We start from the raw sequence: 111,756 nt of genomic DNA, 5'->3' as shown, positions 1-111,756 counted from the left end.
GTGCCTGCGGTTTTGCTGCTTTCACGCTGATGGAGGCAGACGCCGAAGTGCTGACCGTGGAGTTCAAGTGCAACTTCATGGCCCCCGCGAAGGGCGATGCGTTCCGCTTTGAGGGCAATGTCGTCAAGGCGGGCCGGACATTGACTTTCACCGAGGGGCGGGCGGTGGCGATTGATGCGGGGCAGGAGAAGGTCGTTGCCACGATCTCGGCCACGATGATGGCCGTGCGCGGGTTACAATGATCGGGCGCGCGGCAGTGTCTGTCGCGTTGTTGGAACGGGCGGCGCGACTGCGTCCAGACACCTCCTTTTGCCCCTCAGAAGTGGCGCGTGATCTCGCGGAGGACTGGCGGCCTCTGATGCCACTGGTTCGCGAGGTGGCGTCTGAGATGCCGGAGATCGTGGCAACCCAAAAAGGTGTCGTGGTTGATCCTGTGCTGGCCAAGGGGCCAATCCGGTTGGGTCGGGCATGAGCGGGGTTGTTGAGACACCCGTTGGTCCCTTGGGAGCCAACAGCGACGGGGAGGCGATCACCCATCTGATCTGGGGGCGGACGGGCAATCTGACAGAAGGGCCACTCGCCGCGCAGTTTGTGGATGAAATGAAGGGCTACTTTGCCGGAGAAAGGCAGGACTTCACCCTGCCGCTTGCACCACGCGGCTCTGCCTTTCAGCAGGATTTCTATGCCGCCCTTTGTGCCATCCCCTATGGCGAAACCCGGACCTATGGCGATCTGGCGGGTGATATGGGTGTCTCTGCCCAGGCGATCGGACAAGCCTGTGGGGCAAACCCGATTGCGATCCTGATCCCTTGCCACCGCGTGCTCGCGGCGAATGGTCTTGGCGGTTATTCGGGTGAGGGTGGGATTGAGTCGAAGGTGACGCTGCTCCGCCTGGAAGGGGCGGCGGGGCTGTTGATTTAGGCCGCCTTACGAGCCGGGATGATCTGCTGGGCGACCCCGGCCACAAGCAGATAGACAGATGTCACCACCAAGCCCCAATGCGCCCAGCTATTGGGGTCGAAATCCACCCAGGCCGCCCAACCCGCAAAGCCTGTCCATGCCAAGGCCATAGGCAGTGTGATCGCGCGCCAGCGCTCGGTCCGCACGGGATGCACGAATTTCAGCGGCAGGAACATCGCAATCGCCAGGCTGCCTACGAGAAAGAGCGAGACCCAGAAATTGGGCTGCAACGCGAAGATCACGAGCACCAGCATGTTCCAGCATCCCGGGAAGCCGGAAAAGGAATTGTCCTTTGTTTTCATGCGAGTGTCTGCGAAATACATCGCCGAGGCGAAGGTGATAATGATAATCGCAAACCAGCCCGTCCAACCGGGCAGCAGCCCTGATTTGAAGAGAGCATAGGCGGGCACAAAGACATAGGTCAGATAGTCGATGATCAGGTCCAGCAGCACGCCGTCAAAGGCAGGTGAGTTGGTCTTCACGTCATAGCGCCGCGCCAATGGCCCATCGATGCCGTCAACGAAGAAGGCCACGACAAGCCAGAGGAACATGAGGCTCCATTCCTCTTCCACCGCGGCCAGCATGGCGAGCATCGCAAAAACGGCACCAGTGGCGGTCAGCAGATGAACGAAAAGGGCTTTGGCGCGTAAGGTCATCGGGGCTTCATGGTCGAAAATGCGGGCGGGGGCAATGGTCGTTCGTGATGTGGTCATCGCGGGCAAATGACGCAAGAAGCGGGCCGTTTTGTGGCGCCCTTAGGCTTTGGGATGGGCCTTGTCATAGACCTCCATCAGCTTCGCGGCGTCCACGGCGGTATAGGCTTGCGTGGTCGATAGCGATGCGTGGCCGAGCAGTTCCTGGATCGCGCGCAGATCACCCCCAGCGGCGAGCAAGTGTGTCGCAAAGGAATGGCGCATCGCGTGGGGAGTGGCGGTGGCAGGCAAGCCCAGTTGCATCCGCGCTTGCGCCATCACCTTTTGGATCGCGCGTGGCGACAATGGCCCGCTGCGCAAGGCGCAGAAGAGCGGTTTGTCGTCTTCAAGCGGATAGGGGCAGAGGCGCAGATAGACATCAACAGCGTCGCGTGCCGCATCGATGACCGGCACGATCCGCTCCTTGCCACCCTTGCCGGTGATCCGCAGAACATCGGGCAGGGGAGCATCCTTGCCTTTCAGTCCCAACGCCTCTGATATCCGCAGCCCGCACCCATAAAGCAGCGTGACCACGGCGCTGTCGCGGGCAGCGATCCAGGGTTCGGTCGCCTGTAGCTCGACGGTGTCGATCATCGCACTGGCCGCATCAGGCGCCAAAGGTCGCGGGAGTTTCTTCTGAAATTTAGGCGCGCGGGTAGAGAGGACCGCTGTCGGCTCAAACCCTTCACGTTCGGACAGCCAGCGATAGAATGACTTCACGGCCGAAAGCGCCCGCGCGAGCGAACGGGCACCGATGCCGCGCCCCCGCTCATGGGCCATCCACGACCGCATGTCGCGGACTGAGATGCGCGCGATGGGCCCCAAACCCTGAGCCGCGCCATGATGCTGGGTCATGAAGCCGAGAAAGCCCAGAACATCCGTCTGATAGGCCTTCAGCGTGTTCTCTGCCGCTCCGGCCAGTGCCCGTTCATGATCCAGCCACCGCGCCAATGCATCGCTGAGCGCCGGTGAGATCATCCCAGCCAGCGCTGCAGGCACCGCTCAAAAACACCTGCAAAGAAGCCGAGCAGATCGGTGCCTTGTTGCGGCGTGAATTGCTGCGGATCGCCACTACCCATCACCAGAAGGCCCGGCAGGCGGTCACGCCCGAGGTCAAGTTTCAGGCAGGCCTCGGATTGGATATAGCCAGCACGCTCACCATAAAGACTGCCACCGACTTTGTGGAACTTGCGCAGGGTGACCTGCCGTGCGGGCATGTTGCGGCCCAGGGTGATGTAGCCTTCGACGAAGTCTTCAGGCATCACTGCAACGGTCGGGCGTAGATCGTCGGACGCCTGCGGATCAGCGCTTTCCAGCACCAGCCGGATCGCATCGACCCGCAGGATGTCGGCCACATCGCCGGTCAGGTCGATCAGGAACTGATCAAAGGATTGCGCATCCATCATCCGCAGGATCGCGCGATGCACCTGATTGGTGCCGGCCAGATTGTCATAAGCGGCAGCGATGACATTGCGGTGCGTGTCTTCGAGGCGGTCGAACCGTGCCTCCAGCCGCTCCATCGCGACGCCGCGCAGATCGACGATATTGCTGCCCATCGCATCGTCATTGGCACCCACCAGGGCGCGCATCACATCGTGATCCTCCAAAAGGACATTGGGATTTGCAATGATCTTTTCGCGAAGATCATCGGCCATGATTTGTTTGTTCATGTCTGCCTGCTCGTTATTTGTTTTTTGGCAGGTTAGCAGAGGGTTGCGGGGATTTCTTCACTTAATTTGCATTGTGCGTGCGACGGTGGTTTTTGCGCCGCACCTCAAGGGCAAGGCGGCGCTAGCGACCAGCCTCCGCACCGGCAAGAACGCTCTCAAAGAAACTGATCCGCCGCGCGGCATATTCGGCCCGACATTGGGCCCGCCCCTGATCAACGGCGTCCGGGTTGCGTCTGTTGATCTCGCAATCCAGGTCGCGGCCAGTGTTCCAGGTTTCTTGCGCAACCAGAAAGGTTTCCATGAATTGCAGGTTCACAACGAGGCTGAGCGCGGTGAGCGTTTCGGTCAGTTGCTCTTCCATCAGCGCGTCCCAGGCTGTTGCCTCGGCCTGCCAGCAATTGGTGGTGTGGCTTGCCGGGGTGCAAGTGCCTGCGGCGATGATGCTGTCGCGCAGGCGGCCCAGACATTGGCTGGCAAGTGCGTCCGGGCTGCGTGTGCTCAGACAAAAGCCCAGCGGGTCATCGGGTACTTCCTCGCCTAAACGTGCCAGCTGTCCGATGCCGTTAAACGGATCGTTGGGCGCAACGCTGCCCTCATCGCAGCGAAGCGTCTGCGTCCGCCCATCAGGCAGACGCACGATGATCCCGCCTTCGGCAAGGGCTGAGGGGTCGGTGCGGATGCGGGATGCGGTGAACATCTCGTAGCCGTAATTGCCGTTAAAGAGGGTGACATTCTCGCGAACGGTGCCGTCAGCATCCAGAGATGGTGCATATGTCACGTCGCCGACGGCGCGCCGCATCTCCAATGTGGGCGTGCCGCCAGTCGGTCCGAAAGCGTAAGTGATCGTTTCCCCGGCGCGACAGAGGTTCAACGTCCGCGCACCACCTTCAACGGTGCAATACATCAGAAGGGTCTCGGTCGGACCGCAGGCATCCGCGACTTGGGCTGCCGAGAGGTCGGGCCAAAGCGCCGCGAGCAGAGCCAATGTCGCAGGTGTGGTCTTGGCTCTGATTTTCATAAGCTGGTCCTTAGACGATCTTGATCCCGGCCTTTTCCGCATCCGCCATGAATGCGGCGAGGCCCTTGTCGGTCAGCACGTGATTGGCCATGGCTTTGATCACGCCAGGAGGGGCGGTGGCCACATCTGCGCCAATCTTGGCACATTCGCTCATGTGGTTGGCCGAGCGGATGGAGGCGGCGAGGATGTTCGTCTCGAACCCGTAATTGTCATAGATCGTGCGGATGTCTTCGATCAGGTCCAGCCCGTCCATGTTGATGTCATCAAGCCGTCCAATGAAGGGGCTGATGAATGTCGCACCTGCCTTTGCTGCGAGGATGGCCTGATTGGCGGAGAAACAGAGGGTCACGTTGACCATCGTGCCTTCATCCGTCAGCGTTTTGCAGGTTTTCAGGCCCGCCCAGGTCAGCGGCACCTTGACGGCGATATTGTCTGCGATCTTGGCCAGCTTGCGCCCTTCGGCCAGCATGTCGTCAGCCTCAAGGGCGACCACTTCGGCGCTCACCGGTCCGTCGACGATGTCGCAGATTTCCTTGGTCACTTCGAGGATATCGCGCCCGGATTTCATGATCAGCGATGGGTTTGTCGTCACGCCATCCACCATGCCAAGGTCGTTGAGTTCCTTGATCTGGTCGATCTCGGCGGTGTCTACGAAAAACTTCATGTCGGTGCTCCGGGGAAGGGGTTGGCGTTTGCTCGGCCCTCGTTTACCTCAAGGGGGTCCGGGGGAAAAGGCCCCTGCGTTAATCCAAGGGGGACTCATGGAGTTTCAGGTCTGGCTTGCGTTCACATCGGCATCGATTGCCTTGCTGCTGATCCCCGGGCCGACGGTGATCCTGGTGCTGAGCTATGCGCTCAGCCAAGGGCGTAAGGTCGCGGTCGCGTCCGCTGCCGGTGTCGCTCTTGGTGATCTGATCGCGATGACGGCCTCGCTGGCCGGGTTGGGCGCGCTTGTGCTGACGTCTGCCACGCTCTTCACGGCGATCAAATGGGCTGGCGCGGCGTATCTGATCTGGATGGGCATCGGCATGCTGAGGACAGCGAGCCGTCAAAAGGGGTTGAGCGTGGTGGACGTGCCAGCCTTGCCAGCCAAGAGCATCTTTCGCAACGCGACTGTGGTGACCGCGCTGAACCCCAAATCGATTGTCTTTTTCATCGCCTTTGTGCCGCAGTTCATTCGTCCCGACGCACCGCTTTTGCCGCAATTCGCGATCCTGATTGGCACCTTTGTGGGGTTGGCTGCGTTGAATGCGCTGGCCTATGCGTTGCTGGCGGATCGGCTGCGCGCCACGATCCGGCGGCCTGCGATCCTGACATGGATGACCCGCGCGGGCGGGGCAGCGCTGATCACGATGGGGGCGCTGACCGCTACCTTACGCCGTGCCAACTGAGTTCTTTCACGAGGGCGATCTGGTCGGGGTGCTGACCACCCAACCCTTGGACCGGCTGCTGGACTACAAGGCGCCCGAGGGGGGGTGTCATCTGGGCGCGTTTGTCGAGGTGCCGCTAGGGCCGCGCAAGGTGCTGGGTGTGGTCTGGGGGCCGGGCAAGGGGGACTATGACCGGTCCAAGATCCGGTCGGTGATCCGGGTGCTCGATGTGGCCCCGATGCGTGATGAAATGCGCGAGTTCCTTGGCCGGGCGGCGGACTATACGCTGACGCCAATGCCGGCGATGCTGCGGCTTGGCACCCGCGCGCCGGGGTTGGGTGATCCGCAATCGATGCGCAAGGTCTATCGGCTCGGATCGGTGGTGCCGGACCGCATGACTGATGCCCGTCAAAAGGTGCTGAGCGTCTTGCACGACTATGGCGGCCTGTCTTTCACCTTGCGTGAATTGGCCGAGATGGCAGGGGTCGGCACCTCCGTTGTCAAAGGCCTCGTCAAGCTGGGGGCTGTGTCCGAGGAAGAGGCACCGCGCGACATGCCCTATCCCCGGCTCGACCCCGACTATGGCGGCAAGGAACTGAGTCGCGATCAGGCGGCGGGGGCAGAGGCGCTGCGCAAGGCTCTACGGTCGGATGCTTATGGCACTACCCTGCTGAAAGGAGTGACCGGGTCCGGCAAGACCGAGGTCTATCTGGAGGCTGTGGCGGAATGCCTAAGAATGGGGCGTCAGGCGTTGGTATTGTTGCCGGAAATTGCGCTGTCCGGTGAGTTTATCACGCGGGTGGAGGCGCGTTTCGGGATGAAGCCTGCCGAATGGCATTCCGGCGTGACCATGACCGAACGCCGCCGCTGCTGGCGCATGGTCGGGCAAGGGGATGCACAACTGGTTGTGGGCGCGCGCTCGGCCCTGTTTCTGCCTTATCAGAACCTTGGCCTGATCGTGGTCGATGAGGAGCATGACACGTCCTACAAGCAAGAGGACGGGGTGCTCTACAACGCGCGCGACATGGCGGTGCTGCGGGCGGCCATCAATGGGGCGCAGGTGGTGCTTGCCTCCGCCACGCCGAGCTTGGAAAGCTGGGCGAATGTGGAGGCGGGGAAGTATACCAAGCTGGAGCTCACATCGCGTTTTGGGGCGGCGGTGATGCCGAAGATGGCGGCGATTGATATGCGCGTAGAGGATGTGCCGTCGGGGCGGTGGGTTTCACCCACCCTACGGACCACGATCCAAACGCGGTTGGAGAAAGGCGAGCAATCGCTGGTCTTCTTAAATCGCCGGGGCTACGCCCCGATTACACTCTGCCGCGCCTGTGGCCACCAGATCGGCTGTGACCATTGCGATGCGCGGATGGTCGAGCACCGCTTCCTCAAGCGGCTGATGTGCCACCAATGCGGTGAGACCAAACCGATGCCAACGGTGTGCCCGGCCTGCGGAGCGGAGGATAAGCTGAGTGCTGTGGGCCCCGGTGTCGAGCGCATGGGCGAAGAGATCGCTGGGCTGTTTCCGGAGGCGCGGATCGCAGTGTTGTCGTCGGACCTTTATGGCTCGGCCCGCGCGATGAAGGCGCATATCGAAGAGATAGCGGCGGGTGGTACGGACATCATCATCGGCACGCAATTGGTGGCGAAGGGGCATAACTTTCCACTGCTGACGCTGGTTGGTGTGATCGATGCCGATTTGGGCCTGCAAGGGTCTGATCTGCGTGCTGCCGAGCGCACCTTTCAACTGATGCGACAAGTGGCAGGCCGTGCAGGCCGTGGCGACACGCCGGGCGAGGCATTGCTGCAGACCTATCAGCCGGAACACCCGGTTATCCGCGCGATCCTTGCAGGCGATGAAGAGGCGTTCTGGGCTGCTGAAGCCGCCGAACGCAAAGCGGCGGGTGTGCCGCCTTATGGGCGCATGGCGGGGATCATCCTGAGCAGCCCGAATGTGCAGGAAGTGTTCGATCTGGGGGGGGAAATGGCGCGACTGGATGGGCCTTTACGCCAGATCGGGGCGCAAGTTTTTGGCCCGGCGCCAGCACCTATTGCGCGTGTCCGGGGGCGGCACCGTGTGCGGCTCTTGGTCAAGGCCGAGAAAACGGCCACCCTTCAGCAAGCGCTGTCAAAGTGGGTCGGGCAATTCAAGCTGCCCACCAATCTGCGCATGGCGATCGATATCGACCCGCAGAGCTTTTACTGATCCTTGATCTTTTCGCCCATTTCCTCGCGCCAGTGACGCCGGCAGAGTGAGACATAACGGTCATTCCCACCGATGGCGATCTGCTCGCCACTGGTGAGGACCTGCCCATATTCGTCCTTGCGTACGACCATCGTCGCCTTCTTGCCGCAATGGCAGATCGTGCGGACTTCGCGCATCTCATCGGCAAGCGCCAAAAGCGCCGCAGAGCCCGGAAAAAGCTTGCCCATGAAATCAACACGCAGCCCGTAAGTCATCACCGGGACTTCCAGATCATCCACCGCACGGGCCAGTTCCCAAACCTGCTTGCGTTCCAGAAACTGCGCCTCGTCCACAAAGACGCAGGCGCATGGCCCCTCATCCAGACGCCGCTTGATCTTCTCAAACAGATCCTCACCGGGCGCAAATGTATCGGCCGCAGCGCCAATCCCGATCCGGCTGCCGATCCGCCCCTCACCGGCGCGGTTATCAAGCTGCGCGATCATCAAATAGGTCTTCATGCCCCGTTCGATGTAGTTGTGGGACGCTTGCAGAAGCACGGTCGATTTGCCCGCGTTCATGGTGGAATAGTTAAAGTACAGTTTTGCCATAAGCGGCTGCTTACCGCCGGTTTTGTCATTTTGGCAAGATACCTTGCGGCAGGTGCGGGCAAAGCCGCCCCGGGGATCGCGATCCGTAACCAAAATGACACCCGTCGGCATCACATACGCGTTCCTTGCGTCCAAAAACTGCGGACTGTTTTACAATGCCACAGCTCCGCTTCATCCTGCATGGGAATAAGGGGGCAAGTTTCCCCAAAGGCTGCAGTAGTGGCATAAGAAGGAGTACACGCATGGCGAGTTATGTCGGGTATCTGAAGAAACATAGCGAGGCGCTGGTCAAGGATGTGGGGATTGAGAATGCCTGCGCATTGACCGGCAAATCCAAGGCCACGCTGGGCCGCTATTATTCGGATCACGACGAACACGCCGACCGGTTCATGCCCATTGACACGGTGGCAAAGCTGGAGGCCGCCTCATCCTATCCGCACGTGACCTCGGCCCTCGCTGAAATTCGCGGTATTACAATGTCTTACGACACCACGCGCAATAATGCGGAAGGTGAGATCAATACCGATGTGATCAAGCTGAGCCAGCGCTTTGCTTTGTTGATGGCTGAGTATAATCAGTCGATTGCCGATGGGGTGATCACGGTGAATGAGGCCAAAAGGCTCTTGCGGGAAACGACAGCGCTGCAGAAGGTGTTGATCGACATGAAGCTGCGACTGGAAGAAGAGGCTGGGCGATGAGCATCGACACGTCTGATATGCCCAATATCGTGCCGGGTGCCTTGCAACCGCTTGATATCGCCGCTCTAGCGGGGCCGGGTGATCCAGGGCATCCGCCGCGTATCCTGCTGCTTTATGGTTCATTGCGTGAAACCAGCTATTCGCGGCTGGCGGCGGAAGAAGGCGCGCGGGTGCTGCGCGCGCTGGGCTGCGAGACGCGGTTTTTCAAACCGTCCGGCCTGCCGCTGCCGGATGACGCGGATGCCGATCATCCGAAAGTGGTCGAACTGCGCGATCTGGTCATGTGGTCCGAGGGCATGGTCTGGTCAAGCCCGGAGCGCCATGGTGCGATGACGGGGATCATGAAGACGCAGGTGGACTGGATCCCGCTGTCGCCTATCGGAGGGATCAGACCCACGCAGGGCAAGACGCTGGCGGTCATGCAGGTCTCTGGCGGATCGCAATCCTTCAATACGGTCAATCAGTTGCGCATCCTGGGGCGCTGGATGCGGCTGATCACGATCCCCAATCAATCCTCTGTCCCGATGGCGTGGAAAGAGTTTGAGAACGGGCGCATGAAGCCGTCATCGATGTATAATCGCATCGTGGACGTGATGGAGGAATTGGCGCGGTTTACGCTGATGACCCGTGGCCGTGACGCGATGCTGACGGATCGCTATTCAGAGCGTGTGGAAAGCCTTGAAGACGTCCACAAGCGCGTGAGTGGCTAGACGAGCGGGACGAAGGGCACGCCGCAGGCGGTGAGGGTGAGAAAGGCGAGGATGATCAGGGTCGTCTTCATGCGCGGCGCTCGACAATCACGGAGCCAACGGAATAACCCGCACCGAAAGAGCAGATGATGCCTTTGTCGCCATCCTCCAGATCGCCGGAATACTTGGAGAACGCGATCATCGACCCGGCGGAGGATGTATTGGCGTAATCCTGCAGAATATTGGGCTGCTCGCCCGCCTCTGGCGTCCGCCCCAGCACCTTTTTGCCGATATAGTCGTTCATCGTCTTGTTCGCTTGATGCAGCCAAAGCCGCTTCAGGTCACCCGCCGTGATCCCTGTATCGTCCATATGCTCGGCGATATGTTGGCTGACGAGCGGCAACACCTCTTTGAACACTTTGCGCCCATTTTGCATGAATTGCATGTCACGCCGGTCTTCCATCCGGTCCTGCGTGCGGCGCAGATAGCCGTTATTATTGCGGATGTTGTTGCTGAATTGCGTGGCGCAACGGGTGGACAGGATGCTGAACCGATCGCCGCTCAGGTCTTCGTCACGTTCCAGAACGGCGGCGGTTGCCACATCGCCAAAGATGAAATGGCAGTCCCGGTCGCGCCATTCCAGATGGGCCGAGCAAATCTCTGGGTTGATAACCAACGCCCGACGGATCGAGCCGGAGCGGATCATGTCGGCAGCGGTTTGGATGCCGAACGTGGCGCTGGAACAGGCTACGTTCATGTCAAAGGCAAAGCCGCCCGCGCCCAGAAGCTGTTGAATTTCCACGCCAATGGCGGGGTAGGCGCGTTCCATATTGGACGCAGCACAGATCACCAGATCGATGTCGTCCGCCACGACACCCGCCTGAGCCAGCGCCTTGTTAGCTGCATCAACGCCGATCTCGGCCATGTAGCCGGGGTCTTCATCCGCACGCGGTGCGAGCTTGGGGAACATGCGGTCGGGGTCGAGAACGCCTTCTTTGTCGAGTACATAGCGGCGTTCGATGCCTGACGCCGCGACGATGAAATCGGTTGACGAATGCGCCTTTGCCTCGGCTTCGCCACTCTCAATGGCCGCCGCGTTTTCGGCATTCCACCGGTCCGCATAGGCGTTGAATGCGACCACCAATTCATCGTTTGTAATGACCTGATCAGGGGTAAACACCCCGGTTCCGGTGATGGCGACGTTGTGCATGGACTCCCCCCGAATTTGTTCGGGGAAGATAGGGGGAGGAGGGATCGAATGTCCACCGGTGGCGGAGCGTCAACCAGTGCGCCGGGGCGGTGTCAGGTCCGCCGCAACCGAATAACGACGTCGACCGAGGCGATCTCGGCCCCTTCGGGCGCCTCGGGAAGCTTGCAGATCTCCAGTTCTTCGGCTGGCGCATCGCTCAGGCTTGCGGTGTCTTCCCAATAGAAATGGGGATGGTCGGTCATGTTGGTGTCGAAGTAGCTTTTCGAGCCATCCACTGTGATTTCACGCACCAACCCCGCATCACAGAACGCGCGCAAGGTGTTGTAGACCGTGGCCAGAGACACTTTCGCGCCGACGTTCGAGGCCGCTTCATAAAGGCTTTCAGCCGTCACATGCCGATCCTGTCCATCGCCCACAAGCAAACCCGCCAGCGTCATACGCTGCCGCGTCGGGCGCAGGCCCGCGCCAGCCAGCCAGTCAGAACTGCGTTTTGTTTCGATCTCGGTCATGGTCGCTCGTCAGCTGCCGTTCCCTCTTAATATGGGGGAAAAGTGTTGCGGATCAATTGCAAATCGTTCTCAATCCCCCAATTCTGGCAGTTACTTGCTCTCAGAAAGCCTGTAATGCTAGAGAACGGCGATCGTAGCAGTCAAGAATGAGACCAGACATATGGCGGATTATCCCACCAGCTTTGACAAGGACGACCTGTTGAAATGTGCCCGTGGTGAGCTGTTTGGCCCCGGCAATGCCCAACTGCCCGCGCCGCCGATGCTCATGATGGACCGGATCACCGAGATTTCGGGCGACGGCGGGGCACATGGCAAGGGGCATGTGCTGGCAGAGTTCGATATCACGCCCGATCTGTGGTTTTTCGAGTGCCATTTCCCCGGCAATCCGATCATGCCGGGCTGTCTGGGGCTGGATGGGCTGTGGCAATTGACCGGCTTCAACCTCGGCTGGCGCGGCTGGCAAGGGCGCGGCTATGCGCTGGGCGTGGGTGAGGTGAAGCTGACCGGCATGGTCCGCCCCGACCGCAAGATGCTGACCTACAAGATCGACTTCACGAAGGCCGTCCAGACCCGGCGCCTGACCATGGGCGTCGCCGACGGCGTGGTCGAGGCCGATGGCGAGGTGATCTATCAGGTCAAGGACATGAAGGTCGCACTGAGCGAGAGTTAAGCGGGTTTGGTGATCTGCGAGGGCGCGGATCAACGTTTGCTGCGTGCCGTTATGTATTGCGTGTTGGCGGAGATTGTGGATCGGACGCCGCGGTTGAAGCAGTTGGACTGACGCACGTCATTGGCCACCCTCCCGCCCGGCATCGCCGGGCAGCGCCCGGACCTCCCCCATGGGGAGGGCGCTTTCAGCACCCACCCCGAGGTCCGGGCGCAAGTTTAGAAATTCTGAATTATTTGTCGTGAAGACGCCCAATACATGCTTTGCTATTTGTCGTCTTGCTCTTCGTCGTTAATTTCTCGCAGGAGCGACATCAACTTATTTTCCTGCGGATCGATGTGATTGTCACTCATCATAATAGATGGAAATCCTAATGCGTTACCTCCAGCTAGAGCATTTGGGCTTTGTCGGGACATCAACGCTTGCACTATCTCGCGATTTGCCTGTTCTGAACGCTGATGGCGTTCGAGGTTTGCAACCCTCTCATGAATAGCAAGTATCAGCTCGTCCTTGTCGTCGCCACTTTCATTCAGCTGCAACATTCCTAACGCAAAGCTTACCAATGATGAAAACGGCTCGTTTTCTTCGTCGAATTTACTAACTTGCGCAATGATGCGTTCGATAGCTCGTTTATGTGACTGCGGATCGTCGTGGGTGTATTCAATCGCGTTTTGATGCGAGTTGTCGAATGGGATTGCGTTAATGTCGTTGGCTAAGTGAATTACTGGTTTCTGAAAAGCGTGTCGGACACCAAGTTCGTAGAAAACGTTTGCGTTCTGACCACTCAAGTCCGCAACACACCAATCCGCTTCATAGATTTTTTTGATAATCTTCGGCGTAATCAATCCAGCTTCATCAGATTGATCGATCCTTTCGGGTTCGGCGAAGTCCAATTGCCTGAAAGCTGGTTTGATTATGTACTCCAAACAGCAATCAGATCGTTTTCGAATATCCGATCCAGCTGATCCGATCGGGGAGATTACAAATCAGGTTTTCTTCTTATCAGTCATTCAACATGCATAGGTTGAATACCGAGTCTACGAAAGAAGAATCTAACCCTGCAAAGCCCTTACCCCCACATCGCCCTCTTCCCGCGCTTGCATGGCCAGCACGGCGGCGTGGGCGGCGGCGGCGGTCGTGAAGTAGGGGATTTTGTCGTAGAGGGCGACGGCGCGGATGTCTCGGCTGTCTTCGACCGCCTGGGCGCCCTCGGTCGTGTTGAAAACCAGCGCGATATGCCCGTCTTTCAGCCGGTCGACGATGGTCAGCCCGCCCTCATAGACCTTGTTTACCACTTCGCAATCAATCTGGTTTTCACTGAGCCAGGCAGCGGTGCCGCGGGTGGCCACGATGGCGAAGCCCAGTTTCAGGAGCATTTGCGCCGCTTCCAGCATCTGCGCGGTTTTGTCCGCGTCCTTGATCGAGATAAACACCGTGCCCGCGTCGGGCAGGTTGGTGCCTGCGCCCAGCTGCGCCTTGAGGAACGCGCGGGGGAAGGACCGGTCCCAGCCCATGACCTCTCCAGTTGACCGCATTTCGGGGCCGAGGATCGTGTCGACGCCGGGGAAGCGGGCGAAGGGCAGCACGGCCTCTTTCACCGAAAACCACGGGGTTTTCGGGTCGGCGAGGGTGAAGGCATCGCCCAGGGGTAGGACGGTCATCGGGTCCTCGGCGGGCGGGTAGGGTTCGCGCAGGGGGAAGTTTGACAGCGGCTCCCCCGCCATCAGCCGCGCGGCGATGGAGGCGATGGCTGAGTCCGTCGCCTTGGCCACGAAGGGCACGGTGCGGGAGGCGCGGGGGTTGACCTCGATCAGGTAGACGGTTTCGTCCTTGACGGCGAATTGCACGTTCATCAGGCCCACGACGTTGAGCGCTTTGGCCAGCGCCTCGGTCTGTTGCCTGATCTCGGCGATCATGGCGTCGGAGAGCGAGTAGGGGGGCAGCGAACAGGCGCTGTCGCCGGAATGCACGCCGGCCTCTTCGATATGCTGCATGATGCCGGCGACGTGGGTGTTTTGGCCGTCCGAGAGGCAGTCCACATCGACCTCAACCGCGCCAGAGAGGTAGCTGTCGAGCAGGACGGGGCTGTCGCCCGAGACGACGACGGCGTCGGAGATGTAGCGTTCCAGCTGGGTCTGATCGCGGACGATCTCCATCGCCCGTCCGCCGAGGACGTAAGACGGGCGGATGACAAGGGGGAAGCCGATTTCGTTCGCTATTTCAAGTGCTTCGGCGTCTGTGGAGGCGATGCCGTTTTTGGGTTGCTTGAGGCCGAGTTTCTGCACGAGTTGCTGGAACCGCTCCCGGTCTTCGGCAAGGTCGATGGCGTCGGGCGTGGTGCCGAGGATGGGGATGCCCGCGTCGTTCAGCGCGTTGGCGAGTTTCAGCGGCGTCTGCCCGCCGAACTGGACGATGACGCCATGCAGCGTGCCGTTTTCCTGTTCGACCCGCAGGATTTCCATGACGTGTTCGAAGGTGAGCGGTTCGAAATAGAGCCGGTCGGAGGTGTCATAATCGGTGCTGACCGTTTCGGGATTGCAGTTGATCATGATCGTCTCGTAACCCTGATCGGTCAGGGCGAAACAGGCGTGACAGCAGCAATAATCGAACTCGATCCCCTGCCCGATCCGGTTGGGGCCGCCGCCGAGGATGACGACCTTATTGCGGTCGGACGGCCGCGCCTCGCATTCCGCGTCGCCCATGACCGGGGTTTCGTAGGTGGAATACATGTAGGGCGTCTGCGCCTCGAATTCGGCGGCGCAGGTGTCGATGCGTTTGAAGACGGCATTGACCCCAAGGTTGCGACGAGCGCGGCCGATCTGATCCTCATCCCGGCCGGTCAGCGTGGCGAGACGGGCATCGGTGAAGCCCAGCATTTTGACCCTGCGCAGCCCGTCTTCGGTGACTGGCAGACCGTTGACCGCGATTTCGGCCTCGGCCTGGATGATCTCGCGGATACGGGCCAGGAACCAGGGGTCGAATTTGGTGACGGCGTGGATGTCATCGTCCGACAGGCCGTGCCGCATCGCTTGCGCGATGACGCGCAGGCGGTCGGGGGTTTGCTTGGCCAGGGCCTTGGTGATGGCGGCGGTGTCGGGGGCGCCGGGGATGGCGATCTCGTCAAAGCCGGTGAGGCCGGTTTCCATGGAGGCGAGCGCCTTTTGCAGAGACTCGTGGATGGTGCGACCAATGGCCATCGCCTCCCCCACGGATTTCATGGCGGTGGTCAGGTAGGGTTCTGAGCCGGGGAATTTTTCGAAGGCGAAGCGGGGGATTTTGGTGACGACATAGTCGATGGTCGGCTCGAACGAGGCGGGCGTGACGCCGGTGATGTCGTTGTCGAGTTCGTCGAGCGTATAGCCGACGGCGAGTTTCGCGGCGATCTTGGCGATGGGGAAACCAGTGGCCTTGGAGGCGAGTGCAGATGAGCGGGAGACGCGGGGGTTCATCTCGATTACCACCATGCGCCCGTCATCGGGGTTGACGGCCCATTGCACGTTGGACCCGCCTGTTTCCACCCCAATTTCGCGCAGCACGTTGATACTGTGCGTGCGCATGATCTGGTATTCTTTGTCCGTCAGCGTTAGCGCCGGGGCGACAGTGATCGAGTCGCCCGTATGCACGCCCATCGGGTCGACGTTTTCGATGGAGCAGACGATGATGGCGTTGTCGGCTTTGTCGCGGACGACCTCCATCTCGAACTCTTTCCAGCCGAGCAGGCTTTCATCGACCAGGATCTGACCGACGGGCGAGGCATCCATGCCGGAGCGGCAGTAATACTCGTATTCCTCGCGGTTATAGGCCACGCCGCCGCCGGTGCCGCCGAGGGTGAAGGCGGGGCGGATGATGGCGGGCAGGCCGATCTCTTCGAGGGCTTCAAGTGCGAGTTTGACACCGGCGTCAAGGTCGCCATCTGGGGCGGTTACGATGGTGGCCTTCGGGTTTTCGATGCCGAGCCGATCCATCGCTTCGCGGAAGAGTTTGCGGTCTTCGGCCATTTCGATGGCTTCGCGCTTGGCGCCGATCATCTCGACCTCGAATTTCTCGAGCACGCCCATATCGGCAAGGGCAAGTGAGGTGTTCAGGCCAGTCTGTCCGCCCATGGTAGGCAGAAGGGCGTCGGGCCGCTCCTTTTCGATGATCTTGGCGACCACTTCCGGGGTGATCGGTTCGATATAAGTGGCGTCGGCCAGTTCCGGATCAGTCATGATCGTGGCGGGGTTGGAGTTGACGAGGATGACGCTGTAGCCTTCCTCTTTGAGTGCTTTGCAGGCCTGCGCGCCAGAGTAGTCGAACTCGCAGGCCTGACCGATGATAATGGGCCCCGCGCCAATGATCATGATCGACTGGATGTCGGTACGTTTTGGCATGGCAGCGCCCCTCAAACTTGCAAATTGTTGGGGGTTATAGGCATGGCGCGGTCATGCGCAAGGGGGGCTTTGGATTTCTGGAAATCTGATGTGGGGAGGGTGATTTGATCTATGTCAAGTTAACCTGACATTAATTATGTCAATTTTAGTTGACATAATGGAGATTTGGCCATGCGCATCCTGTTTGTTCACCCGAATTACCGCTCTGGCGGGGCGGAGATTGCGGGGAACTGGCCGCCTGCTTGGGTGGCTTACCTGGCTGGTTCGCTGCGGCGCGCCGGGTTCGACGATATTCACTTTATCGATGCGATGACCAATGACATCGCGGATGCTGATCTGGCGGATCAGATTGCCGAGATCGCCCCGGATGCGGTCGGCGTGACCGCGATTACGCCGTCGATCTACAAGGCGGAGGAGGTTCTGCGGCTGGCGCAGGAGCGGGTGCCAGATGCGTTGCGTATGCTGGGCGGGGTGCATGCGACCTTCATGTATAAACAGGTTTTGTCCGAAGCGCCTTGGGTCGATGTGATCGTGCGCGGTGAGGGGGAGGAGATTCTGACCGAGCTGATGTGCGCCGTCCGCGATGGCCGTTGGCCCGCGGAAAAGCGCAAGATCCACGGGCTGGCCTTTGTTGACGGCGACGAGATTGTCGCGACCCAGGCGGCGAGTACGGTCAAGGATCTGGACGGGATCACCCCGGATTGGTCCATTCTGGAATGGGAAAAATACATTTACATCCCGCTGAACACCCGCGTCGCGATCCCCAATATGGCGCGCGGATGCCCCTTTACGTGTTCATTCTGCAGCCAGTGGAAATTCTGGCGCGATTACCGCGTGCGGGACCCCAAGAAGGTGGTCGACGAGATCGAAGAGCTGGTGAATGAGCAGGGGGTCGGGTTCTTTATCCTCGCCGATGAGGAACCGACGATTAACCGCAAGAAGTTCATTCAGTTCTGTGAGGAACTGATCGCACGTGGCCTGCCGGATAAGGTCAAATGGGGGATCAACACGCGGGTGACGGATATCTACCGCGACCGCGATTTGTTGAAATTCTATCGTGAGGCGGGGCTGGTGCATGTGAGCCTGGGCACCGAGGCCGCCGCGCAGATGAAGCTGGATCAATTCAACAAGGAAACCAAGGTCGAAGAGAACAAGACCGCCATCAGGCTGCTGCGCGAGGCCGATATTTTGGTGGAGGCCCAGTTTATCGTTGGGCTTGATAATGAGACGCCAGAGACGCTGAACGAGACCTACAAGATGGCCTGGGACTGGCAGCCGGACCTCGCCAATTGGGCGATGTATACGCCCTGGCCTTTCACGCCGCTGTTTCAGGAGCTCAAGGACAAGGTCGAGGTGTTCGACTTCAGCCGCTACAACTTCGTGACGCCGATCATGAAGCCGAAAGCGATGGAGCGAGGGGAACTCTTGGACGGCGTGATGAACAATTACAGGCGTTTCTATATGAAAAAGGCGCTGTTTCATTACCCATGGCGGGGGACCGGGTTCCGCAGGCGCTATCTGCTGGGTTGCCTGAAGGCATTCATGAAGGCTGGGTTTGCGCGGACATTCTATGATCTGGGCAAGGTGGGCTATACAGGGCCGCAGTCGAAGAACCGGCTTGATTTCCAATTTGACGAGACCCGCCAGATTGCCGAGGCGCAGATGGAGGATTGGGAGGCCGCGGCGGATCGTGCCGCGAAGGCCGCCGAACGGCGCGAGGCCATCCGGGCGCAGGGCAAAGCGCGCGCCGTCGAACGGAATGCCGCGTTCAAGATGCCCAATGGGGCAGAAGTGAAAGTGTGCGGCGGTGGCTCCGATCAAATGGAGGATGCCTGAGGATGTCCACAGCACATCGGGTCTGATCGGGCCAAACGCCATACTGCAATTGCTGCCGGTGCTGGAACAGGCCGGTGGCACGCGGTTACGGGATCAGATCATGTGGGCGGCCGGCGTTTTCGATCCGCCAAGCGATGCAGGGCTGATGCCTGAGGCGCCTGCTGCGCGTATCCATCAGGCCTTGCGCGAGATCGAGCCGGAGATGGCGTCCTCATTGGCGTGGGCGGCCGGTGTACGGACGGCGGAATACATTATGGCGCACCGCATTCCTGGATTGGCGCAAGGTCTTTTGCGGTTGTTGCCCGCCCCTTTGGCTGCGCCATTGCTGAGTAAGGCAATTGCGCAACACGCCTGGACCTTTGCAGGGTCTGGCAGATTTTCGGTGGCGGGAAAGCTGGTTTTCGAGATCGCCGACAACCCGATTGTCCGGGGTGAGCATAGCGATCGCCCGCTTTGCCATTGGCACGCGGCGGTCTTTGAAAAGCTCTTTTCGGAATTGGTTGATCCGAGGTTACGTTGCGAGGAAACGGCCTGTTGTGCGATGGGCGCGCCGGCATGTCGGTTTGAACTGACCCGGATGGGTTGACACGACGTGTGCAAAGGGGTGTACGGGGCGAACTGATTGACCCCGTTGAGGATACACGCATGCACGCCTACCGCTCGCATACTTGCGCTGAATTGACTGCCGCCCATGTTGGCGAAACTGTCCGTTTGTCGGGCTGGGTCAATCGGGTGCGCGATCATGGGGGTATCCTGTTCATTGATCTGCGCGACCATTACGGGATCACGCAGGTTTTGTGCGATCCGGATTCTGCGGCGTTTTCGGCTGTGGAGGCCGTGCGGTCGGAATGGTGCATCCGTATTGATGGCGAAGTGAAAGCGCGCGATCCTGAACTTGTGAACCCCAAGCTGCCCACAGGTGAGGTTGAGGTCTTTATTCGCGAGATTGAGGTGCTGGGTCATGCCGCTGAATTGCCGTTGATGGTGTTTGGCGATCAGGAATATCCGGAAGAGACGCGGCTGAAATACCGCTATTTGGACCTGCGCCGTGAGGCGATGCAGGAGAATATGAAGCTGCGGTCCGATGTTGTTGCATCGATGCGCAAGCGGATGTGGGATACTGGGTTTCGCGAGTACCAGACGCCGATCATCACGGCCTCTTCGCCGGAAGGGGCGCGGGACTTTCTGGTGCCGTCGCGTTTGCATCCGGGCAAGTTCTACGCCCTGCCGCAGGCCCCGCAGCAGTTCAAGCAGCTGATCATGGTGTCGGGCTACGACAAGTATTTCCAAATCGCGCCCTGTTTCCGGGACGAAGACCCGCGCGCCGACCGTTCGCCCACGGATTTCTATCAGCTCGATATGGAGATGTCCTTTGTCGAGCAGCAGGATGTGTTCGACACGATTGCGCCGGTACTGGCAGGTGTGTTCGCGGAGTTTGGTGGAGGTCGCAAGGTCGATGCGCCTGGCGATTGGCCGCAGATTTCCTATCGCGACGCCGCCCTATGGTATGGCACCGACAAACCTGACCTGCGCAATCCTATTAAAATGCAAGTGGTCTCCGACCACTTTCGCGATTCTGGCTTTGCGATTTTCGCAAAGCTGTTGGAGCAGGACGGCACCGAAATTCGCGCGATCCCAGCACCGGGTGGTGGGTCACGCAAGTTTTGTGACCGCATGAATGCCTTTGCGCAGAAGGAAGGGTTGCCGGGTATGGGCTATATCTTCTGGCGCGATCAGGGGCAGGGGATGGAGGCCGCCGGGCCGCTGGCCAAGAATATCGGGCCGGAGCGGACAGAGGCTATTCGTCAGCAGCTTGGCCTTGAGGTTGGCGATGCGGCGTTTTTCCTTGGTGGCAAGCCGAAGACGTTTGAGACCGTCGCGGGCAAGGCGCGTGTTGTCATCGGGGATGAGCTGGGCCTGACCGAGCAGGACCGGTTTGCCTTTGCCTGGATCGTGGATTTCCCGATTTACGAGACGGATGACGAGACGGGGCGCGTCGACTTTGAGCATAACCCGTTCTCCATGCCGCAAGGCGGTATGGATGCGCTGGATGGCGACCCACTGGATGTGCTGGGTTTCCAGTATGACCTTGCTTGCAACGGGTATGAGCTGGTGTCGGGCGCGATCCGGAACCACAAGCCCGAGATCATGTTCAAGGCGTTTGAAATCGCGGGCTATGGCGAAGATGAAGTGCGCAAGCGCTTCGGCGGGATGGTCAACGCGTTCCAATATGGCGCGCCACCTCATGGTGGTTGTGCGGCGGGCATCGACCGGATCGTGATGCTGTTAGCGGATGAGGCGAATATTCGTGAGGTCATCATGTTCCCGATGAACCAGCGCGCCGAAGACCTGATGATGGATGCGCCATCCGAGCCGATGAACGAGCAATTGCGCGAGCTGCGCCTGCGTGTGCTGCCACCCGAAAGCTGATGTATCAGGCATCGGTTCCGGTGGCGTTGCAGGCGCTTGAGCGCGCGCTTGTTTTGCTGGGCCATGCGACACCTCAGATGCTCAATGCGCGGCTGCATCCGCAAATGTTCAACTGCGCCGAGCAGTTTGAGATCACAGCCGGATTTGCAAGGCGCGCCACATTCCCTTTGATCGGTCGCGAGGTTGTGGAAGCTGATAGCGTGCTAGATCGCGATTCCCTACGTGGGCATTTGCAGAACACATATGCAGAGATTGCTGCGCTCACGCCGGAAGACTTTGTTGGCGCAGAGGATCGGCGCATCACGCACCGTGCCGGATTTGCCGATCTTGAGCAGTCCGCACAGGATTACCTGCAGCATTTTGCAATCCCAAACCTGTGGTTTCATCTCTCCATGGCGTTCGCCATTTTGCGGGCAGAGGGAGCGCCGGTTGGCAAGGCGGAATTCGACGGATTGCACGCCTATCCGCCCGGCTTTTCTTGGGTGGAATAGCGCCGCGACGCTATCCGACGAGGCAGAGTACGTGATGGCATGGCCCCGCCGCTTGCACCGTGGACCAGGTCCAGCCTTTGTCAGTCAATCTAAAGCGGTCCTGCCGCAGCAATCCGCGTTTGTACCATTTCCGACAAGGCAGCCACCTCCGGTTTAAGATTACCGCCTTTTGACTTCTGCGCCACCAGTTCGCGCACAGCCCGATCCAATGCCTCATCATTCGCGCTGCGGGCAACGCCGCCCAGAAACTGGGTGACATAGTCGATATTGTCCTGGTCTTCGTCTTTGAGAACCTGCGCGATGTGGTTCAGGTCATCGTGATAGGCGACGCTATCGGGGCGAATAACTTCATTATGGATCAATCGCGGGCCAGGCGGTTGCCGGTCAGCAGGCAAATGCATCAGGATCGCGTGCTGAAAGGCCGAGAGGTTATCGATGGGCTTGCCGATAAAGCCATCCGCACCCGCCGCACGCACATCTTCCTCGGCTGTTGTTTCGCCACTGATACCCAGGATCACCTCAATCCGCGGGGTTGCCTGCGCGAGCGCCTCTATCAGGGCAAGTCCCGACCCGTCCGGCAGGCCTACATCCACCAGCACAACCGTCGGTCGGTAAACGGCCAGATGCCGCCGGGCGGTTTGCAGGCTATCGGCCCGTCTGATCCGCGCGCCGGATCGCAGGCACATCAGGCGCATCGCCTCACTGGCATAGCGGCTATCCTCAACCACCAGAACGGTGACACCCAAAAGTGGCCGGTGTGCCGTTGGCGCACGCGCCCCAATCAAACCTGTCAAAGCATCCATCGCGATTCTTCCCTTTGGTTGCAGCCCCGACTCATTGAAAGCATCACAAGGTGAACAGTTCCTTAAGCGGATCATGCGTTGCACTTTTTGCTGCAGCGCGGCAGAGTGCGGCAAAGGGAGGATGTGATGATTGGACGCCTGAACCATGTAGCGATTGCAGTGCCCGATCTGGAGGCCGCGAGCGCGCAATACCGCACCATGCTGGGCGCAGATGTCGGTGACCCGCAGGATGAGCCGGATCACGGTGTGACCGTCGTTTTCATCACTTTGCCCAATACCAAGATTGAGCTTCTCTATCCCTTGGGCGAAGGCTCTCCGATACAAGGATTTTTGGACAAGAACCCGTCGGGCGGCATTCACCATGTCTGCTATGAGGTCGATGATATTCTAGCGGCCCGCGATCATCTGCTCGCCGAAGGTGCGCGTGTTCTGGGCGGGGGTGAGCCCAAGATCGGCGCCCATGGTAAGCCCGTCCTGTTCCTGCATCCCAAGGATTTCAACGGCTGTCTGGTGGAGCTGGAAGAGGTCTGAGATCTATTTGCAGCCCGTGCCGCCAATGCCGTCATCTCTGGCGAACGTATCTGCGAGGCAGGGTATGACGACGGGTGACGGGGCGGCCAGTATCGGCTCTTCAAGGGCGATCTCGGATGCGGGTCCGACAGGTGCGCGCGCCTCAATCACCGGGCTGCAGGCGGCGAGCATCAAGGCTAGGCTGATAAAAATGCCTCTCATGCGTCGTTATCCTTTGTCGTGTAAAAGTAGCCGCCTGCCCGGATGCGATGGGATGTTTCGCTTGGATCTTTGGCCGTTTCTTTCTTCATCGCTGCCGCGCGTGTGCTGAGGTTCTTGAACAGGTCCATCTGCGCGGTCTGATGCATGGCACGCAATTCCGCAACTTGATCTGCCGTCAGTTCGCCATAATAAACCGCTCGTTCGAAATGCGCCGGATCGGCACCCAGTACGTTGTCAGTGGCCGCATCGAAGTGATCGCCCATATTCTGCGTGAGATAGGCGAGTTGGTCGTCCGAACCCGCGAGCGGCTGGTAAGAGGCCTGCAAGAGGCGTACGGTCTGGGTCTCGGTGTCGACAGCCACAGCGCCCGCAGCTTCGAGCGCATCAAGCATCGTGCGTGGGTGGATATCCTTGCGGACAAGCCAGGCCAGCGCCTCGAATGAAGGGGTGGGGCCGTTCTTTGGCAAATCGCGGCCCATAAAGTCCGGTTCAGTCTGCCAGAGCGCCAGCAGGCGGGCGAGGTGATGGGTGCGCTGCTCTGGTTGGGGCAGGGCACGCAGCCGCGCGATGTCACGCCGTTGCAGCCCTGTCAGGACCGAAAGGCGGCTGTCGGTCACTTTGCCGTCTGTCATCCCCTTGGCCGCATTGACGTAATGGACCTTCAACCGCTCGGCCAGTTCCGGGAAGGGGATGCCGCGCGCCACCAACAAGCGGGCCAACGGAGCAAGTAGTCTGTCAAGCAGGTTCAGCATGATGTGCAATATGCACATTTTTCTTGACCGGTCCATCGGAATCAAAATATGTGTAAATTGCACATTTTTGGAGAGACCTATGTTAGAACCAAGGAAGATATTGTTGGGGCCGGTTGTCGCCTTTGCGCTGAGCGCTTGTTCCGGTGTGGCTCCGGGCAGCGGAACCTATTCCGGTGCGGCGGCGGTATTGCCGTCGCCAAGCGTGGCGCCTGTGGCACCAGAAGCCGCGATTGCCGCGCCCATCGTCCAGATGCCGCCAGCTGCAACGCGTGCGACCCCGCAAGCGGGGGTGGTCACGGCAGGCGATGTCGATGATGCGCTGAACCTCACCGACTTCCTGCGCTATCAAGGGCAGGCGGCACAGGAACTGGGCCTGCCAGCGGCGGCACTGCAGCGCCCTGTGCTGGCGCAGTTGCGCGGACCGGATGGCGCGCCTGCGCCGGGTGTCCGTGTCACGTTGCGTGCACTGGGGGCTGCGCGTCCTTTCTATGATGGCTATTCAGTGGTCGAAGGACTTCTGACCGTCTTTCCCGCGGCGCTGGGGCAAACCCGCCTGAATGCGGTTGAGATGCGCGCCTTTGTTGGCGACGCCGACCCGGTTGTGACGCAACTGCGGACCGGGACAGAACGCCAAACAGTACGGCTGCCATCTGCCGATGGCTGGGCGCCGGACTTTCTCGACCTCGTCTTTGCCGTCGATACGACCGGCAGCATGCAGGATGAGTTGGATTGGCTGGCGCAAGAGATTCGGCAGATCACGCGTGACGCGCAGCGGACCGTGCCCGGTGTGGATATCCGGCTGGGACTGATCGTCTACAAAGCGCCTGCGGATCCTTATGTCGTTAGATCGTACGGGTTCACCCGCAGCCCGCGTGAATTTGCCCGTTGGGTCCGGTCGGAACAGGCATCTGGTGGCGCGGGCGGGCCAGAGGTCGTGGCCGACGCGCTGACGGCGGCGGTGGATATGAACTGGCGGCGCGGAAGGGGGGAACGGCTCTTGTTCCAGATCGGGGATGAACCGCCGACCGAGGCCAAGACGGAGCTCTATTATCGCGCAGCCGCACGTGCTGCCGCAGAAGGTATCCAGGTCTTCAGTGTGGCGGCGAGCGGTGTGGACCCGCATCTGGAGTTCCTAATGCGGCAGGGGGCCGCAATGACGGGCGGGCGTTATGTGTTCCTGACCGATGATAGCGGGGTTGGGCTGGCCCATGCGGAACCCACGATCTCGTGCTACCAGGTCACGCGCTTGAACGAACTCTTGGCACGTATCCTGCGGTCCGAACTCAGTGGACTGCGGATTGAGGCGGCACCCGCAGATGTGATCCGTACTGTGGGCAGTTATCAGAACGGACGCTGTCTGAATTAATGTCGCAGCCGCGCGGGCGGGGCTTGCCCCGCCGCGCAAAGGGCGTATCTGTCACTAAACTGTGCTGAAGGAGACCGCATGGGCCCCGTATCCGCTATCGTCCTATTTGCCGTGGTTTGGGCCATGGTGTTCTTTGTCGTCTTGCCGTTGCGCCTGACGACGCAGGGGGAAGATGGCGACGTGGTGCCGGGCACCCATGCCTCGGCACCGGCGGATTTCGATCTGGGGCGCAAGGCAAAGGTCACGACACTTTGGGCGGTGCCCATCTGGGCCGTGATCGCCGGTACGATTCTGTCAGGTGTGATCACCGTGCGAGACATTGACTGGTTCGAGCGTATGTCGACGCCAGAGGTCAGCCGGGACTAAGCCGGTGGTAAAGGTGGGTGAAGGTTGCGGCACCCAGGATCGGGATGAACAGGTTCAATAACGGGATCGAAAGCGGCAAAGCCATCAGACATCCCGCCGCCCAGATCGTCCCATTATGCTGTTTGCGCAGCGCTTTTGCCCCGGCGCGCCCTTCCCGCCGCATGGCAGCGAGCTGAAAGTATTCTCGCCCCAAAAGAAACCCGTTCAGCGCATAGAAGATGGCAATCGCGGCAAAGGGGAATATGGCATAGGCGACAAAGGCCAGAATGTTGGCGCCGATGAGCACACCAAGGAAGTTGACGGTGTCGCGCAAGCCATCGCTGAAGCTGACAGGCGGTACTGCGGGCAATTGGGGATAGTGCTTGTCCTCGACCGCCTGTGCGACCTCGTCGAGAAAAAGCGAGGTGATGGCAGAGGCGACCGGGATCATCAGGAAGGCCGAGAGGATCAGCATCAGCCCCAGCGAACCCCAGCCCAACAAATCACCGATCCATGTGACCTCACCTATCCCGGGCAGAGTGATCGGTTCAGCGGTGAGCCATTCGATCAGCCACAAAAGCCCCGCATAGATGGCGACTAGCAGTGCGATGGTCAGGGCAATGCCGCGCCAGAGCACGCTGCGAAAGCGTCGGTCCGGCATTTGCGCCAATGCGGCGAAAAACGCGGTCAGGATCATTTATCGAGCCACGTCGTGATGGCCGCAAGATCGGGGCGGGGGCGCTCGGGCGGAGCGCTGGTTTCGGTGCCGATATGGATCAATCCGGCGACGGTCTCATGATCGGCGAGCCCCAACCCGTCACGGATAAAGTCCCGTTCATGGCTCGGCCAACCTGAGAGCCAATTTGCCCCCCATCCGGCCGCAAGTGCTGCATTCAAAAGCGCCAGACATACCGCCCCGGCGGAATAGATCTGTTCGATCTGCGGGATCTTCTCGGAGCGCTTTGGCGCGCTGATCACGGCAATAGCGAGATCTGCGTCCGCATACTGGGCCTGCGCCTTGGCGATCTTGTCCTCCTCCATCCCCAATGCTGCGCCACGCGCCCCGACCAAGGTGGCCAGCCGGGCAAGCGCAGGTTTTGTCAAGACGATAAACCGCCAGGGTTCCAGCTTGCCGTGATCAGGCGTCCGGGCCGCAGCCTTCAGAAGTTTTTCGATCGTGGCTTTGTCGGGCACTGGTGTCGTCAGCGTCTTTGCGGGGCGCGAGCGGCGAGTCAGAAGAAAGTCGAGCGCTTGGGGATTTGGGGCGGGCATACGAAACTCCTCCAGCCGGTCGAGGTCAACCTATGTGCAAGGTATGCGATGAACAACCCGCCTAATGGGACCAGTTCATTCAGCGATCGGGGCGCATATTTCGCGAGGTTCATCCGCACGACGTGCAGGTTCTGACAAGGATCAATGGCCGGGCTTTGGCTAGGCAATCAGTTCCGATGTTTGCAAACCTTACTTACTTCTTGACACCACGACAGTGGTGTTTCACGTTCCCTGCGGTTGGCATCATATATATTTGTTTTTAGGTAACTTTTAGTTGGAAATTCGATCACATACATCATTACGCGGAATAGCAGCGCTTCTTGTCGTGGTTCATCACTACCGGTTTTTGTTATCTGCAGAATTCCCTCCAGACTACTTCACATTGTTCTTTGATAATGCGCGCTATCTCGTCGATTTCTTCTTCATGTTGAGTGGTTTCATCATCGCGCATGTCTATTCGACGAACACAGGTAACATGGGTCGTTCCGAAATGGGCCGGTTCTACCTGAACCGATTGGCCAGGCTATACCCGCTACATGTCTTGACCCTGTTTTGGACATTGCTGCTTGCGTCATATTTCAATGGTGGGGTTGATAAATTCTTGGTCCCGCTTCTGCATAATCTGTTTCTGGTGCAGGCGTGGGGTTTGGAAAGTCAATATGTTCTGAATTTTCCAAGTTGGTCGATCAGTGGTGAGTTTGCGGCCTATCTTGTCTTTCCACTACTTGCGTTCATTGTACATCGCGGACAGCTCGCAGCTTTCGCATTGGCGGCTGTTTCACTCGGTGTAATCATCACCTACGACGTGCTCGTTCAGACAGAAGCTATCACGTGGGAACGCATCGCTCTTCTCAGGGCTCTACCTGGATTTGCTCTTGGTGTCATACTCTATTCGTTGCGACATACCGTGACCTCGGTTGAGGGAAGTGCCATCAGCATATTTCAAGTTGTTGCGGTCGCTTGCCTCGTTGGCCTGATGCATTTCGCGACGCACCTTTCGCTTTTTATTCCAGTATTCGGTGCCATCATTTTGCTGACCTGGCAGGATCGCGGAATGCTATCCGCGTTATTGGCCCATCCTTGGCTCCAGTGGCTCGGTGTTTTGTCGTACACGATATACATGATGCATATTCCAGTAAGAACGACGTGGTCATATGCTTGGCCAAAAGTCTCGTGGTGGGTGCCGGAAAGTATCGATGGCATCATGTTATTTACCACTTGCTTCGCGCTGACGCTGATTTTGAGCGCTTTCGTTTACCGGCTTTTCGAGTTGCCAGCCCGAAATGCGATCCGTTCGTTCCGTAGGCTGAAGACAACTTGAAGTTGCGGGTCAAGTGTAACTGTACGCCTTAGACAGAGACAGCCAGGATCGGCGCGGCGACCATTTATGCATTCTGAGTGCTACGGTCTCTTTGGCCGCTAGTCGGTCGATACTATGCATTTTGCTACCAGACGGCGCTCGCCATCTGCTCGACCCAGTTATCCAGAAACGCATCAAATGCCGTATCAGGCTGGCGCAGCGGGAAAACCTCGGCGAAGGGGTCGGGGGCGTGGATACCGCTGCCGGACATCTCTTGCAGCACGTTGTGTCCGCAGAAGGGAACGTAGGTTTCCGAATAGCCGCCCTCATGCACCATCACGAGCTTGCCGCCACAGATATCTGTGCTGAGTGTCATGACCTGCCGGGTCATTTGCGTAAACGTCTCGGCGGTCGCCAACATCCGTCCCAGCGGGTCATTGGCCGCCGCGTCGTAGCCGCAGGCGATGATCAGCACATCTGGCTTGAAGGCGTGGATTGCAGGCAGGGCAAGCCGCTCCATTGCGGCCAGATAACCGTTGTGTCCGGTGCCGGGGGGCAGCGGGATGTTGAGGTTGAAGCCTTCGCCGACGCCGCTGCCACGATCCGCGAAGGCGCCCGTATCCATCGGGTAGTTCCGGTCCTGGTGCAGTGAGACGGTCAGCACATCATCGCGGTCATAGAAAACGGCCTCGGTTCCGTTGCCGTGATGCACGTCCCAATCCAGCACGGCAAAGCGGTTGGCAAGCCCGGCGGCCTTCGCGGCCTCAATCGCGATCCCGATATTGTTCAGGAGGCAGAACCCGTTGGGGTAGTCCGGTAGGCAATGGTGACCCGGAGGGCGGGAGAGGCTGTAGGCGTTCTTGTGCGTTCCGTTGAGGACCGCTGCAAGAGCCGCCTTGGCAAGGCCCGCTGACAGGGCCGCGATTTCATACCCTCCGGGCCCGAACGGCGTGCGCCGGCCCAGTTCGCCGCCACCAGCATCGGACAACCTCCTGAACTCGCTGAGATAACTGACCGGGTGGACACGGAGCAGGTCTTCATGGCTGGCTGGGTCCGCCCCGTGGAAAGAGAGATCGCGGGCAAGACCCGTCACCTCGATCAGGTTTTTCAGCCGCCGCTTGGTTTCGGGGTTTTCGGGCAAGCCGCCGTCGAGGGGTTGCACGAGCCCGCCAATGGGAAGCATGCCCGCATAATTGCCGCCGCCATGCCAGAAACAGCGTTCGTCCCAGAAGAATCCTGTTGTCATAATCCGTCTCGATCCTTCGTAGTTCCTGCGGCGCAAGCTGGCGCTACGCGACCTGTCATTGCGGGGCTTTCGAAGCTGACCTGTCGCGCCATCGTTCGCCCGCGATCCAAATGTCACGGATCGCCCTGTCATCACCCATCATGATCGTGGGAAAAAGGGCGTCCCAGATATCGTCCGCCTTGCGCGAACGCTGGGCGATTGCGGATGTAGAAGACAGGTCAAGAACGGTGATGTCGGCCATCGCACCAGGGCGCAGTGCGCCGATCTCTCCTCGCAGATGCAATGCCTGCGCGGACCCTTCGGTCGCGAGCCACATTAATTGTGAGGGGTGCAATGCGATCCCACGCAATTGTCCGATCTCGTAGGCCGCAGCCATGGTGCGCAGCATTGAAAAGGACGACCCACCGCCTGTATCCGTGGCCAGCCCGATATTCAGGTCGGCGCGGGCGAGTCCTGTCAGATCAAACAGGCCTGATCCAATGAATGTGTTCGAGGTCGGGCAATGCAGGACTGCGGCACCAACCTCGGCCAGGCGCGCGATTTCGCGATCTTCAAGGTGGATCGCATGGCCATAGAGGCCTTTTGCGCCAAGAAGTCCGAAGCGTTCATAGGTATCGAGGTAGTCGCGCGCATCCGGAAACAGCTCTTTGACCCATGCGATTTCGGGCAGCTGTTCGCTCAGATGTGTTTGCATCAGGCAGGTAGAATGTTCTGCCCACAACGCACCCAATGCCGTCAGTTGTTCGGGCGTGGATGTGGGCGAGAATCGTGGGGTGATGGCGTAATGCGCCCGGCCCGCCCCATGCCATTTCTGTAGCAAGGCTTTGCTGTCGTCATAGGCTGATTGCGCTGTGTCACGCAGATCATCCGGCGCATTCCGGTCCATACAGGTCTTGCCGGCAACCACCTCCATATTGCGATCCGCTGCCGCCGCAAAGAAGGCGTCGACGCTTTCGGGGTGGATTGTGCAGAAGCTGGTCAGTGTCGTCGTGCCATATGACAGCGCGAGGTCCAGCGTTCGTCCGGCCACCTCTGCCGCATAAGTCTCATCGCCAAAACGCGCTTCCTCTGGAAAGGTGTAGGTGTTCAGCCAATCGATCAGCTGCTTGCCCCAACTCGCGATGATTCCTGTCTGCGGATAGTGCATATGCGCGTCCACAAAACCCGCGCTGATCAGCGCGTCGCCGTAATCGGTCACCTTCGCCTCTGGATGGGCCACCCTCAGCGCGCCAGCATGGCCCACAGCACTGATCCGATCACCCTCAATCAGCACGCCACCCGCACTGTCGAACTCCACGACATCCGCCCAATCCGATGTCAGCGGATTGCCCGAAAACCCAAGGGTTTGGCCCAAAAGAAGCTGCTTTGTCATACCCTTACCATATGACGCAGGCAGAGAGGGGTAAATCGCGGAATGCGCGTTGTAGAAGCGCGCCGATCCACTATGTTGCGGACAAGCGAGGGCGCATCATGGCAGAGCAACAGGACGACAACACCGACGAAGCCTTTGGCGTCACCGACAAGCTGCTGACCGGTGTTCTGGACGCCGTCAAAGCCCGCGATACCGCGTCTATGGATGCGTTGTTGGACCCGCTGCACCCCGCCGACGTCGCGCACCTTCTAGAACAGATCGATGGAAAGTATCGCCCGGATGTGCTGTCGCTGTGGTCAGGTGGCCTTGAAGGCGACGTTCTCTCCGAACTCGATGAGAGCCTGCGTGAAGAGGTTATCGAACAGCTCGAACCGGCCGAACTCGCCGAAGCCGTCCGGGACCTCGAAAGCGACGACGTTGTCGATCTTGTCGAATACCTCGATGAAGAGCAACAAGAGGCTGTGCTGGATGCGCTCGATGCGGGCGACCGGGTGGTTGTCGAACAGGCGCTGTCTTACCCCGAGGAATCCGCCGGGCGGCATATGCAATCCGAACTCGTCCGTGCGCCAGAGCACTGGACGGTCGGCGAGGCCATCGACTATCTGCGGTCTGACGTTGTGCTGCCCGATCAATTCTACCACATCATCCTGATCGACCCGCGGCTGAAGGCGGTGGGCTATGTCACGCTCGGCCGTATCCTCAGCCACCCGCGTGACACGCCGCTTAAAGATCTGACCGAGGATACGTTCCGCACTTTTCACGTCGCGCAGGACGTGGAGGAAGTGGCGCAGGCCATCAATCACTATCACCTCATCACGGCCCCGGTCGTGGATGACGACGACCGTATCGTCGGTGTCATCACCATCGACGACGCGATGATGTTTCTCGAAGAAGAGGCCGAAGAAGACATCCTGCGCCTTGCCGGTGTGGGCGAAGGGCGTTTGTCTGACAAGGTGATTGAAACGACGAAGCGCCGTTTCCCCTGGCTGGCAGTGAACCTTGTGACGGCGATCCTCGCCTCCCTTGTCATCGCGCTTTTTGAAGAGACGATTGCGGGCCTCGTCGCCTTGGCCGTGCTGATGCCTATCGTGGCCTCCATGGGCGGCAATGCAGGCACGCAATCGCTGACCGTGGCCGTGCGTGCGCTCGCCACGCGCGATCTGACGACAGCGAACCTCTGGCGCGTGATCAGGCGCGAGGTGTTGGTGGGCCTGATCAACGGGTTGATCTTTGCGGTCGTGATGGGGGCGGTGGGCATCGTCTGGTTCGGTTCGCCCATGCTGGGCGTCGTGATTGCCGTGGCGATGGTGATCAACCTAGTTGTGGCAGGTCTCGCAGGCACGGTGATCCCTGTGGCCCTAGAAAAGATGGGCGTTGACCCGGCACTCGCATCCGGGGCGTTTGTGACCACGGTCACGGATGTGGTTGGCTTCTTTGCCTTTCTTGGACTTGCGGCGCTGTGGCTGCTGTGATCGACAAATCCGCAGCACGTCAGGCCGCCTTTGCCCGGCGGAAAGCGGCACACGCGCTGGGGCAGGGGAATGCCGGGCATCTGAGCGCGGTTCTCGCCGGATATCGCGGTGTCCCGCTGTCAGGCTATATGGCAATGCGCACCGAGATTGACCCGATTGCCGCTATGGAAGAGGCATCCGCCCATGGACCCGTTGGTGTGCCAGTGATCATGGGCAAAGGGCAACCCTTGCAGTTCCGATTGTGGGAGCCGGGATGCGCGATGATCAAGGGCGAGTTTGGCGCGATGATCCCAGAAGCTGGTGACTGGATGGTGCCTGAGATCATTATCGTGCCGCTCGTCGCCTTCGACCGCTACGGCGGTCGCCTCGGCTATGGCGGAGGGTTCTATGATCGCACACTCAAAAAACTCCGCGCCGCCCGCCCAACCTTGGCAATTGGCTTTGCTTACTCCGCACAAGAGGATCAGGGATTGCCAATGGAACCGACCGATCAGCCGCTTGACTTGATCGTCACCGAACACGAAGTAATCACGCCACAATCATGACGCCATTCATGGGGCGGGCCCCAAGCGCATGGGCACCTGCGCCTTACCGCTCGTTTTGTGGCAACCCATCGGCTATGGCATAATAATCCCCCTTCTCGGCCACAAAAATATGCAATGAGAGGCTGGTATCTGTTGGTCCATCAAAGACGCCCATCGCGATGGCTGTCCAGTCGTGATGCACCGGGTCCCAGAACAGGGTTGAACCGCAGATGTCACAAAAGCCACGCCGCACTTTGTCGGACGACTGGTACCACTTCACATGGTCCTCGCCACTGACCCGCACAGCGGAACGGGGCAAATCAACTGAGGCACCATAATGGCCGGTTTGTTTGCGGCACGCTGTGCAGTGGCATGCATTTGGTTGTGGTAGAGCGACGCTGACCGCGATTTGGACGGCACCACAGAGGCATGATCCGTTATGCATGATCCATTTCCGCGTTGGCGGTCCGACGCCTGCGCCGTCGCGCGGTCAGAACATGGATCACGGCAATGGCATCCGCAGGCGGCTTCTGTTCGATCCGACGGTAATTCGTCCCATCTCTGTTACGAGTCAGCAGATTGCAAGAAATCATGGTGCGCCGCAGGGTCGCTACGTCTTCGAACAGGTGCTCGGCATCAAGAAGCGCATTGACGGTCGGCTCGTTGAGGTGCGTGTTTGCCGGAAGTGTTGACCATAATGCCCACAGTGACAGCGTCTGAACCGCCTGTTTTGAGGGCCATTGCTGCAGGCGTCCGAGATCATCGAATTGGTGCAACGTCCGCTCAACCAAACGTGCATTGGTAAGCGCGCTGTCATCCGGTTTCGCCAACCGCCGCTCTGCGGCGCTGGCAGAGCGCATATGTTGCACGTTCTGAAACCCCGCAGCGCGGGCGATCATGTTCATCAGGGTCAGATGAGAGGGGCTTGCCTCACCCAATTGCTGTGACAAGGCGCGCGCAAACGATGTCAAGTCGTCCGCGCGAAGGGGGATAGGAGTTTTGGTCATGATGCATCCAAGTCGGGCGCGATACCGGTTCGTCGGTCACTGGCTTAACGAAACAACGCCCTACTCAATGCAGTGAAAGGGTCATGTGCGGACAGGTTTAGCACTCCGAGCCGGAGCAGTGACGCCTAGGTGTCTGTCGACCTTAGCAAGGGCATACGCAAATCCGACCTTTTCTGCAACAGCGGCGGCGGGCTCAGCCCCCGACGGGCGGGAACCAGGTGAGCGACGAGTGGTGCAGTGAGATCAGCACACGCCCGTCAAGCTTGTGATAGGCGAATGTGTAATCGGCGCGGGTCGCATTACCTTCGCCATCAACGAACGTGTAGTGCCCCATGTCCTTGTAACCGAGGCCCCCGGCCTTGAGGATCGGGCCAACCGCACTTTGGAACTCAACCGTTTTCCATCCGCGATTGAGAAACCCCTGATCCTGCGGATAATCGGCATCGCCACCGACAAAGTATGCCCGCGCACCGGCACGGTCGAGCCGTATCACATCGGCAAGTGTCGGTTTGAACAAAACCGGCGCCTCCGGATCGTCAAAATCGTAAAGTTCCAAAAGGCCATCGACATCCTGTTCGGTCACGCATTTGGCCCAATTGCGTTGTGCGGCAACAACCTCTGCCTTGGTCATGGGTTCGAAATTGCGTTCGGACATCGCGTGGCTCCCTTTCCCTGGCGCGATCACGCGCGCTTGTTTTGATCTGCGTAAAGCGGTGGCCGCCGTCAGACAAGGCGCGTCGATTCCATGGTGCGTGGATGCGACTGCCTTGCCGCAGTCTGTGTTGTCGCGTCGGGGGCGGTAAAACCCCGCTTGCGCCGGTCAGATGGCGCGATTAGGGGAGGTCCGAACATGACGAGGTCGGTCGCGCCGCACGCGGTGTCGCGTTCCTTCGCCAAATCCCACGCTACACAGCGCAGATTGTGCAAGACAAGACTTCAAAGGGGATGAAATGCAGACGTTTAACATGGGGCAGGTACCACCGCTGACCTTTGGCGCGGGGCGGATCGCGAAAGTGCCGAAGATCGTGAAGGGGATGGGCGGCGGTCCGGTGCTGATTGTGGCGGACAGCATTCTTGCAGAGCTTGGCGTGACCGAACGGCTGAGCCAAGGCCTGGCCGCCGAAGGCATCGTATTCGAAGTGGCTGCAGACGTCGCTGGTGAACCGAAAGAGTCGCTGGTTGACGATCTTTGCGTAAGGGCGCGCGACGCGGGTGCCAAGCTGGTGATCGGCCTTGGCGGTGGTGCCGCGATGGATGCGGCCAAGCTGGTGGCGGCCATCGCCCATACCAACCGCCCCGCCAAGGATTACGCTCTCGCCGCCCGCCCCTTGCCTGCTGACGGCATGCCCGCCATCGCCATCCCCACGACCGCCGGGACGGGATCAGAGGTCACCCGTACCTCGGTCATTTCAAAGAATGACGGGCACAAGATCTGGTTCTGGGGCGAAGAACTGATGTTCGCGCAGGCGGTGCTGGACCCGGAACTCACGCTCAGCCTGCCGCCGCATCTGACCGCCTGGACCGGGATCGATGCCGTGGCCCACGCGCTGGAAGGGGTGACCTCGCGCAGCAGCAGCCCGGCTGGGCAGCTTTACGGGCTTGAGGCGTTGCGTTTGCTCTCGGACGCTCTGCCGCGCGCTGTGGCCGACGGGGCCGACCTCGAAGCGCGTGGGCGCGTTCTCTGGGCAAGTACGGTTGCGGGGCTCGCCCTGCATAACTGCAACACACATATGGGCCACAATATCAGCCACGCGCTGGGCTCACTGGCGCGGGTCCATCACGGGCTGGCCACAGGGCTGGCACTGGAAGTGAGCCTACCCTGGCTGGTTGAACGCCCCGATGGGGCCGAGAACTACGCGCGTGCAGCTCAGGCAATGGGGGCAGAGGCGTCCGCTTCAGTCTTGCCAGAAGCGCTCTCGAATCTGATGCGCGCCTGTCAGATTCCGTCGGAACTGCCTGTGGATTGCGCAGGTGTAACACCGGCCGCTTTGGCGGTTGAGATGAAGAACGCGGCCAATATCGGCATGGCCCAGAACGCCGCTTGCGCCATTGGCGACGCCGATCTGGACGAGATGGCAGGCCGCATGATGAACCTGCCCATCGCATCGGCGGCGGCATAGCAGGCCTGACTGCTTGATCCTTGGGCATTTCCGGCACGTCCGCACGGGAATGCCCACCCAAAACGGCAAATCCAAAAAACCTGTGGCCAGACCGGCCATGACCCCCTGATACTCGTCACATTCAATGTTGCGAGAACAGGGGGAATTGCGATGTGTCATCCGATCATCATGGAATATGTCAAAGGCCGGGCGCTCAGCCGGCGTGAGTTCTTTCGCGGGTCTGCAGCTGCCGGGGCGGCGATTGCGGCAACCGCTGCCGTTGCACCACGACCGCTGATGGCGCAGGGCGCGAGCCGTGTGGTGGACCTGACCCACACGCTGACCTACGACTTCCCGACCTATTTCGGCGAACAGCAGTTTTTCGATGAGGATGTGTTCACCTATGCCGAGCACAGCTTTAACCTCAAAAGCATCCGCGTGAACGAACATACCGGCACACATATCGATGCGCCGCTGCACTTTACCGATGGTGGGACGACGATTGATGAAGTGCCAGTCGAATCGCTCGTCTGCCCGCTCGCCATTGTCGATATCCGCGAAAAGGCGGATGCGGACCCTGATGCGCAGGTCACTCCGGACGACCTCGCCGCCTGGATCAGCGCCAACGGACCTATTCCACAAGGCGCCTGCGTGGCGCAGAATTCCGGCTGGCAGGCGCGCCTCGGCACGCCAGGGTTCCGCAATGCGGATGCGGACGGCAAAATGCACTTTCCGGGTTTCCATGTTGAGGCTGTCACGATGCTTCTGGAAGAGGCTGATGTAGCTGGTGTCGCGGTAGACACGCTTTCCATTGATTTCGGCCTCTCGGCAGATTTCATCACCCACTACACGTGGTTGCCCGCGAACCGCTGGGCGGTGGAGAATATTGCGAACCTTGATGAATTGCCCGCGACCGGCGCGACCTTGATTGTCGGCGCGCCGAAACATCAGGGCGGCACGGGTGGGCCTTGTCGGTTGATCGCATTGGTATAGGGTCGAACGGACTCACCAAAGGGAACGGCACAGACATGACGGGCAAGGCGCCGCTTTGGCAATGGAGCGCGGCAGAGATTGCGGCGGCGACGCGGGACGGATCGCTGACTGCGCTGGAGGTCACCGAAGCAGCGATTGCCCGGATGGAGGCCGCAAATCCCGCGCTGAATGCGGTGGTCGAAAGCCTCGCAGACGAGGCGCGGGCCGAGGCCGCAGCGCTCGATGCCAGCGATGCGCCCAAGGGTCCGCTGCATGGCGTGCCTGTCACGATCAAGATCAATGTGGACCAGAAAGGCCATGCCACGTCGAACGGCGTGGCGGCGTTCAAGGATATCATTGCGCCCCAAGACGCGCCTGTCGTGCGCAACCTCAAAGCGGCGGGCGCCATAGTCATCGGGCGCACCAACACGCCTGAGTTTTCGTTCCGCGCCGACACCGACAACCCGCTTTTCGGGCGCACGCACAACCCGTGGGGGCGCCATGTCTCTGCTGGTGGCTCATCCGGTGGGGCCGGGTCGGCGGTGATGGCGGGGATCGGCGCGCTGGCCCACGGCAATGACATCGGCGGATCGCTGCGGTTCCCGGCTGCTGCCAACGGGTCAGTGACGGTCAAACCGGGCTTGGGCCGCGTGCCTGCCTTCAATCCCAGCCAAAAGATGGAGCGGGGTCTGCTCGCACAATCCATGTCGGTGCAGGGGTTGCTCGCCCGCAACGCGGCGGATTTGCACCTTTCCATGCCCGCGATGATCGCGCCGGATGCGCGGGACCCGTTCCATGCACCCCTCCCTTGGCGTGGTGAACCGCTAGCGGGGCCCATCCACGTCGCCGTCGCCCGTGACGATTTCGGATTTGGCCTGCATCCAGAGGTCGCAACTGCCCTCGACAAGGCCGCCTGGGCCCTCTCGGATGCAGGCTACGCTGTCGAAACGGTCGAGCCGCCACTCGCACGAGAGACCGGAGAAATCGGCTACCGCACGCTTTTGGGCGAGGTCAAAGCACTGCTTGGCCCGGACATCCAGCGTTATGGCTCGGCAGAGCTAAACACGATCTTCGACGAATACTTCCGCCAATTCCCGCCTTACGAAGGCACAGAACTGCTGACGATGCTGGCACAACGCAGCCACTACGCGCGCGCCTGGTCGCTCTTTCTCGAAGACTACCCGTTGGTGCTGACGCCGTTCATGCTCAAGCCCTTCTTCGCACCGGGCCGCGATGCGGAAGGGGCTGAAGGCGTCAAAGACGCGCTGGGCACGTCACACTGGTCATTCATTATGAACTTCACGGGGCTACCAGCTGGCAACCTGCCCACGTATATCGCTGATATGCCGGGCGGTGCTCAGCCGATTGGCGTACAGATCGCCGGGCGCAGATGGCGCGAGGACCTGATCGTTGACGCGATGCAAGCGATTGAGGTGCGCATTCCACCGGCCTGCGGAACGCTTTGGAGTAAATTGCCCTAGGCGCGCAAGGCGGCTCCAGTCTATTCGTCGGCGAATGCGGCCATTACTTCGTCCGGTGCTTCGAAATTGGCCGTTACGCGCTGCACGTCATCATCTTCTTCGAGCGTATCAAGCAGTTTCATCAGCTTGGTCAGACCGTCCAGATCAACTTCGGTGGTCATGTTGGGCTTCCAGATCAGCTTGGTCGATTCCGACTCGCCCAGTTCCGCCTCAAGTGCGGTGGACACCTCGTTCAGGTCCGTATCGGCGCAGATGATGATATGGCCGTTTTCATCGCTTTCCACATCCTCGGCCCCGGCCTCAATTGCCGCCATCATCACCGTGTCTGCGTCGCCCACGGTAGCGGGATAGATCACCTCGCCCTTGCGGTCGAACATGAACCCGACCGAGCCTGTCTCGCCCAGGTTTCCGCCATTTTTCGAGAAGGTTGAGCGCACGGTTGATGCCGTGCGATTGCGGTTATCGGTCATCGCCTCGACAATCACTGCAACACCACCCGGCCCGTAGCCTTCATAGCGGATTTCGTCGTAGTTCTCGGCGTCGCCGCCTTGCGATTTCTTGATCGCGCGGTCGATCACATCTTTAGGGACCGAGTTCGACTTGGCTTCCTTCACTGCCAGACGCAGGCGTGGGTTCTTGTCGGGATCGGGGTCACCCATCTTGGCGGCGACGGTGATTTCCTTGGCGAGTTTGGAAAAGAGCTTGGAGCGCAGCTTGTCCTGCCGTCCCTTACGGTGCTGAATATTTGCCCATTTGGAGTGGCCAGCCATCGAAACCCTCGTGATCTGTGGTGAAAATTTGCGCCTCTATAAGGCAAGGGGGGGCAGGGCTGCAAGACTGTGGGCTTTGGTGCTTAGGCAATGTCGGCACAGGCAGGAATGATAGCGCACTACTCTTGTTCGATGGGTGAGCCATCGCCGCGCGTGTAGGTTCGGCCCGCCGCCTTGCGATGCAAAACCAGATCGTGTTCGGGGTAGTGAATGATGTCTTCGGCCAATCGTGTCCCCACGACCAGAAACACTGCGTCTTGGCCCGACCGGTTTTCCAGGCAATGCGCAATTGGTTGCCCGCCGGCCCACCCGGCCGCGTCGCCTGCGACCAGACGCGTTTCGGCATTCTCGATCAGGATCAGTTCGCCGGAGATGACATAGATGAATTCATCCTCGGCCTCATGCCAATGACGATGCGAAGATCGCGAACCGGGCGGTAGACGCTCAAGATGCACGCCAAATTGGGAAAGGCCGATGACATCGCCCAATGCAATTTTTGCGTAGGGGCCATCATTTTGGCCCGTAATTGGATGTGGGTTTCCCGCATGTTCTAACCACTTGAGGTCGCTGATCTTTGGCAAGGGTCTCGATGCTCCTGAATGATGTGTCTCGAAGGTTTCCGTCACCTCCACCAAGCGGCGCCCCCAAAGCTCAAAGCGGCCAGATGAACGGAATGACAAAAGACACGATGGGCGCCAAAGATAGGTTGAGCGGGATTCCGAATTTCAAGAAATCCGAGAACCGGTATCCGCCGGGGCCGTAGACCAGGGTGTTGGTCTGATATCCGATTGGCGTGGCGAAGCTGGCGCTGGCGGCGATCATGACGGCGACGACCAGAGGGCGAGGATCGACACCCAGTGCGCTGGCAAGTCCGATGGCAATCGGCGTCATCACGACGGCGACGGCGTTGTTGGAGACCAATTCGGTAAGGATGCTCGACAAGAGATAGACTGCAAGCACGACGAAAAAGCCCGGCAGCACGAGCATCACCGGCGACAGCGTATCCGCGATCAGGGCAACAGCGCCGGAGGATTGCAGGGCGGAGCCCACCCCGAGCATGGCAAAGATCAGCGCCAGCAAGCGGCCCTCGACATAGGAAAACGCCTCATCCGCGTCGATGCAGCCGGTCATCAGGACAATCGTGACGCCAATCATCGCCAGCATCAGGATGGGTGCGATGCCCAGTGCAGCAAGGATCACAACGCCCAACAGCACCCCAATCGCAACGGGAGCGTGCGCGCGTCTGTAGGCGCGTTGCGACGGCTTTGACACGTCGCCAAGATTCATGTCTTCGGCGAGCCGTCCGATATCTTCGGGCGCGCCTTCCAACAACAGCGTGTCGCCTACGCGCACCATGATATCGTCGATCTGCTGGCTGATATTGGCGTCCCGCCTGTGCACGGCCAGCGGATAGACCGCATAGCGGCGGCGCAACCGCATGGCGCCGAGCCGTTGCCCGACCATCTTGCAGTTCGGCGTAATGAGCACTTCGACCGTGGTCGTCTCAACAGCCGAAAGCTGATCGACACGGCGCAGTTCCTTGTTGGCTTGCAGGGACAAAAGCTCCGTCATCTCGGTGCGCAACACAACGCGGTCGCCCACCTGTAGTTCAACGCCTTTCAGGTTGCGCCGTAGCGAGGTGTCACCCCGCACCACGTCGATCAGCCGCACACCGTCGCGTTTGAAAAGCTGCACACCTGTCACTTCGCGCCCGACCAAGTTGCTGTCGGGAGGGATCACCGCCTCGGAGAAGAACTTTTTCTTGGACCGATCCGACAGCATCGTGGCCATGCTTTGTCTGTCGGGCAGCAGCCGTGGTGCCATGAAATAAAGATAGGTAAAGGTCCAGGCGACGACGACGAGGCCGACGGGCAGAATCTCAAGGATGCCGAAAGGCTCTAACCCTGATGCCCGCGCCACCCCGTCGACAAGCAGGTTGGTGGACGTTCCGAGCAGCGTCATCGTCCCGCCGACGATGGCCGCATAGCTGAGCGGGATCAGCAGCTTTGAGGCGGAGGTGCCCAATGTCCGCGCCAGTTGCACAAAAACCGGGATCATCACAACCACAAGCGGCGTGTTGTTCATGATGGCGCTGGCAAAGGCCACAAAGACCAGGCCGCCGCCGATGGCCCGGGCCGGGCTGACCCTTGCCTGACGCTCGGCCAATTGGGTCATCGCATTCAGTGCCCCTGTCCGAACCAGGGCCCCTACGATGATGAACATCGCGGCAATGGTCCATGGTGCCGGATTGGCGAGAGCCATGACCGCGTCCTCGTAAGGCAGGATTCCGATGGCGAGCAGGAACGACACGCCGATCATCGCCACGACTTCGGTCGGGAATGCCTCGCGCAAGAACATCAGGAACATGGCCACAACGACCACCATCGTGATCACCGCGCTTTGCGTTTGGGTGAGGGCCAGCCAATTATCCATGCGCACCAGTTTTGCTGAGCGCTGTCGTCGGCGCAAGCCGAGGTTGGACAAGGGCAAGACCTGCGCCCATGCAAAGAAGGGCGAGCCAGATCCAAAGGCTGTAGCTTTCGCCAAGCAGAAGCATTGCCCAGAGCACGCCGGAGCCTGTGACTAGATAGCTGACCTGCCCCGCAAAGACCGCACCAGCCCGCCCGATCAGCCAGACATAGCCGGAATAGACGAGGACATGGATGATGGCGCTCAGCGTCATGGTCAGGTCGGCAAGGATGAAGGGCGTGCGCGGGATGAAGAATTGGCCCGATCCAAGGGCAAGCGGCAATGCGATAACGGTCCCCAACGTAGAGGCGCCGAAAAGCACCTGAAACGGATCAAGCCCGGCCGTGCCCCAGCGGGCCACGATATTACTCTCGCAAGCGTAACAAAAGGGTGCCACCAACGCCAAAGGTAGAAAGGCGATCATGGCGCGGTCGGGCAGGCTCGCCTCGGGCAGGGCGATCAGGCTGACACCAATCAGGCCCAAGGCCAGCCCGCCAAGACGCCGCAGGGAAAACCGGTCATTGCCAAGGGCAAGGGCGATGGGAAAGGCCATCATCGGGATCGTCGCAATGACAATCGACATGATGCCCGACGGCAGATGGAACGCCGCGCGATAGCCTGTTGTATTGGGGATCAGCGTGCCAATGGTCGCGATCATCAGCCAGACAGCACAGGTCTTTGCCGTGAAGGGCAAGTGTCCCAACTGACGCCAGCGCAAGATGCCCAACAGGACAGCGCCGATGAGCAGTTGCCAAAAGACCAAACCAAGCGGCTGGTAACCCGCGGTAACCGTGATCTTGATCAGCGGCTGCGTCAGCCCCCAGCCGCAACCCAAAAGAAGCAGAAGGGCCGTCAGACGCGCACGTTCTTCGATCATTCGGGCCCCGCAGGGCTGAGCCTTCCACCTTGTCGGACCATCTGCACCCGCAACGCCTTGCCCGTGCGGTCATCGGTTTCGACATAGAGGCCCGATAAGGTCGCCTCGTCCATCGCCGGGGTAAAGCGCGCCTTGGGCATGCCGGTGACAAATCGGCGCATTGGTTCGGTCTTTTCCATCCCGATGACGGAATTGTAGTCACCGCACATGCCGGCATCGCTTTGATAGGCTGTGCCACCCGGCAGGATCATCACATCGGCGGTTGGCACGTGGGTATGTGTGCCGACAACGATGCTCGCGCGCCCATCGCAGAAATGCCCGACGCCCATTTTTTCGGACGTGGCCTCGCAATGGATATCGATCAGGCTCGCGCTGACCTGACCGCCAAGCGGGTATTGCCGCAAAAGTGCGTCAAGGGCCGAGAAGGGGTCATCGAAAGGACGCTTCATAAAGACTTGGCCTAACACCTGGGCCACAAGCACCTTGCGCCCGCCGGGTGCGGTGAAGACGCGCGCGCCGGCGCCCGGTGCGGCTTTGGAGAAATTCAGGGGCCGGATGATGCGCGGCTCGTTTGCGATGAAGGTCAGCATGTCCTTCTGATCAAAGGCGTGATCGCCCAGCGTGATGACATCTGCCCCGGCGTCAAGTAGCGCCTTAGCATGATCGCCAGACAGCCCCACACCAGAAGTGGCGTTCTCACCATTGACCACCACGAAATCAAGGCGCCACGCCTCGCGCAGGCGCGGCAGGTGTTCGCTGATCGCGGCGCGGCCTGCACGCCCCATCACATCGCCAAGAAAGAGTATCTTCATGGCCTTTTCGTATGCGCTTGCGGACGGGTGCACCAGTGGCAAATTTCAGGGCTGGCCTTTGGCGGGGCAAGGTGCGACGGATTGAGCATGGAAACACCTAAAACAGCGCGGCCCATCGTTGGCATCTTCTGGATGATCGTGACAGGGTTCAACTTTGTCGGCGTCACGGCAATTGTGAAACATGTGGGCGACGATGTGCCCGCCGCACAGGCCGCATTTCTGCGTTACGTGCTGGGGCTCGTATTCCTGATCCCGATGATCAAACCGATCCTTGCGGCGCGGCTGACAAAGCGGCAGGTCAAGCTTTTTGGTTGGCGCGGCCTTGTCCATACGATTGCGGTGATCCTGTGGTTCTACGCCATGGCCCGCATTCCCATCGCCGAGGTGACGGCGATGAACTATCTCTCACCCGTCTATGTCTCACTTGGTGCGGCCCTGTTCATGGGGGAGCGTCTGCCGCCCCGGCGATTGGCAGCGGTGATCCTGGCACTGATCGGCGCGATGATTATCCTGAGGCCCGGCGTGAAAGCAATCGAGCCCGGACACATCGCGATGCTGGGCACGGCGATCTGCTTTGCGGCTGGGTATCTGATTGCGAAGCAGCTTTCTGGGGAGGTGTCTGCCGCCGTCGTGGTGGGGATGTTGTCGATCACGGTGACCATCGGTTTGGCGCCCTTTGCTTTAGCCGTGTGGGTGACACCGAGTTGGCAAGACCTTGGATGGCTCTTCCTCGTCGCCTGTTTTGCCACAGCGGGCCACTATTCGATGACGCTCGCCTTTGCCGCAGCACCCCTGACGGTCACGCAACCGGTGACGTTTCTGCAACTCGTCTGGGCCGTGCTCTTGGGTGCGCTGGTCTTTGGTGAGGCCGTGGACGGTTGGGTGATCTTTGGCGGCGCGGTGATCATGGGATCGGTGAGCTTCATAACGTGGCGTGAGGCTGTGGCCCGACGTGCCGTTACGCCGCCAGTGTCGGCGACGAAGGTCTGACCGCGCTACCTTCGCCGTGAAGCGCAAGCAGACTTTCGCAGAAAGTCTGGGCCCAATTTCTCGGCGAGAAATTGGCTGCTCGCTCCGGATGCTGTCTTATTTGGGGATCGGCGGAGATAGCCGCGCAAGAAGTGAGCTTTGCGTGATCTGGCCAACGGGCTGTCCGTTTTCAACAACTTGCAGGGCTGCACCATCGATTTGGTGCATGATGTCCTGAACCGGTGTCTCAACGTCAATGGCGGGGCCCTCGCCGGTTCCTTCTGTCATCACATCACGCGCCGTAAGCACACCCAGTGGGTTCATATGGGCCACGAAATCAGCGACATAATTATTGGCCGGATCAGTGAAAATCTCGCGCGGGGTGCCGCATTGCACGATCCGTCCGCCCTCCATGATGGCGATGCGATTGCCGATCTTGAATGCTTCATCCAGATCGTGGCTCACGAATATAATCGTCTTGTTCCGCTCTTTTTGCTGATCGAGCAATTCGTCCTGCAGTCTTGTGCGGATCAGAGGGTCGAGCGCAGAAAAGGGTTCGTCCATCAACAGGATCGGCGCATCGGTGGCAAAGGCCCGCGCGAGGCCCACGCGCTGTTGCATCCCGCCGGAAAGCTCGCCCACAAGCGCATCGGCGCGATCCGCGAGCCCCACCATCTCAAGCTCATGATCGACCCGTTTCAGGCGCTCGGCCCTGCCAACGCCTGCCAATTCCAGACCGAGGCCAACATTGTCGCGCACGCTGCGCCATGGCAGTAGACCAAATTGCTGGAACACCATCGACACACATTCGCGCCGCACCCGCCGCAGATCGTTAGCCGAGGCCTTGCCGACAGCGCAGGTCCAGTTGCCATCGTGAATGCGCACTTCGCCTCGGATGACAGGGTTCAGCCCGTTCACCGCCCGCAACAGGGTGGATTTGCCGGAACCGGAGAGGCCCATCAGCACAAGGATTTCGCCGACCTCAACGTTCAGCGAACAATTGTGCACGCCGAGGATCTGGCCGGTCTGTTCCTTGATCTCTGGCCGCTCCTGCCCCTCATCCATCAGGGGAAGGGCAGTTTGAGGTCTGCTGCCGAAAACGATGGAAACGTTGTCAAATTCAACCGCGTTCATGACGATCTTTCCTGTGCCGCGAACCGTAAAGTGCCGGCAAGTTGCTCTTCACCGACATCGGAAGGGTGGTTTTGCCCATCATGCACCGGAATTTCTGGCAGATAAGGTGTCTGCCCCTCCAGACAGGCCAGGTTCACCCCGATCTCATCGGGGTTTGAGCGACGGTTGTGATGGGTGTAGATGCCGCAGATCTTGCAAAAGTAGTGTTTCGCCACACCGGTATTGAATTGATAGAGCGTGAGATGTTCCTGCCCGGCGGTATAGGTGATCCCATCCTTGGGCGCGGTCACGGCAACCGCACCACGTTTGGCGCAGAATGAACAATCGCAGCGCGATGCGGTGTTGATCCCGTCGCTCAGCCTCACCGTGAATTGCACGGCACCACAATGACAGCTTCCCTTGATCATTTCTGTTTCACCCGCAGCATCCGGTCGAGCATGATGGCCACGACAACGATGACGAAGCCGCTTTCAAAGCCCAGCGACGTGTTCACGGTATTCAGCGCGCGGATCACCGGAACGCCAAGCCCGCTCGCGCCAACAAGGGCCGCGATTACGACCATCGAAAGCGATAGCATGATGGTCTGATTGAGCCCCGTCATGATCTGTGGCCAGGCAGAGGGTAACTCGACCTTGAACAGGACCTGCGTTTTCGTGGCCCCAAAGGCCTCTGCCGCTTCCAGCAATGCCTTTGGCGTGGATGAGATGCCGAGATGGGTCAGCCGGATCGGCGCTGGCAGCACAAAGATCACCGTGGCGATCAGGCCCGGCACCATGCCGATGCCGAAAAACACGATGGCCGGGATGAGATAGACAAAGGTCGGCAGCGTCTGCATCAGATCCAGCACCGGCACCATCGCGCGATAAAGCCGGGGCCGATGGGCGGCGGCAATGCCGATGGGCACGCCGATCCCCATGCAGACCACGCAGGCCGACAGGACAAGCGTGAGCGATTGCATCGTCTCTTCCCAGTAATCCTGATTGAGGATGAACAGAAAGCCGATCACGACGAAAAGCGGGGTTTTCCAACTGCGTTGCAGCGCCCAGGTAAGCGCTGCAAATCCCGCGATCACAATCAGCGGATGCGGCGTTTCGAGGACCCAAAGAATGCCGTCAATCAGCGCTTCCATCGCATCCGACAGCCAATCGAAAAAGAACGCCAGATTGTCGTTCATCCAGTCAAAGCCGATTTCGGCCCAGTCACCGATGGGAATCTTGTTCTCGGTCAGCCAATCCATGGATATGCTTTCATTGTAATGCCTTGAAAATTGCAAAGGGGGCGACGGCCATGGCCGATCTGACGTTTTACACCAACCCGATGTCGCGCGGGCGGATCGTGCGCTGGATGCTGGAGGAGGTGGGGTGCACGTATGAGACGGTGGTGCTGGACTTTGCCACCACCATGAAGGCACCGGACTATCTGGCGATCAACCCTATGGGAAAGGTGCCCGCGATCACGCATCGGGACCAGATCGTGACGGAATGTGCGGCGATCTGCGCCTATCTGGCCGACGCATTTCCGGATGCCGGGCTTGCGCCACCGCTGGATCAGCGCGGCGCCTATTATCGCTGGCTGTTCTTTGGTGCAGGCCCTGTGGAGGCTGCGGTGACGAATGCGGCGATGGGTTTCTCGCTGCCGACCGAGAAAGAAGCGACCGTGGGATATGGCGCACTGACCCGCGTATTGGATGCTTTGGAAGGATTGCTTGCTGATGGGCGCAGTTTCGTTCTGGGCGACACGTTTTCGGCTGCTGATGTCTATGTGGGGTCGCAGATTGGCTGGGGCTTGGCCTTTGGCACGATGGAGGCACGGCCCGGTTTCGCCGACTACGCGGCCCGTCTGGATACGCGCCCGGCCAAGCAGCGCGCCACCGAAAAGGATAACGCGTTGATGCCGCAGGACGGGGCCGGATAACAGGCCCCGCCGCATGTTTTGCCGGTAGAGCAATGGGTTACATGCCGAGTGAGGCTTTGACAGCCGCCACCGCATCGCCGCCATCCTTGGTTGTCACCCCGTCGAGCCACGCCATGAACGCATCGGGGTTTGCGGCAAGCCAGGCGCTGGCGGCATCCGCAGGGTCTTCTCCGTCATTCAGGATCGCGCCCATGATCTCATTCTCCATGGCGAGCGAGAATTCCAGATTGGTAAGGAGCTTGCCGACATTTGGACAGGCGTCAACGAACCCGGCTGTGGTGTTGGTGAACACGGTCGCGCCGCCCAGATTCGGGCCAAACCAATCGTCACCGCCGGTCAGATAGGACATCTCGAAATTGGCATTCATCGGATGCGGCTCCCAGCCGAGGAACACGATCGGCTCATCCCGGCCAGAGGCGCGATCGACCTGCGCCAGCATCCCCTGTTCGGAGCTTTCAACCACTTCGAAATCCGCATCCCCAAGGCCAAACGCATTGTCCGCGATCATGTCCATGATCAGCCGGTTACCGTCATTGCCGGGCTCGATGCCATAAATCTTGCCATCCAGCGCATTCGCATTCGCGGCGAGATCGGCGAAATCAGCAATACCCATGTCGGCGGCCACGCTATTGACGGCGAGCGTGTACTTGGCGCCTTCCAGATTGGCGCGGACTGTGTCGACCGTACCCGCCTCACGATAGGCGACGATGTCTCCCTCCATCGTTGGCATCCAGTTGCCCAGGAACACGTCCACATCGCCCTCGGCCAGGCTGATATAGGTCACGGGGACGGACAACACCTTGATGTCCGTCTCATATCCAAGCGCTTCCAGCACGGTGGAAGTGGCTGCGGTTGTCGCGGTGATGTCCGTCCAGCCAACGTCAGAGAATGTGACCGTGTCGCAATCGGCCAAGGCAGGCAATGCCGCGCAGATCGCCAGCGTGGATATCGTGGTTTTCAACATGAATGTACTCTCCCAGTTTTTCTTGATTGACGAGTCAATAAAGAACGATTTATCTGCTGTGGCAACCACCCATGAGGAGAAAATGCCAAAGCTTGGGATGGAACCTATCCGCCGCGCCGCTCTAGTGAAAGCCACGATTGATGAGATCGGGGCGGCGGGCACGCTCGATGTGACGGTGAGCAAGATCGCAAAACGAGCGGGCATGTCCTCGGCGCTGGCGCATCACTATTTCGGCGGCAAGGAGCAGATTTTCGAAGCGGCGATGCGCCAGATCCTGCGGGACTACGGTGCAGAGGTGGTTGCCGCGCTCAAGGCCGCCCCCGATCCCGCAGCACGTGCGCGCGCGATTATCGCAGCTAATTTCGCGCCGTCCTGTTTTGATCCCGCAACTGTCAGCGCGTGGATGACATTCTATGTTCAGGCACAGACCAGCTCGGATGCACTGCGCCTTTTGCGCCTCTATCAGCGACGGTTGCGCAGCAATCTGACCCATGCACTGCGCCTGATCTCGGCCAATCCGGAAGAGGCGGCCGACATGCTCGCCGCCCTGATAGATGGCTTTTACATCCGCGCGGCCTTGGCCGCCCCGGATGCCGACGCACAAGGGAAGGCGCTGAAACTACTAACAATTCTGACAGAGGGCGCTGCATGATTAAGCCGAATATCCTGATCATCATGGTTGATCAGCTCAATGGCACATTGTTCCCCGATGGCCCGGCAGAGTGGCTGCATGCGCCGAACCTCAAGGCACTGGCCGCACGCTCCACGCGCTTTGCGAACACTTACACAGCGTCGCCCCTTTGCGCGCCGGGCCGGGCGTCTTTCATGTCCGGTCAACTGCCATCGCGCACGGGCGTTTATGACAACGCTGCCGAGTTCGGCTCCTCCGTCCCGACCTATGCTCATCATCTCCGCCGCGCGGGCTATCACACTTGTCTCTCGGGCAAAATGCATTTCGTGGGCCCCGATCAGCTCCACGGGTTTGAGGAGCGCCTGACGACAGATATCTACCCCGCCGATTTCGGTTGGACCCCCGATTACCGCAAACCGGGCGAACGGATCGACTGGTGGTATCACAATATGGGTTCGGTGACCGGTGCGGGCGTCGCCGAGATCACCAATCAGATGGAATATGACGACGAGGTCGCCTATCACGCGACGCGCAAGCTCTATGACTTGTCACGCGGTCATGACGACCGCCCGTGGTGTCTGACGGTCAGCTTCACCCATCCGCACGACCCGTATGTGGCACGCAAGAAATACTGGGAACTCTACGAAGACTGCGAACACCTCATGCCGGAGGTCGGCCCAATTCCCTACGCGGATCAGGACGCCCATTCCAAACGCATTCTGGACGCGAATGACCGCGACAATTTCAACATCACCAATGAGGATATCCAGCGCGCTCGCCGGGCATACTTCGCCAATATTTCGTACCTTGACGACAAAATCGGAGAGGTTCTGCAGACGCTCGAAAACACGCGGCAGGAGGCAGTGATCCTCTTTGTCTCTGACCATGGCGACATGCTGGGTGAGCGTGGTTTGTGGTTCAAGATGTCGTTCTTTGAAGGGTCCTCGCGCGTTCCGCTAATGATTGCAGCGCCCGGTATGGCTCCCGGTCTGAGCACTACACCCGTCAGCACCATCGACGTCACACCAACGCTCTGTGAATTGGCTGGCGTGGACATGGCCGAGGTCATGCCCTGGACCGATGGCGAAAGCCTTGTTCATTTGGGGCAGGGCAGTTCGCGCGACACGCCTGTCGCGATGGAGTATGCCGCCGAGGGGTCTTACGCCCCGCTTGTTTCGCTGCGCTATGGAAAGTGGAAATACAATCGCTGCGCGCTCGACCCCGATCAGCTCTTCGATCTTGAGGCCGACCCGCATGAACTGACCAATCTGGCGGAGGTTCCCGCGCATCGGGGCACGCTCACCCAACTCCGGGCCAAATCCGAGGCGCGCTGGGATCTCGACAAGTTCGATGCCGATGTCCGGCACTCCCAAGCCTGCCGCTGGGTCGTCTATGAGGCGCTGCGCAATGGCAGCTACTACCCCTGGGATTATCAACCGCTTCAAAAAGCGTCCGAGCGGTATATGCGCAACCACATGGACCTCAATATCCTTGAAGAAAACCAGCGCTTTCCCCGTGGTGAATAACCTTATCATCTCGCCAAAAATACTCCCGCCGGAGGCATCTGACCGATGAACACACAGCCCACCGCCAGCCATTTTATCGATGGCGCTTATGTCGAAGACAAAGACGGCGACCTCATCGAGGTGATCTATCCCGCTACCGGCGCGGTGATCGCCACGCTGCACGCCGCCACCCCGGTCATCATTGAAAAGGCACTGGCTGCTGCAAAGCGTGCGCAAAAGGAATGGGCAGGTTGGACCGGGACAGAGAGGGGACGGGTTCTGCGCCGCGCGGCCGAGATCATGCGGGAACGGAACCACGACCTGTCGGTGCTGGAAACCTATGACACCGGCAAACCTTATCAGGAGACGAGCGTGGCCGATGCGACCTCTGGTGCTGACGCGCTGGAATACTTCGGGGGTTTGGCTGGCTCGCTGACGGGCGAGCATATCCAGTTGGGCGATGATTTCGTCTATACGCGGCGTGAGCCACTTGGTGTTTGCGTCGGCATCGGCGCCTGGAACTATCCGACCCAGATCGCCTGCTGGAAAGGCGCCCCCGCCTTGGCCTGCGGCAATGCTATGGTGTTCAAACCGTCCGAGACCACACCGCTCTGCGCTTTGAAAGTGGCTGAGATCCTGCACGAGGCAGGTGCACCGCCGGGTGTCTACAACGTCATTCAGGGTTACGGCTCAGTCGGCGCATCGCTGATCAGCGATCCCCGCGTTGATAAGGTGTCCCTCACCGGTTCCGTCCCGACCGGTCGCAAGGTCTACGCCGCCGCCGCTGAAGGCATTCGGCATGTGACCATGGAACTCGGCGGCAAATCACCCCTTGTCATCTTCGACGATGCCGATCTGGAAAACGCGGTTTCCGGCGCGATCCTGGGCAATTTCTATTCCTCCGGTCAGGTCTGTTCCAACGGCACCCGTGTCTTTGTGCAGGGCGGGATCAAGGATGCCTTTCTCGCCCGAATGACCGAGCGGCTGGCGCAGGTCAAAATGGGTGATCCGCAGGACCCGGAGGTGAATTTCGGCCCGATGGTCTCTGAACGTCAACGTGACATCGTTGAGGGGTTCATTGCCAAAGGCGTCGCGGAAGGTGCTACACTGGTCACCGGCGGCAACCGCGTTGACCGCGACGGGTTCTTTCTGGAACCCACCGTGTTTGCCGACGTGACCGACGATATGACCATCGCGCGGGATGAGATTTTCGGCCCTGTCATGTCGGTTCTCGACTTCAAGACCGAAGAAGAGGTGCTGGCCCGCGCCAACGCGACCGAATTCGGCCTTGCAGCGGGCGTTTTCACATCCGACCTGACCCGCGCCCATCGCATGGTCGCCGGGTTCGAGGCGGGCACCTGCTATATCAACACCTATAATCTGGCCCCGGTTGAGGCACCCTTTGGCGGGTCGAAACTCTCCGGCGTCGGGCGCGAGAACTCCAAGGCCGCCATTGAGCATTACAGCCAGCTCAAAGGCGTCTATGTCGCCATGGGCGATGTCGAGGCGCCGTTCTGAATGCGGGCTGATTATGTGATTGTCGGCGCGGGCTCGGCCGGTTGCGCCATCGCCTACCGCTTGGCGGAGGCGGGCAAGCAGGTTCTGATGATCGAACATGGCGGCAGTGACCGTGGTCCCATCATTCAAATGCCCGCCGCGCTCTCATATCCGATGAATATGAAACGGTACGACTGGGGGATGAAGACCGAGCCGGAGCCGCATTTGGACGGACGGCGGCTTGTCACGCCGCGCGGCAAGGTGATTGGTGGGTCATCGTCAATCAACGGGATGATCTATGTGCGCGGCCATGCCCGCGACTTTGACCACTGGGCGGAAACGGGTGCGCAAGGCTGGTCCTATGCGGATGTCCTGCCCTACTTCAAACGCATGGAAACCTGGCATGATGGTGGGCATGGCGGCGACCCGGCCTGGCGCGGGCAAAGCGGCCCTTTGCATGTCACGCGTGGCCCGCGCACCAATCCCCTGACCCGCGCGTTTGTCGAGGCAGGCCGCCAGGCAGGCTATCCGGTCACCGGCGACTATAACGGCGAACAGCAGGAAGGCTTCGGTCCCTTTGACGCAACGATCTATAAGGGGCGGCGCTGGTCGGCAGCCAACGCCTATCTTCGCCCCGCGCTGAAACGCCCCAATTGCGCGCTGGTGCGGGCCTTTGCGCGCAAGGTCGTGATCGAAGAGGGCCGGGCGACGGGCGTTGAAATCAGCAAGGGCGGCAAGGTTGAAGTGGTCGCGGCCAACAATGAGGTGATTGTTGCAGCCTCCTCCATCAACTCACCCAAACTGCTTATGCTGTCCGGGGTCGGGCCCGCGGCGCATCTGCATGAGCATGGCATTACCCCCATCGCGGACCGCCCCGGTGTCGGTCAGAACCTGCAGGATCACCTGGAACTCTATATCCAGCAGGCGGCGACCAAACCCGTCACGCTGTTTTCCCATTGGAATTTGCGCGGGAAGGCGCGGATCGGGGCGGAGTGGCTGCTGTGGAAAACCGGTCTAGGCAGCTCAAACCAGTTTGAGAGTGCCGGGTTCATCCGGTCCCGCGCTGGCGTCGACTACCCTGATATCCAGTTTCATTTCCTGCCGATTGCGGTCAGCTATGATGGCAAGGTCGCGCCTGAGGGCCACGGGTTTCAAGCGCATGTCGGCCCGATGCGTTCTGCCTCGCGGGGGCAGGTGAGCCTCGCCTCAGCCGATCCGAACGACCACCCGCATATTCAGTTCAACTACATGTCGGACCCCCAGGATTGGGAAGATTTCCGCACCTGTATTCGCCTGACGCGCGAGATTTTTGCACAAGCGGCATTTGAACCTTTCCGCGGGCACGAGATCCAGCCCGGCGATGCAGCGCAAACAGATGATGAGCTTGATGATTTTATTCGTTCGCACGTGGAAAGCGCCTATCACCCCTGTGGCACCTGCAAGATGGGCGCGGAAAGTGACCCGATGGCGGTCGTGGACCCGCAGGCGCGGGTGATTGGCGTCAACAGGCTGCGCGTCGCCGACAGCTCGATTTTTCCACGCATCACGAACGGCAATCTGAACGCGCCCTCAATTATGGTAGGTGAGAAGGTGGCGGATCATATCCTGCAGCGTCATCCGCTGCCGCCTGTCAACGACGCCCCCTGGATTCATCCCGATTGGAAGACCACCCAACGCTAGCGCATCAAGCCTTTGTTAAGCTTACTTAACGGAACGCCTTGATCGCGCCATGAACGCGCATGACACTGATGTCCATGCTGTTCATTTATTGCATTCTTGCCACTTCTTCTGGTCAACCTGCATCACGTTGCAGCGCTACCGGGCAGTACAGATGACCTATGCGCAAGCGTCCGAGCGAGTTGAAATTTGTGTTGCAACTTCAAGTGCATGCGGGTTGCGAAAAGAAATCCTTTCGCTTGACGCAGATCAATTGCACGAACGAAGAGCGGTGGTAACGACATGATGTTAGTTCAAGGTATATCGGTATGAGTTTGTTTGATGATCCCGCGCGGGACTGTGAGTCTGATTTGGAGCTGGCGACAATTGATGCAGCGTTTGAGCGGTTGTTGATGGATTGGCATCAAGCCAGTGCTGCGTTGTCAATGGCCACGGATGTACAGGCCGGTGAATTGCAGTTGTACAGGCTGAAGCGCGCCAACACCAACGCGCGCAGCAAAGTCGTCAGTCTGCTCGCGGCGATTGATCAGACAACACTGCATATCGATCGGCCAAACAACAAAGAAACGACAGCAGAGGACGCCGTAGATGTCACACACCCCCCACGAGCTTATGGAAGAGTTTCCGGATAAAACTGATGTGATGCATCGGCTGAAAGGTGAAGATGCCCATTTCGCGCGGATGTTTGATGAATACCATTCGATAAACCGCGCAATTCACCGGGCTGAGACAAATGTGGAGCCGACGGATGATCTGCACATGTCTGAAATGCGCAAAGAGCGGATGGCACTGAAGGACAAAATCGCTGTGATCCTCCGCGACGCGTGATCAGGTCTTGTCTTTGCCCTCGACGGTGGCCTGAAACCTTTCAAAGAACTGATCGGCCATCTTGCGGGCAAAGCCCCCAATGATCCTGTTGCCAAGCTGGGCGAGCTTGCCACCGACTTTTGCGTCAACGTGATAGGTCAACTCGGTCCCCTCTGACACGGTAGCAAGGCGCACATCCGCGCTGCCTTTGGCAAAGCCCGCGACACCACCCTTGCCCTCACCGGTGATGGTGTAGCTTTGCAGGGGCACGACGTTTTCCAGCGTCACCTCACCTTTAAACGCCGCAGAGACGGGCCCCACCTTCTGTTTGACAACAGCGGCAAAGCCTTCTTCGGGGGAGCCTGTCAACTCCTGACAGCCGGGAATAGAGGCATGCAGTGTCTCAGGATTGTTCAGATGCGCCCAAACCGTTTCGATATCTGCGGCGATCACCCTAGTGCCTGCCAATTCCATAACCTGCTCTCCACTGCTTTTGTCAGATATTCGGTGCCAAATCCTTGAATAGCAATGAGATTCTGCGGCTGTTGGTCGATAGCGCGTTAGTCCAGCTGATAGGGCAGCGTGCCACGCTGATTGGGATCGACTCGCAAGTTCCGCTCAAGCGGCGGAACCGACCGCTGGTGGCAATTGCGCCGTTCGCATATGCGGCAGGAAATCCCGATGGGCGCATAGGCTTGCGCGGCGCTGATATCCATGTGGTCTGCATAGACTAGCGCGTGGGCATGTTTCACCTCACAGCCCAGCCCAATCGCGTAGCGCCGGGTGGGTGTGTCGTAGGCGCCGCCGGATTTGCTGACATCGCGGGCGAGGCAGAAATAGCGCACGCCGTCCGGTGTTTCCGCCAGTTGCCGCAGGAACTGGCTGGGTACTTCAAAGGCCTGATGGACGTTCCACAACGGGCAGGCGCCCCCGTAGCGCGCGAATTGCAATGTGGTGGCGGAGTGTCGTTTGGTGATCGTACCTGCCTGATCCACCCGCACAAAAAAGAACGGTATGCCCTTCGCGCCCGGGCGCTGCAATGTGGACAGCCGGTGGGCCACCTGTTCCAGCGATGCTCCGAATTGCGTGGCGAGCACCTCCAGATCGTGCCGCGTGTTTCGCGCGGCCTCCAGAAAGGCGGCGTAGGGCATCAGGGCGGCACCGGCAAAGTAATTGGCCAGCCCCACCTTGGCCACATCACGCGCGGCATCCGACTGAAAGCGCGCGAGGTCCAGTGTTGCGTCCAGCAGCTTGCCTTGCGTCTCCAGCGCCAGTTGCAGCAGCAACTGAAAGGTTTGTGTCGCCTTGTTGCTGCGTTGTGACATGGCAAGTGTGCGTGTCTCCGGATCAAAGCGGCGGATCGTGTCGATGTTGGAAAACACCACCTTGATCCCCGCCGCATCCAGCGCGCGCAGGGCGGCTTCGGCCATTGTCTCGCCGGGCTGGCGGCTGGCGGCAAAGCGTTCGGCGCTGCGATCTACCGCGTCGATGTAATTGTCGCAATAATGGAAGAAGTCGCGCACCTCTTCCCATGGGCTGGGCTGCAGCCGCGCATCCTCGCGGCCCAATGCCTCATCCAGTGAGGCGAGCCTTTCATGGGTCTGCCGGTAGGCCGCATGCAGGTCCAGAAAGGCGCGTGCGAGCGCGGGGGCATTGGCAGCCGTCAGACGCAAATCCGCGAGGGCAGGGGCGTCCCCCGCAAAGACAGGGTCCGCCAGCGCCTCGCGCATATCGCCGACCAAGCGTGCCTCATCCCCCGACTGCAATTCCGTGACGTCAAAGCCGAATTCCTGCGCCAGGCCCAGAACAACCGCGGTCGAGACCGGGCGATTGTTGTTTTCCATCTGGTTGAGATAGGGCAGGGACACGCCAAGCTTTCCGGCGAAGTCCTTCTGCGTCAGCGAAAGGCGTCCGCGCAACTCGCGCAACTTGGCCCCGGCATAGAGTTTCTGGACAGGCATCATGATCTCTTTGCAGATTTGCTATGTCGGTTTAGCGGCTGCAAAGCGCGCGTCAAGCCAGACGTCGTTCGCGCAACATCACCAGCAGAATCGCAATCATGGCCAGAACGGCTACCGTCAGCATGAGTACTTGCAGCGGGACCGTGCCCGTCTCTTCGGTCAGGATCGTGCCTGCAAATTGCGACAGCGCGGCACCGCCCCCGATCATGATGGCCCCGCCCAGCCCGCTCGCCGTGCCCGCCAGATGCGGCCTGACCGAGATGGAGCCTGCCATGACATTGGGCAGGACGATGCCGTTGCCCACGCCCAAAAGTGTGCAGAAGCCAAAGAAGTTCAGCGGATGGTTGACGCCAGCCAATGTAAGGACCAGCGAGGCGGCCATGCCGATGACGGTCACGCTCGTTCCGATCAGGGCCATGCGGTTGATACCCATACGAACCGAGAAGCGGCCCGAAAAGAAGTTGCCCAAGGCGTATCCAATGGCAGGTGCGCCCAATGCGACACCCGACCAGAACGGTGTCAGGCCAAAGAGCGTGCTGCCCACAAACGAGGTCCCGCCGAGAAGCGCAAAGAAAGCTCCTGAGCTGAAGGCCGAACACATCACATAGCCCCAGAACCGCGGGGACCGCAGCAATTCGGGGTAGGTGCGGACCTGTTCGCGAAAGCCGATCCCACCTTTGGCCACGGTCTCGCCAAGGTCGAAGTAACACAGGGTGAGCGTGCCTGTTCCCGCAATGGCGAGAAAGACAAATGTCGCCTGCCAGCCGAGAAGCTGATCGAGCGCCCCGCCGACCATCGGCCCGAACATTGGCACCAGTGCCATGCCCATTGTGACATAGCCAATCATCGACGCTGCCTCTTCCTGCGGAACGATGTCGCGGACAATCGCGCGGCTTAACGCCATGGAGGTGGCGACGGCGGCTTGCATGATGCGAAAGAACAGGAACACCTCGACCGTTTCCGCGATCAGCGTACCCAATGTCGCGAGCACGAATAGCGTCAGCGATCCCAGCACAAGGATCCGCCGCCCATAACGGTCCGAGATTGGTCCGATAAAGATCTGCAGGATGGCGGTCGCGGCCAGATAGCCCGACAGCGCAATCTGCATGATTGCATATTCGGTGTTGAAATAGGTGGTCATCGCTGCCAGCGACGGCAGAAAGATCGACATGTTCAGCGCCGACATGCCCGTGATCAGGACCAGCGTGATAATATGTGGCGGCGTGGTACGATCCAAAAACCGGATCGTCGGATAAGAACTCATGCATTAGCAGTAAGCGGGGTGCAGGGGCATGTCCATGACCGTGATGCATGTCATGCGTGTTTTGCAGATTTGCAATCATTTCGTTTCGCGAACTGCAAGGTTTGCAAATATGCTCTATTGCGCTTCAGCCATGCGGGCAGAGCCGTTATGCTCAACGCAAATAATCGGGGTGTGATCACATGGATGTTTTGCAGGAACTTGAAAACCGGCGCGAACTGGCCCGCCTGGGTGGCGGAGAGCGCCGGATCAAGGCGCAGCACGCCAAGGGCAAGCTGACCGCGCGAGAACGGATTGAGCTTTTGCTGGATGCAGGCTCATTCGAAGAGTTTGACATGTTCGTCGCCCACCGCTGCACCGATTTCGGCATGGACAAGGAGCGTCCCGCAGGCGACGGCGTTGTCACCGGATGGGGCACGATCAACGGGCGCCTCGTCTATGTGTTCAGTCAGGATTTTACCGTCATGGGCGGGTCCGTGTCCGAAACTCACGGCCAGAAAATCTGCAAGATCATGGATATGGCGGTGCAAAATGGCGCGCCAATCATTGGGCTGAACGACAGTGGTGGCGCCCGCATTCAGGAGGGTGTGGCGAGCCTTGCCGCCTATGGCGATGTGTTTCAGCGCAACATCATGGCGTCGGGCGTGGTGCCCCAGATCAGCGTGATCATGGGGCCCTGCGCAGGGGGTGCCGTCTATTCGCCCGCGATGACCGACTTTATCTTCATGGTCAAAGACAGTTCTTACATGTTCGTCACCGGGCCCGACGTGGTGAAGACGGTGACCAACGAAATGGTGTCGGCTGAGGAGTTGGGCGGTGCCTCAACCCACACCAAGAAATCCTCCGTCGCCGATGGTGCCTTTGAGAACGATGTGGAGGCGCTGGCCGAGGTCCGCCGCCTCGTCGATTTCCTGCCGCTCAACAATCGCGAAAAGCCGCCAGTGCGGCCCTTCTTCGATGATGTGGACCGGGTTGAGGACAGTCTCGATACGTTGATCCCGGACAATCCGAACACGCCCTATGACATGAAAGAGCTGATCCTGAAAGTCGCCGATGAAGGCGATTTTTACGAGATACAGGAAGATTTCGCCAAGAACATCCTGACCGGGTTCATCCGGCTAGGCGGATCGACCGTGGGTGTGGTGGCCAACCAGCCGATGGTGCTGGCGGGCTGCATCGATATCGACAGTGCGCGCAAAGCGGCGCGGTTCGTGCGGTTCTGCGATGCGTTTGAAATCCCGATCCTGACTTTCATTGACGTTCCCGGCTTCCTGCCCGGTACTTCCCAGGAATATGGCGGCGTGATCAAGCATGGGGCGAAGCTGCTTTACGCTTATGGTGAGGCGACGGTGCCCAAGGTGACGGTGATCACGCGCAAAGCCTATGGCGGCGCCTATGTGGTGATGTCATCCAAGCATTTGCAGGCCGATTTCAACTATGCCTGGCCCACAGCCGAGATCGCGGTGATGGGCGCCAAGGGAGCGACCGAGATCATTCACCGTGCGGACCTGAACGACGCGGAGAAGACAGCGCAGCACACCCAGGATTATGAAGAACGGTTCGCAAATCCCTTCGTCGCTGCCGAAAAAGGCTTCATTGATGAGGTCATCATGCCTCACTCAACCCGCAAGCGGGTCTGCCGTGCCTTTGCCTCCTTGCGGACCAAGCGCTCGCAAATCCCGTGGAAAAAACACGACAACATTCCGCTGTGATGACGAATCCTCGCGAAGCAATTTTCGTTCTCTTGACTGTCATCGGCCTCGGTGCGTTGGTGTATTTCTTCACCGCCCCCGCCGATCCCGAGGAGACGTTTCGCTTTGCCGCCGACGGCAACACCCTGATTGGCACAGAATTCGATGCACGCGAGAATCTGGGTGGCTTTGTCGTTTCCGCGTCAGTTGGCATGTATGCAAATCGCGCAGGCTGGACAGAGCTAAACCCCGGACGCGCAAGGGACATCTGCGGCGCGCTTTTGACGCGGGCCGGATGGGCGATGTCGGATGTATTTGAACGTGACGATGTTTACCGTATTGAGTTTACCGTCAATCCAGATGGCTTTGGGCGGGATCGGGATCTAAGGAATGACGTATACTTCGCAGTCGCCGTGCGAAACGGCTCTTGTATTGAGCCGCGTAGTTCGCGCCTTTCCGGTCTCTCAATGCCTGGAAAACTGCGCGACTGGGACATGGTCTCGGTGCAGTACCGCCAAGATAAGTCGGTTGCAGAGGTGACATTCGACCAGGCCAATGGAGTGACATACACCGATGTAATTGATGCATTCGATCCAGTACTCGCCTGCGCAGCCGCGTTGGCGGAAACATTTCCGACAACGGTGACCCCTTTAGAGAGGGGCGATTTGGATCAGATGCACGTCGTGGCGCGAAACAAGAGGGGCAATGCGCTCTTGCACTTCTACACTTCAAAATCTTGGATGTTGAGCATAGCGGGCTCTGTCTGTCTGCTGGATGAGGGCGTTGAGGGATGACAGTATCGCTACCTGTTCATTGGTCAGTTTGTTTGATTGCATCGTTTTGGCAGGAACTCGCTGCATCACAGACTTCTGTATTGCACGGCTTTGTGGTGCGTTTTTCGCAAGATTTCGATGCGCCTTCTGCTCGAACACAAAATATGGGTTACAGCCTTCGGCGGCCTTTTGCCCATGGTGCCCCTACGTCACACCAATCGCACTTCGCGCCGGAGATGTATGAAATTAAAGCATTTTTGACTATGTTAGTGCCATGCGATGATCGGATCGCGCCCTCGTGGGGTCGGGCTGGTACGAACCAGACCGCGCCTTGCAGCAACAGAGGCAGGCAACAAAAATGGTACAAGGAATTCTCGCCTTTGCATTCGCAGCGCTTTTGGCGCTGGTGGCAATATCCGGCAGTCAGGACCGTGCGCCGCTACAGGTCACTTCGGACACGGCCCGCATTCAGGCGGTGGATCTCTACCGCGCAATTAACTAGTCATCCTGGTTGCGGGTGGGCTGTAACGCCCGCCCGCGGTGCGTCCCTGACCGGGGGGTGCGCGTAACATGCAAAAGCATCGCGGCTTCCCAGGCCGCCTTCCCGGCACAGATTTTCAGTTTACCATCAGGCGCGCCAACAAGGACGGTGTTGCAACGGCCCTGACCGAACGCGTGCGCTATGCGGATCGGCGCCCACCGGACAAGCGGGCAGATGCTGCGTTTATGCAAGCGCTCTGGGATCAGTTCGCCGATCAGCCCTTTGAACGCGGCAATCTGGATGCCGGCCGCCTCAGCTGGCTCTTTGGGCGCGAGGTGATTCCCGCCGAAGACCCGTTTGACCCCAAAAGCTATGATGCCTTGCTCCAAATCGACGTGAATGTTGCTCGCGTCAGCTTTCCCGAGATTGAAGGGATGTGACGCTGATGAAACATCACGATAGTGACGAACATGTAATACAATCTAAGCGGGAATCCGCCTATTTCTGGGGGGGCAGATTATGCTGCTATGCAGCGGTCGATTTATGCCGCAACATCAAAGGTGCAGCTACGCGTTCCAGCAAGCGCGTGATTGCCGATTGTCTACAACGTTACCCTTCCCTAGATCGGCCTGCCTTGTCCCAAGGCAGGTCGGTTGCGTTTTATTGCCGATCAACAAAAGATATAGCCGTTGATATTGGATATCAGGCTGCTTCAGCTATTGAGTTTCATCCAGTAGGCGCCAATTCCGGGGCCACGGCGAAACAAGAGTTAGGCAGAAGACTATGCAAAAGAAATCAATCATCATCGCAGCAGTTGCTGTATTTGGACTGGCCGGTTGTCTGGAAGGCGACGTGGAACGTGGTGTCGCAGGTGCAGGCGCAGGCCTTGTTGCGGCTGAAGTGCTGGGTACCGACCGCACAGGCACGATCCTGGCCGGTGCTGCAGCTGGCGTGCTTTGTGACGACGCAGGCATCAACGGCTGCCGCTAATATAAGCAGACGCGCGCAACCCGCGCGCACGCATCTTTGGAACCGTCGTCGGGGTCATACCCCGGCGGCGGTTCTGTGTTTTGGGGACGGAGACTAATGTTCAAGAAAATACTCATCGCCAACAGGGGCGAGATTGCTTGCCGTGTGATCAAGACGGCGCGCAAGATGGGCATCCAGACGGTGGCGATCTATTCGGATGCTGACCGCAATGCGCTCCATGTCCAGATGGCGGATGAAGCGGTGCATATCGGACCACCCCCGGCCAACCAGTCTTACATCGTCATCGACAAGGTGATGGAGGCGATCAAGCAGACGGGGGCAGAAGCGGTGCATCCGGGTTATGGGTTCCTCTCCGAAAACCCGAAATTCGCCGAAGCTTTGGAGGCGGCGGGCGTCGCCTTTATCGGACCGCCCAAGGGCGCCATTGAGGCGATGGGGGACAAGATCACCTCAAAGAAGATCGCACAGGATGCGAAGGTCTCTACCGTGCCGGGTTATATGGGCCTGATCGAAGATGCTGAAGAGGCGGTCAAAATCTCAAACGAGATTGGGTATCCGGTCATGATCAAGGCCAGCGCAGGTGGCGGCGGCAAGGGGATGCGCATCGCGTGGAATGATGACGAGGCGCGCGAAGGGTTCCAAAGCTCGAAGAACGAAGCCGCCAGCAGCTTTGGCGATGACCGCATCTTCATCGAAAAGTTCGTCACCCAACCCCGCCATATCGAAATCCAGGTGCTCTGCGACGGGCACGGCAATGCGGTCTATCTGCATGAACGCGAATGCTCCATCCAGCGCCGAAACCAGAAAGTCATCGAAGAGGCGCCATCGCCCTTCCTTGATGAGGCAACGCGCAAGGCGATGGGCGAACAATCCGTCGCGCTGGCGCAGGCCGTCGGCTATACCAGCGCGGGTACGGTTGAGTTCATCGTGGATGGCGACCGCAATTTCTACTTTCTTGAGATGAATACCCGTTTGCAGGTGGAACACCCGGTGACCGAGCTGATCACTGGCGTGGATCTTGTCGAACAGATGATCCGTGTCGCGGCGGGGGAAAAGCTGCCTTTTCAGCAACCCGACCTGAAAATCAACGGTTGGGCGATGGAAAGTCGCCTTTATGCCGAAGATCCCTATCGCAACTTCCTGCCCTCCATCGGGCGGCTCGTGCGTTACCGTCCACCGGCGGAAGAAGCGCACGAAACACGTGCCGTGCGCAATGATACCGGCGTCTATGAAGGCGGCGAGATCAGCATGTATTACGACCCGATGATCGCAAAGCTTTGCACCTGGGCGCCGGACCGGGCCGCGGCGATTGAAGAGATGCGGCTGGCACTGGACGGGTTTGAACTGGAAGGGATCGGACATAACCTGCCTTTCCTGGCAGCCGTCTATGACCACCCGAAATTCACCTCGGGCAACATGACGACGGCCTTTATCGAGGAAGAATATCCCGAAGGGTTTGAGGGCGTGACCCTGCTGGAGGAAACCTGCATCCGCATCGCTGCCGCGACCGCTGCCATGCACCGTCTGGGCGAGGTACGGCGTGCGCGCATTTCGGGCACGATGAATAATCACGAACGCACCGTCGGCGATGATTGGGTCGTGCGGCTGCAGGGACAATCGTACGATGCGATGGTCAACGCCGACAAGACCGGGGCGGATGTGACCATAGGTGCGGCAACTTTGCGTGTGGAAAGCGATTGGACGCCCGGCGATCCGCTCGCGCGGCTGATGGTGGATGGGAAACCGCTGGTCTTGAAGATCGGTAAGATATCAGGCGGTTTCCGCGTGCGCTACCGCGGGGCAGACCTGAAGGTGCATGTGCGCAGCCCGCGTCAGGCGGAACTCGCCGGACTCATGCCGGAAAAGCTGCCGCCTGATACGTCAAAATTCCTGCTCTGCCCCATGCCCGGTCTGATCGTGAAGATCGATGTGGAAGCCGGTGACGAGGTGCAGGAAGGCCAGGCGCTGTGCACTGTCGAAGCGATGAAGATGGAAAACATTCTGCGCGCGGAACGCAAGGGCGTGGTGAAGAAGATAAATGCGGGTGCAGGAGATAGCCTCGCCGTGGACGACGTGATCATGGAGTTCGAATAGGTGAAATTCTGGCTGGCATATAGCGGCGCGTTTGTTGTGGGTGGGGCAGCGCTCTCACTCGTTTTCTACATCGCGTTTGACGCAGTGATGTCGGGGTACCAGGTGTCCGACGCGGGTGCCATCCTGTTACTCATCATCGCGCCAGCGCTGACCGGTTTCCTGGTCGGCGGTATCACTTTTGGCGCTTTTAACGGACAAGCCATTACGTTGATTGAGTGGATATACCTTATCGTCTTACTGGCAACTGTTGTGGGCGCTGGCATGTCGCTGCTGCTTTCCGATGCCCTGCGTGAGATGCAGGTAAGGTGGGCGATGATTATCACCCTGTTTGTCGGAGGCGCTGCAATCCTGCGGCGACGTGCTCTATGATACGCGTTTGCTATCCGCCCAAGGCCCGACGGTCAGCGATTTCCTGTTGCCGCAATGGCATCTTGTCGATGGAGCGGGATAGCTCGCGCACGCTCCATGGGCTGGGCTTGCGCAGCGCCACGCGGCCATCTTTCGCCACCAATGCCATCATGTATCCGCGTGGTCGCAATTCGGTGCGCCATTCGCTTTCTGCAGCGGGGTCGGTATCTGTGATGATGATGACGTCACGCTCAGCCAGATCCTCCAGACCAGCGGCAAGCCGGTCCATCTGTTGCTGGAACCGGGGGTCATTGGGGGTGTCCGCAAAAACCACCAGAGGCCGCGCGAGCCATTGCAACTCAGCCATTGTGACCTCGTCAGAGGTGAAGACTTGGGTGCGGTCTTCTTCCCAGCGTTCCAGCACGGTTGTGGCCTGGGCAAAGAGGGGCGCTGCAGCCAGGAGGCTCGCGGTGGCGGCCCAGCGAAGTGATGTCAACAATTTCATACCCGAAGATATAGAGGCGGCTTTGGCAAAAGCTAAGCCCCAAGCGCAAAACATCACAAAGAAATTTGTGAGGGCGCACGCACTTATTCGCCGGAGGATCATATGACCGATCAAAACACATGGGCCGAGATCGCGACGCGCGAGCTGCGCGGCAAGCCCCTTGAGGCTTTGGACTGGGACACGCTGGAAGGCATCAAGGTCAAACCGCTTTATACTGCGGAGGATATTGCCGATCTGCCGCATATGGGCGGCATTCCGGGCGACGCGCCGTTTACGCGCGGCGTCAAAGCCACGATGTATGCAGGCCGCCCCTGGACGATCCGCCAATATGCGGGCTTTTCGACAGCAGAGGAGTCGAACGCATTCTATCGCAAGGCGTTGGATGCGGGCCAACAGGGGGTCTCGGTCGCGTTCGATTTGGCGACGCATCGTGGCTATGACAGCGATCACCCCCGCGTTGACGGTGATGTGGGCAAGGCCGGCGTGGCGATCGATAGCGTCGAGGATATGAAGATCCTCTTCGATGGTATCCCGCTCGACAAGGTCAGTGTTTCGATGACGATGAACGGGGCGGTCATACCGATCCTCGCCAATTTCATCGTCGCGGGGGAAGAGCAGGGGCATCCGCGGAATGTCCTGTCAGGCACCATTCAGAACGACATTCTGAAAGAGTTCATGGTGCGGAACACTTATGTCTATCCGCCCGAACCCTCGATGCGGATCATCGCGGATATCATCGAGTATACGACGAACGAGATGCCCAAGTTCAACTCGATCTCGATCAGCGGCTATCACATGCAAGAGGCCGGGGCGAACCTCGTCCAGGAGCTTGCCTATACGCTGGCCGACGGGCGCGAATATGTCCGCACAGCCATCGCGCGCGGCATGGATGTGGATCAGTTTGCCGGGCGGCTGTCGTTTTTCTTCGCTATCGGCATGAACTTCTTCATGGAGGCGGCGAAACTGCGCGCCGCGCGCCTCTTGTGGTCGCGGATCATGGCGGAGTTTGAGCCGAAGAACCCGAAATCGTCGATGTTGCGGACCCACTGCCAGACCTCTGGTGTGTCCCTTCAGGAGCAGGACCCGTACAACAACGTGATCCGCACAGCCTACGAGGCGATGAGCGCGGTTCTGGGTGGCACGCAGTCGCTTCATACGAATGCGCTGGATGAGGCGATTGCCCTGCCGACCGAGTTCAGCGCCCGCATTGCACGCAATACGCAGTTGATTTTGCAGGAAGAAACCGGCGTGACAAATGTGGTCGATCCGCTGGCGGGGTCCTATTACGTCGAAAGCCTCACGAACGAGCTGGCCGAAAAGGCCTGGGCGTTGATTGAAGAGGTCGAAGAGATGGGCGGCATGACCAAGGCGGTCGCCTCTGGCATGCCCAAATTGCGGATCGAAGAGACCGCCGCGCGCAGGCAGGCCGACATCGACCGGGGGACCGAGGTGATCGTCGGGGTCAACAAGTACCGCAAGGACAATGAGGACCCGATTGACATCCTCGATATCGACAACGCGGCTGTCCGTGCCGCGCAGATCGCACGGATTGAGGCGACGAAGGCCGCGCGGGATCAGGCGGCTTGCGATGCGGCACTCAGCGAACTCACCCGCCGCGCCAATGAGGGCGGCAACTTGCTTGAGGCCGCCGTCGAAGCCGCCCGCGCCCGCGCAACCGTAGGAGAGATCAGCATGGCGATGGAAAAAGCGTTTGGTCGGCACCGCGCCGAGGTCAAGACCTTGGCGGGTGTCTATGGGGCCGCCTATGAGGGCGACGAAGGCTTTGCCGAGATTCAGGCGAGCGTTGAGGCGTTTGCCGAGGAAGAGGGGCGCCGCCCCCGCATGCTTGTCGTCAAAATGGGGCAGGACGGGCATGATCGGGGTGCGAAGGTCATAGCCACAGCCTTTGCCGATATTGGCTTTGACGTGGATGTGGGGCCTCTTTTCCAGACCCCTGCGGAGGCTGCGCAGGACGCCATCGACAATGATGTGCATGTGATCGGCATCAGCAGCCAGGCGGCGGGCCATAAGACGCTCGCGCCCAAACTGGTCGCAGCGCTGAAAGACGCGGATGCAGAGGATATCATCGTGATCTGCGGCGGCGTGATCCCGCAGCAGGATTACCAGTTCCTTTATGATGCGGGGGTCAAGGCGATCTTTGGGCCGGGCACAAATATCCCGAAGGCGGCAGAGGACATTCTGCATCTGATCCGCGAGGCGCGGGGTTAGGGGTGCATCAAATTTCTAGAAATTTGATGTCGCCATGCGCTCGCTGATGCCGCTGATCCTGGATCATCTCGCTGTGGCCTGCACCGATCTTACGGAGGGCACCGCTTGGGTCGAGGCGCAATTGGGTGTGAAGATGCAGCTCGGCGGGCAGCATGTCCGCTATGGCACGCATAATACGCTCCTGGGCCTAGGTGATATCTATCTGGAAGTCATCGCACCCGATCCCGAAGCCGCCCCTTTCAAAGGGCCGCGCTGGTTTGGGCTGGACACGTTTACCGGCTCGCCACGACCAGCCAACTGGATTTGTCAGACGGAGCACTTTGACCCGATTGCCGGGCCTCCGGTTGCGTTGACGCGCGGCGATTTGGCGTGGGAGTTGTCCGTGCCGGAGGATGGCAGCCTGCCCTTTGCTGGCGCCTATCCGACGCTGATCCAGTGGAAAGAGGGCGTGCATCCCGCAAAGCGCCTGCCAGAGAGTGGGTGCCGCCTGACCAATTTCACGGTCAGCAGCCCGGAGGCTGAAAAGGTCAGAGCGATGATCGATCTGCCGGACGCGCGTGTGAGATTTGTCAACGGCCCGGCCGGTTTCTCGGCGACCTTCGAGACGTCCGCTGGCCCGCGCACGTTGTCATGATCCGTCCAGCGATGCCTGCGGATGCCGCCGCGATCACCGACATCTGGAATGCCGTAATCCGGGACACGACGATCACATTCAATCCGACAGAAATGACTGAAGGCGAGGTGAGCGCATTGATTGCCAAGGATACCCTTGTCTTGGAGGAAGATGGACAAACGCTTGGCTTTGTGCGTTTCTTTCCATTCCGTGCGGGCGAAGGATACAAATACACCGTCGAACACACGATCATGCTACACCCGGATGCGCGGGGCAGGGGTGCGGGCAGGGCGCTGTTGACCGCGCTCTCTGAGATGGCAAAGGCACAAGGCACGCGCACGATGATCGCAGGTTGCAGTGGCGAAAGCCCCGCTGCCATCCGCTTTCACACCGCCTGCGGCTTTCAGACAGTTGCAACCCTGCCCGAAGTCGGGTTCAAGTTTGGGCGCTGGATCGATTTGGTCCTGATGCAAAAGCGCCTTTAGGGAAGGTCACATGTCTATCTGGTCACGCATGGTCGAGGCGATTTCGGCCCTTGCCAAGGGCGAGGGCCTGTCCGCTGTCTTCGACAAATTGCGTGCAGCACCAGACAAAACCGTGGCCTTTGCGATTGCCGTCATCGCGCTGGGCGCAAAGATGGCCAAGGCCGATGGACGCGTCACCAAGGACGAAGTTGTGGCCTTCCGTGAGGTCTTTCTGATCCCGCCCGAGGAAGAAGCGAATGCCGCCCGCGTCTTTAACCTCGCCCGGCAGGATGTCGCAGGGTTTGACATATACGCTCGGCGGATCAAGGCGATGTATGCGGATGATGACGCGCCGCTTTGTGACCTGATGGAGGGGCTTTTCCACATCGCGATGGCCGACGGCGTCTATCACACGAACGAAGATGCGTTTCTGCGTGAAGTGGCCGAGATCTTTGGCTTTGACGAACGCCGCTTTCGGTCGATCCGCGCACAATTCGTGTCGGAGGCAGAGCGTGACCCATACGATGTCCTCGGCCTTGATCCCGATGCCTCGATGGATGAGGCGCGAGCAGCCTGGCGGAAACTGGTGCGCGAAACCCATCCCGATCAGATGATGGCGCGCGGCATCCCCGAAGAGGCGATCAAACTGGCCGAGCGGCGCATGGTCGCCATCAACCGCGCCTGGGAAGACATTCAAAGGTCCGCCGCGTGAGGATCGCCACCTACAACGTCGAATGGTTCAATACGCTGTTCGACGATAAGGGACAGTTGATCGATGATGACAGCTGGTCATCGCGCTGGGACGTGACCAAAGCCATGCAAACCGCGGCATTGGGTGCGGTCTTCACGGCGATGGACGCCGATGCGGTGATGATCATCGAGGCGCCCGATACGAATTCAAGGCGGAGCACGATTAAGGCGCTGACGCATTTTGCCGACCATTTTGGGCTGCGAACCACCGATGCGCTGATCGGGTTCGCGAATGATACCCAGCAGGAGATTGCGCTTCTTTATGACCCTGAGGTCCTGCAAGCGGCTCACGATCCGCGGGAAACACCCGAAAGCCCACGCTTTGACAAGACCAATCAGCGCGATCTGAATGTGGATGCGGCACCTGATGCCATCCGTTGGTCAAAGCCTCCATTGGAAGTGGCGGTTGAAACGGCCGATGGTTCACTGCGGTTGATCGGGGTGCATGCAAAATCCAAAGCGCCGCACGGTGCCGAAAACAAGGCTGATGCGATGCGTATTTCGATTGCGAACCGAAGTAAGCAGTTGGCCCAATGCATCTGGCTGCGCAAACGTGTGGACGAGCATCTGGCGGAAGGTGACGATCTTATCGTGCTGGGGGATTTCAATGACGGCCCCGGGCTGGACGAATATGAAAAGCTGTTTGGCCGATCCGGCGTTGAAATCGTGCTGGGCGAGGGGGGTGAGCACAAGCTGTTCGACCCGCATGCGCGTATGGCTTTGGGTCGGCGGGTTGGCGCCATGCCAACCACAGCCCGGTTTCGGCGCGAGGGGCAGCCTTATTTGCAGGCGCTTTTGGATTACGTCATGATCTCACCGGGTTTGATGAAAAAATCGCCGCGCTGGCAGATCTGGCATCCGTTTGATCATCCTGATTGCTACGAAAATGCGGCGCTGAGGACGGCCGTACTGAATGCCTCAGACCATTTCCCGGTCATTCTGGACATGAAACTGTGATTTGAAACGCTGGCATGCGTGCCTTATATTTCGCGCCATGAGACAGATAGTTGCACTGACATTTGCCCTTGGTCTCAGCGTCATGCCTGCCGCAGCACAAGACGACACCGAGATCACAGATGGCTTTAACCTCATGGAAGAGGGCGCGCGGATGCTGATGCGCGGCCTGATGTCCGAAGTGGAGCCTGCGATTACCGGGTTGCGAGACTCACTCGAAGAGATGGCGCCGGAATTGGGCGAGTTCGTTGTGACAATGGGACCAGCGCTGACCGATCTCTTGAACCAGGTGGATGATTTCAGCAACTATGAGGTGCCGGAATTCCTGCCCAACGGCGATATCATTATACGCCGCAGACCGGATGCACCGATCTGGGTACCGGAAAACGATACTGGCGAAATCGAGCTTTGATGCCGGGCAGGGCGCCCGGCAAATGACCTAGTCCTTGTAGTACTTTTGGCCGCGATACCAGTAGGCCTTGCGCTCATCCGGCTGGTTTGTCGTTGGAGGCTCTTCCGCAGCTTCAGGCCCCTGTTGGTGAGCCGTGCGGAGGCGTTCGGACTGCGCTGCCGCAGCGGCGGCGCGGGCGACGGCCCGGATCGCGCGAGGTGCGCCAGTCATGGCGGGGGATTTGAGGTCAGCCTTGGTTGGAGGTTCTTCTTCAGCGACCTCTTCTGGCTCGTAATCTTCCGCAACGGCCAGGACGGGCAAATCTTCCGCATCGGCAGTCTCAGATTCTGCTGATCCAACGCTAAGCTTGATGATCACAAATGCGGCGTTGTCCTGATGCGGATCATCCAACTCCGCGATAGCATTAAGGAAGGCGTTCGCAATATCAACGCTGCGCCCGTCCTTTGCGCCCATCAGCGTGTTGGCAATCATGCTGTTGGACAGATATTGCAGCCCGTCACTTGCCGCGATGATGATGTCATCAGGTTCAAGCGCGATGGGCTTTGTCGGGCAGTCGATCTTGTCGATTTCCTCGCCATTGATGACGGAAGTGAGCGTATTGCGATCAGGGTGGTCCTTTGCCTCGGCGGCGGTCAGCGCTCCGGCCTTCGCCATCTGGTCGATCTGTGGAGCCATCGAGTGGTCTTTGTTCAGTTGACGCAAGGCGCCGCCTCGGAACAGCAAAAGCGGTGAATCGCCCACCGAAATCCAGTAGAGCTTGTCGGCCCGAACCACCGGCACCAAAAGTGTCGAGCCCATTCCGTATAGGCTATCGTCTTCGGCGACTTGTTTGGCGAGGCGCTTGTTTGCAGCATCTGCCGCCTCCCGCAGGGTCAGTGGGATGTTCAACGTGCCTTCATCAAGCCGATCTTCCTTCATCTTGAGATGGCTAAAGACCTCGGCCGTTACCAGCGCGCTTGCGATATGCCCGCCGACATGCCCGCCAAGCCCGTCGGCCACAACGGCAAATCCGGCCGTTTGGCCAAGCGGAAAGCTTGAGATCAGACTGTCCTGTTGGTAATCGCGCGCGCCTTTGATGGCGGCTGTTGAAACGTCGAACGTAATTGCGTCCGTTTGCACGGCGTCAGCATCGAGCATGAACTACTCTCCTACTCATGTGTCACACTAAAGACTTGTGTTCACGAAATTGGGTTTATTAATACAACGTTAATAATCGCAGGAATGATCGCGATCGTGCCATTTATGTGGCGGAAATATGGCAAAAATGTGTCGCGCTGCATGAGGCTCGGTTTGACCGCGCGCGTGCATATTTTTTCGGCGACGGGTGAGGCCCTGCAACAAAAATGAGCGGTGTTTTCCAGGCGCCCGTGTTGGGGACGTGCTATGGGAACGTGCGTTTAGTTGTCGCTGAGAACTGCGGACAGCCTTGATCGAATCGCTTTGCGTTATTTGCGAAACCGCACCACAGGCTTGCTCTCAAGAACGTTGGCGAGTGCCGCAAACCGCGCCTCGGCCACTTCGCCGAAAAGAGGCCGGGCGTTTTCTGTCAAGGTTAAGCGAAGTTCCTGGGCCTTGGGGCTCCATTTCAGATCGCCGGGGACTTCATCTGCCGAAACCCACAGCATCGCACCCAGACGCATCGCCTTGCCAAGGATTTCGGCCTCGCGGATCTGGTCGGAGTTCAGCATTTCAAAAAGAGGCTGAAAGCGGGACTTGGCGGTCTTGCTTGTATATCTGTTCATGAGAGCCAAGCCCAAAAGCACCCGTTCATAATGCTTCAACCCGCCCAGATTGGCGCGGGTCGCATTGTCGAATGTGACTTCAGCCCGGTAATCGGGGTGGGCGCGCCAACTGACATCATGCAGCAGACAAGCGGCCTTGATGATGCGCTTGCGCTGCCAATTGGCGCGCGGGAAGAGCGGTTTGACAAAGTCGTAAAGCACGCGGCCAAAGCCGGGCAATCGTGCATCCTTGGCTTCGGCGAAGCGGCAGGCCTCGATCAGCGGGTCACGTTCGCGCAAGGCGCGCGGCATCTGTTCGTAGAGCATGCCCTCACGAATGCCATATGATGACACGGTGACATCCTTGGGCTTGAAGACCCGCATCAACTCTTTCAGCACGATGGTCGCGTAGGGGACCAGCGACATCCGGCTGTCCGAGATATTGCACCGGCTGCGCAATTCCTGCAGGTCGGATTGCCGGATGTATTCGGCTGTTTTGCTGATCTGGCGCGACGACATGCGGTATTCGTGCAGGACTGTCAGCGGGTATTCGCGCCGCTCCATATCGACCCGCGCAATGGCCCGCCATGAGCCGCCGACCAGAAACAGCCGCTTGCCCGTCTCATGGCCCATATCCGCATGGAGCCGTTCCATCGTCTCGCGCACGTAAGCCTTCATGGCCTTGCGCCCGCCCTTGATCTCACGCAGCTTGAGGGGCCCAAGCGCCGACGTGACGCGGCGACCCACGCGGCCTTCGGCCAAATCGGCAAGCTCTAGTGAAGAGCCACCGATGTCGCAGACAAGCCCATAGCTGCCCGGCCATCCTAGCAGCACCCCTTGTGCTGAAAGCCGTGCCTCTTCCTGACCGTCGATGATCCAAAGATCGATGCCGGTCTCGCGCCTGACTTCGGCACGAAAATCCTGCCCGTCGCTCGCTTCTCGTACGGCAGCGGTTGCCACAGCCGTGAGCGGCGTGATGTCCATCCCCTCGGCCAGCGCAGCAAAACGCCGGATCGCGGCGAGCGCCCGTTTGCGCCCCTCCAGGTTCAAATGCCCGGTTTCGGACAGACCGGCGCCAAGCGCGCACATGATCTTTTCGTTGTAGAAGTAAGCGGGCGAGCGTGCGGCACCATCAAAGACAACCAATCGGACGGAGTTGGAGCCGACATCGATCACCCCAACCCGCTTGAGCCGCAGGGCGGCGGCGTCTTGAAACAGCGGACGACCAAAGGGGCCCCAGTCGATGGTGTCCAGATCACGCATCTGCGTCATGAGTATCCCCGGCAGTCGTCCCCGCCCAAGGATATCATTCAATCATGGGTGTGGGTCAAGCGTGGCACGTCTGATGCACCCGCCGATCCGCGCCCGGACAGAGACGGGTTTTCCATAAAGAACCGGTGACAATTGAACGGGAATTCGCCTTCCGCGATGGTGGCACGCGCAAAGCTGCCATCGGCGGCCATCACCCAGCTTTGGGCGACATCTGCCATATTGGCGGCCATCACCTGACTGACAATCTGTGCTTTTACGGTGGCATTCTTGATCTCGACCAGTGTTTCAACACGCCGGTTCAGGTTGCGTCCCATCCAATCGGCAGAGCTGATATAGACCTTGGCCTTTTTCGACGGCAGCGCGCTGCCATTGCCGAAACAAACGATGCGGGAATGTTCAAGAAACCGCCCGACAACGGATTTGACACGGATGTTTTCAGAAAGGCCCTTTACACCCGGACGCAGGCCGCAAATACCGCGCACGACCAGGCTGATCTTCACGCCATCCTGGCTGGCCGCATAAAGCGCATCAATCACATCTGACTCGATAAGCGAATTCATCTTGGCCCAGATCATTGCGGGCTTGCCTGCCTTTGCATTCTCGGCCTCTGCTGCGATCCGTTCGATCAGCGTTTGCTTCAATGTCAGTGGCGAAATGGCGAGGTTTTCAAGCCCTTCAGGCTGCGCATAACCGGACAGATAATTGAACACCTTGGTCGCATCGCGGCCGAGTTTCGCATCGCAGGTAAATAGGCTCAGATCCGTGTAAATACGGGCCGTGATGGGGTGATAATTCCCCGTCCCGAAATGGGTGTAAGTGACCAGCTTGTCCCCTTCGCGGCGCACCACGGTGCTGATCTTGGCATGCGTCTTGTAGTTCAGAAAACCGTAGACGACATGCGCCCCCGCCCGCTCCAGGCGGCGGGATTGCCGAATATTGGCGGCCTCGTCAAAGCGCGCTTTCAACTCAACAAGTGCCGTGACCGACTTCCCGTCTTCGGCGGCCTCACACAGGGCCTCGACAATTGGGGAAAGTTTGGAGGTCCGATAAAGCGTCTGCTTGATTGCAACCACGTTAGGGTCCCGCGCGGCCTGCTGAAGGAAACGCACGACCATGTCGAATGTCTCGTAAGGGTGGTGCAGCAGCATATCTTTCTGCCGGATTGCAGCGAACATATCGCCGTCGTGATCCTGCACGCGCTCGGGCACGCGCGGTGCAAACGGCGGCCACAACAGATCGGGCCGGCTGTCGAGCACAAGCTCGCCCAGATCGGCGATCCCAATCATGCCGTCAACCTCGATCACCGTTTCCTCGGTCACGTGCAGTTCGTCCATGATGATCGACTTCAGAGCATTTGGCGCACCCGCCGAAAGCTTGAGCCGCACAACCTCACCACGCCGCCTGCGTTTCAGTGCTGTTTCAAACTCACGGACGAGATCTTCGGCCTCTTCCTCCACCTCAAGATCGCTGTCGCGCAAGACCTTGAAAGCACAGTGGCCTTTCACCTCATAGCCCGGGAAAAGCCGCCCGATATGGAGCAGCAGCAGTTCTTCAAGCGGTAAAAAGCGGTGACCCTTCTCGGCTGGGAGCGCCACGAAACGATCAATTTGTGCGGGGACTGGCAGGAGTGACCTGAGCTGTCGTTTGTCGCTGGGGCGCTCAAGTTGCAGGGCCAGCGCAAAGCCCTCATTCGGCAGGAACGGGAACGGGTGGGCTGGATCAATCGCTAGAGGTGAGAGAACCGGAAAGACCTGCTCGATAAAGACGTCTTCGAGATATGTGATATCTGCTTTGCTCAGATCGCTGCGATGCAGGATATGGATGTCTTCCTTGACCATTTCGCCCTGCAACAGCTCGAACACGCTTTGTTGTCGCGTCATGAGCGCGCGGGCATCCTGATCAATGACCACCAATTGCTCTGCCGGACTTCGCCCGTCGAGACCGGGCGTGGTGTTGCCTTCAATCGCCAATTCGCGCAGGCCCGCCACGCGCACTGTATAAAACTCATCAAGGTTCGTCGCCGAAATCGACAGAAATCGCAGGCGCTCCAACAATGGTACGTTCGGGTTCTCGGCCTCTTCCAGCACACGCCAGTTGAACCGTAGCCAGCTGAGCTCTCGATTCACGAAACGGGCGGGGGAAGCCAGATCAATGTCAAGCGAGGTTGGCGACGGATAATCGCCTTCAAGAAAATTTGCTTTGGTCATGGGGCCTTATGTCCCGCATCTGTTGCGGTTTGATGACAAGTATTGCGGGCCTATTCGCGGTTGTCCAGCAGGTGCCTGGCCAAGGCGCGATTGATCTTGTGCCCTTCGGTCAGTGCGGCGTCATCAAGGCGCGCGACGATATCGGCAGCCGCCGTGAAAGATCGCTCAATCCGCGCGGTCAAATAGGTAATCAGCGATGGCTTGGGCACGATCTGCCGGTCTGCAAACAATTTCATGAGAAGGGCAGAGAGCAACGCGTCATCGGGGTTCTCGATATTGACCACGTTCGTCGCTTGCATACGGCTTGCCAGATCGGGCAGCGCGATAGGCCAGCGTGCCGGTGGGATTTGTGCTGTCAACAAGAGCGTGCCACCATGATTGCGTAGGTGGTTGTGCAGGTGAAACATCGCCTCTTCCGATGCCTTCGGCAGGGTCTCCATATCTTCGACGACCACCGCTTGTCTGTCGGTTTGAAAGTCGGCGGGCAGTGTCGCCGCATCCTGCACAAGCGCATGATGTGCTTCGGCAAAGATCCCCGCCAGATGGCTCTTGCCACAGCATTTGGGTCCAACGATCACCAGCTTGCCGTCGGGCCAGGCCTTTGGGGCTTGCACCATCGCATAGGCCTGCGCATTGGCATCAGAGACAAAGAAATCATCGGCCCCCAGCGCAACACCCGTTGGCCAGTCAAAAGAGAGTTGATCGGCCATGTCAGTCGTCCCGTGACATGCCGCGATAAAGAAGGCTGCTTTTGTACTGCTCAAGCGCGTAGCGTGTGACCACGCCAATTGCTGCAGCGATTGGAACTGCAACCAGCATACCGACGAAGCCGAAAAGACTGCCAAAGACGGATAAGGCAAAAAGCAGCCACACCGGGTGCAAACCAACCGAGTCGCCGACCAGTTTCGGGGTCAGGATGTTGCCCTCCAGAAACTGGCCCAGAAAGAAGATGCCTGCAATGATCCCGATCCGCAGCCAATTGGTGGCGTAGCTAACTGTCTCGCCATCGACGACCTCAATCGAGCCCCAGAACTGGAACAGTGCGAGACCGACCGCCAGCACACCGCCAACCAATGCACCGACATAAGGTATGAACGTGATCAGACCCGCGATAAAGCCGACGATCAGGCCAAAATTCAGCCCCGCAACCATCAGGCCGACAGCGTAGTAGGTGCCAAGGATCAGGCAGACCGTGCCCTGGCCGCGAATGAACGATGCGAGGGTTCGGTCGATATCGCTGGCCAGCTTGCGAATGGTCCCGACATGGTCGCGGGGTAGCATCGTATCGACCTTTGCGGTCATGTTGTCCCAATCTAGCAGCATGTAGAAGGCAACGACGGGGACGATGATCAGCAGAACAAGGATGTTGATCAGCCCAAGTGCGGAACTCACCAGCCCGTTGACCAATTCTCCGCCTTTGGACTGGATCGTCTCACCAATGGCCAAAAGCTGTTGGCGGATGGTGCTGTCCGCATCCATCAGCGATGGAAAACGACCCGTCAGCCAGGCCTGCAGGCGTTCAAAGAGTTCAGGCGCGGTGTTGATCAGTGATGCCGTTTGCTGGATCAGCGTCGGGATCACCAGCAGGATTAACAGAATGAAGACCAGCGTGGTGACCGCTGCGATAATGACTACGGAAACGATCCGGGTGCATCCTGCGCGCTCCAGCCGATCGGCCACTGGATCAAGGAAATAGGCAATCGCGCCGCCGAGCACGAAGGGCAGGATCACATCGCCCAGGAACCACAAAACAATCAGGAACACCGCGGCTGCGATGCTCCAGTATTTCACTTGTTGACCGACGGGAAGTGCCATGCGGGGTCCATTTCTGCCTGTCTGCTAGATGCGGCATGAAATGGACCAGCGCAAGGGGTTAGCGGGCGGCGATCACGCGTGCTGCGATATCAAGGCGGATTTGGTCAGCCACCAGATCGCTATAGCCTGTGGCACCGAAATCGGACCGGTTCACCGTGCCACTGATCCGAAAGCTAAGCTGGCTGAGGTCGCCCTCGGCACTGCCTTGCTGGCGGAACACGGCAGCGTCAAGCGTCACGGGCCGCGTAATGCCCCGGATTGTCAGATTGCCGTCTATTTTGCCGCCCGCCGACAGATTGCGCGGATCATTGGGGCGGATGGCGGTGGATTGAAAGCGGATCGTGGGGTGGGCAGAGGCATTCAGAACACTGCCTGCCTTCAGCGCCTCGGTCGCAAAGATCAGACCGGTACGGGCGCGGGAGACATCGACGGTTACATCGGCGGTCGAGTTCGAGAAGCGGTCAAAATCGATGACAATGTCGGCGGCGCGCACGGGCATTGAACCGCGGTTTTTCGCGCCCGAAAGGTTGAAGACAAATCCAACCTCTGACCGGTCGGCTTGCAGGCGGTAAGGCACGCGCTCGGCCAGTGCGGCAAGCGGCAGGCTGGTGAGGACCAGTGCAGTGATGGCGGCAATCAGGCGTCTCATGTCAAATCTCCGATAATGTAAACTGTAGCGCGTTTTGTGGCTTTGGCGCGGGCTTCATTCTTTGGGTCTGTCACGATCATGCGACCCGTTCGTTAGGACTTCTGCAGGGGTTACGAGTTTGGCCGCGAAATTATTCCCGGCTCATTCCACTTTGCGTTTGGGATGTTGCTTGCCAGTCTTGCGACGCAGCCCTAAACCAGCATGAACTAACCACGAGACGGGGTCCTTCATGCGCCTGAGCCGCTACTTTTTGCCAGTTCTGAAAGAAACGCCGCGCGAGGCGCAGATCGTCAGCCATCGCTACATGTTGCAGGCGGGGATGATTAAACAGGCGAGTGCCGGGATTTATTCCTGGTTGCCGCTGGGCTTCAAGGTGCTGCGCAAGATCGAAAACATCGTACACGAAGAGCAACAGCGCGTTGGTCACTTGCCCATGCTGATGCCCACGATCCAGTCTGGCGATCTATGGAAGCAATCGGGCCGTCACAACTCCTACGGCCCCGAAATGCTGCGCTTTCAGGACCGGCACGGGCGGGAGATGCTGTATGGTCCGACGAATGAGGAAATGATTACCGAAATCGTTGCCGCCTATGTGAACAGCTACCGCGAATTGCCGCTGACGCTGTATCACATCCAGTGGAAATTCCGCGACGAGGTACGCCCAAGGTTTGGCGTGATGCGTGGTCGGGAATTCCTGATGAAAGACGGTTATAACTTTGATCTGAGCAAAGAGGCGGCATTGCACGCCTACAATCGCCATCTTGTCAGCTATCTGCGGACGTATGAGCGCATGGGGCTGCAGGCCATTCCGATGCGTGCGGATTCGGGGCCTATTGGCGGCGACTACACCCACGAGTTTCTTGTTCTGGCCGAAACTGGGGAATCCGAGGTTTTCTATGATAGCGAGATCACGGATCTCACCTTTGGTGATCGCGAAGTGGATGTGGATGATTACGCTGCCTGTCAGGCCGTGATGGATGAATTCACTTCGCGCTATGCGCGGACTGACGAAACCCATGATGAAACGCTTTTCAACGAGGTTCCCGAGGCCCGCCGCCGGTCGGCGCGTGGCATTGAAGTAGGCCAAATCTTCTATTTCGGGACTGAGTATTCGGAGAAGTTGGGTGCCGTCGTACAAGATGAAACCGGTCAAAAGATACCGCTTCATATGGGCAGCCACGGTATCGGCGTGTCGCGTCTGTTGGGCGCGATCATTGAAGCGAGCCATGATGACAAGGGGATCATCTGGCCCGAAGGAGTGACGCCCTTCCACTGCGGGATCGTGAACCTTAAACAGGGTGACGAGGCGGCTGATGGTGCGTGCGAGTCGCTCTACAGCGCGCTTACCGCCCTTGGGTTGGAGGCGCTATACGATGATCGCGACGAGCGTGCGGGTGCGAAGTTTGGCACGATGGATATGATCGGGCTGCCCTGGCGGATCACGGTCGGGCCGCGCGGGCTGAAGAACGGGGTTGTGGAACTCACCAGCCGACGGACCGGCGAGAGCGAGGAATTGCCGCCGGAAGAGGCCGTGGCGAAGATCGCACAGATTTACGAGGGGAAGCTATGAGTCTGACGGAGGTTGACTGGTCTCTGATCCCGTCACCTTCCGATGACGGCAAAGCCGATCATCTGGAAGGGATGGCATTGCCGGACATCACCCTGATGGCCACGACAGGCCCCTCGGTCACGCTGTCACAGCTGAATGGGATTGCGGTGATCTACGCCTATCCGATGACGGGTCGCCCGGATCAGGATTTGCCCGACGGGTGGAATGATATCCCCGGCGCGCGGGGCTGCACACCGCAATCCTGCGCCTTTCGCGATCATCATTCGGAACTCAGCGCCCATGGCGTGAGGCATCTTTTCGGCATCTCAACACAGCGCAGCGATTATCAGCGCGAAGCGGCGGAGCGGCTGCATCTGCCTTTCCCGCTCCTTTCCGATGCGGATCGCCAACTAGGGAACGCGCTCAATTTGCCGGGGATGGAAGTTGCGGGGCAATATCTGCACAAGCGCCTGACGATGATCGCCGTGGACGGGGTGATCAAGAAGGTGTTCTATCCGGTCTTTCCGCCGGATAAGGATGCGGACAATGTGATCGATTGGCTGCGATCCTACGCGGCGTGACGCGCACCCATTGATTGCCGCATTCCCGTTAGTGAAAAATCTGCTAATCTGCCACAAAACAAATGTCACGAGGCAGCAGATGACATCAAATCCAAAGCGGCGCGCCCTGCGATGATCAGGGTGATTTGTCTAATCGGCGGGCTTGCGGGTGCCGTAGGCCTGTCGCAGTATCCCGAATTCTCTCAGCAATATATCCAGCGTCTGGCCGGGCAGGTGGATGCGCTCACGATCGAGGCCAAACGCTTTGACGACACTGCCTTGGCCGAAGGGATGGGGCGGGAAGAGGCGCTGCAAGCCCTGACGGGCTCAGACTTTCTGGATCGTCGTCAGGTGGACATGCGCGCGATGTTTGCGCGCCACGCGCGGCTGAGTGACAACTTGCTGGCATTGCGGGCAGCCACGCCGCTTGAGCGGCTGATCTTGCCGCACCGCATGGTGGATGGCCCGACAATGCAGGAGGTTTGGGGTGACTTTACGCCTGCCGTGCCGGTGAGCGTTGCCGGTGTCGCTGCGGCTGGTACCGGTTTCGTTGGTGGCTGGGCGCTCTTCGCTGTGCTCATCGCGGGGATGGTGGCGCCGTTTCGGCGATTTGGCCGCACACGCGCAGACGTTCAGCGCCGGGAGCCAAGGGTTAAGCAGGACCCGCCCGTGATGCGCCCAAGACTGGTCACTGAACAGTCCCACACCCCGCGTCTTGGCGGGGCGCAGCGTTAGGCCCACTGCCCGCGCTTGACGATTGTGCCCCGGCAGACCACGTTGCGCCCAAACCACTCGCAGGAGCGTCCATGGCAAGTGTGAAACACACAAGGCCCTTTGCCAAATTCGAATGGATGATCGCCTGGCGCTATATCCGCGCCAAACGTGCCGAAGGTGGTGTCAGCGTCATGACCTGGATCAGCCTGATTGGCGTCACACTGGCGGTCTTTGCGCTGATTGCGACCTTGGCGGTACGTTCGGGTTTTCGTGCCGAGTTCATTGACACGATTGCGGGCGCAAACGCGCATGTCTCGGTTGTGCGCCCGCGCGAGGTGATTGCCGATTACGAGGAGATGGCCGACCGCATCCGCGCTATCGAAGGTGTGCAATCGGTCTCGCCGCTAATCCGTGGGCAGGCGATGGCCGCGGCAGGAGACCGGATCGGGCTGGCGGATATTTACGGCATGCGGCTTGACGATCTGAAAGCCTCCGACGCTATCGTGCAAAGCGAAAGGACCATGGGGAATATCGATGATCTGCCGAATGGGATCGCGCTGGGCTCTGCGTTGGCGAACAATCTGGGCCTGACCATCGGCGACCGGATCGAGATCACGGTGCGGTCCGGGGCGCAAAGCCCCTTTGGTCAGGCGCCACGGCGCAATGCCTACGAGGTCGTCTATATCTTCTCCACAGGGCGCTTTCAGATCGATGAGGTGCGCGCCTATCTGCCGTTTGAGACCGCGCAACTGATCTTCAACCGCGATGGCGTTGCCGATGAGTTAGAGGTCAGGCTGGATGATCTGAACCTGTCGGAAGAGCTCAAACAACCCATCGCCAATGCCGCCGGGGTCGGCATGTGGGCCTATAGCTGGCAGGACAGGGTGGGGCGGTTCCTGCGGGCGCTGACCATTGAGGACAACGTGATGTTCATCATCCTGTCGATCCTCGTGCTCGTCGCCTCGATGAACATCATCAGCGGGTTGATCATGCTGGTGAAAAACAAGGGGCGCGACGTGGGTATCCTGCGCACGATGGGCCTGACTGAAGGGTCGATCTTGCGGGTGTTTTTCATTTGCGGGGCCGGGATCGGGACGCTGGGGACGTTGTTGGGCGTGATATTGGGGTGCCTTTTTGCGATCTATATCGACCAGATATTCAGCCTGGTGAACTATGTCGCGGGCGGCGGTGTGTGGGACCCATCAATCAGGGGTATCTACAACGTCCCGGCGGAACTGCATCTCTCAGACGTGCTCAAGGCGGTGTCGCTGTCGCTGGGCCTGTCCTGGATCATCACGATCTTTCCGGCCCGCCGCGCGGCGCGTATGAATCCGGTTGAGGCGCTGCGTTATGAGTGATCTGACCCTGCGCCTGACGGACCTGACGAAAAGCTACAATGCAGGCAAGCCCAACGAAGTGCAGGTGCTGCAAGGCGCCTCGCTTGATGTGGCACCGGGCGAGGTCACAGCGCTGGTCGCCCCCTCGGGTGCCGGGAAATCGACGCTGTTGCATATTGCAGGGCTGCTGGATACGTCCAATGGCGGGACCGTGACGATCAACGGCACGGATATGACCAGCCTGTCAGACCGCAAGCGCACAGCTGTCCGGCGGGCATCGGTAGGCTTCATCTACCAGTTCCACCACCTTCTGCCAGAGTTTACGGCATTGGAGAACATCGTGCTGCCGCAACTCGCCAATGGCGTTGATGACAAGGCAGCAAAGGACCGCGCCATGACCCTGCTTGACCGGGTTGGCGTCGCTGAGCGGGCAGATCACCGACCTGCGGCGCTGTCGGGTGGGGAGCAGCAACGCGTTGCCTTCTGTCGCGCGCTGGCCAATGCGCCCAGTTTGCTTCTGGCCGATGAGCCGACGGGCAATCTTGATCCCGAAACCTCTGATCGGGTTTTCGACGCATTGATGTCGCTGGTCCGGGATACCGGGATGGCCGCGCTCATCGCGACACATAACCTTGATCTGGCAGCGCGCATGGACCGGCAGGTGCGCCTGCAGGGGGGTGTCCTCGTCCCCGTCTAGGCTTTTTGGGTGACGAAGACCCCTGCCGCCATCAATGCAATGCCGGCGGCCCGCGTCCAGGTCAAAGAAGAGATCTGCGCGCCAAACAGCCCAAAATGATCAATCGCGGCCGCTGAGATCAACTGTCCCAACAGCACGAAGAATACCGCATTCCCCACCCCCATCGTGGGGGCAATCCATGTTATTGAGAGCACATAGAATGCAATCAGCACACCCGCCAGGAACAGATGCCACGGCGCTGTTGCGAGCTTGGCAAAGCCCTGTGCGTTGCTGAGTAGCGCGGCAATCAGGGCCACCGCAAAGGCCACGATGAACAGGATCGTCGCCGCCGCTGCGGGCGAGCCAATTGTCCGGCCCAAAGCCGCGTTGAGCGCTGCCAGAACCGGTATCCCGATCCCGGCGGCCAGCATGATCAGGGCGTGATGCAACATCAGGCATTCCTTCGCTTTATCTCACCAAGAACCTGACTTAGATCATGGCCGCGCGCCACCACCTTTGTTAACGTGATCCAAAACAATGGAGGCAGAGCATGCGGTATTTCACTATTCTAGCGGCCCTTGGTTTAGCGGCATGTGTCGAAGAACCCGTCGACGGGCGGACTGCGTATCTGGAAAACTGTGCGAGTTGTCACGCCAATGACGGCACCGGCAACGGACCTACAGCACGCGCGCTTGGAGTTGGCGCACCCGACCTGACGACGATCACCGCCCGCAACGGCGGCACCTTCCCGCGCGACCAGGTGATGAGCATCATCGACGGCCTCAACCGCGATCCCCATTTCAGCACGGCCATGCCGGAATTCGGTGCCGGTGATCTGGGTGAGACAATCATTGTCGAGAATGACGGGCTGGGCACGCCGGTGCCGATGAAGCTGTTGGTTTTGACCGAGTATCTGGAGAGCATTCAAAGGTAGATTACAGAAAAAGTGCTCTGAACCTATTCGGGACGCCTGAAATACTCGCTGCTCAAATGTAGCTGAATTCTTATTATTGTCTGATTTGAGCTCAAACCGACTGATACTGAGTGTTGCACGAATGGCCGCTATTCAATCTCGGCACCGAGTCGTTTGGCGAGGATGCAGATCAGGATCACGGCAATGACGAGAAACACGGCGCCCATCACCCAAGCCGTGGGTGTGGAGTAAATATCGGCCATGGCTCCCACCAAAATCAGGCCCAGAGCCGCGCCAAGTTGCTGTATCAGCGACCTAAGAGACAGCATTGTGGAGCGCTGGTGGTCTTCTACACAACTATGAAGAATGCTGCTGGCCGGCGTCTCACAAACACCGAGGATTACAGAATAGAGGATGAAAACCGTCACAAAGCCGACCATGCTGCCCTGCAAAGCCAGAGCTATCTGAACGCCCGCCAAGGTGGCAAAAGCCGCCGCAAGGGTAACTGCGTGACGTCGTTTGAAAATTCGACTGATGCGCGAAGATAGCCACGCGCCAAACGCGATTGAGAAGAAATAGGTCGCGGTCACGACGCCGATGATCGTGTTTGCATAACCTTCCTCCAACATGGGCTTTGCATGGGTCGGCCAGATCACCTCGACCGGGTTGGTGGCCATCAGGAAGAACGCCAAAGCGGCCAAAAGCAACGACAGTGTCGGGTGGCGTAGGGAAAGAAGACCTGCCTCTTTGACGACCGATGGAACAGTTATCAAACCTTGTTTCAGAGCTTGAGGGTTCAGCGGGCGCGGTCCTTCCACAATGAAAAGCAGGGTATAGACAAACACCCCAAGCATCACTGCCAAGCTCGCCCCGTAAGACACATCATAGACACTGACACCGCGTCTTTCTGCCACCGAGCCGAAGAGATCGGGCAAAAGCCCTCCCAAAACAGCGCCCACTGCCAAGCCCATGGCACCCGCCCATTGCGCTGTTGCAAGAGCAGGTTGAACATCCACATTTGGTGCCGCTGCTTTGAAGGTTTCAACAAACCAAGCGTCGAGCGTTCCCGACCGTAAAGCACGCCCAAATCCGATGAAGGCGAATGAGAGCGCGAGAACATAGAAATCGCTTGTCGAGAGAAAGAGGGCGAGGGAGATCAAGCTCGCGACAACCGCGGCCAGAAAGACCGGCTTGCGTCCAATGTTGTCGGCCAATCCGCCGAACGGGAGTTCCATCGCCATAGTCGTGAGTGAGTAGACCCCAAAGAGTAGCGAAATCTGAAAGAGGTCCATACCTCGATCGGTTAACGCCAATGCAACAACGGCAACCGTCAAACCCATCGCAAAACGATCAAGAAACTGGTGGATCTGAAACACCCGGATGTGCCGTCTCGCTGGAACGGTCAGCGCAGCGAAGGAGAATTCCAATTCCGTTGCCATGGTCGTAGCTTCACCTTTGCAGGCGACTTGCACAATAGGGTTGGCGGAGCGGACCATCCCGCATCGACTCTCATCGAGCGACCTTGATGGCGAAGAGCAGGCTTATGCAAGTAAGCGCTCAACCTCAACGACTTCTGAAAAGTAACGAAGCTGACAAAACCGTGACATCACGGCATCGCGAATGTACGTGCACCGGTTTTGCCATAGGTACTTGGTTCTGTCAGTGAAAGGACCTCGATATGCGTAAACTGTTGCCTGCCGTTCTTGCTCTCTCATTCGCCTTGCCGGCCACGGCAGGGCCAATAAGCTTCGCTAGTGGTTGGCAGGAACAGCGTCTCTCGCTCTTCAGTTCAAACGACTACACTTTCGGAGAAAGCCTTTCGCTAACCTCAAAAGGTGCCGTCTCTATCGCCTGGACCCCCGTGATGCGCGAAAACTGGAACAAGCGTGGCGCGTCTTGGAGTTGGACGGTTGCTGAGTCGGTGCCCGCAACAAACCTTTCCCAAAAGGGTGGGGATGACCGGAATATCTCACTCTACTTTGTGTTTGTGCCGGAAGACGTGGCCTTGCGCCTTGAAGGTGCCGGTATCCGCAGGTTGATGGGCAATGATCAGGTGCGCGTCATGCAATATGCGTGGGGCGGCAATCACGCGCGCGGGCAAGTCATCCAATCACCTTACGCACCGCCGGGACAGGGTGTCACCATCGCGCTGCGGCCAGCGGGAACGGGGTCTCATAGCGAAAACGTTGATCTGGCAGCGGATTATGCCCGTGCATTTGGAGGGCAGCCGGGCGCGCTCGTCGGGCTGGCCGTGTCCGGCGACAGCGACGACACAGATAGCATGATCCGCGCGGCCATCGGCAACCTGGCCTTGCGCTGATTGATTTGCATCAACGCGGGGCCTTCGCCGCCCCGCTAGCCTGTGATCATCCCGGATGATGGAGGCTTTGATGCGCGCACTTCCCTTTATGATGATGTTGGCCTGCGCCAGCCCGCTGGCCGCGCAGGATGTGGACCAGGGCGAGGCGATCTACAACTTCTATTGTGCGACCTGCCACGGCACGGCAGCAATGGGCAATGGGCCGATGTCGCCATCTTTGGTTGTGCCCCCGACGAACCTGACGGCGCTCAGTGCGAGTAACGAAGGCGTATTTCCGACCGTTCGTGTCGTGATGCGCATCGATGGGCGTGACCCGCTGGTGAGCCATGGGAGTTCGATGCCGGTTTATGGGGATTTCTTTGAGGGGACGGATGTGGCGACGAAGGCTGAGACGGGGCAACCGATTATGACCTCGCAGCCGATTGTGGACCTACTCGCCTACCTCAAGACCATCCAGCAGGAGTGAGGCGTATTCGGTCTGCGGGGTGGTTCCTGCAATCTCTAGGATCAGCTTGCGGCGCACGGCATCGGTGAATTCCGGGCCGGAGCGGGCGGGCATGACGAAAGCGTTCGGTCCGCCGATGATATTGGCCTCATAAGCGGCGGGCAGGTCGCCGGTTTGCCATTGCGTGTTCCGCAGGATGGGGAGCGCGTTGATCGTGATGCCTGCGGCCACGACCTGATCCCGCGCAACGGTGATAGGCGGGCCGAAGGAGTTGGCCATCGTGTCGCCGGAAAAGTCGATGACGCGGCGAAAGCCATTGATATCGTTGGTTTCTATCTGTTCCATACCGTAGATGAGGGCAGCCCCAATCGCGTTGCGGCCAGAAGCCTGACGGGGTGGGCCGATCAGCGCTTCGGCGAAGGCAGTGGCGCTTTCCATGTCGGCGATGATCGTCCAATCGACGACCGTGGCTTGGGTTGCGGCCCATTCGACGTAAGTCACGGCGATGGAGCCGTAGAGGGTGTTTTGGATCGCCGAAACGACCGCCGGATCGGTGATCGCGGTGGCATAGGATTGGCGCTGGAACAGGAGTTCATCGGCGTCGATGGAGCCCGACGCGTCGGCCAGAAGGACGAGTTCGAGGTCAGTTTCGATGGTCTGGGCGGAGACGGGCGCGGCGAAAGCGAGGGCGAGGATGAGGTGGCGCATGGGGGGCAGGTAGGGCGGAAAGGGGTGTATGCAATGCGTACAGAAGCTGTACAGAACCTGTACGTACAGTTTGTATGGCCGGGTTTGGGTCTTTTGTGCCCACGCAGTCCCGGACGTGATCCGGGGCCTCTACCTTTGAACGAGGTCCCGGATCACGTCCGGGACTGCGGACGCTGGAACGACATTCTTGGGTTTCACCCACCCTGCGACGCGCGAGCCGGTCTGAACGCCGGACCGAGGGTTGGCGATCCAACATGGCCCGCAGCGCGCTTTATGGTGGCCACGTACATCTTTCCTTTGATTGGTGTGCGAGGCTTGCCAAATCGCCGACCCGCTGGGTCGGTCCGGCGATCAGACCGGCGGCCTTCGGCCTCGTTCCGGTCTGGTTGAGCGCCATTTCCACCTGATTGTCTCGCGAAGCGTACCCGTTGGTGCGCCCACCCCGAGGTCCGGGCGCTGCCCTTTGATTGGTGTAGTATCGGGCAATAATCACTAAAGAGTCTTTGAAACTATTCTTCTTCCAACCAAGCCTCAAGTCTTGGATGACGTCCGGGCGGGTGAAGTCTAGTTAGAAATCCCCAGCGAATAGAAAATGAGTTTTTCTTTATTGGAAGCGGTATATTGAAAATAACGGTGTAGATCGCTGAGGCGATTAAAACAAATACACCGAATACCGCCACGAGACGATAAACTCCGTGAACAATATCAGAGCGAGCAATAATCATTTGTAAATCTAGCAGATAGACCCAAAGACCAGCTAGCGGAACGAGCAACGATGCCAGAACTATTAAGTATAAGACTATTAGTGTCCCAGACGCAGGTAGGACTTCCTTGAACGATCCATAGCGGATCAAAGGTGTCGATAGTTCCATTTCATCTTGTCCATTGTACAAGCCATATGCGCCCATCGAAAACCCGCGGAGCGATAGGCGTGCCCCTTCGTGGGCACGTAACAACACAATCATCAACGCGGATTGCATCTGCAAAATAATGAAAAAGAAGCCAACGCTGGCGACGACTGTCACGAAGGCCGTTGGCACAGAGGCCGTTATGCCTTGAACACTTATACTAACGTTTGATGCGTCACCTAGCGATGACAGTAGCAGATAATACACGAAGATTCCCGTGCAGCCCTTGATCAGCTTTGAGATTGCTTCGGTCTGCAGCTTACCCAATTGAATATATATATCGTGCCATGTGGCTCCCGCGACCTTTATGTATCTAAGAGTTGTCCTGAATTCATGTTGCTTGATGCTGCGTAGAGATACCCATGTCTTTTTCATCCACTAAACATCCAACTCCTCCACAAACCGCGCGTTTTCCTGAATATACTGGAACCGCAATTCGGGCTTTTTGCCCATCAGGCGCTCGACCAGATCGGCTGTGTCTCCTGGCTCGTCATCATGCACGGTCACGCGGATCAGTTTGCGGGTTTTGGGGTCCATTGTCGTCTCTTTGAGGTCCTTGGCGTTCATTTCGCCCAGGCCCTTGAAGCGCTGCACGTCGATTTTGCCTTTGCCGCCCAGTCCCTTGGCCAGCACCGCCTCTTTTTCGGCGTCGTCTGCGACATAGACTCGCCGTGCGCCTTGCGTCAGCCGGTAGAGCGGCGGGCAGGCGAGGTAGAGGTGGCCTTGGTCAATCAGGGGCCGCATCTGAGCGAAGAACAAGGTCATCAAAAGCGAAGCGATATGGGCGCCGTCCACATCCGCGTCGGTCATGATAATGATCTTGTCATAGCGCAAGTCATCGACGTTGAAGCGGGTGCCGAGGCCAACGCCGAGACTGTCGGCGATATCTTTTATCTCGGCATTTGTTGTTAGCTTGTTGGAAGCCGCGCCAAGCACATTCAGGACTTTCCCGCGGAGCTTAAGGATCGCCTGAGTTTCCCGCTTGCGCGCCTGAACGGCGCTACCGCCAGCCGAGTCTCCTTCGACCAGAAATATCTCGGTTCCTTCTCGCGATTGCTGTGTGCAGTCGATGAGTTTGCCGGGCAGGCGGAGTTTCTTGGTGGCGCTCTTGCGCGCGGTCTCCTTTTCCTGCTTCCGGCGGAGGCGTTCCTCGGCCCGCAGCACGAGGAAGTCGAGGATCGCGCCTGCGGATTTCGTGTCGGCCGCGAGCCAGTTGTCGAAATGGTCGCGCACGGCGCCTTCGGTCATTTTCGCAGCCGCTTCGGTCGAGAGCCGGTCTTTGGTCTGGCCGACAAAGGCGGGGTCGCGGATGAAGCAGGAGACGAGCGCGCAGCCGCCAGAGATCAGGTCATCGCGCGTGATCTGGCCGGCCTTCTTGTTGCCCGCCAGGTCTCCGTAAGCCTTGATGCCCTTGAGGATCGCGGACCAGAAACCGGTGACATGTGTGCCGCCCTCGGGCGTGGGCACGGTGTTGCAGTAGGACTGGATGAAGCCGTCGCGCACGGGCGTCCAGTTGATGGCCCATTCGACCTTGCCGGGTTCGCCGAATTTGTCCTGAAAATCGACGGCGCCGGAGAACGGTTTGTCAGCGTAGGTGGTGGCGGTGCCGAGGGTTTCCTTGAGGTAGTCGGAGAGGCCGCCGGGGAAGTGGAAGGTGGCCTCTGTCGGGGTTTCGCCGTCGTCGATTTCGGATTTCCAGCGGATTTCGACGCCACTGAACAGGTAGGCCTTGGACCGGATGGATTTGAAGAGGCGGGCGGGTTTGAACTTGTGATGGCCGAAGATTTCGGCGTCGGGGTGGAAGGTGACGGTGGTGCCGCGGCGGTTGGGGGCCTGGCCGACTTTTTGAAGCTTTGTAAGCGGCACGCCGCGTGAATATCGCTGCTCGTGCAGTTCCTTGTTACGCGCAACCTGCACGACAAGGCTGTCGGAGAGTGCATTGACGACGGTGGCACCTACGCCGTGAAGGCCACCTGAGGTCTGGTAGGCTTTGCCGGAGAATTTGCCGCCCGCGTGAAGTTCGGTGAATATGACCTCCAACGCGCTCTTCTTTGGAAATTTGGGGTGCGGGTCGATTGGGATACCGCGCCCGTTGTCTCGGATCGTGACGGAGTAATCCGCATGGAGTTCGAACTCGATCCTGTTGGCGTGGCCTGCCACAGCCTCGTCCATTGAATTGTCCAGTACCTCGGCAACCAGGTGGTGCAGCGCCCGCTCATCGGTGCCTCCGATATACATGCCAGGGCGCATACGCACCGCCTCCATGCTCTCAAGGGCTTCGATACTGTCGGCATTGTAGTCGTCGGGGCTGGCCCCGGAGAGAAGGTCATCGGCCATGCAAGCTGCTCATTTCTTATGGTTTGGCGCAGAGTATGCCAGAGTGGGACGGGCGGGGGAAGCCGCAGCATATGCGGGCCGATACAAAACCTGCCCGAATTTCGGGCGATGATGCGGTGTGCCCTTGGCGGCCCGACGGGCTTGTGCCAACAGGGGCTGAGACCTGTTGATGGTGCGTGATGCAGAACCTTGTCGATGCCGTTGAGCCCCGCCTGCGCGATCTGCCGGATTGGCGGTATCTGCTGCAGGAATATTACGAGCTTTATCGCTATCTGCCCTCTGGCGGCAGTAACCGGATTCGGACGCATCAACGCGCCGTTCGCGAGGCGATCAGCCGGGTTTTGAAAGCCAACCCGCTCATCCGGACGCAACCACCTGCGACAAAGCCCGTCACGGCCCATTTGAAACGCGCGCTGGACGAGGGGCGCGGTGACCGGATGGGAGCCATGGTGCGTGCGTTGGAGTCGGTATTGCCTGAGCTGTCATGGCAGTACGGTTACGAAAAAGTGCCGAAGGGCTTGGTGGGCACCTATGCCTATGCTGAGGTGACCGGGCCAAACGGGCCGGTGGTGAGCGAAGAGATCATTCTGGGCATTGTGCTTTTTGCACCGGGCTGCACCTACCCGGCCCATGCGCATCAGGGGATCACTGAAAGCTATGTCTGCCTGTCAGGTGCGGTGTCCGAGAACCACCAGGGCGTCTATGTGCCGGGTTCGATGATCTTCAACCCGCCGGAACACCTGCATCGCATCACAGTGGGGATCAACGAACCTGCACTTCTGGCCTATGCGTGGATGGGCGCACGTCCAGATTTGTTAGACCAGAAGATGGTGTTCACGCGGAAACGAAAGTGAACCTTCGTTCGTTGCAGATATCCGAGACAAGGAGAGATTGTCGGGACCCCATCATGCAGGTGCCGCAGATGTGTTGACCCGGGTTCTAGCGCGGTGCGGCCCCGGTTGCTCCTAAAGCGGTGGAAGTGGTAAATTGTCTGAAATGCGGGCAAAGCGGACATTGCCTAGGTGCCCCTGAATGACCGCTTCACGATGAGTTTCATTTGGCACGGGAGTCAAATCGCTCTCTCGCGGCCTCTATGTCTGACCTGTGGCGCAACGCCCAGTCAGAGAGGGCGGACAGCGGCTCGATCAACGACAAGCCAAGCTCTGTCAGTTCGTAGTCGACACGGGGAGGCGTTGTTGGCGTGACGATCCGGTTCACGAATCCCTCACGTTCCAGCTTTCGTAAGGTTTGGGTCAGCATGCGCTGTGAGATGTCCGGCAACGCGCCAAGAAGTTGAGAGAACCGGTGCCGCCCATAGGCAAGGTGGGCAAATATCAAAAGGCTCCATTTGTCCCCAATCTGCGAGACCACGGCACGCACAGGGCAGAGAGTTGGATCGTAGTAGTGCTGCGGGGCGATATCGGGCGCGCGGCGCATGCGTTCATCTCCCAAAAGTCTAGGTTACAAAAAAGTGCCTACTTCCCAGAGGGTTTATAGGCACTTTAAGTAACTAATACATCAAATCGAAGCAAGGAGGATCAGATGATCGCTCAATCGACGCGGCTTCGCCGACTAGGCGCTGCCGTGACCCTAACCCTTGTGGCCGCAACACAGGCAGGAGCAGACAATATGAGAGACATCGCAACCGGGATCTTGACGCAAGGCATCGCAGGCGGCGACATCGCCTATCTCGAAGCGCATGTCGCCGAAGACTACATTCAACACAATCCGCAAGTTCCTGACGGCAGGGCCGGGTTGATCGGCTTTGTCCAATCCCTCGCCGGGCTCGAAGGTGGTGCAGAGATTTCACCGGTGCGGGTTCTGCGCGACGGCGACTTGGTTGCGGTTCACAGCGAAGCGCGGTTTGGGTCCGATCACGTCGTCGTCTTTGACCTTTTCCGCTTCGAGGATGGAATGGCGGCAGAGCACTGGGACACGGTTCAGCCGAGGCCGGAAAGCACGGTCAGCGGTCGGACGATGACGGATGGACCGACTGAGGTGACCGACCTGGACCAGACCGAGGCAAACCGACAGCGTGTCATGGCGTTCTACCAAGACGTGCTGATCGAAGGACAGATTGAGCGCGCCGCTGAATTCCTCGGCCCGTATTACCACCAGCACAATCCGCAGATCGCCGATGGTCTCGAAGGTTTCACGGCGTTCTTCACCCATCTTCAAGACAACGGAATACCCTTCAGCCTGACCCGGACGCACCGGAGTATCGCCGAAGGCAACTTCGTGCTTCTCCACAGTGAGGGCCAAATCAGCGGCGCGCCTCACGCATTTTTCGATCTATTCCGGGTCGAGGACAGTCGTATTGTAGAGCATTGGGACGTGGTGCAGCCCATTCCCGCCGAAATGGCCCACGACAACGGAATGTTCTGAGCGCAAAGGCCGTCTTCGCCCTTCAAAGGTGGAGACGGTCCTGGTTTTTCTTGGATGGCCGACATTTGGGCAGGATGCAGCATTCGTCACGATAGGCTTACAGCAGCTTTCGCTGAGGCTGCTGATTTGGCCAATTGCTTGTTTCACGCCCTTTATGTGGCGTAAGTGGCAAAGTCAGATTTCACTGGGGCGCAAACAGGCGTTATTCACCCGCAAGCTTGGTTTCAAACCGCAAGCCAGCCGCCGTCCTGTTCGGGAAGCCCGTCCAATAGCTGTGTTCAGGCGTCTCTTCCCCGTTTTCATCAACCGACCAGAGCCCATCTGTGGCCACGGGGGTGAGGTCAAAGTACCGCGCCTTCACCTCATCCTGTTTCAGATGCAGATCAAGGTAAGCCGTGACAAAGTGCTGGCTGATATTGTTCATGCGCACATTGTCCCAGACCGGGTCGGCATAATGATCAAACGGTGCATAGCCAAGCGTCTCAGAAAAGGCATAGCTTTCGGCTGGCGGAGGCATAGGGGCGCCCGCATTGTGATTTGCGTTCTCAAACGTCAGCAGATGCCGCGTTGTATTCATGCTGTCGTCAAAGATGCCGCGAATGGCATCGTATTGCGACACGTCATCGATACTGCCCGCAATCAGCATGAGCGGCTTATTGATCCCGGCCCAACCCGTTGCGTCCCAGAACCCGGTATTGTTGCCCCAGGGGCCAAATGCCACGATGGCTTTGATGCGATCATCGGCAAGGCTTGCATGCGTTTCCGTGCCCATCATATTGCGCTCAAGCAGGCCCTGTGGCGCACCCCATTCATAGGTCGTGCTGATCAGCGTGACGCCCGCGCCACCATAGATCAGTGCACCATAGCCCCCCATGGAGTACCCGATGATTGCAACGTTATCGTCCTGAATGATCGCGCCCAGATCACCGTCTCGGCCCGTGAGGCTATCGACGATAAATCGCTGATCCCAGGGCCGGTTCACGAGGGTCGAGCCGAAGGCGGTCTGATCGTCATAAGTGCTGTCGGGGTGATCGATCGAGGCGACCACATAGCCTTTGGATGCCAGATTCTCGGCCAAAGGCGACAGGAGGAAACGGTTGCCTGGATAGCCGTGCGAGATGACGACAAGTGGATAGGTCTCGGATGTGTCGGGAGCAGCATTGCGTGCTGCTTGCCCGATCAGTTCAGCCGTCCCAACGCCGTCTCGCAAGATTGCCGTGTAAGTGCCTCCAGCAACAGTATTTTCAACCGCCGGGTACCAGACTTCAACGGTAAGTGACCTGTCATAAAGCGGCGGCTCATCCGTCTCATTCGTGTTCACCACATCAATCTGGTCGGGATTGGTGAAAGACATCGTGGTCACGCCGATTTTATGCTCTCCAAAAGCGGCGAGTTCGGGTGCGTCGGGGCGGATTATGTCGATGCGATTCTCGGCATAGCCTGAAGTTGCAGCAAGAACGCCCATTGCTGCGGCGATAATACGCATCTGCCCCTCCCCTTGGTCTTGACTTGAGTCCTACCCTAACGGTCTGCCGGACAAATGAATAGACGCCATGGTTGTCGAAATGCGCACGACCGTCATGGCCACACGCTGTGCGGTTGCGGTTGCCCAAAACCTCGCGATAGGCTCCACAAAAAGAGGGGGCCGAGGATGCGGGTTTTCTTTACGGGTGGCAGCGGCAAGGCGGGCAAATGGGCGGTCCGCCATTTGCTAGAGCAGGGGCACCGGGTCCTGAACGTGGATCGTGTGCCGTCTGGTTTGCCGTGCTCGGAACTGCTGGTTGATCTTTGTGACGCTGGTCAGGTGATCGGCGCGATGTCACAATTCACCGATTTTCATGAACTGGACGAGGGCACTGGCGTGCCGCGCTATGATGCGGTGGTGCATTTCGCCGCTGTACCGCGGGTGATGATCGGCACGGATGGGGAGTGTTTTCGGCAGAACACGCTCAGCACCTACAACGTGATCGAGGCGGCGGTAAAGCTGGGCGTGCCCAAGGTGATTTTTGCCAGTTCCGAAACGACTTATGGTGTTTGCTTTGTCGATGGTGAGGTCAAGCCGGACTATGTGCCGGTGGATGAAGAGCACCCGACAGTGCCTCATGACAGCTACGCGATGTCAAAGGTCTGCAACGAGGCTACCGCCCGGTCGTTTCAGGCCCGCACGGGGGCCGATATCTATGGGTTGCGCATCAACAATGTAATAGAGCTGCATGAATATGCCGAGAACTTCCCGGCGTTCATGGATGATCCAGCACTGCGCCGCCGCAATATCTTTGCCTATATCGATGCACGCGATCTGGGCCATATGGTGGATTGCTGCCTGCGGACAGACGGGCTGGGCTATCAGGTGTTCAATGTGGCCAATGATGATCTGTCGGTCGGGATCTCGTCGGACGAGGTGATCGCACGGTTCTATCAAGGGGTTGAGGTGCGGCGTCAGATGCGCCCCGATGAGACGATGTATGCCAATGACAAGGCCAAGCGGATGGTGGGCTTTGCTCCCAAGCATTCGTGGCACGAGGTTTTGGGATGAACCGGACCGCATCCTGCGCGTGTGGCGCGCTGAAGGCGGAAGTCACCGGCGAGCCAATCCGCGTCGCTATCTGCCATTGTCATGCCTGCAGGACACGCGGCGGCAGTGCCTTTTCGTGGAATGCACGGTTCGCGGCAGAGGCCGTGACGATGACCGGGGATAACCGATCTTACATTCGGATCGGAGATGAGGGCAGCGAGATCACCTATCACTTCTGCCCGCATTGCGGTGTGGCCGTCTGGTATGAGAACAGCGCGGTGCCAGGTATCGCGATTCCGGTCGGTGCCTTTGCGCCGGGTGATCTGCTGCCACCCACCGTCTCGGTCTATCATGACCGAAAGCCGGACTGGTTCGCCCTGGCTGACCCCGACATTGACATTTGGGACTGACATGACCTTTCCACGTTTCGACCTTGCTGCATTTGAGGCTGCCAAAGGCGACGACCGGGCTTTGGCTGCAGCGCGCCTGGACAGCATTTGCCAACAAACCGGGTTTCTGGTGTTGGAAGGGCATGGAGTGCCGCAGCCTTTGATCGATGATGTCTGGGCCGTCGCGCGAGCGTTTTTTGCACAAGAGGCGGTGGCGAAACAGGCCGTGGCGCCACCCCATAAAGGCTATCCCTACGGCTATCTTGGTCCGGATACTGAGGCGCTTGCGCTCTCAAAAGGCGTGGAGACGCCACCCGATCTGAAGGAGAGTTTTAATGGCGGCCCGTTGACCGTCCCAGCCGGGGCGTCGCAGGCGGCTTTGGACTTTTGCTATCGGCCCACGTCATGGCCTGATCTGCCCGGATTTCGCCCGGCCTGGGAGGCGTATTACACGGTCATGGAGGATTTGGCGCAGCGGATCATGCGCGCCTTTGCGGCGGCCTTGCAATTGCCCGAAGGCCATTTTGATCCGCTCATCGGGCGTCCAATCTCGGCGCTCAGGGCGCTGCATTACCCAGCGACGGTGGATGCCCCGATGGACCGCCAGCAAAGGGCGGGGGCGCATACTGATTATGGGTCTTTGACGATCCTCCTGCCGCAGCCCGGCAGTGCGGGGTTGCAGGTGATGCAGGGCGATGCTTGGGTCGACGTGCCAGCCCCCGCAGATGCGTTTGTGATCAATATCGGCGATCTGATGGCGCGTTGGACCGCGGATCGTTGGGTGAGCACTTTGCACCGTGTGATCGCCCGGCCCGGGCAACCTGCGCGGCAGTCGCTGGCCTTTTTCCATCAGCCCGATTGGGATGCGGAGATTGTGCCGCTGGACGGGTCGGATACCTATCCGCCGGTCATGTCGGGTGCTTATCTGATGGGGAAATTCGAAGCGACGGGCAGGTGACGTTGTGACGCTGGTGCAAGGCACGCCGGGCGCTAGCATTGGGGTGACGCCTGTTGGAGAGCCCATGCCTCAGTTTGACCACCCCGTCGCCGTGATGGATGCCGATTGTGCCCTGTGCAGTTGGGGTGCGCGGATGATCCACCGGCTGGACCGGACGGGCGATGTGCGTATTGCGCCGATCCAATCCGCAACCGGCGCGGCTCTGATGCGGGCGAACGGGCTTGATCCGATTGATCCGGATTCGTGGCTGTTTATCGTGGATGGCACGGTCTGGCGCGACTTTGATGCGGTGATCCGGCTGGGCGAGCGTGCGGGTGGCTGGGGCCGTGTCTGCTCGCTTCTACGCCTGGTGCCGCGCCCGCTGCGCGATTGGCTTTATGCCCGCGTGGCGCGCAATCGGTATGCTGTTTTCGGGCGCGGGGATATGTGCGCGCTGCCTGATCCGGCCTTCCAGGCGAGGTTGATGACGTGAAAGTCGTCGTCCTCGGCGGGTACGGAATATTCGGGTCACGGCTGGTGGAGTTGCTGCATCGCGACGGGCATCAGGTTGTGGTCGCGGGGCGGTCGCAGGCGAAGGCAGACTCTTTTGTGGATGGGCGTGATCTGGAGGTGATTGTCTGTGATCGCACAGGTGATCTCAGCCCGATATGGGATGCGCAGCCTGACGTTGTGGTTGATGCCGCAGGGCCGTTTCATGCCTATGGCGATGATCCTTACCTGTTGGCGCAGGCCTGTATCGCGAACGGCGTCCATTACCTCGATTTGGCTGATGATCCTGCCTTTTGCGCAAGTATCTCACAGTTGGATGATGCGGCGAAGGGGGCGGGTGTCTTCGTGCTGTCGGGTGCGTCGAGCGTGCCCGCGCTTTCATCCGCCATCGTCGCGGATCTGGCCCGCGATGCGGATGCCATTGAGATGATCGATACCGCAATCCTGCCGGGCAATCGCGCGCCGCGCGGGTGGGCTGTGGTGGAGAGTATTCTGAACCAATGTGGGATGCCTTTTGAGACTCATTTGGCCGGTGAAAAGGTCGAAATGCGCAGCTGGTCCAGGCCTCGGACCTTCGATCTGGGCCAGGGTCTGATCCGCAAGGGCTGGCTGATGGAGGTGCCGGATACGCGATTGTTTGGCGCGGCGTTTGACGCGCAAACGGTCACGTTCAGGGCGGGCATGGAGTTGCCTGTCATGAATCATGCGTTGGCTGTGATTTCATGGCTGCGCGCGCGTCTGCGCTTTGGCATTGCGCCGTGGTTTGTCAGGTTGCTGTTATGGATCGCGGCCGGGCTCAAGCCGTTTGGGACGGATGTCGGCGGCATGTCTGTGGCCGTGACTTTGCGACGCGGCGCGCAATGGCAGCGCAAGACATGGCGGCTGGTCGCGAAGGCGGGCGAGGGGGCGTTTATTCCGGCGGTTGCCGCGCGGGCTATTTTACGCGATCCGAAGGCCGTTCAACGCGGCGCACGACCCGCCAGCGCAGTGGTGACGCGTGAGGCTGTGGAGGCTGCGATGAAGGACCTCGCCGTGACGACGGAGGTGGTCGAGGAAGAGATCACCCCGCTTTTCCCACGCTTTCTGGGGAAGGATTTTGCTGATCTACCGGACATTGTACAAGCGGGGCATGACGTGCCCGCGCCGCTGCGCTTGACCGGGCGAGCACGGGTGACACGCGGCCCGTCGCTTTGGGCGCGGTTTCTGGCCGCGCTCTTTCGGTTTCCCGTTGCGACGGACGATATCGCTGTATCGGTTCTGATGACCCCGGATGGGGCGGGCGAGATTTGGGAGCGGCGCTTTGGCGATCAGACCTTTCGCTCGCATCTGCGCATTCAGGGCACCCATATGACCGAACGCTTTGGCCCTTTCACTTTTCGGCTTGGGCTGCATGTGGCCGAAGGCGCGCTGCACTTTCCCGTCCTGTCTGGGCGTCTGGGGCCGATCACCTTGCCGCGCTTTCTGCGGCCTGGCAGTGATGCACGCGAGTTTTCGGAAGACGGGCGCTTCAATTTCGACGTGCGGTTGAGCGCGCCGCTGACCGGCGCGTTGATGGTGCATTATCAAGGTTGGTTAGAGCCTGCGGTGCGCAAAGAACCTACGCCTCAGCAATCGAAATCAGCATCGCGTTGATCGGCCAAGCGGCGGTGAACGTATCCATAATCTGGCCCTTAAGATCGGTGATCTGATCCAGTTCGCGGCTAGCGGTCAGGCCTTTCATGCGCAAAAGATGCCCCGCCTTGTGATCCGGATCGTATGGCGATGGCACGCGTTTCAGATCAGGCTCGCGCAAGGTAAAGCCCTGATCGGTGACGCTTTCGACAATCCCCAGAATGCGGTCGGTATCCAGATCCACCATCTTGCGCCAATTGGTCAGGACCGGCTTGTCAAAGCCCATCATGCCGACGCCTACCGTGGTGTAAGTTCGCCCGATCCCGAAGAAAAAGACCGGGTTCTGCGGTGCATCGCCGTCGATCTGCCACATCATGTGCAGATGGGTGTTGTAGGGCGTCTTGTCCTTGGAAAAGCGGACGTCGCGATGTGGGCGGAAGAGTTTGGATTTGATGGGCGCGTCGGCCAGTTTGCTCAAGGGTGCTGTGAGTTGGTCAAGCAGTGCCAGGGCGGGCGCCTTCAGTTGCGTGTCATAGGTCGCCTTGTGCTCTTGCCACCACTCGCGCTTGTTATTGTCGGCGAGCGTGTTGAAAAACGTCACCGCATCGTTCTGCAAGGATCCAAATTCCGACATCCGCCCACTCCCCCATTTTTGACAAACTGCCATGGAGGGATGCGTGATGTCTATGGACCCGGCGTCACTTCCATCCTAAGGCTGGGCGTATGGAATATGTCGCCCAAACATATCAGGACCACACCAGGGCGATCTGGAAACTGGGGACGCCGCTGATCCTCAGCAATCTGGCGATGTTTGCCATCCATATCACCGATACGATCATGCTGGGGTGGTATGATGTCACCGCGCTTGCGGCTTCGACCATTGCGAGCACGATGTTCTTTATCGTGTTCATCGTGGGTGCGGGTTTTGCGCAAGCGGTAACCCCCATGGTGGCCGCTGCCGCCGAAGAAGGGGATGAGCGACAGGTGCGCCGTGTGACGCGGATGGGGCTTTGGCTCTCGCTGTTTTACGGGGCCGCCGTCACGCTGCCGTTTTTCTGGGCTGAGGATATTCTGATCGCAATCGGGCAGGACCCGGATGTGGCCGCACTCGCGCATCTTTATCTGCAGATCGTGATCTGGCAGATGATCCCGGCGCTGATCGTGATGACAATGAAGTCATTTCTGGCAGCCTTAGAGCACGCGGCGATCATCCTTTGGGCCACGATTGGCGCGGCTTTTGTGAATGTTTTTGTCAATTATGCGCTGATTTTCGGCAATTGGGGTGCGCCGGAACTGGGGATTGAGGGGGCGGCGATTGCGTCGTTGACTGTGAACCTTGTGACTGTGGCGATCCTGATTGGGTACACGCTGTGGAAGCTGCCGCAGTTTGAACTTTTTCGGAATTTCTGGCGCAGCGATCGCGACATCCTTGCCGGCGTCTATCGTCTGGGCTGGCCTATCGGGCTGACCTCACTGGCTGAAGGCGGGCTTTTCAGCGCGTCGGCCGTGATGATGGGCTGGATCGGGGCGCTGGAATTGGCGGCGCACGGCATCGCGATTCAATTGGCGAGCATGGCCTTTATGGTGCATATCGGGTTCAGTCAGGCGGCGACCGTGCGGGCCGGGCGTGCGTTGGGGCGGCGCGATGAGATGTCGTTGCGCAAAGGCGGCGCAACGGCAATGACGATGTCTGCGCTTTATGCGGTGGTGACATCGGCCATTTTTCTGGCCTTTCCCGAACTTCTCGTCGGTCTTTTTGTAGACCCTGCCGACCCGGATCGGGACGCACTGGTACGCATTGGCGCGAGTTTTGTGATCGTCGCGGCCCTCTTTCAACTGGTTGACGGATTGCAGGTAATGGCGCTGGGCCTCTTACGCGGGGTGCAGGACACGGCGGTGCCGATGGTGATGGCCACAATCAGCTATTGGGTCATCGGCATGCCGGTCAGCTACATGCTCGCTTTCACCTTCGGTCTGGGTGGCGTCGGTCTGTGGCTTGGCCTTGTCATCGGATTGGCCTTTGCGGGTATCCTGCTATCCTGGCGTTTCTGGTCGCGGTCGGTACGGATCGCGCCGGCATGAGCGCGGCCGACTAAAGCTCTATTCAGTGCCGTATAATCGGTGGCCATTGATACGGGGTTGCGGTGAAGGTCAGCCTCGAGCCAAAGGTAGAAGCCCTTGTAATGGACGAAAGTCTGCTCACAGTTTCAAAGATTGCGTCAGTATTGGATGGGTTGGCCCCACTACTCTTCAAACCATCCGGTCTCTAAAGCGCGGGCCCAATCGCGCCGCCCGTTTCGCAGGGCGCAATCACGAGCTTGTTTTGTATCGTAACGAACAGAGCGGAAAGTAATGCTCCATTCATCTACCCGCCTTTCCAGCAACGCATAAGATGCGTTCGGGGTTCCTGTCTGCATGTGATGGTAGTAGGGCAAGTCATCGTCATAGGCCGGACAACCGACACTGCCGGGGTTCACTATGACACGTCCATCCGGCAGGCGAACGCATCGCGGGATGTGGGTGTGGGCGCAAAGGATGAGGCTCGCCTGCACGCCAACGGCTTCTTTGGTCACTTCTGCCAGGCTCGCGGATCGCACAACTCCGTTGTGTTCTACGCGTTCAAGCCAATATGTTGAGTCACTTGTCGGCGTTGCATGGCATAGGAAGACGTCGTCATTGACAATTCGTGTTGTTGGAAGATCAGCGATCCAGCGCAGGTGTTGTTCCGACAGTTGATCGAAAGCCACTCGGTCCGAAGGCCCCATACTGAATGGCTCCTGTTCGATGAGATATCTATCATGATTGCCCCGAACCGATGCAAAATCACGCTCCATGAGGATAGTTGCGGTTTTTGCGGCATCTATGGGACCACTGAAGAAATCTCCGAGGTTCACGGCATCCTTTATCCCAAGGCTATCCATGTCGTGAAGCACGGCCTCTAGGGCAAATGAGTTTCCGTGTATGTCAGCTAGGGCCGCAAATTTCATCTTCGGAGTATCAAGTGCACGAACGTTACGGTTAAAGCATACAGACCGAGGAAGCAGCCGTTAAGGCCGGACCACCAAACGCAACTTGGTTCCAGGCAGTAGGCATTGCGATCCATTTGAAATGGCGGCTTTGCGAAGGTTTTTTTGGGGGAGCCCGTAAGCTTCACTTAACTTATCGCTTGAGACACAGAAGTGTTGAGAATGGCCGGGTGTGCTTGAACGCAGGCCGTAACTCAGCGCACTACTCCTATGATACTATGCCTTCCATAAAACTCATCACGATTTAGCCCAAAAGCTCCAGATCGCGCAGGCGTAGGCGTGGGTTCTTCATTTCGCCGAAATCGTCCAGATTCCGCTTGTGCGGGAATAGCGCGAGGTATTGCGCCAGCATGTCGCCGCGTAGACCCAAGGCGAAGGCCGTGCCGGGATGCAGGCTTTCAATTTCTATGCCGTTGACGGTTAGGCTGCACTGCCGGGCGAAACCGATCTGATAGACTTTGACCGGGGTGGCGGGGCGCAGTGCGATGAAATTAGTCCCATCAAAGAAGTCGCGCGCGGGGATGAAGGCCGCTGCCTTACCCGTTAACGTCCGCACCGCAGGGGCGCGGTGCAGCAACCTTGCGGTGGGGCCGAGCACAAGATCGGGGGAGGGGCGGTTCAACCCCAAAGCATCCGCCGTGATCCGCGTGAGGCTGCCGTGTTCAGGGTTGGTTTCATGGTCAACTGGGCTGATCGTCATCGAGCCGCACCAGAGCAGCTTTTCGTAGCGGCCATTTGACAAGCGGATATCGTCGCCGGGAAGGACATCTTCGATGGCCATTGGACCGTTATTGGTCTGCAGGATGGCCCCGTGGCCGAGTGCGCCAAAGGAATCTTCGAAAGACGGCATGGCAGGCGCGCGCCGCGAAAATTCGATGATCTGATTGTCCGGCGACAGATACGCGATGTCGTATTTTCGTGTCCGCATGTGAGGGTGAGTGGCCGTTTTGCCCGCATTGGGATAGCGGTTGTTGCTTGGCTGTGACTTCGGTCTTGATCGGGCGTTCATTGCCGTGTTTGTGGGGAACATCGTCATGGTTTTGCCTGTACCGGCCTGTGACACCGTCCGCTGCGGTCACCGCGCAACATCCGAAAAACAGGCTGAAATTCCGTCTTTGTGACGGGTTTACTCTTTAACAACGACGTGCACGAGCGCGGGCCGGGCACGTCGGCGCGTATCCGCAGGGGCTCAGGCCCGACGCGCATCCGCAGCTTGGGTTTCTCGCGCTTCTTCCGCGCGTGCCTCGCGGCGTGCGATCATGGCTTGACGGATATCGCCCCGCTCCCATGGCATGGGTGTGTCATATGCGGCCACAGCAGCTTCGAGTGATTTTTGCCAGCGACTTTTCATCTGATACCTCGTTTCTTCTTCGGTGCCGTTTCTCAGCGCCGTTGGCAAGAATATGCCGAGGCATCCGGGCGATACTTTGACCGTTCATGGAAAAGCCTGCCGCAATGTGAAAAAAGCGGCGGAAATCGTGTAAATACTTATTTCATATATACTTTTGTGGGTTCTGGGGTATTTGGTTTATGAACAGGCGGTTAACGCTATATGAACACCACGCGGGCTTGTCCCGCTGTTGCCGCATTACCGCCCATTTTTGAGACAAATGGCAGAGATCAGTCGACCGTAATCCGCCTCTTTTTGATGGACGGATCGGCGGTAGCTATAGAATCTGTCTGGATCGGCATAGGTGCAATGCCGCGTCCAGGCCACGTGATTGATGCCGCTTGCACGCAATTGCACCAATCCAAACGCCGGGAGATCAAATTGGAACCGGCCGCTTTGCCCTGCAACGAAGAACCTGTCGTGGTCGGCATTGGCGTCCACGAACCGATCCCGGAACTCTGGGCCCACTTCGTAATTGGGCTGGCTGATGGTGGGACCGATCACCGCTTTGATCTGAGCACGAGTTGCCCCAAGGGTCTCCATCGCCGCGACCGTCGCTTCAAGCACGCCGAAAAGCGCGCCCTTCCAGCCAGCATGGGCGGCGCCAACGACACCTGATTTTGGATCCGCCAGCAAAACAGGTTGGCAATCGGCGGTCAGGACAGACAAGGCAAGCCCGGGCGTTCGTGTTACCAATGCATCCGCCTTGGCGCTGCCATCCGCCGGGCTCTCCACGACGATGACATCTGATGAATGGGTTTGGTGCACACCCATCAAACGATCTGCAGTTACATTAAGCGATGCTGCGACGCGCGCCCTGTTGATGCCGACGACATCATGCTGATCTGAGCTGCCATAGCCGCAATTCAGCCCCGCAAAAACACCTGATGAAGCGCCCCCCTTTCGGGTGAAAAACCCGTGTGTTGTACCGTCAAGCAGAGGGTCGGTGATTACTTCAAGCGTCATGGCTCCAGTCCGGGTGGCGGCATGGCCGTTGCGGGATAGATAGACAGCACTTTGAATAGCTCACCCATTTCCGCAGGGTGGGTCAAGCGCCGATGTGCCTTGATGTGAGTCTGGAGCGCGTCGCCGGTCAGGGATTTCGCAAGGGCCTGCGCGCGGGGTGTGATGCCCAAGCGCTCCAGAAAGACGCCCTGGGTAGTGAGCCTGCTGTATTTCGCCGGGTCCACATGCCGGGCGATTTCAGCAAAATCCACATGGGCGGTCAGGTCGGCCTCGCCCGGCGCGGCAAGCGGGTCGGTCTTCTTGTGGCCGCTGAGCGCTTGCCATGTGTCCCCCAGCGATTGCCAATCGCCGTAGTCGATGATGATTGCGGCACCGCCCTCCGCTTCAATGCGACCAGAAAGTGTGGAGATCATGCCCGGCAGAGTGGGGCAAAGTTCAACCAGATCGCCGTCTTCGGTGTCGGCCAGCCGGTGTTCTACTAGTGTGAGCGGGGCAGGGGCGGAGAGACCAATTTGCAGCGCGTCGCCGTCAAGTCCCACCATCCGTTCGCGCCAGGCATCGCCGTCGCGGATGAACTGGCGAATAGGCAGCGCGTCGAAGAACTCATTGGCGATCAGGAAAAGCGGGCCGGGCGGCAATGTGTCGACCCGGTCATGCCAGGTCGCGTCAGGCACCGCATCGGCCTGTGCCTCGCGCAAAACGGGCGAGGTTTCGACGAAATGAACGGAAAGGCTTTCGTGAAAGCCCGGTACACCCCGCGTGGCGCGCAAGGCATCGGCCATCAATGTGCCGCGACCGGGGCCAAGCTCGGCCAGAACAATCCGCTCCGGTGCCCCCTGATCCTGCCAGCATTGGGCTAGCGCGAGGCCGATCAACTCCCCGAACATCTGGCTGATTTCGGGGGCGGTGATGAAGTCGCCGGCAGCGCCCAAAGGATCGCGGGTCGCGTAGTAGCCATGCGTGGGATGCATCAGGCATTCGCCCATGTAATCGGCAATGGTGATCGGGCCTGTCTGCGCAATCCGACTGCGGATCAGCGCGCCAAGCGCCGTCATCGCCGCCGCGCCATCAGGATTACCGTCAGCCCAATCAGGATCATTGGCAAGGTCAGCAACTGGCCCATGGTCAGCCCGTAGCCGCCGTAATGCAAAGCAAGGCCAAGCTCATTGCCGGGGCTCACGAATTGCGCATCGGGTTGGCGGACAAACTCGACCAGAAAGCGCGCGATGCCGTAGCCCATGAAGAAGATCGCCGTCAGCAGCCATGACTTTTTGAGGGCACCGAACCGGAAGGCCAAGACCAGCATGATGGCTCCCAAAAGCAGCCCCTCCAGACCGGCTTCATAAAGCTGCGACGGGTGACGGACGCAAGGTTCGGTTGCCGTTGCGCAGGATTGTGCCGCAGCACCCGGAAAGATCACGCCCCAGGGCACGTCTGTGGGTCGCCCCCAAAGCTCTGCATTGATGAAATTCGCGGTGCGTACCAGCAGGATTGCAGGCGTGGCCGAGACCGCGATGATGTCCGCAAGATCGGGCAGGGGGACATCGTTGCGCCTGCTGAAGAGATAGACGCCCAGCACCACACCGATAAAGCCACCGTGAAAGGACAAGCCACCTTCCCAGATCTTCAGAATATCGATGGGGTTGGCGAGGAATTCACCCGGTTTGTAAAACATGACATAGCCCAACCGTCCGCCGCCGATCACGCCGATCACGACATAGGTCAGCAGGTCCTCCATCTGGCTGACCTGCATCGGCGGCCCGTTGCGCCACAGGGCCGGGCGCTTGAGCGCTGCCTTGATGATCATCCACCCCAGTGCGATGCCAACGATATACCCCATCGCGTACCAGCGCAGGGCGATAGTGAAGCCGAAGAGCTCAAACGCAAAAATCTCTGGTGCGATATTGGGGAAGGGGATGGCGGCATACATGGCGCCATTCCTTGTCGCAGTCTGCGACGATGTCAACCAAGTGCCGCGGGTTGTGCGATCAAGTTTCAGCAACCATATAAGGACCAAGCGATTGGAGAATGTGATGCAGACCAAAAACAAAGTCTTTGACGACCTGAGCCAATTGATGACCAACGCGATGGGCGTGGCCCAGGGCGCACGGGAAGAGGCGAATACGGCGATGAAATCGATGATCGACCGCTGGCTTGCGGATCGTGATTTCGTCACCCGCGAAGAGTTCGACGCCGTCCGCGCGATGGCGCAAAAGGCACGTGAAGAAAATGAAGCGCTGAAGGCGCGGATTGAAGCGCTTGAGGGCAAATAGCACCTCGCACAACCGCGCATTTACATCTTCAACGATGCGTGGTTGTCGCCTCGTTTTCGGCATCATGTCACGGACGCGCGGCTGAGCCGATCTAGGCGTCTCAACGATCTTCTTTTGGCAAGAACGCTCCGAGTGATGCGTAGAGTGCATCGAATTGCACCTCACCCAGCTCTGCGCGCAGGTCATTCTCTAACGCTTCTTTGATCTTGAGCGCAGCTTTGCGCGCCGCCACGCCCCGTTCGGTGAATTGAACGATACGACCGCGCCCGTCATCAGGGTCGGGAACGCGCCGGATGACGCCATCCATTTCAAGCTCTGACAGCGATTGGTGGACTGCCTGTTTGCTGATCTGCATGCGATTCACAATATCAACCTGTCTGGTGCCGCTGGCCGAAATGTAGGGGATGACACCTGCGCGCGCGTCACCGTACCAGGAGAATCCGGCATCAATCATGGCAGCCGCAAACCGTGTCTCCCACTGTTTCGAGGCATTCCAAAGCCGCCAGCCAATGTGGTCGGGCGCAAGTTCGTCAACCTTCTTGACCAAATGCCTCTCTCCTGATAGTCAAGTAGCATGACTATATTGCAAGCCAGCCAAATCGCAACAGTTCAGCGCTACGATCAATTGTCGGAGACATATGATCGTTCGCATGCCCGCTGGTTGCGCTATGCCGGCGGCGAGGCGCAATGTGCGTTTGAGGGTGCCGCCGCAGCCCTTCTGCGGCCCGGTATGCGTATTCTGGATGCGGCTTGCGGCACAGGCACAGTTGCACGGCGGCTTCTTGCGGGTGTTGAGGGGGCCGCGCATCTCACGTTACTTGATGCATTACCCGATATGCTGACACAGTGCAGGGATCTGGAAGCGGATCGCGTTGAGGGGCGTATTGAGGATTTGCCTTTTCCGGATGCATCATTTGATCTGGTGACATGCGCATGGGGGATCGAAACCATCGGCGATGCGCGGCTGGCTATTGCCGAGTTTGTGAGGGTCTGTCGGCCCGGTGGGCATGTCTGCCTCGTCTTTTGCGCTGACCGCCCGGCCCGGTCCTGGCTAGCCCAAGTTTTGCGCACCGCCATTACGCGCCGGGGGCTGGGGCGCTTTCTGGACGCAGCTTCTGTGATACAGGCCGGGTCCCAATGCGGTGCTGTCATGGCGCAACCGCTGCATTGCACCGGTCCAGCCGCAGCCATCCTGCTGCGCTGCTGACTTACGTCTCAGCCAGCACGGCCGTTAGTGTATTTTGCCCAATGGCCTGTCCCTGACATATTTGCAAAAGGGCTTTCCAGATTGCCCAGCCCGTCGCCCGCGCCCAGGTCTGGGGATCTAGATTAATGCCGTCGCGAAAGACCTTCCGCGCAGGTGTGTCGAAAAGCGTCCATGCAATTGTCAGATCGCAGGCCGGGTCGCCGATACCGCAGCACCCGAAGTCAATGGCCGCGCCAAGCCGCCCGCTGCGCAAAAGCAGGTTGCCCGCAGCCACATCACCATGCACCCAGACGGGCGGGCTCAGCCATTGGCTGTGACATGCCTTTTCCCAGATCCGCAGGATCGCCTTTGCATCGACATTTTCCCCCAACTGAGCGAGGCAATGCCGGACTTCTTGATCGTAAATGCGCAGGTCACCGCCGCGATAGAAGTTATGCTGCCCAGGACCCGGTGCATCTGCAGTCGGCGCGTCGCGCAGCGCGTTTAGGAACTGCGCCAGATCTCCGGCAATACTGCTTTGCGTTGCCGGATCAGCTTCTCCAACGGCCTCGCCGGGCAGCCACCGCATGATTGTCCACGAAAACGGGTATATCGACGAGGGCTGACCGGATGCGACCGGTTCAGGGATCAGCAGCGGCAAATGGCGCCTGAGTTCAGGCAGCCAGCGCTGTTCCTTCGCGGTTTGGGCGGCATAGCGCGCCGCACTTGGCAGTCGCGCCAGCATTTCATCGCCCAGCCGAAAGGTGCGGTTGTCCCAGCCCTGTGGTTCGACCGGCCGGATCGGCAAATGGGCCCAATCCGGAAACTGATCCGCTATCAGCGTTTCCACCAATGCGGCGTTGAGGCGTGGTTCGCTCAAAACTCCGACAAATAGGCCACAAGTATGTCCAGCGCCGCCTGCAGATCATTCTTGGCAATCATCTCGGTGACGGTGTGGATGTAGCGCGTGCCGACAGTAATCCCCACCGCGCGCGCACCTGCTGCGGCCTGCTGTGCAGCCGCGCCGTCCTGCCCGCCAGAAGCGAGCATTGTGCGCTGATAGGGGATCTTTTTCTTAATGGCGAGCGCCTCGATATCGGCCACAAGCGCTTTATCCGCAATGAATGACCCATCGCGGACATGCAGGCCAAAGCCCTGGCCCTGATGGGTTGTCGCGTCCTTGTCCGGCACGCCAGGTGTGTCGCAGGAGAGTGTCACATCAATCCCCAGCCCGATATCCGGCTTGATCGCGTAAGAGGCCGTGCGAGCGCCGCGCAGCCCCACCTCTTCCTGACAGGTAAAGGCCACATGGATTTCCGCGCCACGGCCCTTCTTCTTCAGCTTGCGGATGGCCTCGATTCCCAGCCAGCAGGCGATCCGGTTATCCAGCGCCTTTGAGACGAATTTATCGCCCATCTCAAGGAAGGGTTCGTCCATCACGACGAAATCGCCGATCTTGACCACATCATGCGTCTTCTCGCCCATGCCAATATCAACGAAGAAATCGCCGATTTGTGGCACCTTTTTGCGATCTTCAGGTGCCTGGATGTGAACCGGTTTGCCGCCGGGATTCATCACACCTTTGAAATCACCATCATCCGTGCAGACCAGCACCCGACGCGAAAACAGGTTGCGCGGGTCGAACCCGCCTGCCGGTTGCAGGTAAATGAACCCTTCTTTGCTGATATGGCTGACCAGAAATCCGATCTCATCCATATGACAAAGCAACATGACCTTCGGTGCGCCCTTCTTCTTGGCATCACGACGGCAGAGGAGAGAGCCCATCGGGTCTGTCGTCACCTCGTCAAACAAGCCGTCGATCTCGCGTTCGATCAGCGCGCGGACCCGGTGTTCGTGGCCCGGCACGCCGGGCATTTCGCAGAGTTGTTTCAGAAGGTCAGTGTTCATGAAATGCTCATTGTGATGGGACTGTGAAAGTGCGATGTGGACCGCGACAGTTGTTCTGATGTCAGGTCATTACACTTGTCCGTATTTCGTCATCATTTGGCAAGTCGCGCCCACCGGAAAATGTCGAATGCACCGAGGACCACGCATCACATGCTGAGAATCAAAGAGTTGATCACGATCATCGCGATTGCCTGGGGCAGCACGGCATCGCTACAGGCGCAGGAAACCGATGCGGGAGCTTTGGAAGTGGACCAAATCGCGCAGTTAATGAGCGATTTCGACATTCCCGGATTGGCGTTGGCCACATTGCAGGATTGCGCCCTGAGCGAGACAGTCACGCTTGGCAAGGCCAACCTCGCCACCGGCGCTGACGTGACGCGGCAGACGGCCTTTGAGGCCGCATCTCTGACGAAGCCGGTCTTTGCCTATCTCGTGATGACACTGGTCGCGAAGGGCATCATTGATCTCGACACGCCGATCGCGACCGACTTTGACTACCCTCGCATCGTCGAAAAAGATGCCTATTCTGCGCTTACCCCGCGCATAATCCTGACCCAACGCACCGGGCTGCCCAACTGGGTGGACGAAGGGACCGATTTTCACCAGAGGACGGCAACCATTCCATTTGATGCGATGCCCGGTGAGCGGTTCACCTACTCGGGCGAGGCGTTTCAGCATCTGCAGGCCTATGTGGAAGCGCAAACGAGCCAAAGCGTGCAGGACCTCTTTGTCGCGCGACTTGGTCAGATCATGCCCAACTCCACCCTGCAGCGCCCCTTACCGGACGGCGTCTTACCGTCGCGCGGCTACCAAAGCGCACAGGACCCAGAAAGCGGGCGGGGAATGACAAACCTGTATAATAAGGCCATGGTCGCCAGTTCGTTGGCGACCACAATCGATGATTACACCGCGTTCCTCGCCCATATCTGTGCGGGCAAGGGTCTTCCGGCTGACCTTTACGCCGAGATGATCCGCCCTCAGTCACCGGCGCCTGATCTGCTTTCCGATGTCGTGGGTGCCGGTCCCGCCGTGTCCTGGGCGCTTGGGTGGATGACAATTGACTTTGGACAGGACCTCATGGTGGGCCATGGCGGCAACAATGATGAATACAACGCCTTTGCCGGTTTCTTTCGCGATGCAGGTGACGGCATCGTCATTCTGACCAATGGCGCCAACGGTCAGGCCCTGATCGAAGCCTTTTTGCTGCCCGACGGCACATGAACGTGGGGCTTGGTGCAAAAGCTTGCACTTTCGCACTATCGCAAGGAGCAGCAGTTCTTGCAGTGCTGCAGAAATCTGGGAATAGATGATGTTTGCCAGGAAAAAAGTAGGCGAAAATTATAATTATCAATGGGTTATGGGAAGTGCCACTGCACCCACGCAAAATGTGGCCGATGTTTGCCGTGTGATCAGCAGAGTACCACAGTTTTGCTCAGAGAGATCATTCGAAGCGCTTTTCTAAGAAGGCTGATTACTGATCGCAGAGCTTTGTGCAACACGTTGAACAACCCCTGAACGGCAGCGGGGCCTAATCATTCCCGCGCTGCCGTCAAACAGTTCACTCAATGACAATTTTACCTGTTACCGGGGCCGTCACTCGTAACTTAGAGGCTATTCACTGTTAATGCTTAAGCTTATCGCGCCGGAATACGGCAACTTCTAGGTTTCATGGCCTGTCCTTTTGGATAGGTTCGCCACAGTTCTGCCGCAGGTTTTAGTGCATTTCCCGCCTGCGCGCCCCACACCCTGTGAATGGGTATCGTAGCCGCACGATCTTCATCATCAGTCGCCCGTCAAAAGACCCATTCCACCTTGCGCAATGGTCATGTGATCCGTCGGGAATGGCCCGACCTGCGTCTGAGCCCCCGGCAATAGTCGCCGTGCTATTATGTGCGTGCTAATGACCGGTGTCAGGCCGAGACCGGCCATGTGGAGCGCGGGGATTCGACGCGCGGTTTCGGCTGCAGTTGTATCTGACGCGATGAAAGATATGGTGCCCGACGGGGCGAATGGTAGCCGACCACCCGATAAGGTCTACGAACAGAGCCTTTACAGCCGCCGTCTGAAAGGAATTGACATGAAGCTAGCGAAGGTTTTGGGCTTGTCGGGATTGTCTGTCGCTGCGCTTTGCCATCTGGCTGTTGCTGAGCAGCTGACACAATTACCTGGTGTCTATTTTACAGAATCGACTGAGGAAAGCTTAGTCAGTGTGTCGCGGATCGAACCGGACACCCAATCATACTTTCAGGTTGGTGATACTCTGCGAACGTACGCTGCAACCGGAGAGAACATCGGGTCAATTTCTGAGCTCCGTGAGATTGTAAGCCGTGAGCAGGGTCACGGCACGAGCCAACTATTTTTCCATGTTGACAGGGATGACACGTGGTGGGTGATTGATGTGACCCTACCTTAGAGGTCGCTGAGCGGGGCAAACGCCTCATCACCTGCACTCTAGGTTACATACTGCGCTCAAACACAGCTTTAACGCTGCTTTGAAGAGGTGGACGTTGCCGGAGAATTGAACGAGAACCAGCTCTCATCACAAATTCGTCCGCTGCAACTTTAACTGTTTCGCGCTGCAAATCTTACTGTCGCGCTACATATCTGTAAGGAGACACTAGTTATTGCAGTTCCGAGGATTTCTGGGATTAGGTGATATTTGCCGAGAAAAGTTGGGTGAAAGCCATAAGTGTCAGTGGGTTGTGAGGATTGCCGTTGCAGCCGGACAAAACTGTCCGATGTTTTCAGTGAGTGCATGAAATTGGCCAAAATGTAAACGCCATTCAGAAATGTCACCTGGGTTTGCAAAGCAGGAATGTCACCCTGAGTGCAAC

118 protein-coding genes (1 of these 118 only partly in view) are annotated in these 111,756 nt (G+C 59.1%); 62 read left to right on the top strand and 56 right to left on the bottom strand.

The annotated features are described in order from the left end of the window. The 3 genes in view from SLH47_RS15620 to SLH47_RS15610 are tightly spaced (each overlapping or abutting the next) and all read left to right on the top strand, a layout consistent with a single transcriptional unit that may run on beyond the window. Positions 1-242: the 3' portion of a PaaI family thioesterase gene (locus tag SLH47_RS15620; protein WP_320240550.1), read on the top strand. The gene continues 193 nt to the left of window position 1, outside the view; only the last 242 of its 435 coding nucleotides appear in the window; the start codon falls outside the window, past its left edge; the stop codon is at positions 240-242. After that, positions 239-472: a DUF3253 domain-containing protein gene (locus tag SLH47_RS15615; RefSeq protein ID WP_320240548.1), complete on the top strand. Its 234-nt coding sequence runs from the start codon at positions 239-241 to the stop codon at positions 470-472. The genes SLH47_RS15620 and SLH47_RS15615 overlap by 4 nt, the downstream gene beginning before the upstream one ends. Beyond that, positions 469-921, top strand: coding sequence for a methylated-DNA--[protein]-cysteine S-methyltransferase (locus SLH47_RS15610; RefSeq protein ID WP_320240546.1), 453 nt, complete (start codon positions 469-471; stop codon positions 919-921). The genes SLH47_RS15615 and SLH47_RS15610 overlap by 4 nt, the downstream gene beginning before the upstream one ends. On the opposite strand, the gene SLH47_RS15605 is transcribed toward SLH47_RS15610, so the two are convergent. The 5 genes from SLH47_RS15605 to fsa form a co-directional block, all read right to left on the bottom strand. After that, positions 918-1,616, bottom strand: a complete 699-nt coding sequence (locus SLH47_RS15605) for a CDP-alcohol phosphatidyltransferase family protein (protein WP_320240986.1) — start codon at positions 1,614-1,616, stop codon at positions 918-920. The two genes, SLH47_RS15610 and SLH47_RS15605, sit on opposite strands and share 4 nt — an antisense overlap. 99 nt (positions 1,617-1,715) lie before the next feature. Then, positions 1,716-2,630: a tyrosine recombinase XerC gene (locus SLH47_RS15600; protein WP_320240984.1), complete on the bottom strand. Its 915-nt coding sequence runs from the start codon at positions 2,628-2,630 to the stop codon at positions 1,716-1,718. Further along, complete coding sequence (locus SLH47_RS15595) at positions 2,627-3,322, bottom strand: DUF484 family protein (protein WP_320240544.1); 696 nt, start codon at positions 3,320-3,322, stop codon at positions 2,627-2,629. The genes SLH47_RS15600 and SLH47_RS15595 overlap by 4 nt, the downstream gene beginning before the upstream one ends. A gap of 121 nt (positions 3,323-3,443) precedes the next feature. Then, entirely contained in the window at positions 3,444-4,340 is an 897-nt protein-coding gene (locus SLH47_RS15590; protein ID WP_320240542.1) for a lysozyme inhibitor LprI family protein, read from the bottom strand. Between the two features lie 10 nt (positions 4,341-4,350). Beyond that, positions 4,351-5,004, bottom strand: a complete 654-nt coding sequence (gene fsa / locus SLH47_RS15585) for a fructose-6-phosphate aldolase (RefSeq protein ID WP_320240541.1) — start codon at positions 5,002-5,004, stop codon at positions 4,351-4,353. Between the two features lie 97 nt (positions 5,005-5,101). Here fsa and SLH47_RS15580 point away from each other — a divergent pair, with 97 nt between their 5' ends. Then, positions 5,102-5,731, top strand: coding sequence for a LysE family translocator (locus SLH47_RS15580; protein WP_320240539.1), 630 nt, complete (start codon positions 5,102-5,104; stop codon positions 5,729-5,731). Next, positions 5,721-7,913: a primosomal protein N' gene (locus SLH47_RS15575; protein WP_320240537.1), complete on the top strand. Its 2,193-nt coding sequence runs from the start codon at positions 5,721-5,723 to the stop codon at positions 7,911-7,913. Before SLH47_RS15580 ends, SLH47_RS15575 begins: the two co-directional genes overlap by 11 nt. On the opposite strand, the gene SLH47_RS15570 is transcribed toward SLH47_RS15575, so the two are convergent. After that, positions 7,907-8,500 (bottom strand): thymidine kinase, encoded by a 594-nt coding sequence (locus tag SLH47_RS15570; RefSeq protein ID WP_320240535.1) that lies wholly within the window; start codon positions 8,498-8,500, stop codon positions 7,907-7,909. The two genes, SLH47_RS15575 and SLH47_RS15570, sit on opposite strands and share 7 nt — an antisense overlap. A gap of 242 nt (positions 8,501-8,742) precedes the next feature. Between SLH47_RS15570 and SLH47_RS15565 the strand changes: the two genes are divergently transcribed. Both SLH47_RS15565 and arsH read left to right on the top strand, forming a co-directional pair. After that, on the top strand, positions 8,743-9,198 hold the full coding sequence (locus tag SLH47_RS15565) for a hypothetical protein (RefSeq protein ID WP_320240534.1): 456 nt from the start codon (positions 8,743-8,745) through the stop codon (positions 9,196-9,198). Next, complete coding sequence (gene arsH, locus SLH47_RS15560) at positions 9,195-9,908, top strand: arsenical resistance protein ArsH (protein WP_320240533.1); 714 nt, start codon at positions 9,195-9,197, stop codon at positions 9,906-9,908. The genes SLH47_RS15565 and arsH overlap by 4 nt, the downstream gene beginning before the upstream one ends. Positions 9,909-9,975: 67 nt before the next feature. Here arsH and SLH47_RS15555 read toward each other — a convergent pair whose 3' ends face one another. Next, positions 9,976-11,097 (bottom strand): beta-ketoacyl-ACP synthase III, encoded by a 1,122-nt coding sequence (locus SLH47_RS15555; protein WP_320240531.1) that lies wholly within the window; start codon positions 11,095-11,097, stop codon positions 9,976-9,978. A gap of 92 nt (positions 11,098-11,189) precedes the next feature. Beyond that, positions 11,190-11,606, bottom strand: a complete 417-nt coding sequence (gene irrA / locus SLH47_RS15550) for an iron response transcriptional regulator IrrA (protein WP_320240529.1) — start codon at positions 11,604-11,606, stop codon at positions 11,190-11,192. Between the two features lie 160 nt (positions 11,607-11,766). On the opposite strand from irrA, the gene fabA reads away from it, so the two are divergent. Continuing rightward, a complete protein-coding gene (gene fabA / locus SLH47_RS15545; protein WP_320240527.1) occupies positions 11,767-12,276 on the top strand; it encodes a bifunctional 3-hydroxydecanoyl-ACP dehydratase/trans-2-decenoyl-ACP isomerase in 510 nt (169 codons plus the stop codon). Positions 12,277-12,539: 263 nt separating this feature from the next. On the opposite strand, the gene SLH47_RS15540 is transcribed toward fabA, so the two are convergent. After that, positions 12,540-13,166 (bottom strand): hypothetical protein, encoded by a 627-nt coding sequence (locus SLH47_RS15540; RefSeq protein ID WP_320240525.1) that lies wholly within the window; start codon positions 13,164-13,166, stop codon positions 12,540-12,542. Between the two features lie 159 nt (positions 13,167-13,325). Then, positions 13,326-16,643, bottom strand: a complete 3,318-nt coding sequence (gene carB / locus SLH47_RS15535) for a carbamoyl-phosphate synthase large subunit (protein ID WP_320240524.1) — start codon at positions 16,641-16,643, stop codon at positions 13,326-13,328. Positions 16,644-16,814: 171 nt separating this feature from the next. Here carB and bchE point away from each other — a divergent pair, with 171 nt between their 5' ends. Genes bchE through SLH47_RS15515 form a run of 4 tightly spaced genes read left to right on the top strand, consistent with a single transcriptional unit; the run spans position 16,815 to position 21,400 of the window. Further along, positions 16,815-18,479 carry a magnesium-protoporphyrin IX monomethyl ester anaerobic oxidative cyclase gene (gene bchE, locus SLH47_RS15530; RefSeq protein WP_320240522.1) on the top strand — a complete coding sequence of 555 codons (1,665 nt, stop codon included), beginning with the start codon at positions 16,815-16,817 and terminating at the stop codon, positions 18,477-18,479. Further along, the gene (bchJ, locus tag SLH47_RS15525) at positions 18,472-19,065 is read left to right on the top strand and encodes a bacteriochlorophyll 4-vinyl reductase (RefSeq protein WP_320240520.1); all 594 of its coding nucleotides are present in this window, start codon (positions 18,472-18,474) and stop codon (positions 19,063-19,065) included. The genes bchE and bchJ overlap by 8 nt, the downstream gene beginning before the upstream one ends. A 59-nt stretch (positions 19,066-19,124) precedes the next feature. Next, a complete protein-coding gene (aspS, locus tag SLH47_RS15520) occupies positions 19,125-20,909 on the top strand; it encodes an aspartate--tRNA ligase (RefSeq protein WP_320240519.1) in 1,785 nt (594 codons plus the stop codon). Further along, positions 20,909-21,400 (top strand): DUF1993 domain-containing protein, encoded by a 492-nt coding sequence (locus SLH47_RS15515; RefSeq protein WP_320240517.1) that lies wholly within the window; start codon positions 20,909-20,911, stop codon positions 21,398-21,400. Before aspS ends, SLH47_RS15515 begins: the two co-directional genes overlap by 1 nt. Before the next feature lie 89 nt (positions 21,401-21,489). Here SLH47_RS15515 and SLH47_RS15510 read toward each other — a convergent pair whose 3' ends face one another. Beyond that, positions 21,490-22,203 carry a response regulator gene (locus SLH47_RS15510; RefSeq protein ID WP_320240515.1) on the bottom strand — a complete coding sequence of 238 codons (714 nt, stop codon included), beginning with the start codon at positions 22,201-22,203 and terminating at the stop codon, positions 21,490-21,492. Positions 22,204-22,329: 126 nt separating this feature from the next. On the opposite strand from SLH47_RS15510, the gene mce reads away from it, so the two are divergent. Next, positions 22,330-22,734 carry a methylmalonyl-CoA epimerase gene (mce, locus tag SLH47_RS15505; RefSeq protein ID WP_320240513.1) on the top strand — a complete coding sequence of 135 codons (405 nt, stop codon included), beginning with the start codon at positions 22,330-22,332 and terminating at the stop codon, positions 22,732-22,734. Between the two features lie 3 nt (positions 22,735-22,737). On the opposite strand, the gene SLH47_RS15500 is transcribed toward mce, so the two are convergent. Both SLH47_RS15500 and SLH47_RS15495 read right to left on the bottom strand, forming a co-directional pair. Further along, the gene (locus SLH47_RS15500) at positions 22,738-22,935 is read right to left on the bottom strand and encodes a hypothetical protein (RefSeq protein WP_320240511.1); all 198 of its coding nucleotides are present in this window, start codon (positions 22,933-22,935) and stop codon (positions 22,738-22,740) included. Beyond that, positions 22,932-23,687 (bottom strand): DUF6502 family protein, encoded by a 756-nt coding sequence (locus tag SLH47_RS15495; RefSeq protein WP_320240509.1) that lies wholly within the window; start codon positions 23,685-23,687, stop codon positions 22,932-22,934. Before SLH47_RS15495 ends, SLH47_RS15500 begins: the two co-directional genes overlap by 4 nt. Positions 23,688-23,766: 79 nt before the next feature. On the opposite strand from SLH47_RS15495, the gene SLH47_RS15490 reads away from it, so the two are divergent. Continuing rightward, positions 23,767-25,053, top strand: a complete 1,287-nt coding sequence (locus SLH47_RS15490; RefSeq protein WP_320240507.1) for a vWA domain-containing protein — start codon at positions 23,767-23,769, stop codon at positions 25,051-25,053. A gap of 78 nt (positions 25,054-25,131) precedes the next feature. Continuing rightward, positions 25,132-25,419, top strand: a complete 288-nt coding sequence (locus tag SLH47_RS15485; protein WP_320240505.1) for a DUF1467 family protein — start codon at positions 25,132-25,134, stop codon at positions 25,417-25,419. Here SLH47_RS15485 and SLH47_RS15480 read toward each other — a convergent pair. Both SLH47_RS15480 and SLH47_RS15475 read right to left on the bottom strand, forming a co-directional pair. Then, a complete protein-coding gene (locus tag SLH47_RS15480; protein WP_320240504.1) occupies positions 25,406-26,095 on the bottom strand; it encodes an EI24 domain-containing protein in 690 nt (229 codons plus the stop codon). The genes SLH47_RS15485 and SLH47_RS15480 overlap by 14 nt on opposite strands. Then, positions 26,092-26,670, bottom strand: coding sequence for a nitroreductase (locus SLH47_RS15475; RefSeq protein WP_320240502.1), 579 nt, complete (start codon positions 26,668-26,670; stop codon positions 26,092-26,094). The genes SLH47_RS15480 and SLH47_RS15475 overlap by 4 nt, the downstream gene beginning before the upstream one ends. Positions 26,671-26,944: 274 nt before the next feature. On the opposite strand from SLH47_RS15475, the gene SLH47_RS15470 reads away from it, so the two are divergent. Beyond that, positions 26,945-27,991 carry an acyltransferase gene (locus SLH47_RS15470; RefSeq protein ID WP_320240500.1) on the top strand — a complete coding sequence of 349 codons (1,047 nt, stop codon included), beginning with the start codon at positions 26,945-26,947 and terminating at the stop codon, positions 27,989-27,991. A gap of 124 nt (positions 27,992-28,115) precedes the next feature. Here the strand turns inward: SLH47_RS15470 and SLH47_RS15465 are convergent, their stop codons facing one another. Next, the gene (locus tag SLH47_RS15465; RefSeq protein WP_320240498.1) at positions 28,116-29,216 is read right to left on the bottom strand and encodes a class II histone deacetylase; all 1,101 of its coding nucleotides are present in this window, start codon (positions 29,214-29,216) and stop codon (positions 28,116-28,118) included. A gap of 55 nt (positions 29,217-29,271) precedes the next feature. Beyond that, positions 29,272-30,588 carry a guanine deaminase gene (gene guaD, locus SLH47_RS15460; protein WP_320240497.1) on the bottom strand — a complete coding sequence of 439 codons (1,317 nt, stop codon included), beginning with the start codon at positions 30,586-30,588 and terminating at the stop codon, positions 29,272-29,274. 98 nt (positions 30,589-30,686) lie between these two features. Here guaD and mgtE point away from each other — a divergent pair, with 98 nt between their 5' ends. Both mgtE and SLH47_RS15450 read left to right on the top strand, forming a co-directional pair. Next, the gene (mgtE, locus tag SLH47_RS15455) at positions 30,687-32,060 is read left to right on the top strand and encodes a magnesium transporter (RefSeq protein WP_320240496.1); all 1,374 of its coding nucleotides are present in this window, start codon (positions 30,687-30,689) and stop codon (positions 32,058-32,060) included. Then, complete coding sequence (locus SLH47_RS15450) at positions 32,057-32,605, top strand: 5-formyltetrahydrofolate cyclo-ligase (protein ID WP_320240494.1); 549 nt, start codon at positions 32,057-32,059, stop codon at positions 32,603-32,605. The genes mgtE and SLH47_RS15450 overlap by 4 nt, the downstream gene beginning before the upstream one ends. A 43-nt stretch (positions 32,606-32,648) precedes the next feature. Here the strand turns inward: SLH47_RS15450 and SLH47_RS15445 are convergent, their stop codons facing one another. The 3 genes from SLH47_RS15445 to SLH47_RS15435 all read right to left on the bottom strand — a co-directional run bounded on the left by SLH47_RS15445 (position 32,649) and on the right by SLH47_RS15435 (position 34,246). Then, positions 32,649-33,029, bottom strand: a complete 381-nt coding sequence (locus SLH47_RS15445; RefSeq protein ID WP_320240493.1) for a GFA family protein — start codon at positions 33,027-33,029, stop codon at positions 32,649-32,651. Beyond that, on the bottom strand, positions 33,022-33,591 hold the full coding sequence (locus SLH47_RS15440) for a DUF2087 domain-containing protein (RefSeq protein WP_320240491.1): 570 nt from the start codon (positions 33,589-33,591) through the stop codon (positions 33,022-33,024). Before SLH47_RS15440 ends, SLH47_RS15445 begins: the two co-directional genes overlap by 8 nt. Before the next feature lie 193 nt (positions 33,592-33,784). Beyond that, positions 33,785-34,246 (bottom strand): hypothetical protein, encoded by a 462-nt coding sequence (locus SLH47_RS15435; RefSeq protein WP_320240489.1) that lies wholly within the window; start codon positions 34,244-34,246, stop codon positions 33,785-33,787. 295 nt (positions 34,247-34,541) lie between these two features. Between SLH47_RS15435 and SLH47_RS15430 the strand changes: the two genes are divergently transcribed. The 3 genes from SLH47_RS15430 to SLH47_RS15420 all read left to right on the top strand — a co-directional run bounded on the left by SLH47_RS15430 (position 34,542) and on the right by SLH47_RS15420 (position 38,143). After that, the gene (locus SLH47_RS15430; protein WP_320240487.1) at positions 34,542-35,711 is read left to right on the top strand and encodes an iron-containing alcohol dehydrogenase; all 1,170 of its coding nucleotides are present in this window, start codon (positions 34,542-34,544) and stop codon (positions 35,709-35,711) included. Positions 35,712-35,861: 150 nt separating this feature from the next. Beyond that, positions 35,862-36,683 carry a cyclase family protein gene (locus SLH47_RS15425; protein ID WP_320240485.1) on the top strand — a complete coding sequence of 274 codons (822 nt, stop codon included), beginning with the start codon at positions 35,862-35,864 and terminating at the stop codon, positions 36,681-36,683. Positions 36,684-36,718: 35 nt separating this feature from the next. After that, entirely contained in the window at positions 36,719-38,143 is a 1,425-nt protein-coding gene (locus tag SLH47_RS15420) for an amidase (protein ID WP_320240483.1), read from the top strand. Between the two features lie 20 nt (positions 38,144-38,163). Here the strand turns inward: SLH47_RS15420 and SLH47_RS15415 are convergent, their stop codons facing one another. From SLH47_RS15415 to SLH47_RS15395, 5 genes are all read right to left on the bottom strand, one after another. After that, complete coding sequence (locus tag SLH47_RS15415) at positions 38,164-38,913, bottom strand: YebC/PmpR family DNA-binding transcriptional regulator (protein WP_320240482.1); 750 nt, start codon at positions 38,911-38,913, stop codon at positions 38,164-38,166. A 119-nt stretch (positions 38,914-39,032) separates the two neighbouring features. Continuing rightward, entirely contained in the window at positions 39,033-39,494 is a 462-nt protein-coding gene (locus SLH47_RS15410; protein ID WP_320240481.1) for a cupin domain-containing protein, read from the bottom strand. A gap of 70 nt (positions 39,495-39,564) precedes the next feature. After that, complete coding sequence (locus SLH47_RS15405) at positions 39,565-41,346, bottom strand: SLC13 family permease (RefSeq protein ID WP_320240480.1); 1,782 nt, start codon at positions 41,344-41,346, stop codon at positions 39,565-39,567. After that, positions 41,339-42,259: a DMT family transporter gene (locus tag SLH47_RS15400; RefSeq protein ID WP_320240479.1), complete on the bottom strand. Its 921-nt coding sequence runs from the start codon at positions 42,257-42,259 to the stop codon at positions 41,339-41,341. Before SLH47_RS15400 ends, SLH47_RS15405 begins: the two co-directional genes overlap by 8 nt. Further along, entirely contained in the window at positions 42,256-43,071 is an 816-nt protein-coding gene (locus tag SLH47_RS15395) for a TIGR00282 family metallophosphoesterase (protein WP_320240477.1), read from the bottom strand. Before SLH47_RS15395 ends, SLH47_RS15400 begins: the two co-directional genes overlap by 4 nt. A gap of 87 nt (positions 43,072-43,158) precedes the next feature. Here SLH47_RS15395 and SLH47_RS15390 point away from each other — a divergent pair, with 87 nt between their 5' ends. After that, entirely contained in the window at positions 43,159-44,061 is a 903-nt protein-coding gene (locus SLH47_RS15390; protein ID WP_320240475.1) for a DMT family transporter, read from the top strand. Between the two features lie 96 nt (positions 44,062-44,157). On the opposite strand, the gene choV is transcribed toward SLH47_RS15390, so the two are convergent. The 3 genes from choV to choW are packed head-to-tail and all read right to left on the bottom strand — an operon-like array spanning position 44,158 to position 46,411. Next, complete coding sequence (gene choV, locus SLH47_RS15385; protein WP_320240474.1) at positions 44,158-45,174, bottom strand: choline ABC transporter ATP-binding protein; 1,017 nt, start codon at positions 45,172-45,174, stop codon at positions 44,158-44,160. Then, positions 45,171-45,578, bottom strand: a complete 408-nt coding sequence (locus tag SLH47_RS15380) for a GFA family protein (protein WP_320240982.1) — start codon at positions 45,576-45,578, stop codon at positions 45,171-45,173. Before SLH47_RS15380 ends, choV begins: the two co-directional genes overlap by 4 nt. Further along, the gene (choW, locus tag SLH47_RS15375; protein ID WP_320240473.1) at positions 45,578-46,411 is read right to left on the bottom strand and encodes a choline ABC transporter permease subunit; all 834 of its coding nucleotides are present in this window, start codon (positions 46,409-46,411) and stop codon (positions 45,578-45,580) included. Before choW ends, SLH47_RS15380 begins: the two co-directional genes overlap by 1 nt. Before the next feature lie 50 nt (positions 46,412-46,461). On the opposite strand from choW, the gene SLH47_RS15370 reads away from it, so the two are divergent. Then, positions 46,462-47,088 carry a glutathione S-transferase family protein gene (locus SLH47_RS15370; protein ID WP_320240472.1) on the top strand — a complete coding sequence of 209 codons (627 nt, stop codon included), beginning with the start codon at positions 46,462-46,464 and terminating at the stop codon, positions 47,086-47,088. Between the two features lie 37 nt (positions 47,089-47,125). Here the strand turns inward: SLH47_RS15370 and choX are convergent, their stop codons facing one another. After that, the gene (gene choX / locus SLH47_RS15365) at positions 47,126-48,052 is read right to left on the bottom strand and encodes a choline ABC transporter substrate-binding protein (protein WP_320240471.1); all 927 of its coding nucleotides are present in this window, start codon (positions 48,050-48,052) and stop codon (positions 47,126-47,128) included. Positions 48,053-48,134: 82 nt separating this feature from the next. Here choX and betI point away from each other — a divergent pair, with 82 nt between their 5' ends. The 5 genes from betI to SLH47_RS15340 all read left to right on the top strand — a co-directional run bounded on the left by betI (position 48,135) and on the right by SLH47_RS15340 (position 54,190). Then, complete coding sequence (gene betI / locus SLH47_RS15360) at positions 48,135-48,704, top strand: choline-responsive transcriptional repressor BetI (protein WP_320240470.1); 570 nt, start codon at positions 48,135-48,137, stop codon at positions 48,702-48,704. After that, entirely contained in the window at positions 48,701-50,209 is a 1,509-nt protein-coding gene (gene betC, locus SLH47_RS15355; RefSeq protein WP_320240469.1) for a choline-sulfatase, read from the top strand. Before betI ends, betC begins: the two co-directional genes overlap by 4 nt. 45 nt (positions 50,210-50,254) lie before the next feature. Next, positions 50,255-51,706 (top strand): betaine-aldehyde dehydrogenase, encoded by a 1,452-nt coding sequence (gene betB, locus SLH47_RS15350; RefSeq protein WP_320240468.1) that lies wholly within the window; start codon positions 50,255-50,257, stop codon positions 51,704-51,706. Next, positions 51,707-53,365, top strand: coding sequence for a choline dehydrogenase (gene betA / locus SLH47_RS15345; RefSeq protein WP_320240466.1), 1,659 nt, complete (start codon positions 51,707-51,709; stop codon positions 53,363-53,365). 585 nt (positions 53,366-53,950) lie between these two features. After that, positions 53,951-54,190, top strand: coding sequence for a YdcH family protein (locus SLH47_RS15340; RefSeq protein ID WP_320240464.1), 240 nt, complete (start codon positions 53,951-53,953; stop codon positions 54,188-54,190). Here the strand turns inward: SLH47_RS15340 and SLH47_RS15335 are convergent, their stop codons facing one another. The 3 genes from SLH47_RS15335 to SLH47_RS15325 form a co-directional block, all read right to left on the bottom strand. After that, positions 54,191-54,643 (bottom strand): carbon monoxide dehydrogenase subunit G, encoded by a 453-nt coding sequence (locus tag SLH47_RS15335; protein ID WP_320240463.1) that lies wholly within the window; start codon positions 54,641-54,643, stop codon positions 54,191-54,193. Between the two features lie 86 nt (positions 54,644-54,729). After that, entirely contained in the window at positions 54,730-56,130 is a 1,401-nt protein-coding gene (locus SLH47_RS15330) for a helix-turn-helix domain-containing protein (RefSeq protein WP_320240462.1), read from the bottom strand. A gap of 52 nt (positions 56,131-56,182) precedes the next feature. Continuing rightward, positions 56,183-57,394 (bottom strand): multidrug effflux MFS transporter, encoded by a 1,212-nt coding sequence (locus tag SLH47_RS15325; protein WP_320240460.1) that lies wholly within the window; start codon positions 57,392-57,394, stop codon positions 56,183-56,185. Between the two features lie 179 nt (positions 57,395-57,573). Here SLH47_RS15325 and SLH47_RS15320 point away from each other — a divergent pair, with 179 nt between their 5' ends. From SLH47_RS15320 to SLH47_RS15290, 7 genes are all read left to right on the top strand, one after another. Beyond that, complete coding sequence (locus tag SLH47_RS15320) at positions 57,574-59,103, top strand: acyl-CoA carboxylase subunit beta (RefSeq protein WP_320240458.1); 1,530 nt, start codon at positions 57,574-57,576, stop codon at positions 59,101-59,103. Beyond that, entirely contained in the window at positions 59,103-59,876 is a 774-nt protein-coding gene (locus tag SLH47_RS15315; RefSeq protein ID WP_320240456.1) for a hypothetical protein, read from the top strand. Before SLH47_RS15320 ends, SLH47_RS15315 begins: the two co-directional genes overlap by 1 nt. A 337-nt stretch (positions 59,877-60,213) precedes the next feature. Then, a complete protein-coding gene (locus SLH47_RS15310; protein ID WP_320240455.1) occupies positions 60,214-60,357 on the top strand; it encodes a hypothetical protein in 144 nt (47 codons plus the stop codon). Between the two features lie 68 nt (positions 60,358-60,425). Next, on the top strand, positions 60,426-60,776 hold the full coding sequence (locus tag SLH47_RS15305; protein WP_320240453.1) for a hypothetical protein: 351 nt from the start codon (positions 60,426-60,428) through the stop codon (positions 60,774-60,776). A gap of 343 nt (positions 60,777-61,119) precedes the next feature. Continuing rightward, complete coding sequence (locus tag SLH47_RS15300) at positions 61,120-61,326, top strand: hypothetical protein (RefSeq protein WP_320240451.1); 207 nt, start codon at positions 61,120-61,122, stop codon at positions 61,324-61,326. A gap of 96 nt (positions 61,327-61,422) precedes the next feature. Then, positions 61,423-63,420, top strand: coding sequence for an acetyl/propionyl/methylcrotonyl-CoA carboxylase subunit alpha (locus SLH47_RS15295; RefSeq protein WP_320240450.1), 1,998 nt, complete (start codon positions 61,423-61,425; stop codon positions 63,418-63,420). Next, positions 63,421-63,789 (top strand): hypothetical protein, encoded by a 369-nt coding sequence (locus SLH47_RS15290; RefSeq protein WP_320240449.1) that lies wholly within the window; start codon positions 63,421-63,423, stop codon positions 63,787-63,789. A gap of 10 nt (positions 63,790-63,799) precedes the next feature. Here the strand turns inward: SLH47_RS15290 and SLH47_RS15285 are convergent, their stop codons facing one another. Next, positions 63,800-64,273 carry a DUF4174 domain-containing protein gene (locus tag SLH47_RS15285; protein ID WP_320240448.1) on the bottom strand — a complete coding sequence of 158 codons (474 nt, stop codon included), beginning with the start codon at positions 64,271-64,273 and terminating at the stop codon, positions 63,800-63,802. A gap of 102 nt (positions 64,274-64,375) precedes the next feature. On the opposite strand from SLH47_RS15285, the gene scpA reads away from it, so the two are divergent. From scpA to SLH47_RS15255, 6 genes are read left to right on the top strand one after another with little or no spacing between them, the layout of a single operon-like run. Further along, a complete protein-coding gene (scpA, locus tag SLH47_RS15280; protein ID WP_320240447.1) occupies positions 64,376-66,502 on the top strand; it encodes a methylmalonyl-CoA mutase in 2,127 nt (708 codons plus the stop codon). A gap of 34 nt (positions 66,503-66,536) precedes the next feature. Further along, positions 66,537-67,136, top strand: a complete 600-nt coding sequence (locus tag SLH47_RS15275) for a VOC family protein (protein WP_320240445.1) — start codon at positions 66,537-66,539, stop codon at positions 67,134-67,136. Then, a complete protein-coding gene (locus SLH47_RS15270; protein WP_320240444.1) occupies positions 67,133-67,600 on the top strand; it encodes an N-acetyltransferase family protein in 468 nt (155 codons plus the stop codon). Before SLH47_RS15275 ends, SLH47_RS15270 begins: the two co-directional genes overlap by 4 nt. Positions 67,601-67,610: 10 nt before the next feature. Further along, positions 67,611-68,291 (top strand): molecular chaperone DjiA, encoded by a 681-nt coding sequence (locus SLH47_RS15265; protein ID WP_320240442.1) that lies wholly within the window; start codon positions 67,611-67,613, stop codon positions 68,289-68,291. After that, positions 68,288-69,286 carry an endonuclease/exonuclease/phosphatase family protein gene (locus SLH47_RS15260; protein ID WP_320240440.1) on the top strand — a complete coding sequence of 333 codons (999 nt, stop codon included), beginning with the start codon at positions 68,288-68,290 and terminating at the stop codon, positions 69,284-69,286. Before SLH47_RS15265 ends, SLH47_RS15260 begins: the two co-directional genes overlap by 4 nt. Before the next feature lie 37 nt (positions 69,287-69,323). Next, positions 69,324-69,695: an AAA+ family ATPase gene (locus SLH47_RS15255; protein WP_320240438.1), complete on the top strand. Its 372-nt coding sequence runs from the start codon at positions 69,324-69,326 to the stop codon at positions 69,693-69,695. A gap of 27 nt (positions 69,696-69,722) precedes the next feature. On the opposite strand, the gene SLH47_RS15250 is transcribed toward SLH47_RS15255, so the two are convergent. Further along, complete coding sequence (locus tag SLH47_RS15250) at positions 69,723-70,832, bottom strand: PP2C family protein-serine/threonine phosphatase (protein WP_320240436.1); 1,110 nt, start codon at positions 70,830-70,832, stop codon at positions 69,723-69,725. An 84-nt stretch (positions 70,833-70,916) separates the two neighbouring features. Between SLH47_RS15250 and SLH47_RS15245 the strand changes: the two genes are divergently transcribed. Further along, entirely contained in the window at positions 70,917-71,042 is a 126-nt protein-coding gene (locus tag SLH47_RS15245; RefSeq protein ID WP_320240435.1) for a hypothetical protein, read from the top strand. 98 nt (positions 71,043-71,140) lie between these two features. Here SLH47_RS15245 and SLH47_RS15240 read toward each other — a convergent pair whose 3' ends face one another. The 5 genes from SLH47_RS15240 to SLH47_RS15220 are packed head-to-tail and all read right to left on the bottom strand — an operon-like array spanning position 71,141 to position 77,359. Beyond that, entirely contained in the window at positions 71,141-72,688 is a 1,548-nt protein-coding gene (locus SLH47_RS15240; RefSeq protein ID WP_320240980.1) for a Ppx/GppA family phosphatase, read from the bottom strand. Positions 72,689-72,726: 38 nt separating this feature from the next. Further along, positions 72,727-74,895, bottom strand: a complete 2,169-nt coding sequence (locus SLH47_RS15235) for an RNA degradosome polyphosphate kinase (protein WP_320240434.1) — start codon at positions 74,893-74,895, stop codon at positions 72,727-72,729. Positions 74,896-74,945: 50 nt separating this feature from the next. Further along, on the bottom strand, positions 74,946-75,605 hold the full coding sequence (locus tag SLH47_RS15230) for a DnaA ATPase domain-containing protein (RefSeq protein WP_320240433.1): 660 nt from the start codon (positions 75,603-75,605) through the stop codon (positions 74,946-74,948). Position 75,606: 1 nt separating this feature from the next. After that, on the bottom strand, positions 75,607-76,710 hold the full coding sequence (locus SLH47_RS15225) for an AI-2E family transporter (RefSeq protein WP_320240431.1): 1,104 nt from the start codon (positions 76,708-76,710) through the stop codon (positions 75,607-75,609). A 58-nt stretch (positions 76,711-76,768) separates the two neighbouring features. Beyond that, on the bottom strand, positions 76,769-77,359 hold the full coding sequence (locus tag SLH47_RS15220) for a YceI family protein (protein WP_320240430.1): 591 nt from the start codon (positions 77,357-77,359) through the stop codon (positions 76,769-76,771). A 229-nt stretch (positions 77,360-77,588) separates the two neighbouring features. On the opposite strand from SLH47_RS15220, the gene proS reads away from it, so the two are divergent. The 5 genes from proS (at position 77,589) to SLH47_RS15195 (ending at position 82,216) form a co-directional block, all read left to right on the top strand. After that, a complete protein-coding gene (proS, locus tag SLH47_RS15215; protein WP_320240428.1) occupies positions 77,589-78,929 on the top strand; it encodes a proline--tRNA ligase in 1,341 nt (446 codons plus the stop codon). Then, positions 78,926-79,489 (top strand): peroxiredoxin, encoded by a 564-nt coding sequence (locus SLH47_RS15210; protein WP_320240426.1) that lies wholly within the window; start codon positions 78,926-78,928, stop codon positions 79,487-79,489. The genes proS and SLH47_RS15210 overlap by 4 nt, the downstream gene beginning before the upstream one ends. A 111-nt stretch (positions 79,490-79,600) precedes the next feature. Beyond that, the gene (locus SLH47_RS15205; protein ID WP_320240424.1) at positions 79,601-80,203 is read left to right on the top strand and encodes a DUF2937 family protein; all 603 of its coding nucleotides are present in this window, start codon (positions 79,601-79,603) and stop codon (positions 80,201-80,203) included. 71 nt (positions 80,204-80,274) lie between these two features. Next, complete coding sequence (locus tag SLH47_RS15200) at positions 80,275-81,540, top strand: ABC transporter permease (RefSeq protein ID WP_320240422.1); 1,266 nt, start codon at positions 80,275-80,277, stop codon at positions 81,538-81,540. Then, positions 81,533-82,216, top strand: a complete 684-nt coding sequence (locus tag SLH47_RS15195) for an ABC transporter ATP-binding protein (RefSeq protein WP_320240420.1) — start codon at positions 81,533-81,535, stop codon at positions 82,214-82,216. The genes SLH47_RS15200 and SLH47_RS15195 overlap by 8 nt, the downstream gene beginning before the upstream one ends. Here SLH47_RS15195 and SLH47_RS15190 read toward each other — a convergent pair. After that, positions 82,213-82,647 (bottom strand): DMT family transporter, encoded by a 435-nt coding sequence (locus SLH47_RS15190; RefSeq protein WP_320240418.1) that lies wholly within the window; start codon positions 82,645-82,647, stop codon positions 82,213-82,215. The two genes, SLH47_RS15195 and SLH47_RS15190, sit on opposite strands and share 4 nt — an antisense overlap. Positions 82,648-82,745: 98 nt before the next feature. Between SLH47_RS15190 and SLH47_RS15185 the strand changes: the two genes are divergently transcribed. Beyond that, positions 82,746-83,129: a c-type cytochrome gene (locus SLH47_RS15185; RefSeq protein ID WP_320240417.1), complete on the top strand. Its 384-nt coding sequence runs from the start codon at positions 82,746-82,748 to the stop codon at positions 83,127-83,129. A gap of 128 nt (positions 83,130-83,257) precedes the next feature. Here the strand turns inward: SLH47_RS15185 and SLH47_RS15180 are convergent, their stop codons facing one another. Beyond that, a complete protein-coding gene (locus tag SLH47_RS15180) occupies positions 83,258-84,547 on the bottom strand; it encodes an MFS transporter (protein WP_320240416.1) in 1,290 nt (429 codons plus the stop codon). A 239-nt stretch (positions 84,548-84,786) separates the two neighbouring features. On the opposite strand from SLH47_RS15180, the gene SLH47_RS15175 reads away from it, so the two are divergent. Both SLH47_RS15175 and SLH47_RS15170 read left to right on the top strand, forming a co-directional pair. Further along, entirely contained in the window at positions 84,787-85,428 is a 642-nt protein-coding gene (locus SLH47_RS15175; protein ID WP_320240414.1) for a DUF3047 domain-containing protein, read from the top strand. Positions 85,429-85,498: 70 nt separating this feature from the next. Next, on the top strand, positions 85,499-85,894 hold the full coding sequence (locus tag SLH47_RS15170) for a cytochrome c (RefSeq protein WP_320240412.1): 396 nt from the start codon (positions 85,499-85,501) through the stop codon (positions 85,892-85,894). Here the strand turns inward: SLH47_RS15170 and SLH47_RS15165 are convergent. The 3 genes from SLH47_RS15165 to parE form a co-directional block, all read right to left on the bottom strand. Continuing rightward, entirely contained in the window at positions 85,859-86,581 is a 723-nt protein-coding gene (locus tag SLH47_RS15165; RefSeq protein ID WP_320240410.1) for a DUF1194 domain-containing protein, read from the bottom strand. The two genes, SLH47_RS15170 and SLH47_RS15165, sit on opposite strands and share 36 nt — an antisense overlap. Before the next feature lie 509 nt (positions 86,582-87,090). Next, positions 87,091-87,864 (bottom strand): hypothetical protein, encoded by a 774-nt coding sequence (locus SLH47_RS15160; protein WP_320240409.1) that lies wholly within the window; start codon positions 87,862-87,864, stop codon positions 87,091-87,093. A 3-nt stretch (positions 87,865-87,867) separates the two neighbouring features. Beyond that, complete coding sequence (gene parE, locus SLH47_RS15155; RefSeq protein WP_320240407.1) at positions 87,868-89,826, bottom strand: DNA topoisomerase IV subunit B; 1,959 nt, start codon at positions 89,824-89,826, stop codon at positions 87,868-87,870. 179 nt (positions 89,827-90,005) lie between these two features. On the opposite strand from parE, the gene SLH47_RS15150 reads away from it, so the two are divergent. Further along, a complete protein-coding gene (locus SLH47_RS15150; RefSeq protein ID WP_320240406.1) occupies positions 90,006-90,680 on the top strand; it encodes a dimethylsulfonioproprionate lyase family protein in 675 nt (224 codons plus the stop codon). A 199-nt stretch (positions 90,681-90,879) separates the two neighbouring features. Here SLH47_RS15150 and SLH47_RS15145 read toward each other — a convergent pair whose 3' ends face one another. After that, positions 90,880-91,263, bottom strand: a complete 384-nt coding sequence (locus SLH47_RS15145; protein ID WP_320240405.1) for a helix-turn-helix domain-containing protein — start codon at positions 91,261-91,263, stop codon at positions 90,880-90,882. A gap of 192 nt (positions 91,264-91,455) precedes the next feature. Between SLH47_RS15145 and SLH47_RS15140 the strand changes: the two genes are divergently transcribed. Continuing rightward, the gene (locus tag SLH47_RS15140) at positions 91,456-92,211 is read left to right on the top strand and encodes a nuclear transport factor 2 family protein (RefSeq protein WP_320240404.1); all 756 of its coding nucleotides are present in this window, start codon (positions 91,456-91,458) and stop codon (positions 92,209-92,211) included. Between the two features lie 202 nt (positions 92,212-92,413). Here the strand turns inward: SLH47_RS15140 and SLH47_RS15135 are convergent, their stop codons facing one another. Next, on the bottom strand, positions 92,414-93,697 hold the full coding sequence (locus tag SLH47_RS15135) for an alpha/beta hydrolase family protein (protein WP_320240403.1): 1,284 nt from the start codon (positions 93,695-93,697) through the stop codon (positions 92,414-92,416). 165 nt (positions 93,698-93,862) lie between these two features. Between SLH47_RS15135 and SLH47_RS15130 the strand changes: the two genes are divergently transcribed. The 5 genes from SLH47_RS15130 (at position 93,863) to SLH47_RS15110 (ending at position 98,194) form a co-directional block, all read left to right on the top strand. Then, positions 93,863-94,747: an NAD(P)-dependent oxidoreductase gene (locus SLH47_RS15130; RefSeq protein ID WP_320240402.1), complete on the top strand. Its 885-nt coding sequence runs from the start codon at positions 93,863-93,865 to the stop codon at positions 94,745-94,747. Further along, entirely contained in the window at positions 94,744-95,136 is a 393-nt protein-coding gene (locus tag SLH47_RS15125; protein ID WP_320240401.1) for a GFA family protein, read from the top strand. Before SLH47_RS15130 ends, SLH47_RS15125 begins: the two co-directional genes overlap by 4 nt. A gap of 1 nt (position 95,137) precedes the next feature. Continuing rightward, on the top strand, positions 95,138-96,073 hold the full coding sequence (locus tag SLH47_RS15120) for an isopenicillin N synthase family dioxygenase (protein WP_320240400.1): 936 nt from the start codon (positions 95,138-95,140) through the stop codon (positions 96,071-96,073). Positions 96,074-96,137: 64 nt separating this feature from the next. Further along, complete coding sequence (locus tag SLH47_RS15115) at positions 96,138-96,545, top strand: thiol-disulfide oxidoreductase DCC family protein (protein ID WP_320240399.1); 408 nt, start codon at positions 96,138-96,140, stop codon at positions 96,543-96,545. Beyond that, the gene (locus tag SLH47_RS15110; RefSeq protein WP_320240398.1) at positions 96,542-98,194 is read left to right on the top strand and encodes a DUF4166 domain-containing protein; all 1,653 of its coding nucleotides are present in this window, start codon (positions 96,542-96,544) and stop codon (positions 98,192-98,194) included. Before SLH47_RS15115 ends, SLH47_RS15110 begins: the two co-directional genes overlap by 4 nt. Here the strand turns inward: SLH47_RS15110 and SLH47_RS15105 are convergent. Further along, positions 98,160-98,807, bottom strand: a complete 648-nt coding sequence (locus SLH47_RS15105) for a TIGR02453 family protein (protein ID WP_320240397.1) — start codon at positions 98,805-98,807, stop codon at positions 98,160-98,162. The genes SLH47_RS15110 and SLH47_RS15105 overlap by 35 nt on opposite strands. Positions 98,808-98,896: 89 nt before the next feature. Between SLH47_RS15105 and SLH47_RS15100 the strand changes: the two genes are divergently transcribed. Continuing rightward, the gene (locus tag SLH47_RS15100) at positions 98,897-100,255 is read left to right on the top strand and encodes an MATE family efflux transporter (protein WP_320240396.1); all 1,359 of its coding nucleotides are present in this window, start codon (positions 98,897-98,899) and stop codon (positions 100,253-100,255) included. Between the two features lie 161 nt (positions 100,256-100,416). On the opposite strand, the gene SLH47_RS15095 is transcribed toward SLH47_RS15100, so the two are convergent. The 6 genes from SLH47_RS15095 to lgt form a co-directional block, all read right to left on the bottom strand. Further along, positions 100,417-101,160: a metallophosphoesterase family protein gene (locus tag SLH47_RS15095; RefSeq protein WP_320240395.1), complete on the bottom strand. Its 744-nt coding sequence runs from the start codon at positions 101,158-101,160 to the stop codon at positions 100,417-100,419. A gap of 283 nt (positions 101,161-101,443) precedes the next feature. Next, entirely contained in the window at positions 101,444-102,127 is a 684-nt protein-coding gene (locus SLH47_RS15090; protein WP_320240394.1) for a Hint domain-containing protein, read from the bottom strand. A 261-nt stretch (positions 102,128-102,388) separates the two neighbouring features. After that, positions 102,389-102,550, bottom strand: coding sequence for a hypothetical protein (locus tag SLH47_RS15085; RefSeq protein ID WP_320240393.1), 162 nt, complete (start codon positions 102,548-102,550; stop codon positions 102,389-102,391). Between the two features lie 237 nt (positions 102,551-102,787). Beyond that, positions 102,788-103,555: a peptidoglycan editing factor PgeF gene (pgeF, locus tag SLH47_RS15080; RefSeq protein ID WP_320240392.1), complete on the bottom strand. Its 768-nt coding sequence runs from the start codon at positions 103,553-103,555 to the stop codon at positions 102,788-102,790. Beyond that, entirely contained in the window at positions 103,552-104,610 is a 1,059-nt protein-coding gene (locus tag SLH47_RS15075; RefSeq protein ID WP_320240391.1) for a class I SAM-dependent methyltransferase, read from the bottom strand. The genes pgeF and SLH47_RS15075 overlap by 4 nt, the downstream gene beginning before the upstream one ends. Further along, positions 104,607-105,485, bottom strand: coding sequence for a prolipoprotein diacylglyceryl transferase (gene lgt, locus SLH47_RS15070; protein WP_320240390.1), 879 nt, complete (start codon positions 105,483-105,485; stop codon positions 104,607-104,609). Before lgt ends, SLH47_RS15075 begins: the two co-directional genes overlap by 4 nt. A gap of 103 nt (positions 105,486-105,588) precedes the next feature. Here lgt and SLH47_RS15065 point away from each other — a divergent pair, with 103 nt between their 5' ends. Next, entirely contained in the window at positions 105,589-105,828 is a 240-nt protein-coding gene (locus tag SLH47_RS15065; RefSeq protein ID WP_320240389.1) for an accessory factor UbiK family protein, read from the top strand. 100 nt (positions 105,829-105,928) lie between these two features. On the opposite strand, the gene SLH47_RS15060 is transcribed toward SLH47_RS15065, so the two are convergent. Next, complete coding sequence (locus SLH47_RS15060) at positions 105,929-106,375, bottom strand: MarR family winged helix-turn-helix transcriptional regulator (RefSeq protein WP_320240388.1); 447 nt, start codon at positions 106,373-106,375, stop codon at positions 105,929-105,931. Between the two features lie 27 nt (positions 106,376-106,402). Between SLH47_RS15060 and SLH47_RS15055 the strand changes: the two genes are divergently transcribed. Continuing rightward, on the top strand, positions 106,403-107,035 hold the full coding sequence (locus tag SLH47_RS15055) for a class I SAM-dependent methyltransferase (RefSeq protein ID WP_320240387.1): 633 nt from the start codon (positions 106,403-106,405) through the stop codon (positions 107,033-107,035). Between the two features lies 1 nt (position 107,036). Here the strand turns inward: SLH47_RS15055 and SLH47_RS15050 are convergent, their stop codons facing one another. Together SLH47_RS15050 and SLH47_RS15045 are read right to left on the bottom strand one after the other, a co-directional pair. Continuing rightward, positions 107,037-107,894 (bottom strand): aminoglycoside phosphotransferase family protein, encoded by an 858-nt coding sequence (locus SLH47_RS15050; RefSeq protein ID WP_320240386.1) that lies wholly within the window; start codon positions 107,892-107,894, stop codon positions 107,037-107,039. Next, on the bottom strand, positions 107,891-108,922 hold the full coding sequence (locus SLH47_RS15045) for a M42 family metallopeptidase (protein ID WP_320240385.1): 1,032 nt from the start codon (positions 108,920-108,922) through the stop codon (positions 107,891-107,893). The genes SLH47_RS15050 and SLH47_RS15045 overlap by 4 nt, the downstream gene beginning before the upstream one ends. 150 nt (positions 108,923-109,072) lie before the next feature. Between SLH47_RS15045 and SLH47_RS15040 the strand changes: the two genes are divergently transcribed. Continuing rightward, positions 109,073-110,143 carry a serine hydrolase domain-containing protein gene (locus SLH47_RS15040; RefSeq protein WP_320240384.1) on the top strand — a complete coding sequence of 357 codons (1,071 nt, stop codon included), beginning with the start codon at positions 109,073-109,075 and terminating at the stop codon, positions 110,141-110,143. Positions 110,144-110,903: 760 nt separating this feature from the next. After that, positions 110,904-111,335: a hypothetical protein gene (locus tag SLH47_RS15035; RefSeq protein ID WP_320240383.1), complete on the top strand. Its 432-nt coding sequence runs from the start codon at positions 110,904-110,906 to the stop codon at positions 111,333-111,335. Positions 111,336-111,756: the final 421 nt, after the last annotated feature.

Origin of the sequence: Cognatiyoonia sp. IB215182, assembly GCF_033963905.1 — a bacterium.
Taxonomy (GTDB): domain Bacteria; phylum Pseudomonadota; class Alphaproteobacteria; order Rhodobacterales; family Rhodobacteraceae; genus Yoonia.
The sequence above is the reverse complement of the archived record's forward strand: the minus strand, read 5'-3'. Positions and strand labels throughout refer to the sequence as shown.

Bases quoted from the DNA above. Each gene is read 5' to 3' on its own strand.
- SLH47_RS15185 (WP_320240417.1), top strand. From the start codon at position 82,746: ATGCGGTATTTCACTATTCTAGCGGCCCTTGGTTTAGCGGCATGTGTC.
- betC (WP_320240469.1), top strand. From the start codon at position 48,701: ATGATTAAGCCGAATATCCTGATCATCATGGTTGATCAGCTCAATGGC.
- SLH47_RS15225 (WP_320240431.1), bottom strand. From the start codon at position 76,710: ATGGCACTTCCCGTCGGTCAACAAGTGAAATACTGGAGCATCGCAGCC.
- SLH47_RS15435 (WP_320240489.1), bottom strand. From the start codon at position 34,246: ATGTCCGAACGCAATTTCGAACCCATGACCAAGGCAGAGGTTGTTGCC.
- SLH47_RS15465 (WP_320240498.1), bottom strand. From the start codon at position 29,216: ATGACAACAGGATTCTTCTGGGACGAACGCTGTTTCTGGCATGGCGGC.
- SLH47_RS15105 (WP_320240397.1), bottom strand. From the start codon at position 98,807: ATGTCGGAATTTGGATCCTTGCAGAACGATGCGGTGACGTTTTTCAAC.
- SLH47_RS15515 (WP_320240517.1), top strand. From the start codon at position 20,909: ATGTATCAGGCATCGGTTCCGGTGGCGTTGCAGGCGCTTGAGCGCGCG.
- SLH47_RS15570 (WP_320240535.1), bottom strand. From the start codon at position 8,500: ATGGCAAAACTGTACTTTAACTATTCCACCATGAACGCGGGCAAATCG.
- irrA (WP_320240529.1), bottom strand. From the start codon at position 11,606: ATGACCGAGATCGAAACAAAACGCAGTTCTGACTGGCTGGCTGGCGCG.
- SLH47_RS15390 (WP_320240475.1), top strand. From the start codon at position 43,159: ATGGAAACACCTAAAACAGCGCGGCCCATCGTTGGCATCTTCTGGATG.
- SLH47_RS15555 (WP_320240531.1), bottom strand. From the start codon at position 11,097: ATGCACAACGTCGCCATCACCGGAACCGGGGTGTTTACCCCTGATCAG.
- SLH47_RS15210 (WP_320240426.1), top strand. From the start codon at position 78,926: ATGAGTCTGACGGAGGTTGACTGGTCTCTGATCCCGTCACCTTCCGAT.
- SLH47_RS15500 (WP_320240511.1), bottom strand. From the start codon at position 22,935: ATGAGAGGCATTTTTATCAGCCTAGCCTTGATGCTCGCCGCCTGCAGC.
- proS (WP_320240428.1), top strand. From the start codon at position 77,589: ATGCGCCTGAGCCGCTACTTTTTGCCAGTTCTGAAAGAAACGCCGCGC.
- SLH47_RS15180 (WP_320240416.1), bottom strand. From the start codon at position 84,547: ATGGCAACGGAATTGGAATTCTCCTTCGCTGCGCTGACCGTTCCAGCG.
- SLH47_RS15565 (WP_320240534.1), top strand. From the start codon at position 8,743: ATGGCGAGTTATGTCGGGTATCTGAAGAAACATAGCGAGGCGCTGGTC.
- SLH47_RS15255 (WP_320240438.1), top strand. From the start codon at position 69,324: ATGAGACAGATAGTTGCACTGACATTTGCCCTTGGTCTCAGCGTCATG.
- SLH47_RS15395 (WP_320240477.1), bottom strand. From the start codon at position 43,071: ATGAAGATACTCTTTCTTGGCGATGTGATGGGGCGTGCAGGCCGCGCC.
- SLH47_RS15150 (WP_320240406.1), top strand. From the start codon at position 90,006: ATGCAGAACCTTGTCGATGCCGTTGAGCCCCGCCTGCGCGATCTGCCG.
- SLH47_RS15200 (WP_320240422.1), top strand. From the start codon at position 80,275: ATGGCAAGTGTGAAACACACAAGGCCCTTTGCCAAATTCGAATGGATG.
- lgt (WP_320240390.1), bottom strand. From the start codon at position 105,485: ATGTATGCCGCCATCCCCTTCCCCAATATCGCACCAGAGATTTTTGCG.
- fabA (WP_320240527.1), top strand. From the start codon at position 11,767: ATGGCGGATTATCCCACCAGCTTTGACAAGGACGACCTGTTGAAATGT.
- SLH47_RS15310 (WP_320240455.1), top strand. From the start codon at position 60,214: ATGGTACAAGGAATTCTCGCCTTTGCATTCGCAGCGCTTTTGGCGCTG.
- SLH47_RS15065 (WP_320240389.1), top strand. From the start codon at position 105,589: ATGCAGACCAAAAACAAAGTCTTTGACGACCTGAGCCAATTGATGACC.
- SLH47_RS15245 (WP_320240435.1), top strand. From the start codon at position 70,917: ATGATCGCGATCGTGCCATTTATGTGGCGGAAATATGGCAAAAATGTG.
- SLH47_RS15205 (WP_320240424.1), top strand. From the start codon at position 79,601: ATGATCAGGGTGATTTGTCTAATCGGCGGGCTTGCGGGTGCCGTAGGC.
- SLH47_RS15480 (WP_320240504.1), bottom strand. From the start codon at position 26,095: ATGATCCTGACCGCGTTTTTCGCCGCATTGGCGCAAATGCCGGACCGA.
- SLH47_RS15340 (WP_320240464.1), top strand. From the start codon at position 53,951: ATGTCACACACCCCCCACGAGCTTATGGAAGAGTTTCCGGATAAAACT.
- carB (WP_320240524.1), bottom strand. From the start codon at position 16,643: ATGCCAAAACGTACCGACATCCAGTCGATCATGATCATTGGCGCGGGG.
- SLH47_RS15230 (WP_320240433.1), bottom strand. From the start codon at position 75,605: ATGGCCGATCAACTCTCTTTTGACTGGCCAACGGGTGTTGCGCTGGGG.
- SLH47_RS15055 (WP_320240387.1), top strand. From the start codon at position 106,403: ATGACTATATTGCAAGCCAGCCAAATCGCAACAGTTCAGCGCTACGAT.
- SLH47_RS15170 (WP_320240412.1), top strand. From the start codon at position 85,499: ATGCGCGCACTTCCCTTTATGATGATGTTGGCCTGCGCCAGCCCGCTG.
- SLH47_RS15615 (WP_320240548.1), top strand. From the start codon at position 239: ATGATCGGGCGCGCGGCAGTGTCTGTCGCGTTGTTGGAACGGGCGGCG.
- SLH47_RS15325 (WP_320240460.1), bottom strand. From the start codon at position 57,394: ATGAGTTCTTATCCGACGATCCGGTTTTTGGATCGTACCACGCCGCCA.
- fsa (WP_320240541.1), bottom strand. From the start codon at position 5,004: ATGAAGTTTTTCGTAGACACCGCCGAGATCGACCAGATCAAGGAACTC.
- SLH47_RS15300 (WP_320240451.1), top strand. From the start codon at position 61,120: ATGCAAAAGAAATCAATCATCATCGCAGCAGTTGCTGTATTTGGACTG.
- SLH47_RS15510 (WP_320240515.1), bottom strand. From the start codon at position 22,203: ATGGATGCTTTGACAGGTTTGATTGGGGCGCGTGCGCCAACGGCACAC.
- SLH47_RS15045 (WP_320240385.1), bottom strand. From the start codon at position 108,922: ATGAACACTGACCTTCTGAAACAACTCTGCGAAATGCCCGGCGTGCCG.
- scpA (WP_320240447.1), top strand. From the start codon at position 64,376: ATGACCGATCAAAACACATGGGCCGAGATCGCGACGCGCGAGCTGCGC.
- SLH47_RS15495 (WP_320240509.1), bottom strand. From the start codon at position 23,687: ATGCTGAACCTGCTTGACAGACTACTTGCTCCGTTGGCCCGCTTGTTG.
- choV (WP_320240474.1), bottom strand. From the start codon at position 45,174: ATGAACGCGGTTGAATTTGACAACGTTTCCATCGTTTTCGGCAGCAGA.
- SLH47_RS15485 (WP_320240505.1), top strand. From the start codon at position 25,132: ATGGGCCCCGTATCCGCTATCGTCCTATTTGCCGTGGTTTGGGCCATG.
- SLH47_RS15265 (WP_320240442.1), top strand. From the start codon at position 67,611: ATGTCTATCTGGTCACGCATGGTCGAGGCGATTTCGGCCCTTGCCAAG.
- SLH47_RS15490 (WP_320240507.1), top strand. From the start codon at position 23,767: ATGTTAGAACCAAGGAAGATATTGTTGGGGCCGGTTGTCGCCTTTGCG.
- SLH47_RS15100 (WP_320240396.1), top strand. From the start codon at position 98,897: ATGGAATATGTCGCCCAAACATATCAGGACCACACCAGGGCGATCTGG.
- bchJ (WP_320240520.1), top strand. From the start codon at position 18,472: ATGCCTGAGGATGTCCACAGCACATCGGGTCTGATCGGGCCAAACGCC.
- guaD (WP_320240497.1), bottom strand. From the start codon at position 30,588: ATGACAAAGCAGCTTCTTTTGGGCCAAACCCTTGGGTTTTCGGGCAAT.
- SLH47_RS15275 (WP_320240445.1), top strand. From the start codon at position 66,537: ATGCGCTCGCTGATGCCGCTGATCCTGGATCATCTCGCTGTGGCCTGC.
- betB (WP_320240468.1), top strand. From the start codon at position 50,255: ATGAACACACAGCCCACCGCCAGCCATTTTATCGATGGCGCTTATGTC.
- SLH47_RS15125 (WP_320240401.1), top strand. From the start codon at position 94,744: ATGAACCGGACCGCATCCTGCGCGTGTGGCGCGCTGAAGGCGGAAGTC.
- SLH47_RS15320 (WP_320240458.1), top strand. From the start codon at position 57,574: ATGGATGTTTTGCAGGAACTTGAAAACCGGCGCGAACTGGCCCGCCTG.
- SLH47_RS15605 (WP_320240986.1), bottom strand. From the start codon at position 1,616: ATGACCTTACGCGCCAAAGCCCTTTTCGTTCATCTGCTGACCGCCACT.
- betI (WP_320240470.1), top strand. From the start codon at position 48,135: ATGCCAAAGCTTGGGATGGAACCTATCCGCCGCGCCGCTCTAGTGAAA.
- SLH47_RS15075 (WP_320240391.1), bottom strand. From the start codon at position 104,610: ATGACGGCGCTTGGCGCGCTGATCCGCAGTCGGATTGCGCAGACAGGC.
- SLH47_RS15095 (WP_320240395.1), bottom strand. From the start codon at position 101,160: ATGAAATTTGCGGCCCTAGCTGACATACACGGAAACTCATTTGCCCTA.
- SLH47_RS15405 (WP_320240480.1), bottom strand. From the start codon at position 41,346: ATGGATAATTGGCTGGCCCTCACCCAAACGCAAAGCGCGGTGATCACG.
- SLH47_RS15160 (WP_320240409.1), bottom strand. From the start codon at position 87,864: ATGAAAAAGACATGGGTATCTCTACGCAGCATCAAGCAACATGAATTC.
- mce (WP_320240513.1), top strand. From the start codon at position 22,330: ATGATTGGACGCCTGAACCATGTAGCGATTGCAGTGCCCGATCTGGAG.
- SLH47_RS15295 (WP_320240450.1), top strand. From the start codon at position 61,423: ATGTTCAAGAAAATACTCATCGCCAACAGGGGCGAGATTGCTTGCCGT.
- bchE (WP_320240522.1), top strand. From the start codon at position 16,815: ATGCGCATCCTGTTTGTTCACCCGAATTACCGCTCTGGCGGGGCGGAG.
- SLH47_RS15315 (WP_320240456.1), top strand. From the start codon at position 59,103: ATGACGAATCCTCGCGAAGCAATTTTCGTTCTCTTGACTGTCATCGGC.
- parE (WP_320240407.1), bottom strand. From the start codon at position 89,826: ATGGCCGATGACCTTCTCTCCGGGGCCAGCCCCGACGACTACAATGCC.
- SLH47_RS15600 (WP_320240984.1), bottom strand. From the start codon at position 2,630: ATGATCTCACCGGCGCTCAGCGATGCATTGGCGCGGTGGCTGGATCAT.
- SLH47_RS15415 (WP_320240482.1), bottom strand. From the start codon at position 38,913: ATGGCTGGCCACTCCAAATGGGCAAATATTCAGCACCGTAAGGGACGG.
- SLH47_RS15595 (WP_320240544.1), bottom strand. From the start codon at position 3,322: ATGAACAAACAAATCATGGCCGATGATCTTCGCGAAAAGATCATTGCA.
- SLH47_RS15425 (WP_320240485.1), top strand. From the start codon at position 35,862: ATGTGTCATCCGATCATCATGGAATATGTCAAAGGCCGGGCGCTCAGC.
- SLH47_RS15235 (WP_320240434.1), bottom strand. From the start codon at position 74,895: ATGACCAAAGCAAATTTTCTTGAAGGCGATTATCCGTCGCCAACCTCG.
- SLH47_RS15370 (WP_320240472.1), top strand. From the start codon at position 46,462: ATGGCCGATCTGACGTTTTACACCAACCCGATGTCGCGCGGGCGGATC.
- SLH47_RS15035 (WP_320240383.1), top strand. From the start codon at position 110,904: ATGAAAGATATGGTGCCCGACGGGGCGAATGGTAGCCGACCACCCGAT.
- SLH47_RS15195 (WP_320240420.1), top strand. From the start codon at position 81,533: ATGAGTGATCTGACCCTGCGCCTGACGGACCTGACGAAAAGCTACAAT.
- SLH47_RS15175 (WP_320240414.1), top strand. From the start codon at position 84,787: ATGCGTAAACTGTTGCCTGCCGTTCTTGCTCTCTCATTCGCCTTGCCG.
- SLH47_RS15590 (WP_320240542.1), bottom strand. From the start codon at position 4,340: ATGAAAATCAGAGCCAAGACCACACCTGCGACATTGGCTCTGCTCGCG.
- SLH47_RS15190 (WP_320240418.1), bottom strand. From the start codon at position 82,647: ATGTTGCATCACGCCCTGATCATGCTGGCCGCCGGGATCGGGATACCG.
- SLH47_RS15115 (WP_320240399.1), top strand. From the start codon at position 96,138: ATGCCTCAGTTTGACCACCCCGTCGCCGTGATGGATGCCGATTGTGCC.
- SLH47_RS15130 (WP_320240402.1), top strand. From the start codon at position 93,863: ATGCGGGTTTTCTTTACGGGTGGCAGCGGCAAGGCGGGCAAATGGGCG.
- arsH (WP_320240533.1), top strand. From the start codon at position 9,195: ATGAGCATCGACACGTCTGATATGCCCAATATCGTGCCGGGTGCCTTG.
- SLH47_RS15440 (WP_320240491.1), bottom strand. From the start codon at position 33,591: ATGACCAAAACTCCTATCCCCCTTCGCGCGGACGACTTGACATCGTTT.
- SLH47_RS15220 (WP_320240430.1), bottom strand. From the start codon at position 77,359: ATGAGACGCCTGATTGCCGCCATCACTGCACTGGTCCTCACCAGCCTG.
- SLH47_RS15420 (WP_320240483.1), top strand. From the start codon at position 36,719: ATGACGGGCAAGGCGCCGCTTTGGCAATGGAGCGCGGCAGAGATTGCG.
- SLH47_RS15145 (WP_320240405.1), bottom strand. From the start codon at position 91,263: ATGCGCCGCGCGCCCGATATCGCCCCGCAGCACTACTACGATCCAACT.
- pgeF (WP_320240392.1), bottom strand. From the start codon at position 103,555: ATGACGCTTGAAGTAATCACCGACCCTCTGCTTGACGGTACAACACAC.
- SLH47_RS15240 (WP_320240980.1), bottom strand. From the start codon at position 72,688: ATGACGCAGATGCGTGATCTGGACACCATCGACTGGGGCCCCTTTGGT.
- SLH47_RS15085 (WP_320240393.1), bottom strand. From the start codon at position 102,550: ATGAAAAGTCGCTGGCAAAAATCACTCGAAGCTGCTGTGGCCGCATAT.
- SLH47_RS15120 (WP_320240400.1), top strand. From the start codon at position 95,138: ATGACCTTTCCACGTTTCGACCTTGCTGCATTTGAGGCTGCCAAAGGC.
- SLH47_RS15140 (WP_320240404.1), top strand. From the start codon at position 91,456: ATGAGAGACATCGCAACCGGGATCTTGACGCAAGGCATCGCAGGCGGC.
- SLH47_RS15305 (WP_320240453.1), top strand. From the start codon at position 60,426: ATGCAAAAGCATCGCGGCTTCCCAGGCCGCCTTCCCGGCACAGATTTT.
- SLH47_RS15430 (WP_320240487.1), top strand. From the start codon at position 34,542: ATGCAGACGTTTAACATGGGGCAGGTACCACCGCTGACCTTTGGCGCG.
- SLH47_RS15330 (WP_320240462.1), bottom strand. From the start codon at position 56,130: ATGCCTGTCCAGAAACTCTATGCCGGGGCCAAGTTGCGCGAGTTGCGC.
- SLH47_RS15250 (WP_320240436.1), bottom strand. From the start codon at position 70,832: ATGCTCGATGCTGACGCCGTGCAAACGGACGCAATTACGTTCGACGTT.
- SLH47_RS15090 (WP_320240394.1), bottom strand. From the start codon at position 102,127: ATGCGGACACGAAAATACGACATCGCGTATCTGTCGCCGGACAATCAG.
- SLH47_RS15335 (WP_320240463.1), bottom strand. From the start codon at position 54,643: ATGGAATTGGCAGGCACTAGGGTGATCGCCGCAGATATCGAAACGGTT.
- SLH47_RS15610 (WP_320240546.1), top strand. From the start codon at position 469: ATGAGCGGGGTTGTTGAGACACCCGTTGGTCCCTTGGGAGCCAACAGC.
- SLH47_RS15270 (WP_320240444.1), top strand. From the start codon at position 67,133: ATGATCCGTCCAGCGATGCCTGCGGATGCCGCCGCGATCACCGACATC.
- SLH47_RS15285 (WP_320240448.1), bottom strand. From the start codon at position 64,273: ATGAAATTGTTGACATCACTTCGCTGGGCCGCCACCGCGAGCCTCCTG.
- SLH47_RS15580 (WP_320240539.1), top strand. From the start codon at position 5,102: ATGGAGTTTCAGGTCTGGCTTGCGTTCACATCGGCATCGATTGCCTTG.
- choX (WP_320240471.1), bottom strand. From the start codon at position 48,052: ATGTTGAAAACCACGATATCCACGCTGGCGATCTGCGCGGCATTGCCT.
- betA (WP_320240466.1), top strand. From the start codon at position 51,707: ATGCGGGCTGATTATGTGATTGTCGGCGCGGGCTCGGCCGGTTGCGCC.
- SLH47_RS15040 (WP_320240384.1), top strand. From the start codon at position 109,073: ATGCTGAGAATCAAAGAGTTGATCACGATCATCGCGATTGCCTGGGGC.
- mgtE (WP_320240496.1), top strand. From the start codon at position 30,687: ATGGCAGAGCAACAGGACGACAACACCGACGAAGCCTTTGGCGTCACC.
- SLH47_RS15165 (WP_320240410.1), bottom strand. From the start codon at position 86,581: ATGCGCCACCTCATCCTCGCCCTCGCTTTCGCCGCGCCCGTCTCCGCC.
- SLH47_RS15400 (WP_320240479.1), bottom strand. From the start codon at position 42,259: ATGATCGAAGAACGTGCGCGTCTGACGGCCCTTCTGCTTCTTTTGGGT.
- SLH47_RS15475 (WP_320240502.1), bottom strand. From the start codon at position 26,670: ATGCCCGCCCCAAATCCCCAAGCGCTCGACTTTCTTCTGACTCGCCGC.
- choW (WP_320240473.1), bottom strand. From the start codon at position 46,411: ATGGATTGGCTGACCGAGAACAAGATTCCCATCGGTGACTGGGCCGAA.
- aspS (WP_320240519.1), top strand. From the start codon at position 19,125: ATGCACGCCTACCGCTCGCATACTTGCGCTGAATTGACTGCCGCCCAT.
- SLH47_RS15135 (WP_320240403.1), bottom strand. From the start codon at position 93,697: ATGCGTATTATCGCCGCAGCAATGGGCGTTCTTGCTGCAACTTCAGGC.
- SLH47_RS15445 (WP_320240493.1), bottom strand. From the start codon at position 33,029: ATGCATAACGGATCATGCCTCTGTGGTGCCGTCCAAATCGCGGTCAGC.